This window comes from Luxibacter massiliensis (assembly GCF_900604355.1).
In the GTDB taxonomy this organism is placed as follows: domain Bacteria; phylum Bacillota; class Clostridia; order Lachnospirales; family Lachnospiraceae; genus Luxibacter; species Luxibacter massiliensis.
Genome location: NZ_UWOE01000001.1, coordinates 226,745 through 342,087, shown reverse-complemented (window position 1 = coordinate 342,087; position 115,343 = coordinate 226,745). Strand labels below are relative to the sequence as shown.

At 43.1% G+C, this 115,343-nt stretch carries 116 protein-coding genes, 2 tRNA genes and 2 pseudogenes (2 of these 120 running past the window's edge); 15 read left to right on the top strand and 105 right to left on the bottom strand.

Translation table 11 applies throughout. From position 1 onward, the window contains the following. The 46 genes from EFA47_RS01760 to EFA47_RS01525 all read right to left on the bottom strand — a co-directional run. Positions 1 to 441 carry the 5' end (the start) of a sugar ABC transporter ATP-binding protein gene (locus EFA47_RS01760; RefSeq protein WP_122641741.1) on the bottom strand. The gene continues 1,044 nt to the left of window position 1, outside the view, so only the first 441 of its 1,485 coding nucleotides appear in the window; it begins with the start codon at positions 439 to 441; the stop codon falls past the left edge of the window. A gap of 277 nt (positions 442 to 718) precedes the next feature. Further along, on the bottom strand, positions 719 to 1,711 hold the full coding sequence (locus tag EFA47_RS01755) for a sugar ABC transporter substrate-binding protein (RefSeq protein WP_122641740.1): 993 nt from the start codon (positions 1,709 to 1,711) through the stop codon (positions 719 to 721). Positions 1,712 to 1,914: 203 nt separating this feature from the next. Further along, positions 1,915 to 3,231, bottom strand: a complete 1,317-nt coding sequence (locus EFA47_RS01750; RefSeq protein WP_122641739.1) for an ABC transporter substrate-binding protein — start codon at positions 3,229 to 3,231, stop codon at positions 1,915 to 1,917. Between the two features lie 14 nt (positions 3,232 to 3,245). After that, positions 3,246 to 3,905, bottom strand: coding sequence for a response regulator transcription factor (locus EFA47_RS01745; RefSeq protein WP_122641738.1), 660 nt, complete (start codon positions 3,903 to 3,905; stop codon positions 3,246 to 3,248). Then, a complete protein-coding gene (locus EFA47_RS01740; RefSeq protein WP_122641737.1) occupies positions 3,898 to 5,217 on the bottom strand; it encodes a sensor histidine kinase in 1,320 nt (439 codons plus the stop codon). Before EFA47_RS01740 ends, EFA47_RS01745 begins: the two co-directional genes overlap by 8 nt. A 1-nt stretch (position 5,218) precedes the next feature. Further along, positions 5,219 to 6,229, bottom strand: coding sequence for a sugar ABC transporter substrate-binding protein (locus EFA47_RS01735; protein ID WP_235853190.1), 1,011 nt, complete (start codon positions 6,227 to 6,229; stop codon positions 5,219 to 5,221). A gap of 181 nt (positions 6,230 to 6,410) precedes the next feature. Continuing rightward, complete coding sequence (locus EFA47_RS19745; protein ID WP_164689901.1) at positions 6,411 to 6,548, bottom strand: hypothetical protein; 138 nt, start codon at positions 6,546 to 6,548, stop codon at positions 6,411 to 6,413. A gap of 69 nt (positions 6,549 to 6,617) precedes the next feature. Then, positions 6,618 to 7,154: a bL17 family ribosomal protein gene (locus tag EFA47_RS01730; RefSeq protein WP_122641736.1), complete on the bottom strand. Its 537-nt coding sequence runs from the start codon at positions 7,152 to 7,154 to the stop codon at positions 6,618 to 6,620. 128 nt (positions 7,155 to 7,282) lie between these two features. After that, on the bottom strand, positions 7,283 to 8,242 hold the full coding sequence (locus EFA47_RS01725) for a DNA-directed RNA polymerase subunit alpha (RefSeq protein WP_122641735.1): 960 nt from the start codon (positions 8,240 to 8,242) through the stop codon (positions 7,283 to 7,285). 85 nt (positions 8,243 to 8,327) lie between these two features. Further along, positions 8,328 to 8,921 carry a 30S ribosomal protein S4 gene (rpsD, locus tag EFA47_RS01720; protein ID WP_122641734.1) on the bottom strand — a complete coding sequence of 198 codons (594 nt, stop codon included), beginning with the start codon at positions 8,919 to 8,921 and terminating at the stop codon, positions 8,328 to 8,330. A 154-nt stretch (positions 8,922 to 9,075) separates the two neighbouring features. Further along, a complete protein-coding gene (gene rpsK, locus EFA47_RS01715) occupies positions 9,076 to 9,471 on the bottom strand; it encodes a 30S ribosomal protein S11 (protein ID WP_122641733.1) in 396 nt (131 codons plus the stop codon). A 29-nt stretch (positions 9,472 to 9,500) separates the two neighbouring features. Next, positions 9,501 to 9,869, bottom strand: coding sequence for a 30S ribosomal protein S13 (rpsM, locus tag EFA47_RS01710; RefSeq protein ID WP_122641732.1), 369 nt, complete (start codon positions 9,867 to 9,869; stop codon positions 9,501 to 9,503). A 314-nt stretch (positions 9,870 to 10,183) separates the two neighbouring features. Beyond that, complete coding sequence (gene rpmJ, locus EFA47_RS01705; RefSeq protein WP_003497809.1) at positions 10,184 to 10,297, bottom strand: 50S ribosomal protein L36; 114 nt, start codon at positions 10,295 to 10,297, stop codon at positions 10,184 to 10,186. A gap of 119 nt (positions 10,298 to 10,416) precedes the next feature. Further along, entirely contained in the window at positions 10,417 to 10,635 is a 219-nt protein-coding gene (gene infA / locus EFA47_RS01700; protein WP_109711824.1) for a translation initiation factor IF-1, read from the bottom strand. 2 nt (positions 10,636 to 10,637) lie between these two features. Next, a complete protein-coding gene (locus EFA47_RS01695) occupies positions 10,638 to 10,919 on the bottom strand; it encodes a KOW domain-containing RNA-binding protein (RefSeq protein WP_122641731.1) in 282 nt (93 codons plus the stop codon). Between the two features lie 3 nt (positions 10,920 to 10,922). Further along, a complete protein-coding gene (locus EFA47_RS01690; RefSeq protein ID WP_122641730.1) occupies positions 10,923 to 11,567 on the bottom strand; it encodes an adenylate kinase in 645 nt (214 codons plus the stop codon). 208 nt (positions 11,568 to 11,775) lie between these two features. Continuing rightward, the gene (gene secY, locus EFA47_RS01685; RefSeq protein ID WP_122641729.1) at positions 11,776 to 13,128 is read right to left on the bottom strand and encodes a preprotein translocase subunit SecY; all 1,353 of its coding nucleotides are present in this window, start codon (positions 13,126 to 13,128) and stop codon (positions 11,776 to 11,778) included. Then, complete coding sequence (gene rplO, locus EFA47_RS01680; protein ID WP_122641728.1) at positions 13,128 to 13,568, bottom strand: 50S ribosomal protein L15; 441 nt, start codon at positions 13,566 to 13,568, stop codon at positions 13,128 to 13,130. The genes secY and rplO overlap by 1 nt, the downstream gene beginning before the upstream one ends. Positions 13,569 to 13,593: 25 nt before the next feature. After that, on the bottom strand, positions 13,594 to 13,776 hold the full coding sequence (gene rpmD, locus EFA47_RS01675; RefSeq protein WP_122641727.1) for a 50S ribosomal protein L30: 183 nt from the start codon (positions 13,774 to 13,776) through the stop codon (positions 13,594 to 13,596). A gap of 95 nt (positions 13,777 to 13,871) precedes the next feature. Next, a complete protein-coding gene (rpsE, locus tag EFA47_RS01670) occupies positions 13,872 to 14,381 on the bottom strand; it encodes a 30S ribosomal protein S5 (protein ID WP_122641726.1) in 510 nt (169 codons plus the stop codon). 15 nt (positions 14,382 to 14,396) lie between these two features. After that, positions 14,397 to 14,765: a 50S ribosomal protein L18 gene (gene rplR / locus EFA47_RS01665; protein WP_122641725.1), complete on the bottom strand. Its 369-nt coding sequence runs from the start codon at positions 14,763 to 14,765 to the stop codon at positions 14,397 to 14,399. A 17-nt stretch (positions 14,766 to 14,782) separates the two neighbouring features. Then, a complete protein-coding gene (gene rplF, locus EFA47_RS01660) occupies positions 14,783 to 15,325 on the bottom strand; it encodes a 50S ribosomal protein L6 (protein ID WP_122641724.1) in 543 nt (180 codons plus the stop codon). A 158-nt stretch (positions 15,326 to 15,483) separates the two neighbouring features. Beyond that, positions 15,484 to 15,885 carry a 30S ribosomal protein S8 gene (gene rpsH / locus EFA47_RS01655; RefSeq protein WP_122641723.1) on the bottom strand — a complete coding sequence of 134 codons (402 nt, stop codon included), beginning with the start codon at positions 15,883 to 15,885 and terminating at the stop codon, positions 15,484 to 15,486. Between the two features lie 418 nt (positions 15,886 to 16,303). After that, positions 16,304 to 16,489 (bottom strand): type Z 30S ribosomal protein S14, encoded by a 186-nt coding sequence (locus EFA47_RS01645; protein ID WP_122641721.1) that lies wholly within the window; start codon positions 16,487 to 16,489, stop codon positions 16,304 to 16,306. Between the two features lie 13 nt (positions 16,490 to 16,502). Next, positions 16,503 to 17,042 carry a 50S ribosomal protein L5 gene (rplE, locus tag EFA47_RS01640; RefSeq protein WP_122641720.1) on the bottom strand — a complete coding sequence of 180 codons (540 nt, stop codon included), beginning with the start codon at positions 17,040 to 17,042 and terminating at the stop codon, positions 16,503 to 16,505. A 23-nt stretch (positions 17,043 to 17,065) separates the two neighbouring features. Next, complete coding sequence (rplX, locus tag EFA47_RS01635; protein WP_122641719.1) at positions 17,066 to 17,377, bottom strand: 50S ribosomal protein L24; 312 nt, start codon at positions 17,375 to 17,377, stop codon at positions 17,066 to 17,068. 13 nt (positions 17,378 to 17,390) lie between these two features. Next, positions 17,391 to 17,759, bottom strand: a complete 369-nt coding sequence (rplN, locus tag EFA47_RS01630; RefSeq protein WP_117990125.1) for a 50S ribosomal protein L14 — start codon at positions 17,757 to 17,759, stop codon at positions 17,391 to 17,393. Positions 17,760 to 17,791: 32 nt separating this feature from the next. Next, complete coding sequence (gene rpsQ / locus EFA47_RS01625; RefSeq protein ID WP_122641718.1) at positions 17,792 to 18,049, bottom strand: 30S ribosomal protein S17; 258 nt, start codon at positions 18,047 to 18,049, stop codon at positions 17,792 to 17,794. A gap of 106 nt (positions 18,050 to 18,155) precedes the next feature. Beyond that, complete coding sequence (gene rpmC / locus EFA47_RS01620; RefSeq protein ID WP_122641717.1) at positions 18,156 to 18,359, bottom strand: 50S ribosomal protein L29; 204 nt, start codon at positions 18,357 to 18,359, stop codon at positions 18,156 to 18,158. Beyond that, positions 18,349 to 18,786, bottom strand: coding sequence for a 50S ribosomal protein L16 (rplP, locus tag EFA47_RS01615; RefSeq protein ID WP_122641716.1), 438 nt, complete (start codon positions 18,784 to 18,786; stop codon positions 18,349 to 18,351). Before rplP ends, rpmC begins: the two co-directional genes overlap by 11 nt. Next, positions 18,786 to 19,442 (bottom strand): 30S ribosomal protein S3, encoded by a 657-nt coding sequence (gene rpsC, locus EFA47_RS01610; protein WP_122641715.1) that lies wholly within the window; start codon positions 19,440 to 19,442, stop codon positions 18,786 to 18,788. Before rpsC ends, rplP begins: the two co-directional genes overlap by 1 nt. An 11-nt stretch (positions 19,443 to 19,453) precedes the next feature. Continuing rightward, positions 19,454 to 19,840 carry a 50S ribosomal protein L22 gene (gene rplV, locus EFA47_RS01605; RefSeq protein WP_122641714.1) on the bottom strand — a complete coding sequence of 129 codons (387 nt, stop codon included), beginning with the start codon at positions 19,838 to 19,840 and terminating at the stop codon, positions 19,454 to 19,456. 31 nt (positions 19,841 to 19,871) lie between these two features. Beyond that, entirely contained in the window at positions 19,872 to 20,153 is a 282-nt protein-coding gene (gene rpsS, locus EFA47_RS01600) for a 30S ribosomal protein S19 (RefSeq protein WP_122641713.1), read from the bottom strand. Positions 20,154 to 20,179: 26 nt separating this feature from the next. Continuing rightward, positions 20,180 to 21,022, bottom strand: a complete 843-nt coding sequence (gene rplB, locus EFA47_RS01595) for a 50S ribosomal protein L2 (protein WP_122641712.1) — start codon at positions 21,020 to 21,022, stop codon at positions 20,180 to 20,182. Between the two features lie 170 nt (positions 21,023 to 21,192). Continuing rightward, positions 21,193 to 21,492: a 50S ribosomal protein L23 gene (gene rplW, locus EFA47_RS01585; protein ID WP_122641710.1), complete on the bottom strand. Its 300-nt coding sequence runs from the start codon at positions 21,490 to 21,492 to the stop codon at positions 21,193 to 21,195. Continuing rightward, positions 21,492 to 22,112: a 50S ribosomal protein L4 gene (gene rplD, locus EFA47_RS01580; protein ID WP_122641709.1), complete on the bottom strand. Its 621-nt coding sequence runs from the start codon at positions 22,110 to 22,112 to the stop codon at positions 21,492 to 21,494. The genes rplW and rplD overlap by 1 nt, the downstream gene beginning before the upstream one ends. Before the next feature lie 31 nt (positions 22,113 to 22,143). After that, entirely contained in the window at positions 22,144 to 22,827 is a 684-nt protein-coding gene (gene rplC / locus EFA47_RS01575; protein ID WP_122641708.1) for a 50S ribosomal protein L3, read from the bottom strand. A 67-nt stretch (positions 22,828 to 22,894) separates the two neighbouring features. Continuing rightward, entirely contained in the window at positions 22,895 to 23,212 is a 318-nt protein-coding gene (gene rpsJ / locus EFA47_RS01570) for a 30S ribosomal protein S10 (protein WP_004607300.1), read from the bottom strand. Between the two features lie 505 nt (positions 23,213 to 23,717). Next, entirely contained in the window at positions 23,718 to 25,409 is a 1,692-nt protein-coding gene (locus EFA47_RS01560) for a CAP domain-containing protein (protein WP_122641706.1), read from the bottom strand. A gap of 712 nt (positions 25,410 to 26,121) precedes the next feature. Continuing rightward, positions 26,122 to 26,583, bottom strand: coding sequence for a glycine/sarcosine/betaine reductase component B subunit (locus EFA47_RS01555; protein WP_122641705.1), 462 nt, complete (start codon positions 26,581 to 26,583; stop codon positions 26,122 to 26,124). Positions 26,584 to 26,604: 21 nt separating this feature from the next. After that, entirely contained in the window at positions 26,605 to 27,372 is a 768-nt protein-coding gene (gene prdD, locus EFA47_RS01550; protein ID WP_122641704.1) for a proline reductase cluster protein PrdD, read from the bottom strand. Positions 27,373 to 27,501: 129 nt separating this feature from the next. After that, complete coding sequence (prdB, locus tag EFA47_RS01545; RefSeq protein WP_122641703.1) at positions 27,502 to 28,227, bottom strand: D-proline reductase (dithiol) protein PrdB; 726 nt, start codon at positions 28,225 to 28,227, stop codon at positions 27,502 to 27,504. Then, on the bottom strand, positions 28,224 to 28,514 hold the full coding sequence (locus EFA47_RS01540; protein WP_122644364.1) for a CBO2463/CBO2479 domain-containing protein: 291 nt from the start codon (positions 28,512 to 28,514) through the stop codon (positions 28,224 to 28,226). Before EFA47_RS01540 ends, prdB begins: the two co-directional genes overlap by 4 nt. Positions 28,515 to 28,524: 10 nt before the next feature. Next, positions 28,525 to 30,369 (bottom strand): D-proline reductase (dithiol) proprotein PrdA, encoded by a 1,845-nt coding sequence (prdA, locus tag EFA47_RS01535; protein ID WP_122641702.1) that lies wholly within the window; start codon positions 30,367 to 30,369, stop codon positions 28,525 to 28,527. Between the two features lie 160 nt (positions 30,370 to 30,529). Then, positions 30,530 to 31,855 (bottom strand): proline reductase-associated electron transfer protein PrdC, encoded by a 1,326-nt coding sequence (prdC, locus tag EFA47_RS01530; RefSeq protein WP_122641701.1) that lies wholly within the window; start codon positions 31,853 to 31,855, stop codon positions 30,530 to 30,532. Positions 31,856 to 32,054: 199 nt separating this feature from the next. Further along, positions 32,055 to 32,152 (bottom strand) — tRNA-Sec (locus EFA47_RS01525). Positions 32,153 to 32,493: 341 nt separating this feature from the next. Here EFA47_RS01525 and EFA47_RS01520 point away from each other — a divergent pair. Next, on the top strand, positions 32,494 to 33,531 hold the full coding sequence (locus EFA47_RS01520) for a proline racemase family protein (protein WP_122641700.1): 1,038 nt from the start codon (positions 32,494 to 32,496) through the stop codon (positions 33,529 to 33,531). Positions 33,532 to 34,150: 619 nt separating this feature from the next. Further along, a complete protein-coding gene (locus tag EFA47_RS01515) occupies positions 34,151 to 34,756 on the top strand; it encodes a TetR/AcrR family transcriptional regulator (protein WP_122641699.1) in 606 nt (201 codons plus the stop codon). A gap of 139 nt (positions 34,757 to 34,895) precedes the next feature. Here the strand turns inward: EFA47_RS01515 and EFA47_RS01510 are convergent, their stop codons facing one another. The 9 genes from EFA47_RS01510 to yedF all read right to left on the bottom strand — a co-directional run bounded on the left by EFA47_RS01510 (position 34,896) and on the right by yedF (position 44,294). Then, positions 34,896 to 35,132 (bottom strand): DUF3343 domain-containing protein, encoded by a 237-nt coding sequence (locus EFA47_RS01510; protein WP_122641698.1) that lies wholly within the window; start codon positions 35,130 to 35,132, stop codon positions 34,896 to 34,898. 1 nt (position 35,133) lies between these two features. Then, positions 35,134 to 35,337 carry a sulfurtransferase TusA family protein gene (locus tag EFA47_RS01505; protein ID WP_122641697.1) on the bottom strand — a complete coding sequence of 68 codons (204 nt, stop codon included), beginning with the start codon at positions 35,335 to 35,337 and terminating at the stop codon, positions 35,134 to 35,136. 142 nt (positions 35,338 to 35,479) lie between these two features. Beyond that, positions 35,480 to 36,577, bottom strand: coding sequence for a YedE family putative selenium transporter (gene yedE, locus EFA47_RS01500; protein WP_122641696.1), 1,098 nt, complete (start codon positions 36,575 to 36,577; stop codon positions 35,480 to 35,482). Between the two features lie 12 nt (positions 36,578 to 36,589). Further along, positions 36,590 to 37,726: an aminotransferase class V-fold PLP-dependent enzyme gene (locus tag EFA47_RS01495; protein ID WP_122644363.1), complete on the bottom strand. Its 1,137-nt coding sequence runs from the start codon at positions 37,724 to 37,726 to the stop codon at positions 36,590 to 36,592. A gap of 470 nt (positions 37,727 to 38,196) precedes the next feature. After that, on the bottom strand, positions 38,197 to 39,120 hold the full coding sequence (locus EFA47_RS01490; protein WP_122641695.1) for a selenium metabolism-associated LysR family transcriptional regulator: 924 nt from the start codon (positions 39,118 to 39,120) through the stop codon (positions 38,197 to 38,199). Further along, entirely contained in the window at positions 39,117 to 41,033 is a 1,917-nt protein-coding gene (gene selB, locus EFA47_RS01485) for a selenocysteine-specific translation elongation factor (RefSeq protein ID WP_122641694.1), read from the bottom strand. The genes EFA47_RS01490 and selB overlap by 4 nt, the downstream gene beginning before the upstream one ends. Beyond that, positions 41,033 to 42,451, bottom strand: coding sequence for an L-seryl-tRNA(Sec) selenium transferase (selA, locus tag EFA47_RS01480; RefSeq protein ID WP_122641693.1), 1,419 nt, complete (start codon positions 42,449 to 42,451; stop codon positions 41,033 to 41,035). The genes selB and selA overlap by 1 nt, the downstream gene beginning before the upstream one ends. A 147-nt stretch (positions 42,452 to 42,598) precedes the next feature. After that, positions 42,599 to 43,648, bottom strand: coding sequence for a selenide, water dikinase SelD (gene selD, locus EFA47_RS01475; RefSeq protein ID WP_122641692.1), 1,050 nt, complete (start codon positions 43,646 to 43,648; stop codon positions 42,599 to 42,601). A gap of 28 nt (positions 43,649 to 43,676) precedes the next feature. Continuing rightward, positions 43,677 to 44,294 (bottom strand): sulfurtransferase-like selenium metabolism protein YedF, encoded by a 618-nt coding sequence (yedF, locus tag EFA47_RS01470; protein WP_122641691.1) that lies wholly within the window; start codon positions 44,292 to 44,294, stop codon positions 43,677 to 43,679. Between the two features lie 173 nt (positions 44,295 to 44,467). Here yedF and EFA47_RS01465 point away from each other — a divergent pair, with 173 nt between their 5' ends. Next, positions 44,468 to 45,334, top strand: a complete 867-nt coding sequence (locus EFA47_RS01465) for a class I SAM-dependent methyltransferase (protein WP_122641690.1) — start codon at positions 44,468 to 44,470, stop codon at positions 45,332 to 45,334. Positions 45,335 to 45,445: 111 nt separating this feature from the next. Here the strand turns inward: EFA47_RS01465 and EFA47_RS01460 are convergent, their stop codons facing one another. From EFA47_RS01460 to EFA47_RS01295, 34 genes are all read right to left on the bottom strand, one after another. Next, a complete protein-coding gene (locus EFA47_RS01460; protein ID WP_122644362.1) occupies positions 45,446 to 46,849 on the bottom strand; it encodes an alanine/glycine:cation symporter family protein in 1,404 nt (467 codons plus the stop codon). Positions 46,850 to 46,874: 25 nt separating this feature from the next. Further along, the gene (locus tag EFA47_RS01455) at positions 46,875 to 47,600 is read right to left on the bottom strand and encodes an NAD-dependent protein deacylase (protein ID WP_122641689.1); all 726 of its coding nucleotides are present in this window, start codon (positions 47,598 to 47,600) and stop codon (positions 46,875 to 46,877) included. A 56-nt stretch (positions 47,601 to 47,656) separates the two neighbouring features. Beyond that, a complete protein-coding gene (locus EFA47_RS01450; RefSeq protein ID WP_122644361.1) occupies positions 47,657 to 48,241 on the bottom strand; it encodes an HD domain-containing protein in 585 nt (194 codons plus the stop codon). 125 nt (positions 48,242 to 48,366) lie between these two features. Continuing rightward, positions 48,367 to 49,680, bottom strand: coding sequence for an MATE family efflux transporter (locus tag EFA47_RS01445; protein WP_122641688.1), 1,314 nt, complete (start codon positions 49,678 to 49,680; stop codon positions 48,367 to 48,369). A gap of 213 nt (positions 49,681 to 49,893) precedes the next feature. Further along, positions 49,894 to 50,802 carry an IS3 family transposase gene (locus EFA47_RS01440; protein ID WP_072524276.1) on the bottom strand — a complete coding sequence of 303 codons (909 nt, stop codon included), beginning with the start codon at positions 50,800 to 50,802 and terminating at the stop codon, positions 49,894 to 49,896. After that, complete coding sequence (locus tag EFA47_RS01435) at positions 50,799 to 51,131, bottom strand: transposase (RefSeq protein ID WP_072524275.1); 333 nt, start codon at positions 51,129 to 51,131, stop codon at positions 50,799 to 50,801. Before EFA47_RS01435 ends, EFA47_RS01440 begins: the two co-directional genes overlap by 4 nt. Positions 51,132 to 51,281: 150 nt before the next feature. Beyond that, positions 51,282 to 51,797 carry a DUF6465 family protein gene (locus EFA47_RS01430; RefSeq protein WP_122641687.1) on the bottom strand — a complete coding sequence of 172 codons (516 nt, stop codon included), beginning with the start codon at positions 51,795 to 51,797 and terminating at the stop codon, positions 51,282 to 51,284. 130 nt (positions 51,798 to 51,927) lie between these two features. Continuing rightward, positions 51,928 to 52,374, bottom strand: coding sequence for a MarR family winged helix-turn-helix transcriptional regulator (locus EFA47_RS01425; RefSeq protein WP_122644360.1), 447 nt, complete (start codon positions 52,372 to 52,374; stop codon positions 51,928 to 51,930). A 183-nt stretch (positions 52,375 to 52,557) separates the two neighbouring features. Beyond that, positions 52,558 to 53,607 carry an NAD(P)H-dependent flavin oxidoreductase gene (locus tag EFA47_RS01420; protein WP_122644359.1) on the bottom strand — a complete coding sequence of 350 codons (1,050 nt, stop codon included), beginning with the start codon at positions 53,605 to 53,607 and terminating at the stop codon, positions 52,558 to 52,560. A 121-nt stretch (positions 53,608 to 53,728) separates the two neighbouring features. Next, on the bottom strand, positions 53,729 to 55,426 hold the full coding sequence (locus EFA47_RS01415; RefSeq protein ID WP_122641686.1) for an acetyl-CoA carboxylase carboxyltransferase subunit alpha: 1,698 nt from the start codon (positions 55,424 to 55,426) through the stop codon (positions 53,729 to 53,731). A 97-nt stretch (positions 55,427 to 55,523) separates the two neighbouring features. Further along, the gene (locus EFA47_RS01410; RefSeq protein WP_122641685.1) at positions 55,524 to 56,864 is read right to left on the bottom strand and encodes an acetyl-CoA carboxylase biotin carboxylase subunit; all 1,341 of its coding nucleotides are present in this window, start codon (positions 56,862 to 56,864) and stop codon (positions 55,524 to 55,526) included. A 15-nt stretch (positions 56,865 to 56,879) separates the two neighbouring features. After that, positions 56,880 to 57,311, bottom strand: a complete 432-nt coding sequence (gene fabZ, locus EFA47_RS01405) for a 3-hydroxyacyl-ACP dehydratase FabZ (RefSeq protein ID WP_122641684.1) — start codon at positions 57,309 to 57,311, stop codon at positions 56,880 to 56,882. 91 nt (positions 57,312 to 57,402) lie between these two features. Continuing rightward, positions 57,403 to 57,897 carry an acetyl-CoA carboxylase biotin carboxyl carrier protein gene (gene accB, locus EFA47_RS01400; protein WP_122644358.1) on the bottom strand — a complete coding sequence of 165 codons (495 nt, stop codon included), beginning with the start codon at positions 57,895 to 57,897 and terminating at the stop codon, positions 57,403 to 57,405. A gap of 121 nt (positions 57,898 to 58,018) precedes the next feature. Then, entirely contained in the window at positions 58,019 to 59,254 is a 1,236-nt protein-coding gene (gene fabF, locus EFA47_RS01395) for a beta-ketoacyl-ACP synthase II (protein WP_122641683.1), read from the bottom strand. Positions 59,255 to 59,300: 46 nt separating this feature from the next. Continuing rightward, positions 59,301 to 60,041 carry a 3-oxoacyl-[acyl-carrier-protein] reductase gene (gene fabG, locus EFA47_RS01390; protein ID WP_122641682.1) on the bottom strand — a complete coding sequence of 247 codons (741 nt, stop codon included), beginning with the start codon at positions 60,039 to 60,041 and terminating at the stop codon, positions 59,301 to 59,303. After that, positions 60,035 to 60,955 (bottom strand): ACP S-malonyltransferase, encoded by a 921-nt coding sequence (gene fabD, locus EFA47_RS01385; RefSeq protein WP_122641681.1) that lies wholly within the window; start codon positions 60,953 to 60,955, stop codon positions 60,035 to 60,037. Before fabD ends, fabG begins: the two co-directional genes overlap by 7 nt. After that, positions 60,948 to 61,886, bottom strand: coding sequence for an enoyl-[acyl-carrier-protein] reductase FabK (fabK, locus tag EFA47_RS01380; RefSeq protein WP_122641680.1), 939 nt, complete (start codon positions 61,884 to 61,886; stop codon positions 60,948 to 60,950). The genes fabD and fabK overlap by 8 nt, the downstream gene beginning before the upstream one ends. A 30-nt stretch (positions 61,887 to 61,916) precedes the next feature. After that, positions 61,917 to 62,141 carry an acyl carrier protein gene (locus EFA47_RS01375; protein WP_122641679.1) on the bottom strand — a complete coding sequence of 75 codons (225 nt, stop codon included), beginning with the start codon at positions 62,139 to 62,141 and terminating at the stop codon, positions 61,917 to 61,919. 66 nt (positions 62,142 to 62,207) lie between these two features. Further along, entirely contained in the window at positions 62,208 to 63,170 is a 963-nt protein-coding gene (locus EFA47_RS01370; RefSeq protein ID WP_122641678.1) for a beta-ketoacyl-ACP synthase III, read from the bottom strand. A 239-nt stretch (positions 63,171 to 63,409) separates the two neighbouring features. Further along, positions 63,410 to 63,493, bottom strand: a tRNA-Leu gene (locus EFA47_RS01365). A gap of 228 nt (positions 63,494 to 63,721) precedes the next feature. After that, positions 63,722 to 64,546 (bottom strand): nitrilase-related carbon-nitrogen hydrolase, encoded by an 825-nt coding sequence (locus EFA47_RS01360; protein ID WP_164689900.1) that lies wholly within the window; start codon positions 64,544 to 64,546, stop codon positions 63,722 to 63,724. 141 nt (positions 64,547 to 64,687) lie between these two features. Next, on the bottom strand, positions 64,688 to 65,980 hold the full coding sequence (locus tag EFA47_RS01355) for a cytosine permease (RefSeq protein ID WP_122641676.1): 1,293 nt from the start codon (positions 65,978 to 65,980) through the stop codon (positions 64,688 to 64,690). A gap of 194 nt (positions 65,981 to 66,174) precedes the next feature. Beyond that, positions 66,175 to 67,809, bottom strand: coding sequence for a PucR family transcriptional regulator (locus EFA47_RS01350; RefSeq protein WP_122641675.1), 1,635 nt, complete (start codon positions 67,807 to 67,809; stop codon positions 66,175 to 66,177). A gap of 208 nt (positions 67,810 to 68,017) precedes the next feature. Further along, positions 68,018 to 68,425: a zinc ribbon domain-containing protein gene (locus EFA47_RS01345; protein ID WP_122644357.1), complete on the bottom strand. Its 408-nt coding sequence runs from the start codon at positions 68,423 to 68,425 to the stop codon at positions 68,018 to 68,020. 229 nt (positions 68,426 to 68,654) lie between these two features. Beyond that, the gene (locus EFA47_RS01340; protein WP_306438853.1) at positions 68,655 to 69,566 is read right to left on the bottom strand and encodes a DUF4340 domain-containing protein; all 912 of its coding nucleotides are present in this window, start codon (positions 69,564 to 69,566) and stop codon (positions 68,655 to 68,657) included. 15 nt (positions 69,567 to 69,581) lie between these two features. Continuing rightward, positions 69,582 to 71,078: a GldG family protein gene (locus tag EFA47_RS01335; protein WP_122641674.1), complete on the bottom strand. Its 1,497-nt coding sequence runs from the start codon at positions 71,076 to 71,078 to the stop codon at positions 69,582 to 69,584. Between the two features lie 12 nt (positions 71,079 to 71,090). Continuing rightward, positions 71,091 to 71,957 carry an ABC transporter permease subunit gene (locus EFA47_RS01330; RefSeq protein WP_122641673.1) on the bottom strand — a complete coding sequence of 289 codons (867 nt, stop codon included), beginning with the start codon at positions 71,955 to 71,957 and terminating at the stop codon, positions 71,091 to 71,093. After that, complete coding sequence (locus tag EFA47_RS01325) at positions 71,941 to 72,933, bottom strand: ABC transporter ATP-binding protein (protein ID WP_122641672.1); 993 nt, start codon at positions 72,931 to 72,933, stop codon at positions 71,941 to 71,943. The genes EFA47_RS01330 and EFA47_RS01325 overlap by 17 nt, the downstream gene beginning before the upstream one ends. A gap of 156 nt (positions 72,934 to 73,089) precedes the next feature. Then, a complete protein-coding gene (locus EFA47_RS01320) occupies positions 73,090 to 74,217 on the bottom strand; it encodes an SGNH/GDSL hydrolase family protein (RefSeq protein WP_122641671.1) in 1,128 nt (375 codons plus the stop codon). 206 nt (positions 74,218 to 74,423) lie between these two features. After that, complete coding sequence (locus EFA47_RS01315; RefSeq protein WP_122641670.1) at positions 74,424 to 77,078, bottom strand: AAA family ATPase; 2,655 nt, start codon at positions 77,076 to 77,078, stop codon at positions 74,424 to 74,426. A 1-nt stretch (position 77,079) separates the two neighbouring features. Continuing rightward, positions 77,080 to 78,234: an exonuclease SbcCD subunit D gene (locus EFA47_RS01310; RefSeq protein WP_122641669.1), complete on the bottom strand. Its 1,155-nt coding sequence runs from the start codon at positions 78,232 to 78,234 to the stop codon at positions 77,080 to 77,082. Between the two features lie 14 nt (positions 78,235 to 78,248). Further along, positions 78,249 to 79,952, bottom strand: a complete 1,704-nt coding sequence (locus tag EFA47_RS01305; RefSeq protein ID WP_122641668.1) for an ABC-ATPase domain-containing protein — start codon at positions 79,950 to 79,952, stop codon at positions 78,249 to 78,251. Between the two features lie 135 nt (positions 79,953 to 80,087). Then, positions 80,088 to 81,497 (bottom strand): amidophosphoribosyltransferase, encoded by a 1,410-nt coding sequence (locus tag EFA47_RS01300; RefSeq protein ID WP_122644355.1) that lies wholly within the window; start codon positions 81,495 to 81,497, stop codon positions 80,088 to 80,090. A gap of 188 nt (positions 81,498 to 81,685) precedes the next feature. Beyond that, positions 81,686 to 82,363, bottom strand: a complete 678-nt coding sequence (locus tag EFA47_RS01295; RefSeq protein WP_235853189.1) for a Crp/Fnr family transcriptional regulator — start codon at positions 82,361 to 82,363, stop codon at positions 81,686 to 81,688. A 275-nt stretch (positions 82,364 to 82,638) separates the two neighbouring features. Here EFA47_RS01295 and EFA47_RS01290 point away from each other — a divergent pair, with 275 nt between their 5' ends. Continuing rightward, entirely contained in the window at positions 82,639 to 83,352 is a 714-nt protein-coding gene (locus EFA47_RS01290; protein WP_122641666.1) for an ATP-binding protein, read from the top strand. Positions 83,353 to 83,652: 300 nt separating this feature from the next. Continuing rightward, positions 83,653 to 86,877, top strand: a complete 3,225-nt coding sequence (gene carB, locus EFA47_RS01285; RefSeq protein ID WP_122641665.1) for a carbamoyl-phosphate synthase large subunit — start codon at positions 83,653 to 83,655, stop codon at positions 86,875 to 86,877. Positions 86,878 to 87,014: 137 nt separating this feature from the next. On the opposite strand, the gene EFA47_RS01280 is transcribed toward carB, so the two are convergent. Then, the gene (locus tag EFA47_RS01280; protein WP_122641664.1) at positions 87,015 to 87,935 is read right to left on the bottom strand and encodes an aldo/keto reductase; all 921 of its coding nucleotides are present in this window, start codon (positions 87,933 to 87,935) and stop codon (positions 87,015 to 87,017) included. A gap of 373 nt (positions 87,936 to 88,308) precedes the next feature. On the opposite strand from EFA47_RS01280, the gene EFA47_RS01275 reads away from it, so the two are divergent. Then, positions 88,309 to 88,587, top strand: coding sequence for a hypothetical protein (locus tag EFA47_RS01275; RefSeq protein WP_122641663.1), 279 nt, complete (start codon positions 88,309 to 88,311; stop codon positions 88,585 to 88,587). A 20-nt stretch (positions 88,588 to 88,607) separates the two neighbouring features. On the opposite strand, the gene EFA47_RS01270 is transcribed toward EFA47_RS01275, so the two are convergent. Then, positions 88,608 to 89,186 carry a rubrerythrin family protein gene (locus EFA47_RS01270; RefSeq protein ID WP_122641662.1) on the bottom strand — a complete coding sequence of 193 codons (579 nt, stop codon included), beginning with the start codon at positions 89,184 to 89,186 and terminating at the stop codon, positions 88,608 to 88,610. A gap of 252 nt (positions 89,187 to 89,438) precedes the next feature. Between EFA47_RS01270 and EFA47_RS01265 the strand changes: the two genes are divergently transcribed. Further along, positions 89,439 to 89,894 (top strand): very short patch repair endonuclease, encoded by a 456-nt coding sequence (locus EFA47_RS01265; RefSeq protein ID WP_122641661.1) that lies wholly within the window; start codon positions 89,439 to 89,441, stop codon positions 89,892 to 89,894. Between the two features lie 228 nt (positions 89,895 to 90,122). Here the strand turns inward: EFA47_RS01265 and EFA47_RS01260 are convergent, their stop codons facing one another. The 6 genes from EFA47_RS01260 to EFA47_RS01235 form a co-directional block, all read right to left on the bottom strand. Further along, the gene (locus tag EFA47_RS01260; RefSeq protein WP_122644354.1) at positions 90,123 to 90,782 is read right to left on the bottom strand and encodes a class II aldolase/adducin family protein; all 660 of its coding nucleotides are present in this window, start codon (positions 90,780 to 90,782) and stop codon (positions 90,123 to 90,125) included. Position 90,783: 1 nt separating this feature from the next. Beyond that, entirely contained in the window at positions 90,784 to 92,313 is a 1,530-nt protein-coding gene (locus tag EFA47_RS01255; RefSeq protein WP_122641660.1) for an FGGY-family carbohydrate kinase, read from the bottom strand. Positions 92,314 to 92,330: 17 nt separating this feature from the next. Then, positions 92,331 to 93,206 carry a sugar phosphate isomerase/epimerase family protein gene (locus tag EFA47_RS01250; protein ID WP_122641659.1) on the bottom strand — a complete coding sequence of 292 codons (876 nt, stop codon included), beginning with the start codon at positions 93,204 to 93,206 and terminating at the stop codon, positions 92,331 to 92,333. Positions 93,207 to 93,269: 63 nt separating this feature from the next. Next, positions 93,270 to 94,250 carry an ABC transporter permease gene (locus EFA47_RS01245; protein ID WP_122641658.1) on the bottom strand — a complete coding sequence of 327 codons (981 nt, stop codon included), beginning with the start codon at positions 94,248 to 94,250 and terminating at the stop codon, positions 93,270 to 93,272. Between the two features lie 41 nt (positions 94,251 to 94,291). After that, positions 94,292 to 95,782 carry a sugar ABC transporter ATP-binding protein gene (locus EFA47_RS01240; RefSeq protein ID WP_122641657.1) on the bottom strand — a complete coding sequence of 497 codons (1,491 nt, stop codon included), beginning with the start codon at positions 95,780 to 95,782 and terminating at the stop codon, positions 94,292 to 94,294. Between the two features lie 110 nt (positions 95,783 to 95,892). Next, positions 95,893 to 97,017: a substrate-binding domain-containing protein gene (locus EFA47_RS01235; RefSeq protein WP_122641656.1), complete on the bottom strand. Its 1,125-nt coding sequence runs from the start codon at positions 97,015 to 97,017 to the stop codon at positions 95,893 to 95,895. Positions 97,018 to 97,553: 536 nt separating this feature from the next. Here EFA47_RS01235 and EFA47_RS01230 point away from each other — a divergent pair. Continuing rightward, positions 97,554 to 98,345 (top strand): DeoR/GlpR family DNA-binding transcription regulator, encoded by a 792-nt coding sequence (locus EFA47_RS01230; protein ID WP_164689899.1) that lies wholly within the window; start codon positions 97,554 to 97,556, stop codon positions 98,343 to 98,345. 168 nt (positions 98,346 to 98,513) lie between these two features. Here EFA47_RS01230 and EFA47_RS01225 read toward each other — a convergent pair whose 3' ends face one another. Then, positions 98,514 to 99,797, bottom strand: coding sequence for a sensor histidine kinase (locus EFA47_RS01225; protein ID WP_122641654.1), 1,284 nt, complete (start codon positions 99,795 to 99,797; stop codon positions 98,514 to 98,516). After that, positions 99,797 to 100,510, bottom strand: coding sequence for a LytR/AlgR family response regulator transcription factor (locus EFA47_RS01220; RefSeq protein ID WP_122641653.1), 714 nt, complete (start codon positions 100,508 to 100,510; stop codon positions 99,797 to 99,799). Before EFA47_RS01220 ends, EFA47_RS01225 begins: the two co-directional genes overlap by 1 nt. A gap of 378 nt (positions 100,511 to 100,888) precedes the next feature. On the opposite strand from EFA47_RS01220, the gene EFA47_RS01215 reads away from it, so the two are divergent. Both EFA47_RS01215 and EFA47_RS01210 read left to right on the top strand, forming a co-directional pair. Next, positions 100,889 to 101,635: an ABC transporter ATP-binding protein gene (locus EFA47_RS01215; protein ID WP_122641652.1), complete on the top strand. Its 747-nt coding sequence runs from the start codon at positions 100,889 to 100,891 to the stop codon at positions 101,633 to 101,635. Continuing rightward, complete coding sequence (locus EFA47_RS01210; protein ID WP_122641651.1) at positions 101,632 to 103,740, top strand: FtsX-like permease family protein; 2,109 nt, start codon at positions 101,632 to 101,634, stop codon at positions 103,738 to 103,740. The genes EFA47_RS01215 and EFA47_RS01210 overlap by 4 nt, the downstream gene beginning before the upstream one ends. 108 nt (positions 103,741 to 103,848) lie before the next feature. Here the strand turns inward: EFA47_RS01210 and EFA47_RS01205 are convergent, their stop codons facing one another. Both EFA47_RS01205 and EFA47_RS01200 read right to left on the bottom strand, forming a co-directional pair. Next, positions 103,849 to 104,469: a hypothetical protein gene (locus EFA47_RS01205; protein ID WP_122641650.1), complete on the bottom strand. Its 621-nt coding sequence runs from the start codon at positions 104,467 to 104,469 to the stop codon at positions 103,849 to 103,851. After that, the gene (locus EFA47_RS01200; protein WP_122641649.1) at positions 104,457 to 104,969 is read right to left on the bottom strand and encodes an NAD(P)H-dependent oxidoreductase; all 513 of its coding nucleotides are present in this window, start codon (positions 104,967 to 104,969) and stop codon (positions 104,457 to 104,459) included. The genes EFA47_RS01205 and EFA47_RS01200 overlap by 13 nt, the downstream gene beginning before the upstream one ends. 468 nt (positions 104,970 to 105,437) lie before the next feature. Here EFA47_RS01200 and EFA47_RS20250 point away from each other — a divergent pair. Next, positions 105,438 to 105,554: pseudogene (locus EFA47_RS20250) on the top strand (hypothetical protein); the annotation flags it as partial. 58 nt (positions 105,555 to 105,612) lie between these two features. On the opposite strand, the pseudogene EFA47_RS01190 reads toward EFA47_RS20250, so the two are convergent. Further along, positions 105,613 to 105,819, bottom strand: a pseudogene (locus EFA47_RS01190) (DUF1697 domain-containing protein); the annotation flags it as partial. A 78-nt stretch (positions 105,820 to 105,897) separates the two neighbouring features. Between EFA47_RS01190 and EFA47_RS01185 the strand changes: the two are divergent. Further along, positions 105,898 to 107,130 (top strand): restriction endonuclease PLD domain-containing protein, encoded by a 1,233-nt coding sequence (locus EFA47_RS01185; protein WP_122641648.1) that lies wholly within the window; start codon positions 105,898 to 105,900, stop codon positions 107,128 to 107,130. Between the two features lie 16 nt (positions 107,131 to 107,146). Here the strand turns inward: EFA47_RS01185 and EFA47_RS01180 are convergent, their stop codons facing one another. Continuing rightward, complete coding sequence (locus tag EFA47_RS01180) at positions 107,147 to 109,375, bottom strand: N-6 DNA methylase (RefSeq protein WP_122641647.1); 2,229 nt, start codon at positions 109,373 to 109,375, stop codon at positions 107,147 to 107,149. Next, positions 109,332 to 112,052 carry an Eco57I restriction-modification methylase domain-containing protein gene (locus tag EFA47_RS01175; protein WP_122641646.1) on the bottom strand — a complete coding sequence of 907 codons (2,721 nt, stop codon included), beginning with the start codon at positions 112,050 to 112,052 and terminating at the stop codon, positions 109,332 to 109,334. Before EFA47_RS01175 ends, EFA47_RS01180 begins: the two co-directional genes overlap by 44 nt. A 675-nt stretch (positions 112,053 to 112,727) precedes the next feature. Here EFA47_RS01175 and EFA47_RS01170 point away from each other — a divergent pair. The 3 genes from EFA47_RS01170 (at position 112,728) to EFA47_RS01160 (ending at position 114,865) form a co-directional block, all read left to right on the top strand. Then, entirely contained in the window at positions 112,728 to 112,895 is a 168-nt protein-coding gene (locus EFA47_RS01170; protein ID WP_122641645.1) for a helix-turn-helix domain-containing protein, read from the top strand. Positions 112,896 to 113,105: 210 nt separating this feature from the next. Further along, positions 113,106 to 113,870: a nucleoside phosphorylase gene (locus EFA47_RS01165; RefSeq protein ID WP_122644353.1), complete on the top strand. Its 765-nt coding sequence runs from the start codon at positions 113,106 to 113,108 to the stop codon at positions 113,868 to 113,870. Positions 113,871 to 113,986: 116 nt separating this feature from the next. Further along, positions 113,987 to 114,865 carry a MerR family transcriptional regulator gene (locus EFA47_RS01160; RefSeq protein ID WP_122641644.1) on the top strand — a complete coding sequence of 293 codons (879 nt, stop codon included), beginning with the start codon at positions 113,987 to 113,989 and terminating at the stop codon, positions 114,863 to 114,865. A 73-nt stretch (positions 114,866 to 114,938) separates the two neighbouring features. Here the strand turns inward: EFA47_RS01160 and guaA are convergent, their stop codons facing one another. After that, on the bottom strand, positions 114,939 to 115,343 hold the 3' end of the coding sequence (gene guaA / locus EFA47_RS01155; protein ID WP_122641643.1) for a glutamine-hydrolyzing GMP synthase. The gene runs 1,143 nt beyond the window's last position; 405 of the gene's 1,548 nt are visible here — the last part of the coding sequence; its start codon lies beyond the right edge, outside the window — the gene reads right to left on this strand; its stop codon occupies positions 114,939 to 114,941.

The window sequence follows — 115,343 nt, the reverse complement described above, 5'->3', positions numbered from 1 at the left end:
CTGTGCGATTGTCAGGTCTTTGACCAACCGGTCTGCCTCAAAATGCATATCGTATGCATCAAGCAATTCCTGTGTATCTTTATTCATTCTGGCTTTATCTACGAAACCTGCCCTTCTTGGCTCCCTCCCCAAAAAAATATTTTCAGCTACTGTCATATAGGGAACCAAAACCAGCTCCTGGTGGATGATAGCCACACCATTTTTCTGCGCATCCAATACATTGTGAATCTGTACCTTCTGCCCTTCTATCCGGATCTCACCGTTATCTGCTGAATAAATACCTCCCAGGACTTTAATCAATGTAGATTTCCCTGCGCCATTCTCCCCCAGAAGTGCATGTACCTCGCCAGACTTTAATTCAAAGTTAATATCCTTTAATGCATAAACCCCCGGAAACTGTTTATGTATACTCTTCATCTCTAATAATACTGTTTCGCTCAAGATTTCACCTGCTTCCTTTTATTTTCCGATTCTAATAGGCTGCAAGCCAGGCTGCTATATGAAAGGGACACCCCATTCTCCCCTGAGAACCAGGTGTCCCTCCCTTTTTTCGCCTAAAACAAGTTAATAATTGATATGCCTGGCTAGTTCTTGCAATTAGTAAAATACCCTAACCCATTTTATATATTGTAAACTACCATTCTAGTTAAATCAGGGCAGAACATAATACTAAACATAACAGCCATATAGGGCAGTAAATTATATACACTCTCAATGGCTACTGCCAGTCATCCGTGCCGTACTCGTCAACATTATCTTCTGTGATTAAGAATGTCTCAACAGGATATCTCTCATCTACTTCTTCGCCATCCATAATTTTGTACATAATCTCTACGGATGTTTTCGCAATATTAATCGGTGACTGTGCTCCAGTCCCTTCTATCAGAGATTCCCCGGAAGCCAGCTCTGCTTTAATATCGGGAGATCCATCCACGCCGTATATCATACAATCTTTTACCCCTGCCGCATTAGCCGCTGCCAGCGCGCCTAGGGCCGTAGGGTCATTCCCCCCGAAGATTGCCACTACATCAGGATTGGCCTGAAGCAGATCCTCTGCAATCCCCATAGCCTGCTCCAGATTTCCCTTTGCATCCTGCTGAGCTACAATATTAAACCCTTTATCCTTGATTGCATCCAGGAAGCCATTTGTCCTGTCAACAACTGAATTCATGGTAGGTGAATCTAATACAATAATGTCTCCTCCGTCAGGACACTTCTCGACCAGATCCTCCCCGCATACTTTCCCTGCATTGTAATTATCAGAGCCCGCATAGGATGCAACATAACTCATGTCCGCCACCTCTGTGTCGAAGTTTACAATTGGGATATCCGCTTCTTTCAGTGCGTCCAAGGCCGGAAGGATACCTTCTGCCTCTGCAGGGTTTAAAAACATTGCGTCAATGTCCTGGGAGATCAGGTCTTCAATCTGCTGAATCTGGAGAGATACATCATTGGCAGGATCCACAGAAATCAGCTCGTCTCCGTTCTTCTCGACTTCCTCCCTGATGGTTTTTTCCAATGTTACAAAGAATGGATTTGTCCCATCCATACACGTGTAACCGAACTTCAGGCCTCCCTCTTTTTCACCATCCGTGCCCTCAGCATTTGTGTCTGCCGTATTGTCCTCAGCCGGCTCTCCATTGCTACATCCAAGCAGCATAGTCCCCACCATAGCTGCGCACAACAATACACTGAGTACTTTCTTTTTCATACTGTTCCTCCTTTAAACACTTGTTTTTGTTGTATTAATAGTACCAAATACAGCTTTTTTGTCACCTGCATTTTGTCACAACTTTTTCATGACATTTGTAATATTTATATATGACAAAAAGCTATTGCGCCCGCAATAGCTTCTTTAACATATATATCTCCATATAATCCCACAGCCAAACAGTGAGGATACCCTCTATTATTCTATCGGTTCAAAAATGCATCCAGCTTTCTCTGGGATATCTTCAGTGTGACTTCCATATTCCCTTCATCCTTTAATATATCCTCTACCTGGCTGTCTGCCAATACCATTGCTTCCTCATACTTTGAGAACTTAGGCTCTGCCACACCCTGGTCAATGACTGCACTTAAAACTTGGTTATCTATCACTCTTTCATCTACATCCATATCTCGCTTCAAAATATATTCTGCTTCATTAGAATCTGTGACTGTCTTTAAAGCTGACGTACCAGAAGAATATTGATAAACTTTCATCTGCATTCTGTTATCATTGGTAAATAATTTTAACAGCTCCCACGACAGCCGTTCACTTTTCGTGCTCCTGCTTACCCCCATCAGCAGAGTACTGACCCTGGATATGTTTTCCCCGTTTGGGCCTGCCGGCATTGTGATACAATCCCACTGAAAATTTGTATATTTCTTAATTTTATATGGATATGTCTTATATGTCCTGTACTCAGCAAAAGACAGGGGCATAAACGCAATATTTCCCGCGTCAAAGTCATCCTGGGTCACATTCTCCCCCTCATTTAACTCTTCCAGCTTTTTAATAAATTTTACAGACTCAACCACAGGCGCCTCCGACATATAGGATTTCTTTCCATCGCTGCTGAAAATCCTTCCTCCATTGGCATAGACTGCGTCCTCCCATGTATAATTATATGTGCCGAACTGATCTGGTAACCCATCGCCATCTTTGTCCTTAGTCACATTGCGGGCTATCTCATACAAATCATCCCAAGTCCAGTCCATATCTGGTACATGATAGCCTTCCTCCTCCAACAGTGTCTTATTGACAAACATCAAAGTAGGGACAACCTCGTACGGCAGTGCATATTGGATCCCATCTGCCTTCCCCATATCATACGGAGCTTCGTAATACTGCCCCTCGCTCATCATATCATCCTGCTCAATCAGGGAATCCAAATCTTTCATTGCGCCGATGGAAACGAACTTTTCAAAATCATCTGGGAGCACCATAAAAACATCAGGCACATCCCCTGTCAATACCTTTTGTGCCAGCCACTCTGAATAGTCCGATTTCCTGATTCCGCTTGTATAATGTACCTTGGTCCCCGGATGTTCTTCCTCAAATTTCTTGATAATATCATCTACAATCACATATGTATTGGGGTTAGATACATCCCAGCTACTTCCTACAAATATACCTAGCTCTATAATCCGGGCAGGCTTTCTGCCTCCCAATATCAGCCATGCCAGGCAAATTACTGCAGCTGCCAGTATAAAGGCTATAGCCGCCCCCGCTTTCTTTCGTTTCATCCAGAACCCTCCTGTCATTCTCCCTTATTCTGCGTCTGAATGGCCCATATTGCAAGCTGTGTCCGGTCTCTTAGCTCCAACTTATTTAAGATGATGCTCAGATAATTACGTATAGTCCCCTGGGACAATTTCAGCGTATCTGCTATTTCTTTATTTGAAGAACCCTTTCCCACCTCACGGATAATTTTCCATTCTGTGTTAGTCAGGCTGTCTGTATTAGGGGAATCTGACAGAATAGTGCAGTCGGCCTGCGCCATTTTTGAAAATAACTGTACTACTTTTGTTGTAATATCTGGATTTATCATAGCCTGACCTCTGTAAACCGTACGTATGGCATCAGTCAGCCCATCCATAGACACACCCTTTAGCAAATACCCGCTGGCCCCAAATTTCAATGCATTGTAAACAAATTCATCATCATCAAAGGTTGTCAATATAATGATTTTAATCTCAGGATGGTTTTCTTTTAAGATTTTAGTACATTGAACTCCATCCATTTTGGGCATACGGATATCCATAAGAATAACATCTGGTTTGTCTTTTCTTACACTTCTTATGACCTCTAATCCATTTGCCACAGCCTCTGTCACACGTATATCCCCTTTGCTGTTCAATACAATCTCCAGGCTCTGCCTGATTAACTCCTGGTCATCCGCTATCAGTACCTTAATCATATTCTTCCCCCCATCTGATAGGTATAACTGCCTCTACGTTGAATCCCTCTTCACCGGAAAAACTAATCTTCCCATTGAGCATGCTGACCCGCTCCTGCATATGTTTTAAGCCAAATCCTTTTTTGGGATTTATGCATCCCTTACCATTATCCCTGATAGATAAATCTACATTCCCCATTTCCTGCTTCATAACTATGTATATTTCATCTGCTTCTCCATGCCGTATTGAATTCGTAACGCTCTCCTGGATAATTCTAAATATAATATTCTCCTCATCCTCGTCAAATCTCAGCCTGGTTATCTCACATTGAAATTCAATTTTAGCTTTTGTTATCAATCTGAATTCTTCCAGCATCTTCTCAATTGCACTGTTAAGGCTAAAACGTTCCAGGGCGTCCGGCCTGAGTTCATTCACTGACCTGCGCACCTCACTTATCCCTGTCCTTGCAGCGTTTGACAGGACATTCAGCTGCTGCTTCGTCACAGCCGGATCAATATCGATGGTCGTAATGCAGGCATCAAGTCCGGCCGATATCCCTGTCAGCGTATGGCCAAGTGTGTCGTGTATCTCTCTTGCCAAACGGTTCCGTTCCTTTGTCTGTCCCATCTTTTCCTTTAAATCTGCATATTGCTTCAATTCATTGTTGGCAGAATGTAATTCTTCATTTGTATCTGTAAGCTTCTTATAGAGCAGATTGACTTCCTCAATAATCCCTTTTTGATTCTGGATTACTTTGACGCAAAAGGCAATGAAAAAAATAATATTTACTGATAAAAGCAGATTGAATACTCCCAAATAGTACTGGCTGCTTCTGGCATCAAAATACTGCATATAGCTTTTCACCGAAAAAAGCTCGTATTTCATAGAAAGAAATTGAAAATCCGTACTGCCATATACAAAAAGTGCAAGCGCCAGCAAGAAGTATTTTCCTCTGTCATTTACGTAATAAAGTACATTGGCAAAAAACCAGAGTACAATACCATTATAATTAAAATTCAAAACATACATAATACCTATGCATACTACAAAATCAGCCGCCAATGTCCCATAAATAAAACGGCTTTTGTCTGGAAAGGCCCATTCCCTCAGCGCAAATGTAAAAATCAGAAGGACCATTAAGAATATTGCTAATCCTGCTGTATTCCCGGGATTCAGCGGAACTCTCTCTACACTCTCCAAAAACGTCCTCGCCTCATTATATATGCAAATTCTGTCCGTTACATTTATGATAAGCAAAAGAATAAAGCTGATTATGAGCATATTAATCAACAGCATACTGCCTTTAAAGAAAATCATCTTTTTGTTTTCCATATCATTGCCACCCTGCAATATCAAAACTATCCAGATTCTCCTTAGTAATTAATTCCACTGGAACTACAATATCTTTCTCCACCTCTCTGCCCTCCAGATAATCATAAGCTGTCTCTGCTGCCTTTCTTCCAATTTCATTTGGAAACTGGGCGCTGCTGCCTTCCAGATACCCTTCCTTAATCATCCTTTTGGCATCCGGTGACCCGTCAATTCCATATATGAGGACATCTCTCCCTACACGCTGCTGCTGCAGCGCCGCCAGTGCCCCCAGGGCGGAAGGGTCATTCCCTCCCAGAACTACATCAAATTCTATATCCCGCTCTATGATACTGTTCATAACTTCCATTGCCATCTCAAGCTCTGCAGTTGTATTTCTGTGTATCACCACATGGTAGGACGAATGCCCCTGGATCGTATCTAAAAATCCCTGGACTCTCTGGTTAGTGGACTTAATTCCTGTATGATTGATGATAACAATTTTAGCACTGTCCCTTTTCTTCATCATATCTTTGGCTATCTGTACCCCTGCATTATAATTATCAGACACAATCCCTGACACTGCCAGATCCATATCATAGATATGGGTGTCAATATTAAATACAGGCACTCCAGCAGCCTTACAGGCCTCCAAGGCTGGAACCACTTCCTTCCAGTCCACAGGGTTCACAAAAATTGCCGCTGCCCCTTCGTCCAGAAATTCCTGGATCTGTTCATTTTGTTTTTCCTGATTCTGAGAGGGATCCCGTGTTATTAAAACATCCCCATTGGCCTCCACAATCTCCTGTATATTCCCATTTAACGCTTCAAAATAGGGATTATCCATTGTCATATAGGTGGCTCCGAACTTAAGCGGTTCATGGCTTGGGTTATCTCCTGCATTCTCCCCTTCTCTCCCACATCCAGCCAACATCATAAACAGAAACATAACGCTCAACACTGATAATACTCTTTTCATGTACTGTTCCCAGCCTTTCAGATAAATTCTGTCCCCACCACTTCCATATACTTCCATTTTTATTATTATCCCAAAAACTAATTTAAGTGTCAACATACAGCAATTCCTTTGTATGTAATGCTATTGTAGCTCAATGTAAAGGGGGTGATCATTCCTCCAAGGGGCAGGCCAGATAAAAACAAAAGGCCCCGATGTAAGCATGGGGCATCAAACTAGCAGCGATGCAAGTATCGGGGTATTAGGCCCTCGCTGCAGCCGCCAACTGGATAGTAGGCATGTCTGCCTGGATCCTTGCAAGGGAGAATAAAGAAGGCAGAATCTGATATTTTTCAGATTCTGCCTTCATCCATTTCACTGTCTCTATCATAATTCCCATAAGGGTATACTTATTGGGCATTACTAGTTCAATAAGTATGAATTAAAGGGGCGCCTTTAACCATGCTCACTAAACAAGTTCAATGAGAACCTCCATAGCCGCATCCCCTTTACGCTGGCCAATTTTTACAATTCTTGTATAACCACCCTTGCGGTCTGCATATTTAGGAGCAATTTCAGAAAATAACTTATCAGGTAAATCAACCTTTTTTGTATTTCTCTTTCTCCCTGCCCCTTTAGTTGGTACTTCTGTTACAGGATAGAGTACTTTCAGCATCTCCCTTCTTGCGTGGAGCCTGCTGGGCATATCCTTTTTAATCTTCTTCTCAACTTCATCATATACCGTAACTCTCTTGCCATCAACAACTTCTTTTACTCTTTTACCGTCTTTATCTTTACGGGCAACTTTTGCTTTGACAGTTACTTCCTCAAAATTATCCTTCTCTCTCACTGCCATAGCTACTAATTTCTCTGCTACTTTACGGATTTCTTTAGCTTTTGCCTCTGTAGTGACAATCTTACCGTGGTTCAGCAATGCAGTTACTTGATTTCTAATTAGGGCTTTTCTTTGGCTGGATGTCCTGCCAAGTTTTCTGTATTTTGCCATTGTTCTAATCCTCCATTTTCCACATTTGGTTATGCATCTTCGGACTTATTAATCAAATGCTCCCGCCACACTCTTCGGATTTACTGGCAGGATAATTCAAATAATAATCTATTATATAAGGCTAATGATTATTCATCGCCCTGATTCAGCTCAAGATCCAGTTCTTTGAGCTTCGCCAGTACTTCTTCCAGAGACTTACGCCCAAGATTACGGACTTTCATCATATCCTCAGGGGTCTTGTTAGTAAGTTCCTCCACTGTATTAATACCAGCTCTCTTTAAACAGTTGTATGAACGGACGGACAACTCCAGTTCATCAATGCTCATCTCCAGAACCTTTTCTTTCTCGTCATCTTCTTTCTCAATCATGACTTCAGCAGCCTGTGCAACCTCTGACAAATCAATAAACAGCTTGAGATGTTCACTGAGCACTTTGGCAGCAAGGCTGACAGCCTCATCTGGAAGCAAAGTTCCCTTTGTCCATACATCTAATGTAAGTTTATCATAATCAGTAATCTGGCCGACACGTGTGTTTTCAACAGTTAGATTCACACGCTCAACCGGTGTATAAATAGAATCAATTGGTATTACGCCAATCGGTAAGTCTTCGTTTTTGTTTTTGTCTGCGCTTACGTATCCTCTGCCCTTTGTGATGGTAAGCTCCATGTACAGCTTGCTGTCCTTACCGCCGCTTAATGTAGCAATAACCTGATCAGGATTCATAATCTCGATATCGGAATCCGCCTGGATGTCAGCACCTGTTACAACGCCTTCACCTTCAAATTCGATATATGCAGTCTTTACTTCGTCTGATTCAGATGTATTCTTGATTGCCAATGCTTTTAAATTCATGATAATCTCGGTAACATCTTCTTTTACACCTGGTATGGAACTGAACTCATGCAGAACCCCGTCAATCTTAACAGAACTGATGGCAGCTCCCGGAAGAGAAGAAAGCATAATTCTTCTCAGGGAGTTCCCCAGCGTTGTCCCATATCCTCTCTCCAGAGGCTCCACAACAAATCTTCCATATTTTTTATCTTCTGAAATTTCTGTAATTTCAATATTAGGTTTATTAAAATCAAACACTACACAGACCCTCCTTATGGGTTAAAATATGTTGAGGGGGTACGATATTAAATGCCAAGCTTAAAAATTTTAATCCCATAAAGAATTATTTAGAATACAACTCGACGATTAACATCTCATCAACTGGAACATCAATTGCCTCTCTGGAGGGAAGTTCTTTTACTGTGCCTTTCAGGTTCTCTGCGTCTACTTCCAGCCAGTCAGGGATCATGTTTCCACCTGTCATCTCCAGGATATCTTTATATCTCTGGCTTCCTTTGTGCTTCTCTTTGATTTCAACAGTATCACCAGCTTTAATCAGGTAAGATGGGATTTTTACCTGTTTTCCATTTACAAGGACATGCTTATGGCCAACAATCTGCCTTGCCTCTTTTCTTGTCCTTGCAAATCCCATACGGAACATAATATTGTCCAGTCTGGATTCCAGGAGAACCATCAGGTTCTCACCTGTCATTCCTTCCATCTGTTTTGCCTTTGCATAATAATTTCTGAAAGGCTTCTCCAGCACGCCGTAAATAAACTTAGCTTTCTGCTTCTCGCGCAGCTGAAGGCCATATTCGCTCATTTTTCTATTGGCTCTTTTTAACTGTCTGTTAGATTTTTTGTTAATTCCTAAATAGATTGGGTCCATACCTAATGAACGGCATCTTTTAAGAACTGGAACTCTATTTACTGCCATTATTCGCTTCCTCCTAAAATATAAGACGGATCCTCTAAGCATAAAACCTGCCCCTTCAGCTGGCTTTGCCAGTCCGACCTATCCCGCAGTGTACCTGCCGGATAATGAGAAATCCGTATTCGTTTTATAATCGTATCTGCAAGATCACAATCCACTATACTCTTCTGCGCTTTGGCGGACGGCATCCATTATGTGGCACCGGCGTTACGTCTTTGATGCTTGTAACATCAATACCGCATGCCTGAAGTGCGCGGATGGCTGCCTCCCTGCCTGATCCTGGACCCTTTACAAAAACATCTACTGTTTTAAGACCATATATTAATGCTGCCTTTGCTGCTGTCTCTGCTGCCATCTGTGCTGCATATGGAGTAGATTTCCTTGAACCTCTAAAACCCAGACCGCCTGCACTTGCCCATGAAAGAGCATTTCCCTGTGTATCTGTTAATGTCACTATGGTGTTATTAAAAGATGACTGGATGTGTGCTTGTCCCCGTTCAACGTTTTTCTTGACACGTTTTTTTGTCACTTTTTTGGTAACTTTCTTAGCCATTTAAACTAACCTACTTTCTTGAATTCTTGTTATTTTTTCTTATTCGCTACAGTTCTCTTTGGACCTTTGCAAGTTCTTGCATTAGTCTTGGTCTTTTGGCCGCGCACCGGAAGGCCTTTTCTGTGGCGGATTCCACGATAACAGCCGATTTCTTTCAGTCTCTTAATATTCAGCTGGATCTCTCTTCTGAGATCACCTTCTACTACCTGTGTCTCATCAATCACTTCGCTGATTTTCTTTACTTCTTCACTTGTCAGATCTCTTACGCGGGTATCAGGGTTTACTCCTGCCGCTGCTAAGATACGGCCTGCACTTACTCTTCCAATTCCATAAATATAAGTCAAGCCAATTTCTACACGTTTGTCTCTTGGTAAGTCTACACCTGCAATACGAGCCATGTGTCTTTCCTCCATTTCAAATCTGTTTTCATATTGTCCCTAACTGGGATGTTCCTCAGGCTGCCAGAAAGGTGCTTCTGCCATCATCCAAACATCCAGGCCTGCACTAAAAACTGTGCATACCCTTTCCCGGCACGGGAATCCCCGTAAATGACAGCCGGGTATTATAAGCAATATACAAAAGACCACGAACCCTGCGGTACCTGCCATTGCAGCATAATGTAGCCCTACTGTATATTAAACAGCCCCACACACTTCCTAGTGTGTCGCGCTGTCAGCCGCCTAATTAATCCACAAACTTTGACTTCTGGAAATTATCCCTGTCTTTGTTTGTGCTTCGGATTTTCACAGATTACTCTGATGCTTCCTTTTCTTTTAATAATTTTGCATTTTTCACAGATTGGTTTTACTGATGATCTAACCTTCATGTCAAATCCTCCTTCCATCCTTTGCTTTGCTGTATGTCACAACCATTTTTGGGCACACCTATCCAAAAATGGCCATTTCATAGTATAACACTTTATTTCTCCTAAAGTCAATACTTTTTTTACTTATCTCTCCAGACAATTCTCCCCTTACTGAGATCATATGGGGACATCTCCAATGTCACTTTATCTCCCGGCAATATTTTAATAAAATTCATACGTAATTTCCCGCTGATATGGGCCAGCACGATATGTCCATTCTCCAGCTCCACCTTAAACATTGCGTTTGGCAGTTTCTCGGCCACGACTCCTTCAATTTCAATCACGTCAGTTTTTGACATACTTAATCCTCCTGCATGTTCGGCTCTCCGCTATTCCTCTTCTCACCCAAACATAAATACTCACTTATTACATTTCTGATTGCTTCATCATCTGAGGCAGGCTGAGAAATATTCCTCCTAATGGCCTGCAGATGTTTTCTGTTCTTCTTTTTGCCCCGGCAGACAGGTCTTTTCACGCCGTCTGCCAGATATATATATTCAGCATTGACATCAATTATAACATATATACAGCCTTTATCACGCCCAGCCTTAGACTTGACAAGCATTCCTGGTTTAAACAGCATATACTATTCTCCCAGAATCTTTACGATTTCCCCAAACACATCATCAATATCGATTGTACCGTCTACCTCTTTGAGAATGCCTGCCCCTGTGTAGTAATCAATAAGAGGCTGTGTCTGTTCATGGTAAACACCGAGTCGTTTTAAGACTGTTTCCGGTTTGTCATCATCTCTGAGTATCAATCCGCCCCCACAATTGTCGCATACGCCTTCCATCTTAGTAGGCGCATACTCTAAGTGATAAGTGGCGCCACATTCTACACATGCCCTTCTTCCTGACATACGGCTGACTATATTTTCATCAGGTACTTCCACATTAACAGCGTAGTCCACTTTCTGTCCCAAAGCAGCAAGTGCTTTATCCAACGCTTCTGCCTGGGGAATAGTTCTGGGGAATCCATCCAGTACGTATCCTTCTGCACAGTCGTCCTGATTCACCCTGTCCACGACAAGATCCACCACCAGCTCATCAGGCACAAGCAGTCCCTGATCCATATAAGTCTTTGCCTTCTGCCCTAACTCTGTGCCGTTTTTAATATTTGCCCTAAAGATATCCCCCGTTGAAATATGGGGAATCTTGTATTTCTCCGCAATTTTTTTTGCCTGTGTACCTTTGCCTGCCCCTGGAGCTCCTAACATAATAATCTTCATACCTGTCCCTCCATTCCTACCGCCGCCTGCTTCACCCTCACAGCGATAAATATCCATATAGCATTTTAACTCGCCAGCCCCATCCCTGCCGGATAAAGCATGAGCGAGCTAAATAGTTTCAGGAAAATCCCCCGCAGCAAGCCACAGAGGATTCACCCCGCGAGCACTCACTTGCCAGATATGCTCCGGCCCGCAGGCTTCGCACCATTTAATAGCCAAGGAAACTATTTTTCATCGAATTTCCTCTATTATTTAAAAATCCTGTGTAATTGCGAACCAGCATCTGGGCTTCAATCTTCTTAATTGTTTCTAAGACAACACCTACGATAATAATCAGGGATGTCCCGCCAAAAGATACGTTTGCATTAAATACGCCATTAAAAAAGAAGGGAATTACCTGTACAATCACAAGGCCACAGGCACCTATAAAGATAATATAATTTAATATCTTCTGCAGGTATTCAACAGTCGGCTTCCCTGGGCGGATCCCCGGGATAAATCCTCCGTTCTTTTTCATGTTATTTGCAATTTCAAGTGGATTAAATGTAATGGATGTATAAAAATATGCAAACAAAATGGTAAGTGCAATATATACAATCAGACCTAATGAATAAACCAAGTTGTCTGGCCTGCACCAATTATTTGAATTCATTGCCCTCAGAATCTGGCTTCCAATGCCGCTGCCCTCTCCCTTTCCAAGAAAAGAGGCAATCACAATGGGTGTCTGCATCAATGATGATGCAAAAATAACTGGTATAACACCTGACGTATTTACCTTCAGAGGGATATGAGTGGACTGCCCGCCATAAGTTTTTCTTCCCTGAACCTTTTTGGAATACTGAACTGCAATCTTCCTCTCACCACCCTGCAGGATGATAACGAATACAATTACAACAAGCAGGACAGCAATTATGACAATCGCCGCCAATCCGCCTTTTGCAAGTGTCTTACCTTTTACGAATAACGTATAAAGGTTAAAAAAGTCATCTGGCACACGGGAAATGATATTGATAAGCAGGACTATAGAAATGCCGTTTCCCACTCCCTTTTCTGTAATACGCTCGCCGATCCACATCAGGAATGCAGATCCGGCTGTAAGTGTACATACTACAACAGCAGCATTTACAAAATTATATTCTACCAGGAGTCCTTGCCTTCCAAATCCTACTGCCATAGCAGTAGATTCTACAAGGGCAAGTACAACTGTGACATAACGTGTAATTGCTGCAATCTTTTTTCTGCCGTCTTCTCCTTCTTTCTGCATCTCCTCCAGCTTTGGTATGGCAATAGTCAGAAGCTGCATAATGATAGAAGAAGTGATGTATGGCGTAATGCTCAGTGCAAATACTGACATCTGGGTAAAGGAACCACCGGTAAATGCATCAAAAAAATTGAATGCATCACCGGTCTGGTTCGCAAAAAAATTCTGTATATAGGTTGGATCCACACCTGGAGTCGGCAGCTGGGAACCAAGTCTGACAACGATCAGCATTAAAAAAGTATAGAAAAGTCTCTTTCGAATATCCTCTATCTGAAATGCTTTCCGTACTGTTTTTAGCATTAGATCACCTCTGCTTTTCCACCAAGGGCCTCAATCTTTTCAGCAGCTTTTGCACTAAATGCATTTGCTTGAACAGTAAGCTTCTTAGTTAACTCTCCATTTCCAAGAATTTTCACTCCATCTTTCGGGTTTTTAACAATGCCCTGCTCCATCAATGTCTCCACTGAAACTGTCATGCCATCTTCAAATACCTCTAAAGCATCTACATTAATACCTATGATTTCTTTGGAATTCCTGCATGTAAACCCTCTCTTTGGTATTCTCCTGTATAAAGGCATCTGACCGCCTTCAAAGCCTGGCCTTGTAGCGCCTGAACGGGCCTTCTGCCCCTTATGGCCTTTACCGGCTGTCTTGCCATTTCCAGAACCATGTCCGCGGCCCCTTCTGAATTTATCATTCTGCTTAGAACCGTCTGCCGGTCTCAAGTTTGATAAGTCCATGATATTACCTCCTTATCTTTTTTATTTACGCTTCTTCTTCAACCTTCACTAAATGTCTAACCTGCTGTACCATGCCTCTGGTTGCTGCATTATCCGGCAGCACAACCGTCTTATTAAGTTTCCTGAGTCCAAGGGCCTTAACAGTCCTCCTATGCTTTGGCACAGCTCCGATTGTAGACTTTACCAGTGTAACTTTTAAATTTGCCATTATATTTTACCTCCTACACGATAGAATAGTCCTCTTTCCTCTGTGCGGCAGAGTATACCTCTGCCTGCATGTACGGCAGAGCCGCTCCTATCTTCCTAGCCTACGATCTCTTCTACTGATTTGCCTCTAAGTTTCGCAACTTCTTCCGGAGTCTTAATCTCTTTAAGTCCCTCAATTGTAGCTAAAACTACATTCTGCTTATTATTGGATCCAAGAGATTTTGTACGGATATTTTTGATTCCTGCCATCTCGATGACCGCACGGGCCGGGCCTCCGGCAATAACACCTGTACCTTCCGGAGCTTTCTTCAGCAGTACGGAAGCACTTCCAAACTTTCCAATAGTATCATGTGTTACACTCTCACTGTCATCCATTGCAACAGTGATTAACTTTTTCATCGCATCTTCTTTCCCTTTACGGATCGCTTCTGGAATTTCAGCAGCCTTTCCTAAACCTGCACCAACATGGCCCTTACCATCGCCGACAACTACTAAAGCTGTGAATCTGAAGTTACGACCACCTTTAACAACCTTGGTAACACGTTTGATTGATACCACTTTTTCTGTTAATTCCATCTGACTAGCATCAATACGTTCCTGTTTCATATGTGTTCTCCCTTCCTAGAAATTCAACCCAGCTTCTCTGGCTGCGTCTGCTAATGCTTTAACTTTTCCCTGATATATAAAGCCGCCTCTGTCAAAGACAACATCTGTAATACCCTTTTCCTTCGCCTTGCCTGCAATTACTTTTCCTAAATATGCTGCGGCGTCAACATTGTTGGTCTTTTCTAATTCTGCTTTCACATCTTTTTGAAGAGTGGAAGCTGCAACCAGAGTATTTCCAACTGTATCATCAATAATCTGTGCATACATATGATTATTACTTCTAAACACAGCCAAACGTGGCCTCTCAGCAGTACCGCTGAAACGGTTACGTAATTTCATGTGTTTTTTTCTACGAACTTCGCTTCTTGATTTCTTACTAACCATTTTCACACTCTCCTTATTTATTTCTTACCAGTCTTACCAACCTTGCGTCTGATAACCTCGTCAGCATACTTAATTCCTTTGCCCTTATATGGCTCCGGTCTTCTCTTGTCTCTGATTTCAGCTGCGTATTGGCCTACTTTTTCTTTATCAATACCTTTTACAGTAATTTTATTCTGACCCTCCAGAACAGTCTCAACGCCTTCTGGATCAATCATCTCAACTGGATGGGAGTATCCCAAGCTTAATGTCAGCTTATTTCCGGATTTCGCAGCTCTGTAACCAACACCGTTGACCTCCAGAACTTTTTGATATCCCTCTGTCACACCAACAACCATGTTGTTGATTAATGTTCTTGTAAGTCCATGCAAAGACTTCATTTTCTTTAAATCATTTGGCCTTGTAACGGTAATTTCTTCGCCGTCTTTCTTGATTTCCATCTCAACCGGAAGCTCTTTTTTAAGAGTCCCCTTTGGCCCTGTTACAGTCACTACGTTATTTTCTGCAATGTCCACAGTTACACCTGCTGGAATTGCGATTGGCAGTCTTCCTATACGTGACATACCTTACCTCCTATAACTTAAATTTTCGGAGAAGCAGCTCAAGGCTTCTCTGTTTTCAGTTGCTTTTCAGGTGTCCTTCTCTTTGGGATCATCCCCCTTACTAAAGCTAAAGAACGCCCTTTTGCCAGGCTCTGTATTTTCCCGGAGGGTACAAGTACCTACCAGATAAAGCAGAGTACTTCGCCGCCCACGCCGAGCTTTCTTGCCTCTTTGTCTGTGACAACACCTTTATTTGTAGAAATAATAGCTGTTCCGAGTCCCCCCAGTACTTTGGGAATATCTTCTGTGTTGGCATAGACGCGGAGTCCAGGCTTGGAAATTCTCTTGAGACCTGAAATAACTTTTTCGTTCTTATCTGCACCATATTTTAAAGTGATATGGATTGTCTTGAAATTTCCATCTTCTACAATATCATATTTTGTGATATATCCTTCGTTGAAGAGGATTTCTGCAATCGCAACCTTCATCTTAGATGCAGGAACATCAACTGTATCATGTTTAGCAGTATTTGCGTTACGGATTCTCGTAAGCATATCTGCAATTGGATCACTCATAGTCATTGATTATTGACCTCCTTATTTCTTTATCGGTTAAACGCTGGTCCTATCCAGGATGTTCTTCCTCCTCTGTCGGAAGAACGGCTGATTTTCCATGCGTAATACACACACTAAGAATTCTTTTTGGTTGTTCTTCCTCCCCTGTCGGAAGAACGGCTGATTTTCTATGTGTGTATAATACACACACTGAGAATTCTTTTTGGTTGTTCTTCCTCCTCTGTCGGAAGAACGGCTGATTTTCTATGTGTAATACACACACTGAGAATTCTTTTTGGTTGTTCTTCCTCCTCTGTCGGAAGAACGGCTGATTTTCTATGTGTAATACACACACTAAGAATTCTTTTTGGTTGTTCTTCCTCCTCTGTCGGAAGAACGGCTGATTTTCTATGTGTGTATAATACACACACTGAGAAAATCATGCCTACCAGCTTGCTTTTCTCACGCCTGGGATTTGTCCTTTATATGCCAGTTCACGGAAGCAAATACGGCAGATCCCATACTTTCTTAAATATGCATGTGGACGTCCGCAGATTCTGCAGCGGCTGTATTCTCTTGTTGAAAATTTAGCTTTGCGCTGCTGTTTGATTTTCATTGATGTCTTTGCCATGAATTTCCCTCCTTTACTTAGTGAATGGCATATTGAACTGTGTCAATAATTCACGGGCTTCTTCGTCAGTTTTGGCTGTTGTAACAAAAATCACATCCATACCTCTGACTTTATCTACTTTATCGTACTCAATTTCAGGGAAAATAAGTTGTTCTTTGATACCAAGAGCATAGTTTCCTCTCCCATCGAATGCATTTGGATTCACCCCTCTGAAGTCACGTACACGGGGCAATGCCAGGTTGATCAGGCGATCCATAAACTCGTACATTCTTTCGCCTCTCAGGGTAACTTTACATCCAATAGCCATGCCCTCTCTGATCTTAAAGTTAGCAACTGAATTCTTAGCTCTTGTGAGAACTGCTTTTTGTCCTGAAATCTTCTCAAGATCTGCAACTGCTGACTCCAAAATCTTCGCATTATCTTTTGCCTCGCCCACACCCATGTTAATGACAACTTTGTGGATCTTCGGCACTTCCATAATATTTTTATATCCAAACTTTTTGATCATTGCATCAACGATCTCATTCTGGTATTGTTCTTTCAGTCTACTCAAAGCCCTGGGCCTCCTTCCTCGAATTAATCAATTACGTCGCCTGTTGATTTAGCAAAACGCACCTTTTTGTCTCCATCCATCTTGAAGCCGATTCTTGTTGTTTTGCCTTTATGGACATACATTACATTTGAAATGTCGATCGGGCCTTCCTGATGGATAATACCGCCATTCTGATTGGCAGCACTCGGTTTTGTGTGCTTTGTCAGCATGTTGACGCCTTCAACCAGAACTTTTCTGTCTTTTTTATTTACAGCAATAACTTTGCCTTCTTTGTCTTTATCCTTACCGGTAATTACTCTGACTGTATCACCCTTTTTAATCTTCATAGTTGACATCTAAAGCACCTCCCTACAGTACTTCCGGAGCTAAAGAAACTATTTTCATAAAATGTTTCTCTCGAAGCTCTCTGGCTACTGGTCCAAAAATACGTGTTCCACGTGGGTTCAAATCGTCTTTTATAATTACAGCAGCATTTTCATCGAATCTGATATAGGAACCATCCTTGCGGCGTGCACCCTTCACAGTACGGACAACCACGGCTTTTACAACATCACCCTTTTTCACAACGCCGCCTGGTGTTGCATCTTTAACAGTTGCAACGATCACATCTCCGATATTGGCATATCTTCTTGTAGAGCCGCCAAGTACACGGATACACAGTAACTCTTTAGCGCCTGTGTTGTCTGCTACTTTAAGTCTGCTTTCTTGTTGTATCATGCAGGTAAACCTCCTTCAATATTGCGAACAGATTATTTCGCTTTTTCCATAATTTCCACAAGTCTCCATCTCTTATCCTTGGACAGAGGCCTTGTTTCCATAACTTTTACTTTATCTCCAACGTTGCACTCATTCTTTTCATCATGAGCCTTCAATTTATAAGTTCTTTTTACGATTTTCTTATAAAGCGGATGCTTAACGTGGTCTTCAACGGCAACAACGATTGTTTTGTCCATTTTGTCACTTACAACCTTGCCTGTACGGGTTTTTCTAAGATTTCTTTCTTCCACAGTTGCTACTCCTTTCAAATTGTTGTAATAAGGAAATTTTCTTCACTAAGCCGGACAGTGCCTGCCAGGTTTGAAAACACCTCTAGGCTAAATCGTGAAAACCTCACTACGCCCTTTGAGCCTCAGTAATCAAAGTCTGAATACGCGCAATATTCTTTCTTACTTCTTTGATTCTGCTAGTATTATCTAACTGATTAGTTGCATTCTGGAATCTCAGGTTGAAAAGCTCCTTTTTAGCAGCTACTAATTCTTCATTTAATTCCTCTACAGATTTCCCTCTTAATTCTTGTACAAATGTATTAATTTTCACTGTTATCACCGCCTTCTAATTCTGCGCGAGAAACGATTTTGCATTTGCAAGGTAACTTGTGCATTGCAAGACGAAGTGCCTCTCTGGCTATTTCTTCTGGTACTCCTGCAATCTCGAACATTACACGGCCTGGCTTTACTACTGCTACCCAGTACTCTAATGCTCCTTTTCCTTTACCCATACGAGTCTCTGCTGGTTTTGCTGTTACAGGTTTGTCTGGAAAGATTTTAATCCAAACTTTACCGCCACGCTTGATATAACGTGTCATAGCAACACGGGCTGCCTCGATCTGGTTAGAACGGATCCAGCATGGTTCTGCTGCAACGATACCGTACTCACCATATGAAATCGTGTTACCCCTCAAAGCTTTACCTTTCATGGTACCACGGAATTGTTTACGACGTTTTACTCTTTTTGGCATTAACATTATTTATCGCTCCCTTCCTTATCTGCTTTAGTCGGAAGAACTTCGCCTTTGTAAATCCAAACCTTTACACCGACTTTTCCGTAAGTTGTGTCAGCTTCTGCGAATCCATAATCAATGTCAGCTCTCAGTGTCTGAAGAGGAATTGTGCCCTCACTGTAAAACTCTGTACGGGCCATATCAGCACCGCCAAGACGCCCTGAAACAGATGTCTTTACACCGAGTGCCCCGGACTTCATTGTCCTTGACATGCAGGACTTCATAGCACGCCTGAATGAAATACGGTTTTCAAGCTGCTGGGCAATATTCTCTGCAACCAGCTGTGCATCCTTATCAGGTCTTTTAATTTCCTTAATATCTACAATCAGCTTCTTTGTTGTATATTGAGCTAACTCTGCCTTTACCTTCTCAATCTCAGAACCGCCTTTACCGATTACAACACCAGGTTTAGCTGTATAGATAATAATCTTAACACGGTCAGATGCCCTCTCAATCTCAATTCTGGAAACACCTGCGCTGTATAATTTCTTTTTAAGGAATTTTCTGATTTCATGGTCTTCTACGAGGTTGTCTGCAAAATCTTTTTCTGCATACCATTTTGAATCCCAGTCTTTGATAATGCCGACTCTTAAACCATGAGGATTAACTTTCTGTCCCATTATTGCCCTCCTTATCTTTCATTAAGCACGATTGTGATGTGGCTCATTCTCTTTTCGATCCTATAAGCTCTTCCCTGTGCTCTTGGCCTAATTCTCTTCATTGTCGGTCCCTTATTTGCATAACACTCTTCAATATAAAGATTCTCGACATTCATACCATTGTTGTTTTCAGCATTAGCAATCGCTGATTTTAATAATTTCTCAATCACACTTGATGCATATCTTGGATTATAAGCCAATATACCAAGCGCCGTCTGTACATCTTTGCCTCTGATGGCATCTAATACAAAACAAGCTTTTTGAACTGACACTCTGGCGTAAGAAATTTTAGCTGACGGCCTAGTGTCTTTCTGCTCATTTCTTTCTCTCTTAATTTGGGATCTATGTCCTTTTGCCATGGATGAACCCTCCTTCCGAATATATTAATAATTATCTAACCCTTGACTTCTTCTCGTCTTTGCCATGTCCTCTATATGTCCTTGTTGCCACGAACTCTCCCAGCTTATGCCCAACCATATCCTCTGTCACATATACAGGTACATGTTTTCTTCCGTCATGGACAGCAAATGTGTGTCCAACAAATGACGGGAAGATTGTAGAACGACGTGACCATGTCTTAACAACTGTTTTATCACCTGCAGCGTTCATAGCATCTACTTTTTTCAGTAAGCTTTTGTCTGCAAATGGTCCTTTTTTAAGTGAGCGACCCATAGGTTCTAACCTCCTTATATACTGAATTATTTTATTGCTTTGCCATCTCTTCTTCTTACAATCAGCTTATTGGAAGACTTATTCTTTTTACGTGTCTTCAGGCCAAGTGCTGGTTTACCCCATGGTGTACACGGTCCTGGACGTCCGATACCAGTCTTACCTTCACCACCACCATGTGGATGGTCATTGGGGTTCATAACAGAACCACGTACTGTAGGCCTGATGCCCATGTGGCGCTTGCGCCCTGCTTTACCTATATTGATCAAATTGTGCTCGCCATTTCCCACAACGCCGATTGAAGCCCTGCAGATAATTGGAACCATTCTCATCTCACCTGAAGGAAGTCTGAGTGTAGCGTATTTTCCTTCTTTCGCCATCAACTGTGCGCTGTTTCCTGCTGAACGCACAAGCTGTCCGCCTTTTCCAGGATATAACTCAATGTTATGGACCTGTGTACCAACAGGGATCGCTGACAACGGCAGGCAGTTACCTGTCTTAACTTCTGCTTCCGGCCCGTTCATAACCTTCATTCCGTCTTTTAAGCCTGCCGGGGCAAGAATATATGCCTTTTCTCCATCTGCGTAGCAGATCAATGCAATATTAGCTGTCCTGTTCGGATCATATTCAATTCCAATTACAGTTGCTGGAATCCCATCTTTCTTTCTCTTAAAATCAATAATTCTATATTTTCTTTTTGCTCCGCCTCCGCGGTGTCTCACTGTAATTTTACCCTGATTATTTCGGCCGGCTGTTCTGCTCTTTGAAGCCAGCAGTGATTTCTCTGGAGTTGTTTTTGTAATCTCCGAAAAATCAGAACCAGTCATCTGCCTTCTGGAAGGTGTATATGGGTTATAAGTTTTAATTCCCATTACTTTCTCTCCTTTCGTCTACCCGTTTATTTGTCATCACGCTTATATGCGTATATTCTGAGCACTCAGTGAGGCCTTTCACGTGCTTCGTGAAATGTACCCCAGCCTGCTTTGCAAGGACTGCCCTAAGCTTAATGGCTGTCGTGTTTCCTCTGTGCTCCCCTGCCTTTCTACAGGCCTTCAAAAATCTCAATATCAGCGCTTTCCGCCGTGAGCTGGACAATCGCTTTCTTTGTTTTTGCTGTTTTCCCATAAGTCATGCCACGTCTTTTTGTCTTGCCTGACATATTCATTGTGTTGACTTTCTTCACTTTTGTCCCTGGGAACATTTTTTCAACAGCTTCTTTTACCTGATTCTTTGTAACCTCTGGGTGAACAAGGAATGTGTATTTCTTATCCGCCATCAGTGCCATTGATTTCTCGGTAACAACTGGTTTAAGGATTACATCATAATATTGAATGTTAGCCATTATGCGTACACCTCCTCAATAGTTGCAACAACAGCCTTAGTAGCAATTACTGTGTTGTATTTTAAAATATCATATACGTTAATCGTATTTGTGTGGGCAGTCTTGACGCCAGGAATATTACGCGCTGAAATCTCAACGTTCTTGTTCTCATCCTCAAGGACCACCAAAGCTTTATTGATATTCAGGTTATTCAGTACTGCCTGGAACTTTTTAGTTTTGATTTCATCAAATTTCAGTTCATCGATCACGATAAACTTTTTATCTTCTACTCTGGAAGTAAGAGCTGACTTCAATGCCGCTCTCTTTTCTTTTTTGTTCATCTTAAAAGAATAATCCCTTGGTACCGGGGCAAATACAACTCCGCCGCCTGTCCACTGTGGAGCTCTTGTTGAACCCTGCCGTGCATGGCCTGTTCCCTTCTGTCTCCATGGTTTTCTTCCGCCTCCGGAAACTTCTGAACGGGTCTTTGCCTTCTGTGTTCCCTGACGTTTGTTTGCAAGCTGGTTTACAACAGCCATGTGTACGAGATGCTCATTAATCTCAACACCAAACACAGCATCGTTCAAATCGATTGTACCAACTTCTTTACCTTCGATATTATAAACAGATACATTTGCCATCTGTGTGTTCCTCCTTTCTGGGTTCGCCAGATTAGTTTGCAGACTTTACAGTTTCTTTAATTGTCACAAGACACTTCCTTGGTCCTGGCACTGAGCCTTTTACCAAAAGCAGATTGTTTTCAGCATCTACTCTGACAACCTCAAGATTCTGAACTGTAATTTGCTTGTTACCCATCTGGCCAGGCATCTTTTTGCCCTTAAATACTTTACTTGGATCAGATGCCGCACCGTTAGAACCAGCATGACGATGGAACTTTGAACCATGTGTCATTGGCCCTCTGCTCTGGTTGTGGCGCTTAATCGCACCCTGGAAGCCTTTCCCTTTTGAAACAGCAGTCGCATCAATCTTATCTCCTGCCTCAAAGATGTCTGCCTTTATTTCCTGAGCCAATGCATATTCCTCTGCATTCTCAAATTTAAATTCTTTTACATACCTTTTGCCAGAAACCCCAGCCTTATCGAAATGGCCTTTCTCAGCTTTGGTCACGCCGTGTCTGTGGGCAATCTCTTTCTTACCACTTTTATCTTTTGTGATAATCTTGTCTTTCTTGTCAACAAACCCGACCTGAACTGCATTATAACCATCATTTTCCACTGTCTTAACCTGTGTTACCACACATGGTCCGGCCTGAAGTACAGTTACCGGAGTCAGCACTCCATCTTCGCTGAAGATTTGAGTCATTCCGACTTTTGTAGCTAAAATAGCTTTCTTCATTATAAATACCTCCTGTGATTTACAGCGGAGCGCATAGTGCGCTCATCCTAAACTTTAGGAATACTGTTTACTTATTTTTCATTTTGATATCAATATAGACACCTGCCGGCATTTCCAACCTAGATAATGCATCCACAGTTTTCTGTGTGGGTGTTATGATATCGATCAGCCTCTTATGAGTTCTCTGCTCGAACTGCTCTCTGGAATCTTTATACTTGTGTACGGCCCTTAAAATTGTAACAACCTCCTTCTTAGTCGGAAGTGGCACCGGTCCGCTCACTTGTGATCCATTCTTTTTTACAGTTTCGATGATTTTCTTAGCAGATGCATCAACCAACTGGTGATCATATGCTTTCAATGTGATTCTCATTACTTGACTTGCCATAAAAAAAGTCGCCTCCTTTTCGTACTATTAACCTCAGTACGACAAGCGGTGACTGTACACTCTCCCGTGTGTGTCGTGAGAAACTCACACGTTGTTTCTCGTCATAAGCACTCCTCAGCTGTCTTTTGGCTGGTTACATGCCAGTTACCGCTATTGGCTTTCATCTTTTAAAGCTCTAATTTGCGGTCATACATTTAACGAGTTACCATTGTGATTCGTACAGTGACTTGTCGCCAGTTTCCTAACTTGACATTCGCTCCACGGAAAACCTGCCAGTATATGTTTTACACTAAACAGCAACCTCTCGCTTCATCGCTATCATGCCACAGCTTTATTAGTATAGCGGATTCACCTCTATATTTCAAGAGCTTTTTCCGAATAATTGTATTTTTTCCAGAACAATTTTTCTTTTTTCCCCTGAAAATACATTGCAGGACACCCTTTAATTTACATAAACGATACCCAGGAGACATCTTAATACAGATGCCTCCTGGGTATTCTCTATTTAATAAATAAACAACTGCACCCAGTACTGTGTTCCATCTTGCCCCTGATAATGCCCTACTCCTATCTTCTCATACGAATCCTGCATGATATTCTCTCTGTGTCCCTGGCTGTTCATCCAGCTGTTCATCACTTCTTCCGGGGATCTTTGGCCAGCTGCTATATTTTCACCTGCTCCGCTATACGAAATACCATATTCACCCAAAACTGTAAAGCATGATGAACCGTCAGGACGGGTGTGTGAAAACAATGCTTCTAATTCCTTTGCCCTAGCCATCGCCGCTTTTTCCAGCTCCGCATCATACTTCAGCGCAGAACGGTTTTCTTTAGCCCGCTCCTGATTAACAATCTCGATCACTTTTGAGGCGGCTTCATTTCCGCTGTTGTTTCCTTGATTGTTGTCCTCAGTTTTCTCCCGGAAATAGTTCTCTGTACTTCCTGGCGGGTTGCCCCCCTTTGGAACAAGCTGGATCTCTATGCCCTCGAGGCGTTTAGCATATCCCGCTGTGCCTGCCGGCTCTCCATTGTGGGCCCATCCCATCCAACCGAAGGTCTGTGCATGGACACGGTAATATATATCATATTGGGCGGCCATATCACCTGTCAGTTCTATTTGTATGGCCTCCAAACGCTTTGCCTGGCCGCTTGTCCCGCTCATAGCTCCATTGCTTACCCAGTCCTGCCAGCCATAGGTCTGTACATGCGTTTTATAACGGACATCTCCTGAAAACTCCGGATCCACAAGCCGAATCTCTATACCTTCCAGGCGCTTTGCCTGGCCGCTTGTCCCGCTCACGGCTCCATCCTGCTTCCACCCCTGCCAGCCATAGGTCTGCACATGGGTTTGGTATTGTATCAACGGATGTCTGTATGCCCCTTCCGCACTGCCAGGAGCAGCTCCGCCTTTTGCTACCAACCTGATTTCTATACCTTCCAAGCGTTTAGCATATCCCGATGAACCGGCATATCCGCCATTTTTGGCCCAACCCATCCAGCCAAAGGTTTGTGCATGAACACGGTAATATACATCATATTTTTCTGCCATACTGCCTGTCAGTTCTATTTGTATGGCCTCCAGGCGTTTCGCTTCACCACTTGTGCCGCTCATATCTCCGTCACTTACCCAATCCTGCCAGCCATAGGTCTGTACATGAGTTCTGTATCGAATCCCGTCTTGATTTCCCAGTTTAATCTTGATTCCTTCCAGACGTTTTGCCTCGCCGCTCGTTCCGCTCATAGCGCCGTCATTTACCCAATCCTGCCAGCCATAGGTCTGTACATGGGTTTGGTAAGTAACACTTATATTTGGATCCTCTGCTGGTTCCAAACTGCCTGAATCGTCGGCAGGAGCAATAGTTCCTTCTCCGCCTTCTGACGCATCCGAAACTTGTCCTGCCACATCTTCTGGCATCGTATTTAAACTCGCTTCCTCTGCAGCGTCTCCTTGGCTCTGCTTCTCTTCACCTGTACCTGCATCACTCTCCAAGTTCCCGGCCTCTTCAGCATGAGACTCTGACTCCTGTTGCTGTGGTTCACTTAGTATTTGCTCATCTCCCAAGACCTCCTCTGCCTGGACTGCTTCTGGTTCGCCAATGCTTGGCGCAAGGCTGGCTTCCTCTGCCAAGGCACCCAAAGACATTGACCACACCATAACTGACGCCACGAGGACAGCAACATACTTCTTCATTTTCATAGATAGACCCCCTTCTTTCTTTAGTACAGCAGAATAGTACTACTGATATATTTTTATTATACCTTATTAGACATTAATAGTCCAATAAGTATAACCTTATGGGACGGAATCTTTGGGTATACGTATATAAATCCATATATCTTTCTTTAATTTCCATTTTCTTTCATTTATCTGCCTTTTTTCTTAAAATATTTTTTAAAGAAAAGCCAAAAATATACTTTTCCCATTGACATTAACGTGGTAAAGTGATATAGTGTGTTCATCTTAAAGTCAATAGCTAAAAAAGAGCATTCCAATCGAGGGCAGATTTTTCTAAAATTAGCTATTTGTCAATAAGAAATGCAAACCACTTATGGTTGCTGTTGCAGTTATGCTGCTGCCGATTGTTTCCCCCAAGAACGTTCTTGCAGCAGTAAACTCCAATTAATATATACATCCTCATTGTAGGACATTCCCCAGATTTGTATATAATACAAACTGCAAGGCAACGAGGAAAAACCTCTCAATGACATACCAAAAGCGAAAGGCACGACTGCGGTCGTGCCTTTCGCTTTTTATTAAACCAGATTTATGCCACAAAATATATTTCTCGAGACAGCTTATAAAAGACATTCTACGCTCCTTCTTCTATACGTGTCCCCATCCACAATAGATATTGGCAGCATCGCCTTAAACAATACTTCTCCCAGGTTCATTTTTTCTCTGCCATAAGTCACTGCCTCATTTTCAGTTTGAGCATAGCGGCAACTGTCTTGGCATCTAAAGCAGTGACATTATTTTCTCCTACCACGCAGGTCTCAATGCCTTCCTCGCTTTTATTAATGTCTTTGATGCCCGACAGGTATTTATTTTCTACTACAAAGCCGCCATTTTTCCCGCTGAACTTCAGGCCCGTAACTGGGATCCCGCGAATTCCCAGCTGTTCACACATATTCGCATAGTCCACGTCGCTGTTCCCCCATCCATCTGATGAGAGAATCACCCCGTCGGCACGCATACATTCTGCCATGACAGCAGCTCTGGTACCCACTAACATTTTATCTTCGTTCTCATCTGGAGTCCCAACAATAAGCACGCCTAATAGGTCAATATCTTCATCTGATGAAACCACATCCAGTAACGGGTCTCTGAAATGGTGTAGTGTCGTCTCCTTGGTTGAAGGTCCTATCCCCATATCTGCCCCTCCTTTTTTCATTCACTGCATTGCCCTAAGTATGCCATCCCGATATTCATTAGGGGTAAGCAGCACAGGCATATTACCCATGTCAATAATAGAACGTCCTCCTTCTACACCAGAAGGCTCCTTAGGAAAAAGCCATGTATCATACATAGCCCCCTGTCCTGCTACCTGTTTTATAATAAGTACTTTTTTCTTGCCGGGACGCACTATATCATGATATTCATGCCGCTCGGCACAAAGATCCCCTTTCAATTTCTTAAGCCGCTCTCTGTATATGCCCACAAACTTGTCGCAGGCACGATGGGCAGCCAAAGGCCCTGGCCTTTCTTGTCCCATCCCTGCTTTCAGGATAACATCGAAGGATATAATATAGTCATCATCCGAAGGGGTGCCAGCCCTCCCCAAATATAACCGTTCCTTTAAATTCCCCTCTGAAGAACCAAATTCATGAGTTTGTTTCCCTTCCGTATCAGCACCAGTAAGCATAACGTACACTCCAGTAAGCGTATGGGTGATCCCTTCTCCCAGTTCCCCAAGCACCTTTGTCGATATTGGGATAATGTCCATAATTGTATTTGTTAGCCTATCATGCGCCCCCGGAGGAATAATGTGAATACCTATACTGTCAATCAACGGCTCCTGGCGCAGGAACTCCTTCGCACACTCTGGATTGACAGTCAGCATCTCCGGGGAGGGAATATCATTTCTTTCATCCTGTATAACTTCCGTAATATGAAATGTCTTGATAACAAGACGCCTTAAATCCTCCTCAACATTGGGCATAAAATACCTCCCGGGTCATAGGGGACAGTCCCTTTTGCAAAAGGGACTGTCCCCTATGACCTCCATTTTTCGATTTGTTTGAGAAAAAAGGGACAATTCCTTTAGGAATGCCCCTTTTTTCTTATTTTTCTACACTTTCGCTACATATTCAAATGGCAGAGGTACTACTTTGCCAGGTGAATCAATTTTAATCAGCTGCTCCAGTGTTGCTTTCATAATATTCGTCTGCATTTCTACATCGTTAGGCGCGCCTGCGTTAGCACCCATAGGGACTAACGGAGCTACAGCACGAGGTGTACCAGTCTGACGGACAACTGGGGGAAGGGCCGCAATAATAATTGTAGGTATTCCAGCCTCTTCAATCGCTCTCTGCACCAATACTGCAGAGCGGTGGCAGGTGCCTCAGCCAGCGGTCAGGATAACTGCATCTACATCTTCTTCTTTGAACATCTGTGCGATTGCAGGCCCTGTTTCATTTTTAAATTTATCCTGATTTCCACCGCCTCCCATAAAGCCGGCATGTACTGGCGCGCAAGCTCTTATAAAACCCTCTGCCGCCAATTCATGGATTCTGTCTATGGGGAACATACAGTTAATATCTTTATTTACATCTCCATTATCATACCCGCCATGGGATACCATCAGTTCGCTTGACGGCGTATCGTTCGTTATCTTTCTCCAGGTAGAGTCTCCGGCAAGGTTAAACCTTTCCTGACTCTTGCAGTGGACGCCTGCAGCTGTTGCAAGGGCAATAGACATATCTTTAAGCTCTTTTTTAACTGGTGTCCACACCGCCGGAGGGGTAATCGGAACGTAAATTTCTGACTGTAACCCTTTTGTGGTTGTCAAACTCATTGTTCTACCTCCTTGTTATTTCTGTCTGCTTTATGCATTTCTTCCTGTCGTCTGTTAGACGCCTCCAGATTGCTTATATATTTATCATTTACTTCAGGGCCAAGCTGCTCTATAAAACTCATGTTCCATGCAACCTCCTGGCCAGCTTTCAGAGGGTAATCACTGATCAGCATGCGCATAGGTATTTTTAGGTACCCCAGCCTGCCTTTCAGATCGATTCCCACGCATCCATCATAGACTTCTACAATGACGCCTTCCATACGGATAATTTTGTCTCCATAGCTCAATGCCTTCATCTTAGTCGTATTTCTCTTTTCTTTTCTCGCTCATCGGCAGGGACTGCTCATTCTTTACCAGTTCGACCGGCTTGCCTGTTACATTAGATATCAATTCCACATTCGTAGACTTGACATTGGGATTCCATTTTCTCTCCGCAGCCTTTACTTCCTCTCCTGCCATGGCATTCTTCAGCATCGAAAGTGCACGGACAGCGTCCTCATGGCAGAGTGTATTGCAGGCAAGCACTTCATTTTCTATACCGGACTCGGATTTATTATTATCAACCATATTAGTCATATATTTATTACCAACGACCAGAGCACCCTGAACTGCGCAGAAAGACATACCAACAACAGGAATTCCACGCATTCCAATCTGCTCATGATGGCTTGCAAAATCAATATGGTTATTTCCAAATCCCTCAGTCGTAATGAAAGCACCGTCTACATCCATCATTTCTACCATCATGCCGACTCTTTTTGAGACATAAAACTTCTCTGAGTTAATCTGCGGACTGCCCACAAATATCACGCCGCAGAGATCCACCTCAGGATCATGGAGTGTTTCCAAAACAAGCGGTTCTCTCCAGTAATGTCTAGACATCTCTTTGGATGCCGGCCCGATACATGTCAGCGCATGGATACATCCGTCTAATACTTCCAGCGGAGAAACACATACCGGCACATTACCAAGATCCACATTCGGCTTTGCCCCAAGTACGCCGACTGGCTCAACAGGAAGGAGCAAATTGTCATGCATGGCTCCTTGTCCCATGATTTCCTTGACAATGACAACCTTTTTCTTGCCTGGCCTTCTGATCTGCTCAAAATTTTCTGTATCTGTAACCAGGGAGTCGTCCTCCAATCCCTTTAACGCCTCTCTGATTTCCTGGGTAATGTGATCCGTGGCAGTATGGGCTGCCAGCGGGCCTGGCCTCTCCATATTCGTCCCTTCTTTAATTGTCACCTGAGTCTTAATGAATATTTCACCTTTATCAGGCGCCCCCGGGCGGTTCCACATAATATTTTCATCCAGATACCCTTCTGAAGAACCAAATTCCCCAATCTGCACTCCATTGGCATCTGTACCTGTAACCATCATAACCACGCCATCCAACACCCTTGTAGTGCCGCTGCCAACCTCATCTTCCCCTTCTTTGCAGGCAATAGGCTGTACATCCATAATCGTTTCCGAGTATGTGTGGTAATTATCTGGATTAATGATATCAATCTTCAGATCATGTACAAGTTCCTGAGATTCTATGCATTCTTTTTCAATTCCCTCGCGGATAAACAATGTGGTCCCTTCAATTTTTGTCTCCGGCCCACGCTTCACCTCTGTAATATTATAATGCTTTCTCACCAGGCTTCTGACCACCTTCTCCTCTGGAGACTTTACAGCCTCCCCGCCAGCTTCGGGGTGATGCGCATCGACAGGCGCCGAAATGGCAGACCCATCTCCGGCAACTCCCATCGGCAGTTCAATATCAATATCTTTCCCTTCACCAATATGGATCTTAAGAACCCCTCCTACTGCTGGAATAGCCGCAGCCGGTGGAACAGGGGGATTTTCCCGAACCGGTGCGGGGTTCTCTTCCGCTTTTTCTTCGGCGGCTTTTGCACCCTCCACCACATCTGGTGTCAATGGGCACAGAGAATCACAAGTCTTAGTAAGCTTAGCTCCCAGTACCTGTTCAATTGTCAGCGCACCTTCCAGGTCTAAAAGTCCAGAATCTACCAGGTCATCAAAGATAGCTGGATCCTCCAGGTTCGCCGCCTGAATAGTAATGCCCTCTTCGGCCCTGCAGCAAAGCACTGCCGGGTCTTTCGCATGTTCTTTTGCTGTTTCAGCTGTAATTGACATACTCTTTTCCTCCTTTTATCTTATACAAATCGGCTTATCTGCCAAATTCATATAGCAACTAAATCAACTCTGGTGCACAAATTTTATTGTGAACCGCCCCTGGCAGGCCAAGTTTATCGGCTTTCAGGGACCTCTATTTCCTATCAGTTACACACAGCTTTTATTTGCCTTCCGGCAGCTGGTCTACCTGTTTAGAAACCGTAAGCCTGCGATAAAGAGGATGGTTAATCGTCCTCATCACGTGATCCGTCTGGTGGAACACTTTTAATTTCATCTTTGGTGCAGAACCCATGACAGTGTTGGAACAATCCGAACAATTACCTATAATGATATATTCTGCGCCATCCTTCTTAAACTGCAGGCATTTTTGGGCCTGTCCCGGACAATTTCCCGGATTCTCACACTTTAAGGTTCCATTCTTCATTTCAACCGCCTGTTTACATCTGCCTACTGACACAACATTACCATGCATTTTCTCACAGATATCACGCATACGTGCTTCGCTCCCACCACAGGCACAGATCAAAAGGCCTACCGGGGCACCATGTAAATCGGGGAGGTCAATGGTAACAATTATGCCCCCAGTCGTTTTCGTAACAGGTGCATCCAATGTTGTTGGAGTTCCTGTGAAAGGCCCTCCCATGATAATCTCGCCATATACGCCATCAATACCGCCTGCCTGGCTGATCAGGTCTCCTACACTTGTCCCAACGGGAACATCCATATAAACATGGGGCTGATTCCCGCCATTTATCTTACCTATAATAGTCATATTTTTACTGTAACATGGTTTTCTCTGCTCAATAGCTTCTGCTACACGCAAAACCGTTTCCACATTTATCACAATGGAGTCTGCCGCTGACGGCAGCTGTGTAGGATCCAGCAACTTGCCCAGCGCTTCCCTCACAACAGCACGCTCTTCACCCATAGGATAAATATCTGGCAAAAGATGGATAAATATAGACTCTTCCTCCTGAATTGCGCTGCGGATTATTTCCACAGCCTTCTTATTTTTCGCTTTAATTGCGATAATAGCTTTAGCTGCATTAGAAATCTCCATACAGTATTTAATCCCTCTGAGTGTTATCTCCATATTCTCCTCAATTTGCCGGATATTATGGTATAATCCCGGCTCGCACTCAGCCGCATTTACCAAAATATATCCGCCTTTCAGATCCGTGCCAAGCTTAACGCCTGTAGGAAAACCAGCTCCGCCCATCCCGACTACACCGGCCTCCTTCACCATATCCAGATACGTCCCTTCACTGATTGGAACAAATCCTTCTTTCTGTTCTTCATCAGGCCTGATAACAACCCGGTCCTCAAGAACAGCTTCCACTTCCCCATATACACTAGAAAAAATATTAGCGCCAAGGCCTTCCGGTACAGCCAACAATGTGCCCTTCTCCACTTCATCCCCGGTTTCAACAACTGGCTTACACGGAGCACCTACATGCTGCCTCAGCAAAAACTGTAAATTTCCCATGTCCGTTCTCCTTTTAGATTTATTCTTACCTGACCAGTTTTACTCAAATCAGCCATGCCTGAAACTTTCCGCGCCTGAAAGGAGGTATTACCCATCCCCCCGGCTCTGCCTCAGCGCAAACCTGTACAGTCTGGTGCATGGTATTTCAATTATTCATACTATCTATAAATCAATCTGCATATATGCCGCAGATTTTTTTTGGCGGAGGTATGTGGGAATCGAACCCACCCAGGACGCTACAAACGCCCAACACTGGTTTTGAAGACCAGGAGGCACACCAGTTACCTTTCTACCCCCAAATCACCTATACTGGCATAAAAAGCAGCCAGCCGACAAAAAGCATTAAAAATTTTGTAAATCCTACATACTATCCAATAATTTATTTTTGCCTTATTACGTTTTTATATTATCAAATAATCGTTGACTTTTCAAGGGTTTTCATACATAATAATGAATATAAACTGAACTTCATACTAGAATGTAGTCTATTTTATGGTTTTGGAAATTACTAATTAGCATATTCCGACAGAATATTTTCCTTAATTAATGCAAATCCTTTAAAGGCCGATAATTTTAGACATATTTCCGGAAATCATTTATAGACAAATTCTATAAACTACCTATCAGGAGGAAGGACTATGAATTACAATCCCAAAATCAACCTGGACGCATTTGAAGCATCTTTCAAAGCTATCGATACTCATACCGTGGGGGAATTTACCCGTATTATTATGTCTGGTTTTCCAGAATTGAAAGGAAATACCATGATGGAGCGCAAGCAGTATTTGGCAAAAAATTTTGATAAGTACCGCCAGGCTCTTATGTTTGAACCCAGAGGGCACCACGACATGTTTGGCGCCCTGGTCACAGAGCCAGTAAATCCTGAGGCCGACTTTGGTGTTATATTCATGGATACCGGCGAATATCTTAATATGTGCGGCCACGGTACTATCGGCACTACAACTGCCTTAATTGAGGCAGGTTTAGTTCCTGCCAAAGAGCCTTACACAGAAGTAGTATTGGACGCTCCAGCCGGACTTATTCGTGTAAAGGCAGAAGTTAAGAATAATAAAGTTCTTAATGTCACCCTCACCAATGTACCGGCATTTCTATATAAAGAGAACCTGACTACAGTAATCGACGGAAAATCAGTTCAGTATGACATCGCATTCGGGGGAAGTTTTTTTGCACTGGTGGATATCGAACAACTTGGTTGGACAGTTGACAAGGAATCCATTCCCAAACTAACTGACTTTGGGATGAAGCTGGTACGTCAAGTAAATAGGGAAGTGGAGATTAAGCATCCCGAACTGGATATTACCACTGTAGATCTGGCAGAATTGTACTGCCACACAGGGACAGAAGGATGTGATTATCGAAACGTAGTAATTTTCGGAGATTATATGGCTGACCGGTCCCCCTGTGGAACAGGCACAAGCGCAAAACTTGCCACATTGTACTCACGGGGAGAGATTAAAATTGGAGAACCATTTGTATATGAAAGTTTTATCGGTTCTCAATTTAAAGGAGTCATAAAAGAGGAGACAACAGTTGGGGCGTTTCACGCGGTGATTCCTCAAATTACGGGAAGCGCTTATGTCACAGGAGAGTCCACTTATGTAATCGACCCTGATGACCCTCTCAAATATGGTTTTAAAGTATCCCGCGGAGAGTAAAGCCTGCAGGCCAATACAATTTTGAAACTAATATCTTATTGAAAATTACCAGTTCAATAAATATACCTTGTCGGACGAAGTCCGCCCGCCCCTTTGGGGCCTGTTTCATGGGGTGCCCTTTGGGTATACCTTGTCGGACGAAGTCCGCCCGCCCCTTGGGGGCCTGCCTTATGGGGTGCCCTTTGGGTATACCTTGTCGGACGAAGTCCGCCTGCCCCTTGGGGGCCTGTTTTATGGGGTGCCCTTTGGGTATACCTCGTCGTACGAAGTCCGCCCGCCCCTTGGGGCCTGCCTTATGGGGTGCCTTTTGGGTATACCTTGTCGGACGAAGTCCGCCCGCCCCTTGGGGGTCCTTTAGGTGTGGAAGTTTAATTATAGGGGAGCTGTTGCAAAATGTTAATATCCGGCAAGAGATAGTCTAAGTCTTCTTTCAATACTATTATTTTGTCTGAAATTCGTTTTGTAACAGCTCTTTTTCCATATTTATCACATCGGTAACTTAGAATTTTATTGCACTATGTTTTCCCGCTCATAGTGACAAGGGTTAAAGAATGCCTTTAGATGTGTTATACTTACTATGTAAAGAATATCTAAATTTTATAAGGAGAGTGAGATTATTATGCCCCGTAAAAAACAAAGTACAAAAAGCAGAATCGTAAAAGCCGCCTGGAATTTATTTTACAAAAATGGATACGATGATACGACTGTAGAGGATATTATCAAACTTTCCAAAACATCAAAAGGAACCTTTTACCACTACTTCAAGGGAAAGGATGCTCTGCTTTCCACATTGTCTGATCTTTTTGACCAAAAATACGAAGAAATAAATGCATCCCTTGATAAAACCCTTTCTTCCAGAGACAAACTACTGCTCCTCAACCACGAGCTGTTTTATATGATTGAGACCAGTATTGATTTAAATTTGCTGGCCTCCTTATACTCCTCACAGCTGGTTACCCGGGACAACCGCTCGCTGCTGGACGATGACCGCTATTATTTCCAACTAATATCCGAAATTATAACAGAAGGTATACACTCTGGCGAATTTAGCCATACTTCAGCCTCAGAGGACTTGATTAAAATATATACTATGTATGAGAGAGGACTTCTATATGACTGGGCACTCTGCGGAGGCAATTACTCACTTTCCGCATACAGCGACAGGCTGCTGCCACATGTGCTGGATGGGTTTAAACAGGGTATAGGACAAAAAGGCAAAGCATGACCCTTTTATTTCCAGAAAAGGCTGTTTGATTAGCACGGCCCTTAAGTATACTCAAAAAGCCGACACATGAGAATCTGCTGCCATCTCTAAACATAGTGATGGCAACAGCGTCTACTGTGCCGGCTCTTTTTAAGGCCTTTTATACCATACATTCCTGTATGGCTTCGTATTCAATAGCAGTTGCTTCCATCATTTCCTCAAGCACAGATTTATCTTCAAGCTGTGCACACCAGGAAAGTCCGCACCCGGCGGACAGGCTGCGAGGCACGGGAATCAGCCTCCCAGGGATTTTCATCCCTTTACATGCACTTTCCATAGCCATAGCATCTGCTGTTGTGTGAAATGTGACTACCAGTTTTAATTCTTTTTTTCTCATTCTACTCGATTGTTACTGCGAAGCCATCTTCTGTCTCTGTTGACGCGGCTTTTCTCCCATGCTCTCTTGCAAATTTTTCCACGTTCATTTTCTGGTGCGGCTCTGTAACCAGGACCTTCACTGGCCCCGATGTCTCTTTCATAGCCTCCGCTGTCATCATCAAAGGTTCTGGACAGGACAGACCTCTTGCATCTACTTCTTTCATAATATTAACCTTCTTTCTCAGAATACTACTAAATCACTTATAATTCAACTATTTTTCTGATGAACCCCGAAGGGGTCTGTCCCTTTTGCAAAAGGGACAGACCCCTTTAGGCTTAATTGTCACCTTTTTAACAACTTCTCTTCTATTTAGCCTGCTCCCTCTTATTGGTGAAAGCAATAATAAAACATACTATTATACAAATTATTACTGCAATCTTTCCATACAAAGGCACTGCCCCTGCAACTACCTCGTTTGTCTCTGCATTTAAGGCTGTACCGCTGGCTGCTAGGCCGAAGTTATGGCAGATTGCTGCCCCAATAAACATTCCCACTACCGTCACGGCTGAATCAGAGGAACCCTGCCCTGCAAGTATCAGCTGCCTGAGAGGGCATCCTCCTGCAAGAACTGCAGCAAACCCTACAGTATACATACCAAGAATGTTCCACAAATGTTCAGAGTGTGCAATGATTCCCGGTGTATCAAATCCCAGTATGAATCTTCCGGTAGCAATGTTAAATATAAGCATTACTACAAATATTCCCCCGATAACTGTCAGTAAGTCAAAATTCTTCATAAGGATGACATCCCGGATCCCTCCGGCAAAACACATCCTGGACTTTTGAGCCATAGCCCCAAAAATCAATCCGCCTACTAATGACAAGATCAAAGGCGCATGCATACTTCCCGGGCCAGACTCGCTTGCTTTTAAAAGTGATGTTGCCAGTGCAAGCACCAGAATTGCCAGCATAAGAACCGAAAGCACACCCCCGCTCATTTTACCTGTGACATGTGCACGGCCAAGGCTGAACCCTTTCTTTAATGCAAACACGCCTGTTGCAATCCCTAAAATAAACCCAATCAGCGCTACCCATGCATTAAGGTCACCGGCTGACATCCTTATAATCATACGCAGTGGACACCCTAAGAATACGAGTGATCCTATCATAATAATCATCCCCAGCACAAACCGTATCATAGGAGATGAACCTGCGGTGGAGCGGTACTCTTTTGTAGCTACTGAAATAAGAAATGCCCCCAGCACTAATCCAATGATCTCAGGCCTTGCGTACTGCACCGCCTCCGCCTGATGCATCCCCAGGGCGCCCGCCGTGTCACGGATAAAACACGCAATACAAAATGCCATGTTTGCCGGGTTCCCAAAAATAGCCAGGCACACAGCAACAAGACCGCAAATTACACCGGCAATGGCCAGTTTTCCTTTTGAATCCGATAAATTCATTTGATTTCCCTCCTACTCTTCTGCCAATTCTCTAATTGCCTGAATTGCGAAATCAATCTCCTCTTCCGTATTATAGTGAGAAAAGCTGAACCTCACGGCTCCCTGTCCCTCGGTCCCCAGCGCCTGGTGCATTAAGGGCGCACAGTGGGCGCCAGGCCTGGTTGCTATGCCGTAGGTTACAAATAATTCGTCACTCACTTCTGAAGAATCATAATCTCTGATGTTAAAGGAAACAATGGGACATCTCATATCTGTCCCGAAGTCCCCATAGACTTCTACGCCAGGTACCGCAGAAATCCCTTCATAAAAGCGCCTCATCAGACTCAGCTCCGTGGCTCTGATACTGTCGATGCCCGTCTGCTCCAGATACAGAAGTGCAGCTCCCAACCCGGCTATCCCATGGCCGTTCAGAGTCCCTGCCTCCAAAGCTGTAGGCATATCTGACGGATGATGTGTGTTATATGTATCTACTCCGCTGCCTCCGCTTAAAAGAGGGCGTACATCCACTCCCTCCTTCACATACATCCCTCCCGTTCCTTGGGGGCCCAGCAAACTTTTATGCCCAGTAAAGCAAAGGATGTCAATCCCCATCTTCTGTACATCTATAGGAAATACCCCCGCTGTCTGGGATGCGTCTACTATGAATAACACACCATGCCTCTTTGCAATCCTCCCGATTTCTTCTATATCAGTCATATTGCCAGTCAGATTAGAACCATGAGTACACACCACAGCTTTTGTATCATCCCTAATAGCATCCTCAAGCATTTCACAAGAAATGCGCCCTTTTTCATCACAGTCCACAATAGTCAGCTTTGTCCCATGCTCCTGGCACTCGTACAATGGGCGCAGTACTGAATTATGTTCCAGCACTGTAGTAACTACATGGTCATTTGGATTTAAAACACCTTTTATGGCGATATTCAAACTTTCTGTTGAATTTGCAGTAAACACAATACGCCTGGGATTCTCTGCATGAAAAAAGCGGCCAAGCCTCTCTCTCGTCTCGTAAATAACCCTGGATGCACTTAAAGCTGCTTCCGTCGCCCCACGGCCTGCATTTCCGATAGAGTTCAGGGCCTGAACCACCGCCTCTGACACTTCCCTTGGCTTCTGCATTGTTGTTGCTGCATTATCCATATAAATCATATCTTTATCCCCCATGTACATTTTTAGTATACTCTCCGCCACAGGCAGAGTCTAATTGAAAACCAACATAAATAAAGAGTATATATAGATATCCCCTATATATACCCTGCTAAAGGCCTACAGCCAATTTATTACATCCATGCCCCAAAAGATATACCTTGTCGGACACAGTCCGTCCGCCCCTTGAGCCCTGCTTTATGGGGTGCCCTTTGGGTATACCTTGTCGGACACAGTCCGCCCGCCCTTTGGGGGCCTGCTTTATGGGGTGCCCTTTGGGTATACCTTGTCGGACACAGTCCGCCCGCCCTTTGAGGGCCTGCTTTATGGGGTGCCCTTTGGGTATGCCTTGTCGGACACAGTCCGCCCGCCCTTTGGGGGCCTGCTTTATGGGGTGCCCTTTGGGTATAGAAATCTGTACAGCCGTGTGCCTTTAAATTTTATCCTACTCAGACTTCAGCAATATCTCGGCCTCAGACAGCATTCTCTGGATAGACCTTCCTGACCATACGCAGAAAACTTTCTCCTGTAGCTGTAAGCTGGAGGTTTTTATTATAAATAACATTGATATTCCTCCTTTCATCTTCTCCTCCCAGGGGAAAGCTGAGCACCTTTTCTTCCTCTATTTCTTCTTCAGCCGCCAGCCGGGAAATAATAGAAATGCCAGTCCCACTGCCCACCAGCCGCTTAATCGTCTCCTGGTTCTCTATAGTCGCCACAATGTTCAGATCCCTCACCGCTATCCCAACACTTTTCAAAAGTCTCTCCGCCTCCTTGCGCGTCCCAGATCCTTCCTCACGCATAATAACGGGTTCATTCTGAATCCATGATCTGTCCTCAGTATTTATCCCGTCTTTCTCCTTAAGAAATCTGAATTTTTCTGTATTGGGGGTTATTACAATTAGCTCATCTCTGTAAAAAGGAATATAGCAGCAATGCTTTTTCTCCAGGACAGTGCCTGTAAAACCTATATCTGCATTGTGGTTTACAATCTGTTCCACGACTCCCGCACTATCTGTCTCTGTAATCTTCAGCTGCTCCCTGGGATACTTCCTGCTAAAAGCTGTGAGTATAGACGGCAGCAGATACTGGGCAGGAACAGTTGAAGCGGCAATCCTGATGCTGTGCCCTTCCTCTTTTCTCGTCCCATCAAACGCCGCCTCTATCTTTTTCTCCAGAACAACCATCTGTTTTGCGTACTCATACAATATCCTGCCGCTGTCAGATAAATTCACCTCTTTCGTATTTCTCACAAACAGGCGGACATTTAATTCCTGCTCCAAAGAAGAAATGTGCGCGCTCACAGTTGGCTGCGTCAAGAACAAGGCCTTTGCCGCTTTTGAAAAGCTTCCCTCCTCGGCTACTGATACAAATGCCTCTAACTGTTTCAGGTTCATAGATTTGATATCCTTTCACTCTCTGCTCCTGTTTTTTTTGTAACTTTAATACTATCCATATACTCCAGAATGGGTTTTGCACTCTTCCGGCTTGTGGCAAACATATCTCGTATCTCAGCGATTGTAATTTTTCCATTCTCCTTAAGCCTTGAAATAATTTTATCCTGTGCCTCATCCATATATTCCCTTACTGTATACATTCCCTCTGCCACCTTCACAATTTCACCTGAATCTATCAGCAGAATCAAGATATCATCCACAGTCTCCCCGGGAATACCGCCAAAATTTATTTCTGTAATTTTCACAAAATCGTATCCTGCTGCTTTCAGTACATTCAGAAGCTGTCCTTTTATTTTGTTATAGGTTCCATCCAGGCTGATTGTGTATCCCTCTGGCGCTAAAAATTCTTCATGCCGGGACAACGCCCCCTTCTCCACCAGCCATTCGATATATCTGTCAAAAACATTTGGCTTTACCTTTTTTAAAAATGTACTATGAACTTCAGCTTTTGGCATACCATACCGGTAAGGGTACTTTCGGACATAATCCTGCAGGGCGTTTACAAGACGTCCCCTCAATGAAGCCTCATCCGCCATATGCCACACGAATGTCTCTCTCTTCATGGGAAATACACAGACTAAACCCTGCCTTTCCAATTCTGACACTGCCTGGGATGTCTCTTCAATTGAAAGGGCTGACAATTTAGCCAGTTCAGACATTGCTGCCATAGTATCGCTAAACTCGCGTACATGGAGTTCAATCACATCTTCCGCAGAACCTGATTCTTTCTGTCTTAGGCTTTCAATGGCCTCCTGGCTGAAACGCTTCTTCCTGGACGCATTTGGCTCTAAAATGACGCCTCCCCCGACAGTCTCCATAGGTGAATAGAACCGGACAATAAATCTATCCCCTCTTCGAAATGCCACATCTTCCTCCATACGCAGCTGCACATATCCACTTTCCCCCGGCCCAAGGCTTTCACTGTCCAACAATATAGCACGGCACAACACCTCGCTCGTACCACTGAAAAAATGAAGGCGCACCTGGTTTCCCAAAACACGCACGGAAGAATCCAAAATATTCAGCTTCACATCCATCAGCCTTGAATCCCTCATGCTTTTAGGAGGTGCCAGGACACATCCTCTCTGAATCTCTCTTTTTTTCATATTTGAAATATTTACGGCTACACGCTGTCCAGCATAACATGTATCCACATTCACACCATGAACCTGAATATTCCGTATTTTACATTCCTTCCCATTTGGATACATTTCCAGCGTATCCTCTTTTGATATCATCCCGCTAATAAGAGTCCCTGTAATAACTGTGCCAAAGCCAGACATAGAAAATACCCTGTCTACTGGAAGCCGGGGGATCGTATGAATATCTTTCTCCTCCAGCTCCTCTTCGCTGAAATGCTCAATTAACGCTACCAACCCATCTATTCCTTCCCCTGTAGCCGCCGAGACTTTCATCACAGGTGCCCCTTCCAGAAACGTACCTGCAAGTTCTTCCTGAATCTCCTCCTCTACAAGCTCCAGCCACTCCTCATCTACCAAGTCACATTTATTTAGTACCAGGATACTCTTCTTCACACCCAGCATCTCCAGAATGTCCATATGTTCCCTTGTCTGGGGCATAATCCCTTCATCAGCGGCAACTACAAGAAGAACTAAATCCATACCGACTACACCGGCCACCATATTATTAATAAACTTTTCATGCCCCGGCACATCAATAATTCCTGCCCTATTCCCATTTCTTAAATCAAAGTACGTAAATCCAAGGTCGATTGTTATTCCCCTGCGCTGTTCTTCCTCCCATCGGTCTGTATTCCTGCCGGTCAGGGCCTTAATCAGCGTTGTCTTACCATGGTCAATATGCCCTGCTGTCCCAATAATAATATGCTTCATTACAAATCTCTCTCCTTCTCCAGAATATGTGATTTTCTGAGGCCTTCTATGAAATCAGACATACAGCTGCCCTCAAAAGTTCTCATATCCAGCAGAATCCTGTCGTTGACAACCCGGCCGATCACGGGAATAGGGAGGTGCCTCAGCCGCTCCTCCAGACAGGCAGTCGTGATTTTCAGGGGCCGGATCGTTACTGCCATACTTGGAAGTCTTTCCATTGGCAAAGACCCGCCCCCAATCTGGGATTCACACTCAATAACTTCTATCTCCGCATCTAACTTTGCATCCTTTAACATCCCGCAAAATTTGTTTGCCTCTTCTTTGATATCCTCAATTTTGCGGGTAATCATGCGCAGCACAGGTATATTCTGAACCGCCCTTTCTTCGGACAAATATTCCTTTAATACAATCTCCAATGCAGATGCCGTAAATTTGTCAATCCTCAAAGCTCTGGTGAGAGGATTCTTCTTCATTTTGTCTATATACCTCTTCTTCCCCACTATAATTCCAGCCTGCGGGCCTCCTAAAAGCTTATCGCCGCTGAAGCAAACCACATCCGCACCACTTTTTATAGAATCCTGCACAGTAGGTTCATGCTGCAGTCCATATTTACTCAAATCTACCAATACGCCGCTTCCCAGATCTTCAATTACAGGGATTCCATACTTCTCCTTCAATGGAATCAGGTCACTTATAGGCACTGACTCCGTAAAGCCCACGATACAGTAATTGCTTGTATGAACCTTTAAAAAAGCCCTCGTCCGGTCACTGACCGCTTCCTCATAATCTGACAGATGAGTCTTGTTGGTTGTCCCTACCTCTTTGAGTACAGCCTGGCTCTGCTCCATAACATCTGGAATCCTGAACTTCCCGCCTATCTCTACAAGCTCCCCCCTGGATACAACTACTTCGCCGCCCCGGGCCATGGAGCTGAGAATAAGCATCACGGCTGCTGCATTGTTATTGACCGCCATGGCAGCCTCTGCCCCTGTTATTCTACACAAAAGTTTTTCAAAGTGAGAATAACGCTCGCCTCTTCTTCCGGCTTCCAGATCATATTCCAGATTAGAATAGCCCCCTGCGATTCTGGCAACCTGGTTCAGATGTGCAGTTCCCAGGGGGGCGCGCCCCAGGTTAGTATGCAAAATCGTGCCCGTCCCATTGAGCACCTTTGACATATTGGGCCGGTATAAATACGCAATTCTCTGTTCTATATGCTCCGGCAAACTAGCTATTTCCTTTTCTGCAGCTTCCTCATCCTCACAGCTTCCAATAAATTCCCGCAGTTTTTCTTGTTCTTCCCTGACAGCTTCTAATACACTGTCATAGCTGTACTGCTCTGTCATTTTCTTTATTTTTTCGTCCTCCATCAAAACATCCACTTTAGGAATTCTGCGGAACAAAAGTTTCTTATCCATCTTTTTATACAGGCTCCTTCTATCAATTATTTATATTTCTATCTAAATATCTCACCGGCTGGCCATGTTTGATAATTAGCATGTCTGGCTGATACACAGCACCAAAAATGGACTGTCAGATGGGTACAGTAAATTGTCAGATACAATCTAAGGCATCAGCCGTATCAGTTTGTCTGATTTCTCAAGGACACGCCCTATTACAGAGACCTTCGTATCCAGTTTCTTATCTGTTAGTTCTGCGAGGAATTCTCCAAGCTCATTTTGAGGAATGCTAAAAAGCAAGCCGCCTGATGTCTGTGGGTCATAGAGCATATCTGTATAATATTCGTCCACAGACCCCATATCTACAAATTCTCCGCTATGTTCTCTGTTTTTATAGGCCCCTGCCGGTACAAGTCCCATCTTAGCATATCCGGGGGCATCCTCCATATAAGCCACATCTTCTACGTGAATCTCCAGCGTTACATCACTGGCGGATGCCATCTCCGCACAGTGTCCGAGCAGGCCAAACCCAGTAATATCTGTACATGCATGTACAGTAAATCCTTTAGCGGCTTCTGCAGCTTTCTGGTTAAGAGAAGCCATCACTGTAATTACTTCTTTCTCAGCCTGCACAGAGGCCATCCCACCTTTCACGGCCGTTGTTATAATACCGCTGCCAATCTGCTTCGTCAGGATAAGGGCATCTCCCGGCTGGCAGCCATAATTCTTATATATCTTGTCCGGATGCACAAAACCGGAGACACTCAGGCCATATTTAGGTTCCTCATCCTGTACAGAATGCCCGCCTACTAAAACCGCTCTTGCTTCCTTTACCTTGTCCGCTCCGCCTCTCAAAATCTCACCTAATATTTCCGGATCCAGACAATTGGGAAAGCCTACTATATTTAAGGCCACCTTTGGTTCTCCTCCCATGGCATACACATCGCTCAGAGAGTTGGCTGCTGCAATCTGCCCAAAGGTATAAGGGTCATCTACAATCGGAGTAAAGAAATCTACCGTCTGTATCATGGCAATTTCATCCGTCACTTTATAGATTGCGGCATCGTCAGATGTCTCAATTCCAACTATAAGGTTCTCATCATAAAATTCAGGCAGCTTACCCAGAACCTGGGCAAGGGTCTCAGGACCAATTTTAGCTGCTCATCCTGCCGTTTTTGCCATCTGTGTCAGACGTACGTCCTTTCCCTTGTTCATGTCCCTTTTCCTCCTTCCACACTATCCTTTATGGGCGCAGAATCCTTTCTGCCTGATTCATTTTTTCTACGATACTGTACATGTTTGTCACTGTCCCCACCTCTAGCTTTTCTTTCAATCCGTAATAATCCAGGCAGGTACCACATGTCATGATCTCTACGCCCTGGGCCTCCAGATCTTTTAAATCCTCCAAAGATTCAGAACCCTCTGCTGTCAGCGTAGCCCCTCCATTATAAAACAGCATAGCCGATGGCAGCTCGTCCAACTTTGAAACTGCAAAAATAAACCCTTTCATAAGCACTTTTCCAAGTTCATCATCTCCGCTCCCCATGCGGTCAGAACTAATAACCACAACTGTATTTTTTCTCCTGTCAGGCATACACTGTATTTCCTCCTTGTAGTCTGCTGATTCTTTTCTGCCGGCCGTCTGGCTTACTTTTACTGTAATCTTAAATTGATTCTCCCCAATTTTCTCAGACGTAACCTGGCCGCCTTCACTGGATGCCATTTTAGTCACATTCTGGACGGCTATCTCGTTATCAACCAGCACCTCCAACACTTCATCGCCTGTTACTTCCTGCATTGCCTTTTTCGTCTTAATTACGGGGATCGGGCATGCGTCCCCCATAGCGTTAACTGTTATCATATTTAAATTCTCCTTCCTGAAGCACTTATAGATATATTCTATCACTGACTTAGCTTTAGGTAAACAGATTTTATCTCTCTGTTGAAAAAAATAACTGTTTATGAGATGATATGTATAGTTTTTGCCTGTTTAATCATACGAACAGACATTCCAAAAAGAAAGAGGATAAAATTATGTGGATTGCAGACAAGTGGAAAGACTATGAAGTGATAGATTGTTCTCAGGGGGAGAAGCTGGAGCGCTGGGGGGATTATCTTCTTATTCGCCCTGACCCGCAGGTAATTTGGGACACCCCCAGGGAGCATTCTGGATGGAAGCGCCCCAATGGCCATTATCACCGCAGTAAAAAAGGCGGCGGGGAATGGGAGTTTTTTGACCTTCCCCACCAATGGAAGATTTGCTATGGCAGCCTTACTTTTAACTTGAAGCCTTTTAATTTCAAACATACAGGATTATTCCCGGAGCAGGCTGTAAATTGGGATTGGTTTTCTTCAAAAATACAGGGGGCACACAGGCCTGTCCGGGTATTGAACCTTTTCGCCTACACAGGCGGCGCCACGCTGGCCGCAGCCTCTGCCGGCGCACAAGTTACCCATGTGGATGCCTCCAAAGGAATGGTTGCATGGGCCAGGGAAAACGCGCTGGCCTCTGGATTAGAAGACGCCCCCATACGTTGGCTGGTAGATGACTGTGTCAAATTTGTGGAGCGGGAGATACGCCGGGGAAACACTTATGATGCAATTATTATGGATCCCCCCTCTTATGGAAGGGGCCCTAAGGGTGAAATATGGAAAATCGAGGATATGATACATCCATTTATTAAACTCTGTACCCAAGTTTTATCCAAAGATGCCCTGTTTTTTCTAATAAACTCTTATACAACTGGGTTAGCTCCTGCTGTTCTGTCCTATATGATTGCCACAGAATTGAAAAAATGGGGCGGGACAGTGGACGCGCAGGAAATAGGACTTCCGGTAAAGCACAGCCGGCTTACACTCCCCTGTGGAGCTTCTGGACGTTGGGAAAAAGATATTTTGTAAAACGAGAGGCCAGCACCCCCTCAATATGAGAGCTTGCTGGCCTTACATGCCTTAACAGCAATGCTGAGGGATAAACCCTCTTCTTCGACAGTCATATTTATTCTGTCTGTATCAATTCCAAAAATCTGTCTTCGTCTTTAATCCTATATCCTTGGCTCTAAATACAGGATTCTTCCCTTCTTTTTTCTGTTTCAGATAATCCTGCATACAATGCAGGGCCGGCCCTCCCAAAAGAATAATAACTGGAAGGTTGATCAAAGCCATCAATCCCATCAGTACATCTGCAGTATCCCACACCACACTAAAATCCATTGTAGCGCCAGCACATACAATCAAAACTGCACACATGCGGAACACATTGAGGATTCCTTTCTCTGGCACCTTATTGCATATATAGCGCAGTCCCATCTCCGCATAATAGAAATTACCAATTAATGTTGTAAATGCAAAAAGAAATAATGCCACTGTAATAAAGATTGTCCCAAAGCCTCCCAGAGAGCCGGCCACGGCCTCCTGTACATAAGGCATCCCGGCCATAGTCTCTGTGGGCCCTACACCGGAACATAACAGCATAAATCCCGTGGCACTGCAGATCAAAATGGTATCTATATACACAGAAAGCATCTGTACCAACCCTTGCTTTACTGGGTGGGATACTCCGGCAGAAGCAGCAGCATTAGGGGCCGAACCAACCCCGGCTTCATTTGAAAAGAGTCCTCTTTTAATCCCCTGCATCACGGCGGAACCAGCGAATCCGCCAAAAATTGCCGGAATATCAAATGCCCCTTTAAAAATGGCAGCTATCACTCCCGGAAGCAAATTCAGGTGGCTTACCACAATAAATAAAGAGACAGCCAGATAAAACACGCCCATTGCTGGGACAATTACTTCTGTAATCCTGGAAATACGCTTGCTTCCCCCGAAAATACACAAACCAAAAATAAATGCAAGCACAATCCCCACAATAATAGGAGTCACTCCAGGCCGATAGAAATCATATCTGCGGAAAGAATCTGCAATATTAAACGACGCAACCATATTGAACCCGCCCATATAAGTTGCAATCAGACATACTGCAAATAAAACGCCAAGCCACCTTTTCTTAAGGACTGCCTGAATATAATATGCAGGCCCCCCGTAGGAGCCTCCATCTGCAGCTTTCCGCTTATATATCTGTGCCAGCGTACTCTCCACAAACGCTGATGCGCTTCCAAGCAGGGCAATCAGCCACATCCAGAACATGGCCCCTGCGCCGCCAATACAGAGAGCCGTAGAAATTCCTGCGATGTTGCCTGTCCCCACCCTGGACGCGGTAGATACCATCAACGCCTGGAAGGAAGAGATTGATTTCTCATCTGACTTCGGCTCCAGCACTACTTTAAATGCCTCTTTCAGACATTTAAACTGTACAAACTTCGTTCTGACTGTAAAATAAATACCTGCCCCGACAAGCAGGATAATCAAAATATAGCTGTACAGCCAGTTACTTAAGGTTCCAATAATCTCTGCATACAATCCCACATACCTCTCTCTCTTTGCCTTATATTTTAATTTGTGAAAATACTTCCCCTATGGGCCCATTGATCATTAAATCCGCCTTCACCGGGCGGGCAGTTTCTGATTTATTGATCACCACCAAGTATCTGCCATGAAAGTAATCTATGAATCCTGCAGCCGGGTACACAACTAAAGAGGTGCCGCCTATAATCAAGGTGTCCGCACCTGTAATAGCCTCTATTGCCCCTTGTATTGTCGCTGTGTCAAGTCCTTCTTCATAAAGTACCACATCTGGCTTAATGATCCCTCCACATTCGCAGCGCGGAATCCCTTTTGAGCCTTTTACATAGTGAGCATCGTAAAACCTGCCGCAGTCCATACAATGGTTCCGGTGGATACTTCCATGAAGCTCAAATACATTTTTACTGCCTGCCGCCTGGTGCAGGCCGTCTATATTCTGCGTGATAACTGCCCTGAGCTTTCCCGCTTGCTCAAGGAGGGCCAGTTTTCTATGGGCCGGGTTAGGCTTCGCCTCTAACAGCATCATCTTCTCTTTATAGAAGTCATAAAAGGCTTCTGTATGAGATACAAAGAAACTGTGGCTGACTACCTGCTCGGGGGAATACTTATAGGTTTGGTGGTATATTCCATCAGCACTTCTAAAATCTGGAATATTACTTTCTGTTGATACACCTGCCCCGCCAAAAAATACAATATTCTCACTTTGGCCTATAATATTTTGCAGACGCTCCACTTCTTCTACATACATCTCTTTTCCTCCCCGGCTTTCTAACACCATACTATATTCAAAGGCAGCATGTCCATTTAGCAGTCCCGTACATTTCCCTTTTTAATATGCTTATCCACAATCTCCTGCATACATTTCCATATTTCTGCCGATGTCTCGCCTATTTTTTCATTTCTTTTATATATCCAGGACTTCTGCACATCGTGCTCACTCCAGCTCTTTCCGCCGGATGCATCATTTAACAGCAGAGGCTGAAAGTTGTCCAGCAAGTGGGCATATTTTGCCTCTGCTGTCTCATACGCCTCGAACTCTTCCCACAGTTCCCGGAAAGTACTGCCCTGGTCATCTGGAAGCAAGCCAAATATCCGTTCTGCAGCCTTGACCTCCCTCTGCCTCTTCGTTTCCGCCCCTTTCATATCATATGCATATGTGTCCCCGGCATCAATTTCTACCAAGTCATGGATTAAAACCATGATTATGGCTTTCAAGATATCTGCCTCCGGGACATACTCTTTTAAAAGCACAGCCATAACAGCAATATGCCATGAATGCTCGGCATCATTTTCCTTCCGCTCCCCGTCTGCCAGGTATGTCTGCCGGTAAATATTTTTTACTTTGTCGATCTCCCTGATAAATTCAAGCTGCTGTTCCAGCCTTGTCATTTCAGCCACCTCTTTTCCATCGTTTTTACCGGAGTGTCTTTGACGGTTTATAGAAATCATCTCCATATTCAGGGCCTGCTCCGGCCTGATTTATTTTAATTATACCACATGCCTGCACGGGTTAATCACATGGATTCCTGTCCGTCACTTTCCTTTTTCTGCTTCCCTCTCCATAACAGCATAAATCCGATAGCCGCAAGAACTGCCTGGCTTACCGGCACAGACAGCCACACTCCATCTACGCCTAGAAACCTTGGCAGGGCGAAAGCCACAAGCAAGGCAAGAACGCAGGGTTCCCCGTAAATAAGCAGATATGCGCTTTTATTATCCTTCACAGCATAAAAATAAGCGGTTGTGATTCTTAGAAAGGCAATAAATATAAAACCCGCTATAAAAACCACAAGCACATCTGTCACTTCTGCTGCCACTGTTTCTGATGTACCAAAAAATACCGGAATTTTATGCCGGAGCAGGAATATCCCTGCCATACATACAGCAGATGTGCAAAAAGCATACATATACGCCATTCTCCGAACCTGTTTCACAAGCTCCTCATTTTGCGCCCCATGGTAAAGGCCAATCAGGGGCTGGGATCCATCACCTATCCCTTGTAATAACAGCTGAACCACACACACTACATAACTTACTACAGCATAGCAGGATACCGCCAGTTCCCCACCGTAAGCTAATGCCCCTCTGTTCAGGATGATAATAACAATATTGGGTAAGAGCGTCAGGCCAAATGGGGAAAGGGCAACCTGTAGAATCCGGCATATCACAGATTTGGCAGGCCGCAGAACAGCCGTATGAAAAATTCTTTTCAGGAACAGGAAAAGCACACAGGGAACGACTGTCACAAGTTGGCCGATCAATGTGGCCGCCGCCGCCCCCGCAACGCCCTTCTGATATACAGATACAAACAGCCAGTCCAGCACTACATTTGTGCTGAATCCCATAATCATGGCTGCCATAGCGGTAACTGAGCCATGATAATTACGGACAATAGGCAGTAATCCAGTTCCCATAATCTGAAAGGATGCTCCCCAAACTAAGATTCTAATATAATCAGCCGCATAATTCATCAGTTCCCCCGTTGCCCCAAACGCCGACAAAATTGCAGGATAAGTAACCCCAAGCAATATAGTCAGCAGTACACAGCAAAATACAAGCATGAAAAGTGTATTGCCAAGAAACGCTTTTTCCTCTTTCCTTTTACCGCTGCCATGGCAGATGGCTATCTGAATAGCGCCCCCCATGCCAATCCCAGTGCCTGCCGCCTGCATAACGGCTACAATAGGATATGCCACATTTATAGCGGCCAGGCCGATATCCCCTATATTTCTGCCTACGAACCAGCCGTCTACAATAGCATATATACCTGAAAATGCAAATGCCAGCATAGAGGGCAAAACGTTTGCAGCAAATTGTTTTCTGATCATCTTGTGCAACTCCCCTAAAAAGTGATATATTCTTTTACCTGCTGTCTATCCGTAAATCAAAACTATCTGGTAATACTTACATGATTCTCTGCGTCAGTGCCTGAAAAAGGAGCTGCCGCAAAATATAAAATTCAATTGGATATCGTTCAGCCACTTTCTTGTTATTGATATTGTCAAGATTAGTTGACACATTTATTTCAAGGATATCACTGACTATGCTACCAGTTCCAAATCCTCATAATACTGTCTGCGTTTTATCATGGGAGGAAGCCCGCCATTGGCAGAGCAGATCCTCCGGTTATTCCAGTAGCTGAGGAAGTATCTCCAAATGAGCGCCTTTAATTCCTCTACCGTCATCTGCCTTGTGTCATAGCGGTCATAAAGGAGCTCTGTCTTCATTCTGGCCCACATACTCTCACAGCGTGCATTATCATGGCAGCGTCCTCCTGCACTGTTCATGCTTTGGTGGATGTGGTGCTCCCGGATGGTCTGGCGGTAAGACTCACTGGTATACTGTGTCCCACGGTCACTGTGGATGATCGCTCCTTCCAATGCGGGATATGCAGTCAGGGCATTTTCCAGTGTTTGGATACACAGATCTGCTTTCATGTTTGTCCCCATTGACAGACCGAGGACGCTAAGATCAAAGCAGTCGAAAATCGCAGATACATACAGTTTCCCATTGCGCGCCGGAATCTCCGTGATATCTGTAATACATTTTTCTAATGGGGCATCTGAATGGAAATCCCGCTTCAACAGATCATCCGATTTCATGGCTTCCCGGTCTGCCTTTGTAAGTCCATTCGGCTTTCTCTTTGGCCGATGGCTCAGGCCGATCTGATCCATAACCCGGTATACGGTCCGTTCACTGGGTATATGTACGCCCTCCGGCTGCTTCAGCAACAGCGCCTGATACATCCGGATCCGTCCATAAGTATCGTTACATTCATCCTCACTGATGATTTCTTTCATGGCATCCGCCAGATCCTGGTACTTCCATGGACGGTCTTTGTTTGCGAGATATTTATAGAAGCCCTGCCGGCTGATACCAAGCATCCGGCAATAAAATGAAATTTTTCCGGTAATCCTGCCGTCCTCTGTTTTCAAAGCGAGAAAGATCATTCTCTGGTTTTTGCTGACTTCCGACGGCTGGCGGCGAAAAAAGCGCTGGCTTCCTCCAGAAATTCATTTTCTTCCTTCAGGCGGCGGATTTCTTTATCCTGCTCCTTCACCCGCTTACGCAGCATGGTAATTTCTTCTGACAGGCTCATTGCACTGGCAGGGGTATGGGAACCTTCCCCAACATCCAGCTTACCAGCTCTTACAGCTTTCAGCCATGTATGGATGGTTCCTTCAGGGATTCCTAATTCTTTAGCAGCCTTAGCGCCGCCGATTTCTTTGGCAAGTTTCACTGCCTGTACTTTGTATTCATGGTCATATTTACGTGCCACTTTGAATACCTCCTTATTCTCTTGGTTTTATTATGAAATCCTTGAGAATAAGCTGTCAACTTTTTTTATACCACACCATATTGATATCTTAATATGAAAATTTATTTTGCAACAACCCCATGTTCTCTAATTATGTAAATGACTCTGTCTTTATAGGTCCACACGGCCTGTTGTATCACCGTTAATTACATAATAAGCTGCGAATTCTTCCGGCTTAAGGTAAATCTTTACATCTTTCATATCTCCTACCTTATTCTTCAGTTCCTTAGTCCATACATTCTTTACTTTCTGAAGGATTTCCTTTTCTGTATATTCATTCCCTGCAAACTGGAGGAAAATTTCGGTCTTTATCTCAGACTTTTTTGTTGTCCTGCCTGTAGTTGTTTTCTTCGGTGCTGCTTTCTTTATAGTTATTTTCTCCGGTTCTTTCTTTTCGGGTTCTGGATCCTTTAAGACTGCAGCTCTGGTTTCAATTGCTTTTGTAGTATCCTTTTTTGTCTCAATCGCCTTTGTCTGGCCGGCCTTTGTCCCGATTTCTTCTGTCTTAACTGTTTTTGTAGCCTCACTTTTAGCAGCCATTTCCTTTTCAGCAGAAACTGTCCCCTCTGCTTTCTCTACAGCTGGCTTAGTGGTTACTGGTTTCTTTGTTGCTTTCTTTGTTGCCATACTTGCTCCCTTTCCGCTTAAACACTCAAGTATTTAGACTTCAACATAAACATTAATCTGCTACAGAATGTATTGTACCTCATTTTTCTAAAAAGGTCAAAAAAAACTTTCCCCTAGAACTTAAAGGATGCTACTCTCTTTCTTTATAATTCCTAAAAAATTTAGAAAGACTGTCCAGCGTTTTTAATAGAACTGGGATTTCCTTATCATCCAGGCTGCCAATCACAGCATCTGTCATCTGCATATGAAAATCCTGGTGGTGCAGATAGGCTCCCCTCCCTTTCTCAGTAAGCCTTATATAAACCACCCTCCGGTCTGCCTCACTTCTTGTACGAGTTACATACTTTTTATTTACCAGGCTGTTGATGGATGTAGTCAGGGAACCGGCAGTAATCCCAAGCCTTTTTGCTACCGCAGACATGGTACTGTCATCCCCAAGTCCTACAGCTTCTATAATATGCATGTCATTATTACTGATATCCTTATATTCATCCGTTATGATGGCCTCCTCTTCAAGCTCCCAGATCTCGTTAAACAAGTGGACCAATATGTCATTGATAGTCTCATGTGCATTCACAGAACAGTATTCTCCTTCCTGCATTCTTATGTATGCCCTCTTTGCCCCTCTATGTCCCTGTTCAACAGACCTTTGTCTTTGCTGTTTTTCTGCCTATCAAATGATATCTGAGGAGCATGATTACGGTATTGAAAAATGATTTGCCTATTTTATGCCCGGCTCATGTCCCCTGACCGTACGCTGTCAAAATAAGGAGTGAATTACTTCTTTTACTGTTTCCATCCTGTTAGCTTTATACGCATATGCCCCGCAAAACAGCAGTGCATCCTCTATATTTCCTCTGGCCGCATTTATAAGGCCATCCGTAATGCAGTAAGGGATCTCTTCTGGATTACAATGTGCGAGGCAGCCATGGCATGGCGTATGGGGAACCTTTTCTCCCAGCATAACACGTTTCATAAAAGGATTCAAGATGGCCCTTCCAGGCATCCCAACTGGACTCTCTACTATGGCTATATCTTCCTTTTTGGCCCGGATATAGGCTTCTTTATAGCGTATATCCGCATCGCACTCATAGGTAGTCACGAAGCGTGTAGCTACCTGTACCCCATCCGCCCCCAGTCCTCCCGCTCTCAGGACATCACCGGAACTATAAACTCCCCCTGCAAGAATCACTGGTATTTTTCTCTGATAGTTTTGTTCGTATGCCCTGACTGTAGCGATTATTTTTCGCACTTCCTCTTCATATACATCCGGGGTATATTTTTCCAGCTCGCTCTTTTTAAATCCTAGGTGCCCTCCGGCCAATGGACCCTCCACAATCACCAAGTCAGCTGTCCTTTTATATTTTTTATCCCAATACTTTAAAATAATTCTGGCAGATTTATCCGTTGATACAATAGGCGCAATCGCCGCAGAACTATCCTTAGCCAGGCCTGGAAGCTCCGTAGGCAGTCCGGCCCCTGAAATTATGATGTCTGCGCCAGCCTGCAGGGCCATTTTTACATGCCGGGCATAATCCCTAAGAGCTACCATAATATTGAAGCCAACCACGCCATTGGGCGATATTTTTCTCGCCTTACCCATTTCTTTTTGTATGGCCCTTAAGTTCGCCTGTGCGGGATGCCTGTCGAAATCAGGTTCCTGGTATCCAATCTGGGCGGTAGAGATAACTCCAACCCCGCCTTCTGCCGCCACGGTGCCTGCAAGGCCCCCAAGGCTGATACCCACCCCCATCCCACCCTGAATCAGAGGGATAGGAACTATTTTCTTTCCTATTTTAAATGACTCCATATACTTATCCTCTTTTCTGCCTCCACTATTTTCAGTATTTCTGGAGGACACGCCCACAGATAAAGTGAGGGATTCCTTCCATATTACATTTCCCGACTTCCTGCAAGTCTCCCCTGCCACTCTACATTTTCCGAAAACGCTGGTATCTTCTCTCTGTCAGTTCTGCTTCCTGCATAGCAGAATACTTATCCAAAAATCCACCTATATGATATTCAAGTATTTTGCAGACTTCAGTAATATTTTCATGTGTATACTGCTCTGGCTCTGGTATTACCTGTTCGATAATTTTTAATTTCATTAAATCATTCGCTGTCAGACGCATGACCTCTGCAGCCTCGCTGGCACGTTTACTGTCCTTCCATAAAATACTGGCAAACCCCTCAGGGGAGAGAATAGAGTAAACTGAATTTTCCAGCATCCATACCTCATCTGCGACAGCCAGTGCCAAGGCCCCTCCGCTGCCTCCCTCACCAATAACAATAGAGAGCACGGGCACTTTCAAGGATGACATTTCGAAAAGATTTCTGGCGATGGCTTCTCCCTGTCCACGCTCCTCAGCACCTAACCCGCAAAAGGCTCCCGGTGTATCCACAAAACAAATAATAGGGCGTTTGAATTTCTCAGCCTGTTTCATAAGACGGAGCGCCTTCCTATACCCTTCCGGGGAAGGCATGCCAAAATTTCTCTCAATATTTTCTTTTGTTGTATTACCTTTCGCCTGGGCAATCACCGTCACGGGGATCCCCTTAAAATATGCAATCCCCCCCATAACAGCAGGATCCTCACGGAAATATCTGTCTCCATGCAGTTCTATAAAATCTTCAAATAGTATATCCACATATTCTGCTCCTACAGGACGGTCTTTTTTTCGTGATATTTGTACACGCTCCCAGGCATTTTTTGTCTCTTTCTTATCTGCCTGACTACTAAGCAGAGTATCATCACTTGCCTCTGCACCTATTTTCCCACCTGCACAATTATGAATCTTCAGTATTTGGGATAATACCTGTTTCATTTCTTCACGGTTTACAATACGGTCAATAAATCCATGTTCCAGCAGAAACTCTGAGCGCTGGAACCCATCTGGCAGTTTCTCCCCGATTGTCTGCTCAATGACACGGGGTCCGGCAAAACCGATCAACGCATTAGGCTCTGCCAGAATTATATCGCCCAGCATCGCAAAACTTGCGGTCACTCCGCCTGTAGTAGGATCTGTCAGAACAGAAATATACAGGTTGCCGGCATCGCTGTGTCGTTTTAAGGCTGCAGATGTTTTAGCCATCTGCATTAAAGATATAATTCCCTCCTGCATACGGGCCCCCCCTGAGCAGGCAAACAGAATCACCGGGAGATTCTCCTTTGTCCCACGCTCCACCGCCCGGGTTATTTTCTCTCCAACAACTTCTCCCATACTTGCCATGAGAAATCTCCCGTCACAAACCCCAATCACTGCAGGACTGCCATTAATCCTTATTTTCCCTGTCACAACTGCTTCTTCCAGTTTTGTCTTTTCCTGTAAAGCTTCAATCTTCTCCTCATATCCTCGGAATTGAAGAGGGTTTGTAGAAACCATACAGTGATCCCACTCTTCAAAAGACCCCTCATCTGCCAACATCTCAATCCTTCTATACGCATGGATACGGAAATATCCGCCACATTTCGGGCAGATATAAAAACCTGCCCTAACATCATCAGCAATGATTGCCGCTCCACATTTATTACATTTCCGTAAAAGTCCCTGGGGAACTTCCGGCTTGGAATCCTTCAGGGAAATATAACCTCTTTTCCTTGTTTTTTTAAACATATTCTGCAACTTCATAGATAACTCCTGACTTGTGGTTTGAGAGGAGGGGTCAGTCCCCTTTGCAAAGGGGACTGACCCTTTTGCTCTCCATTTTCAGAAAATTCACTCAATTTCAGCTCTTAATCCTCTCAATAAATTCTATATCAATGTCTCCAGACTCAAAATCCGGGTGATGTAATATTTCATATTGATAATCAACATTCGTGTTAATTCCTTCAATTATCACTTCTCCCAGAGCGCTTCTCATTTTGCGTATAGCTTCTTTCCGGTTTTTTGCGTGTACAATTAGTTTTGCAAGCATGGAATCATAATATGGTGTTACTGTATATCCACTATAAATTGCAGAATCAATCCTGACGCCCTTGCCGCCAGGCAAATACATGTCAGTAATTGTTCCTGGGGAGGGACGGAAATTTTTATCCGGGTTTTCAGCATTAATGCGGCATTCAATTGCATGACCTGTGATCCTGACATCCTCCTGGGTATGACTCAATTGTTTTCCATCTGCAATCCGAATCTGTTCTTTAATCAAGTCAATTCCAGTAACCCATTCTGTAACTGGGTGCTCTACCTGAATACGGGTATTCATTTCCATGAAGTAAAAATCCCCACTTTTTTCTAACAAAAATTCTATAGTGCCAGCGTTTACATAATCTGCTGCCTTTGCCGCCTTAACAGCCGCATCTCCCATTATCTCACGCAATTCTGGAGATAAAGCAACTGAGGGGGATTCCTCTATCATTTTTTGGTGATTTCTCTGGACAGAACAGTCACGCTCTCCCAAATGGATTACATTTCCATGCTTATCTGCCAGAATTTGAAACTCAATGTGCCTGGGATGCTGCACAAAATGTTCTATATACATAGTCTCATCGCCAAAGGCCATCTTTGCTTCCTTCTGGGCCGTGTGGAAGCTGCCAGCAAACTCCTCCGGGTTCTTTGCCACGCGCATCCCCTTTCCGCCCCCGCCAAGGGCAGCTTTAATTATAACCGGATACCCTATTTCTGCTGCTATGATAGCTCCCTTTGAAGCATCATATATGGGGTATTGACTTCCTGGTATCACCGGCACTCCTGCAGCAGCCATTGTATTTCTTGCCTCCTGCTTATTTCCCATTTTACGAATAACTGTGGAATCCGGGCCAATAAATACAATACTACATTGCTCACAGAGCTCTGCAAACTTACTATTTTCAGACAAGAAACCAAATCCAGGATGGATAGCATCAGCCCCCGACACAAGAGTTGCGCTGATAATTCTCTCCATGCTCAGATAGCTCTCCGAGGATACCGCGGGGCCAATACAGATTGCTTCATCGGCTAACTGTGTGTGAAGGGCCTCCTTATCGGCCTCTGAATATACCGCCACTGTCTCAATCCCCATTTCACGGCATGCCCGGATAATCCGTACAGCTATCTCCCCTCGGTTTGCAATCAATACCTTCTCTATCATAAACCGTAATTCTCCTTAATTTCCTACCATAAATGTCAATTCAGCGCTGACTGCCAACCTACCTTCAACTGTGGCTTTTGCTTCCCCAATACCTACAGGCCCCTTCTGCTTAATAATTTTGGTCTCCAGCCTCAGCTTATCTCCGGGCACTACTTTCCCTTTAAATTTACATTTCTGGATACCGCCAAAATACGCAACCTTCCCTTTGTTGTGCTCCATGCTCAATATAGCTACTGCTCCAACTTGGGCAAGGGCCTCTACTGTCAATACTCCTGGCATTACCGGCTCCTGGGGGAAATGTCCCTTAAAAAAATCTTCCCTGTAAGTTACACATTTATATCCCACCGCAAACTGCCCAGGTTCATAATCCTCAATATAATCAACTAACAAAAAAGGGTGCCTGTGAGGAATAATTTCTTGGATCTGCTGGATATCTAATCTATTCATTTTTACCTTCTTTCCGTAAAAGGGGTCTGTCCCCTTTGCATAGGGGTCTGTCCCTTTTGCAAAAGGGTCTGTCCCCTTTGACCTCGATTGACTATTTTATAACAAACAATGGCTGTCCATACTCGACTGTGTCTCCATTTTTCACCAGTATCTCTGCGACAACCCCTGTATAGTCACTTTCAATATCATTCATCAATTTCATAGCCTCCACGATGGCCAGCACCTGCCCCTCTTTCACGCTGTCGCCAGCGGCGACAAAGGGTGCGGCATCCTCAGACGGCGCAGCATAAAAAGTCCCCACTAAGGGCGATTTAATGATTTTACCATCTATAACCCCAGATATTCCTTTATCTCCAGATACTTCTGCTTGTTTCTCATTTCGTTCTCCCTGAAAGCCAGGCACCGCCTGTTCACTGGAAATTGTCTGTATCATATGGGACTGTGTCTCCTGGATATTTCCAGCCATATCAGCCAAACCTATATTTTTCACCAGAGACAGCTTAACCGCTCCTTCTTCATATTGAAATTCTGTTAATGTGGAACGAGATATAGCCTCCACTAACTGTAATATTTCATCTATTCTCATAATTCCTATCCTATTCCTATCAAAATCAAACTTTGTTGGATATTCAATGCTCTGCAAGGTATACCCAAGGAGATACATTATTTACTTTTAGCAACAACACATAGACTAACAGGTAGTCTCCCTACCTATATTTCTTTACTAGCAATGTGGCATTATGTCCCCCAAATCCCAAAGAATTTGTCAGCACATAATTTACATCCTTTTCTACCGGCGCCCCAACTGCATAGTTCAAATCACATTCAGAATCTGTCTGTAATGTTCCCATCGTCTGATGTATGTACCCATCCAGAATGGCTTTTACACAGACAATAAACTCAACGCCCCCTGCTGCCCCCAGAAGATGGCCGATCATAGACTTTGTAGAATTAATGACAACATTCTCTGCTTCTTTCTGCAGGGCATATTTGACTGCCCTTGTCTCGAACAGGTCGTTATGGTGTGTACCCGTGCCATGAGCATTGATATAATCTATCTGCCTTGGGGATACTCCAGCCTCCTCCATTGCCAGCTTCATCGCCATGCCTGCCCCTTCACCATTCTCTTGAGGAGACGTAATATGGTATGCATCTCCCGTGGAACCATATCCCGCCAGCTCCGCATATATCTCCGCGCCTCTGGCTTTTGCATGCTCCAGTTCCTCCAAAACTACTACTCCTGCCCCCTCGCCAAGTACAAACCCATCCCGGTCCTTATCAAAAGGTATGGATGCCCGCATAGGATCCCCTGATAAGGAAAGTGCCGTGAGGCCGGCAAAGCCTGCCACTCCTGTAGGGCAAATACAGCTCTCTGTACCTCCTGCAACCATGATGTCCGCATCATCATACTGAATAGCACGAAAGGCATCACCTATACAATTTGTCCCCGAAGCACAGGCAGTAACTACATTTGTACATTTCCCCTTCAGTCCTAGCTGTATAGAGACATTTCCTGCAGCCATATTTGAAATCATCAACGGCACCATCAATGGGTTTACGCGGCTGGGCCCTTTTTCCAGAATTTTACTATAGTTTTGTTCCACTGCCTGAAGGCTTCCAATTCCAGACCCTATAATAACACCGGCACGATAAGCATCTTCATGTTCCATATTAATGCCTGCATCCAAAAATGCCTCCTTTGCCGCTGCAACAGCATACTGAGAAAATGTCTCCATACGTCTGGCCGCCTTAAAATCCATCCGTTCCTTTGCAATAAACCCCTTCACTTCTGCTGCTATACGTACTTTATAATCGGTTGTGTCAAATTTAGTGATAGGCCCAATTCCCACCTTGCCAGCACGGATACTATCCCAAAATTCTTTAACTGTATTGCCGATTGGTGTCACTGCACCCATTCCCGTTACTACCACTCGTCTTTTCATTTTAACTCCATTCTGCCGCTGGCTTATGCGGCATCTCTTTCTTCATTTACATCGCCATACCGCCATCTATGCAGAGTACCTGCCCGGTTATATATCCCGCCTGGTCAGACGCCAAAAATGCTGCCGCTGCTGCAATTTCCTCCGGCTCCCCAAACCTTCCCACTGGTATCATTGATATAACTCCCTCTTTTACCCTCTCGGGAAGCACCTCTGTCATTTCTGTATGGACGAAGCCGGGAGCAATTGCATTGACCGTCACGCCCCGTGGCGCCAATTCCCGGGCAGCAGACTTTGTAAGTCCGATTACCCCTGCCTTTGAGGCAGAATAATTTGCCTGCCCCGCATTCCCCATAACTCCCGAAACAGAGGATAGGTTAATGATTCTTCCGCTTCTCTGCTTAATCATTTGCCGGGAAGCAAAACGGATACAGTTAAAAGTCCCCTTTAGATTTATATCAATTACAGTATCAAATTCTTCCTCTGACATTTTCATAATAAGTCCATCTCTTGTAATTCCTGCATTATTCACCAGAATATCCAGCTTGCCAAATTGTCCGATAATTTTTTTTATAAAGTCCTCACAAGACTGGAAATCAGACACATCACACTGGTATATATGCGCCCTGCCGCCATTCTTTTCTACTAAGTCCTTAACCTCAGCGGCCCTGTCAGCGGAGCCATTATAATTGACAATAACCTCTGCTCCGTCTGCCGCTAATTTCAGGGCTATTGCCCTGCCAATCCCTCTGGATGCGCCAGTAACAACAGCAATCTTTCCATCTAACATAATTTACTAACCACCTTATCTATATCTTCCCATGTTCCCACGTTATACACTACGGCCTCTTTATTAATTTTCTTTATAAACCCAGCTAATGTGCGGCCTGGCCCTACCTCAACAAAGGTTTCAACCCCGGCCTTTATCATATTCTCTACACTCTGCTCCCAGAAAACAGACGAAGCAACCTGCCGGATCAACAACTCCTTTGTCTCACCGACATCTTCCACAAATTTTGCTGTAACATTCGTTACATACGGTATTTTAAGAGACGAAAATTCCACGGAATCTAAAACTTCTCCTAATTTCACCCCTGCTCCCTCAAGTAGCGGAGAATGAAAAGGGCCGCTGACATTCAAGGGCAAGACTCTTTTTGCGCCTTTTTCCTTAAGTATCTCCCCGGCCTTCTCTATATCCTCTTTCCATCCTGTGATAACAGTCTGCCCCGGACAATTATAGTTGGCAATGTAGGCTCCCTTCATCCCATCAAGCACAGTTTTTATTTTTTCAGCAGACAGGCCAAGTACAGCAGACATTGCGCCCTTGCCGTCTGGTACTGCATTCTGCATTAAAATTCCTCTCTGCCGCACAGCTATAACAGCATCCTGCCTACTCATCCCTCCTGCCATGGAAATTGCACAATACTCCCCCAAGCTCAGTCCCGCAGTGACATCCGGCAGAAGGCCCTTTTCCCCCAGTACCTCTGCCATGGCCAGACAGGCCGTTACTAGAGCTGCCTGTGTGTACTCCGTCCGATCCAGCAAATCATTTTCTTCAAAGCATAATGCTTTCATATCTATATTCAGCAGCCTGGAAGCTTCATCGAAAACCGCCGCCGCTTTTTCACTATGTTCATAAAAATCTTTTCCCATTCCTACTTTCTGCGCGCCCTGTCCGGGAAAAATAAATGCGGTCTTACTCATAAAATCCTTCCCCCCCAATCAGACTGTCCGTCCCCTTTACAAGCCTTTCTATCAGTTCCCTGCAGGAAAGTTCCTCTTTCACCATCCCTGCAATCTGCCCAGCCATGACACTTCCATTTATTACGTCCCCATCAACCACGGCCTTTCTTAATCCTCCCAGAGTAAGAAGTTCCAATTCCTCAAAGGAAGCACCCTCCTGCTCTTTTTTCAAGTAATCCTTTGTCATCTGATTGCGGAGGGCACGTACAGGGTGTCCTGTGGATCGGCCAGTCACCCGTGAATCAATATCCCTTGCTTTTAAAATACATTTTTTGTAATTTTCATGGACAGCCGATTCCTTTGTAACCACAAAATGAGTCCCCATCTGTACTCCCTGGGCGCCCAGCATAAATGCTGCAGCAATCCCTCTTCCGTCTGCAATTCCGCCTGCGGCAATAACCGGAACATTCACTGCATCCACTACCTGGGGCACTAACACCATTGTCGTATTCTCGCCTATATGCCCGCCTGCCTCAGTGCCTTCAGCTACCAATGCATCTGCGCCGCAGCGCTCCATCCTTTTTGCAAGCGCCACAGAGGCAACGACAGGAACTACCTTTACCCCAGCATCTTTCCACATTTTCATATATTTTTCAGGGGAACCAGCGCCTGTAGTAACAACTTTTACCCCTTCTTCTACAATAACTTCTGCCACTGCGTCCGCATAGGGACTCATCAGCATAATATTTACCCCAAACGGCTTATCTGTCAGTTTCTTTGCCTCTTTTATCTGTTGCCGTACCCAGTCAGCCGGTGCACTTGCCGCACCTATCAGTCCAAGTCCGCCGGCCTCTGATACGGCGGCTGCAAGATGATACTCAGCAACCCATGCCATTCCACCCTGGACAATCGGATATTCAGTTCCTAAGATTTCGGTTACTTTTGTTTTCATACTAACAACCTTTCTATACAAATCATATACTTATTGATGTGCCTCTAAATACTTTACAACATCGCCGATAGTCGCAATCTGCTCCAAATCCTCAGATGGGATTTCCACACCAAATTCTTCTTCAAATGCCATCACTACCTCAAATAAATCCAGTGAATCTGCTGACAAATCATCTTTAAAAGATGTTGCCTCTGTAAGTGTGCTGATTTCTGCTCCCAATGAATCTGCTACAATCTCTTTTACTTTTTCTAACATTTTTCTTAATTCCTTTCTTAAATAAATATCTATGTAATCCGGCTTTACCAGGAATTACCTTATTCTTTACCATTCCAGATATATGGCCCCCCAGGATAACCCTGCGCCAAACCCGGCCATAACCAGCTTATTTCCCTCTTTCAACATCCCTTTTTTATTCATCTCATCCAGAAGAATTGGGATACTGGCAGAAGAAGTATTTCCGTACTCTTCCATGTTCATGGGGAACTTGTTTATATCTTCCCCTAAGCGCTTAGCCACTGCCTCCACAATTCTTTTATTTGCCTGATGGAGAATAAAATAATCTATCTGCGGCAGCTTTATGCCAGCCTCATCCACTGCTTCTAAAATCACCTCAGGAACGCGCCTGACTGCAAACTTAAAGACAGCCTGCCCATCCATTTTCATAAAGAAATCCACATCATCTCTTTCAGAATCCTGCGCATTACAGCATCTGCTCTTACAAGTAAGGGCATTTCCCAGCGTGCCTGCTGAACAAGTTATAGGGCGATAGAATTCTCCCTGCTGCGCCTTCATCACACAGGCTCCGGCGCCATCCCCAAATAAAATACAGGTTCCTCTATCTTTCCAATTAACTACATTCGAAAGGCTCTCTGCACCGATAATCAAAATGGTCTTGTAAATCCCAGCATGAATATACGCCTGTGCTGTATTATAGGCAAATAGAAATCCCGTACAGGCTGCATTCAAATCAAACCCAGTGGCATTGACCGCCCCCAGCTCTTTCTGAACTTCACACGCAGTGCAGGGAAGCAGCACCTGCGAGGTAAAAGTCGACACAAGAATTAAATCAAGTTCTTCAGCCGCTGTGCCACTATCTTCAAGCGCCTCTTTAGACGCATAGACAGCCATTGAGACCGTTGTGTCCTCCTCTATAATATGCCTCCTAATGATCCCAGTTCTTGCTTGGATCCACTCATCATTTGTATCTACAATCCTAGATAAATCATGATTATCCAGAATGTGCTCTGGCACATATGAGCCAGTTCCGCAAATCTTTCCTACCATATTAATTCTCCACTATTAATTCTATACAAAAATATTTTGTTTTTCAAATACTTTGATTATCAAAGTATATCACAGTATTTATTTTTGTCAAGAAAAAAAGAGAGCTTACGCCCTCTTTTGTAGTCTTTTCTAAGTTCATGCCCTATAAAAAGCCTGACAAAACTTTTTATAGTGTAGAACAAACAAAAAGCGCAAAGTATCCTGATCAAAATAGATACTTTACGCTGCCATAAATTATATGCGGAAGAAGAGACTTGAACTCTCACAGGATAAACTCCCACTAGAACCTGAATCTAGCGCGTCTGCCATTCCGCCACTTCCGCTCGACAAATGGAATTATATCATAAACAATCTCTTTTTGTAAACCCCTATTTTTAAATTCTTTAAAGTTTAAAATGCACTGCATATCTGCATGGCATGCACGCCCCGTTTTCAGGTAGGCCTGGCTTCCTATTGCTTTATACCGACTCGCCCTAACCTCTTTAGCTCCCCCAAAACCGCAGCGTGCATTTCACAAATTAATATCCTTAATAACTTCTCCCCTTAAGTCATCAATATAGCTGCGCAATTGCCCCGTAAGTTTCTGGCCTACGGTCTCTTAAATATACAACCTCATTTTCTCTGTAAAAAGCAACTTCCTCCAAATCAATTGTACAAGTCAGAAGCGCTTCCTCATACATTGGTGCCTCCGCGAGTTTTTTGCCTCTCGGGTTAAAGATTTTATTATCCCCAAACATCTGGCAGCTCCCTTCCGTGCCCACACGGTTAATGCCAGCCACAAAGCAGCCATTTTCCAATGCACGAGATGCAAAGTAAATATCCCACATATCTTTATCCCAAATAGGGAATGCGCTTGGGCACAGGATTAATTCTGCCCCTTTAAGAGTAAGGATCCTGGATACCTCTGGAAATCCCCCGTCATAACAAATCATCATACCTACATTTCCAAACTCAGTCTTAAAAACTGGATAATCGCACCCCGCCCTAAACCAGAAACGCTCTCCTGCCCACAGATGTGTCTTATTATATGTCCCCATCAAAGCCCCATCTTTTCCAACCATAATCAACCCATTATAGAGCACACCTGGCATCTCACCTTTCAACACTATTGGAGCTGCAATATACATCTGGCACTTTTTTGCTTTTTCACTCAATAGTTTGAAGGTCTCCCCGTCAGGTTCCTCTGCCAGATCTAAATATTTTCCTTTTATTAAATCGGGACTATACCCTGTGGTACACATTTCTGGGAAACATATTATATCAACATTTTTACTAGATGCCTCCTCTAAGTACTCTGACATTTTATTTAGATTTTTTTCTTTATCCATCAGCACACAATCCATCTGGACAAGTCCAACTGTCACATTTCTGCTCATAAGCCTCTCCTTCTCCTTTAATATATATGTACAAGTGATACTCATGGGAATATTCTCCATGTATTACTCTATCCACCTCTTCCAGAGACAGATTTCCTATGCTATATCCCAGCTTATAAATCATATATCCAACCAGTGAATTTAAGATATTGACCTATTTTTTTCACTCACCTTTGACCATATAAAATGAACCAGAAATGCAGCCAGTATACCATCAATACTCGGAACAGTTGTGATGCTGAATGAAGTATATGTAGTGACAAATGATAGGACAGATCCAACTACCCAGGCAGTACACGCGGGAATTTCAATACTCTTAACTTCCCCCGCTAATTCCTCTCTATATCTGGATTTATGGAAAAAGTAATAGTCAGAAGCCAAAACACCGCCCATAGGTGGAATCAGGACACCCAGATAATTTAAAAAACTGGTGATATTTTCTGCAATACCAGTTAAGGCCAGCAAGATTCCAATAATACCAGAAATAATTGTAATTTGGTATTTCTTCATTTTTTTAAATACTACGGCGAACCCCAGGGCCGCACAATACAAGTTATTGTCATTGGAAGTCCACTGAGCCAGCATCAGAACCAAAAGAGCCGCAAATCCCCAGCCTAACTTTAACATAATATCAATAATATCTGCCGTTCCTGTCACCTGGGCCATCACACAGCCAACAACCAGCATCATAGGCACTACAATGGCAAATGCAAAAATGGAGGCTAGCACTGTATCTTTAGGTGATTTTGCATATCTGGAGACGTCCGGTGCGACTACTGCACCAACAATGAAAGAAGCAATCGCACTTGAAATACCATATCCGATTGAAATTGCCTCACCAGCAGCTTGAAACTCTACAATTTCGCCCACGCTGTACCCCTGCATTACTTTAACAACTGAGGCCAGAAGCAAAATAATCAAAAGCGGAACTGCAATTTTACTCAGTAAATCCAAACTTTTATACCCAAATGTAGATGTCAGTATCATTAAAATGCCGCCCACAATAATACATAGTATAGTTGGCAAAACCAGTCCCGTGGCCATCTTAATGGTAGTGCTCACAGTCTCTCCAAACAACCCCAGCTGGACTCCGAACCAGCCATAGGAGCCAAATGCCTGTATCAGCGCAATAATGATAATAGCAGCTTTTCCAAATGTAAAAGAACTGATCATTGCTGTAGATAAATGAGTATGTGCTCCAATCACGCCGCATACTGAAGTGACAATAGCCAACACCACTCCCCCTATAAATGCAGCCAGGGTTGCCTGCTTAAAGCTTAACCCATTCCCCAGTGCACCCCCGATTACAATCATTCCCAGATTAATACCTACCCCAGCCCATATTAGTCCCATTGAAAGCCAGTTATAGGTCTTTTCTTCTGGTACAGAAGATGTGGCATAATCGTTGAGAACACTCACCTTCTCTTTTTCCATTTTTACCCGCTCCCTTCTCTCATTCGATAAAAAGCTCTCTGTTTACAAAAAGCTGCACCTTCCTTTTGGTACAGCTTATCTGCTTTTTATCTCATTTTTTGTTGTTAAAAATATACCACACCTTTCATTTTTCATCATCATTCGTTGCGCACAAAATTCCGCATTCCTGTTTGGGCGTGCCGCCTACAGCCTTTTCAGGCTCTGTACCTACGTATTTTAAATGCCATGGTAAGCATAAAAATAACTTCATGGTCGCTTAAATTATATCCTGTAATCTCCTCGATCTGTGCCAAGCGATAAATCAGTGTATTCCTATGCAAAAATAATTTATTAGCCGTTTCCTTGCGTGCCCCTCCGTTTTCTGTCAATACCTCAAGAGTGTCCAGCAGGCAGCTGTCATGATTTTTATCATACTCTTCCAGGCGGTCCAGGATATTTTTGCTGAATCTTTGGAAATTCTCTTGCCTTCCCATTTCGAGAAAAATCTGATCCACCTGTAAGTCCTCAATAAAAAAAACCTGTGCTTTCTTACCACCCTTTTTCCCTATCTCTACCGCTTCCTGGCCTTCCTCATATGCTGGCCCAAACTGCCTAAAGCAAGTAATAACAGAGGATGCTCCTGTAGTCACGCTCAAGGCAAATTTACTGTCTAATTTTTTGTAAACTTCTTCCATTACCTCGACAATATCTGTTTTGCCCGCCTTTACCGGTAAAAGGCAGTAAAATCTGTCACTCAAGTTCGTGACAAAAAATCCCCTCATATGCTTTTGTAATGCGCCTTTATATTCTCCTAAAATGCTATTCTTAATATCCTGGATTTCCCCTTCATTCCTGCCCTTAACAAACTCCTCAAAGCCATTGATATCGGAGATTATCATACGGCAGGGAAGAGGCTCCCATCCCAGGCCCTGCGCTCTGTTTTGTGCCTCCTCTTCGGACAGGATATTCTGGTTGATTAAATCCAGAAAAAATTGTGTCTCCTGATAAAATCCCCTTTCTTCGATAATTCCCTTATTGGTAAATTCTAATGCCGTATGTACAGCGGCCTGTCTTACGGCAATCTGCATCATCTCTGTAAGCTGCCCCTGTTTCCCCAATACATATAGATACCCTTGGCATTTATCCCTTACATTAATGGGGCACACCATAATTTCAAAATCGGTATCAAGCGGCAAAGGCCCCCTCTCGCCTCTGTATACACGCCTTTTTCTTAGGACTGGCTTGAGAAATATAACACCATTTTCATTTCTCTCCATCCACTTTTCCCGGCTCCCGCCATCTCCTAAATAAAAGCTAAGCACTTCACAATTTTGATACGTAATCACCACATCACACTGCAGCAGGCTTCCCAGAGCCTGGCAGATGGAATCAAAGCTGCCTCCCTCTATTTGAAGTTTCATAAACCTTTCGTTCATTCTTTTTGTAAATTCTAATTTTACATTTTGGTCATCCACAATCCGCTTCATTAAGGGGTTAGTAACATCTATAAACGCAACCTCTGCAGGTATAATAATTACCGGCACTCCCAGCTTATCTGCCAAACGCAATACATTGGCTGGGATATCCCCCAGAAATCTGGTTTTAAGCGCAATCCCTGCCGCTTTTACATTATATAACCCCTGAATAATCCTGGTCAGAGCCTTTTCGTCATCCTTTATCACATATGCAGTCGTAATTAAAAGCTCATTTTTCTTAAGCCATGGCAGAATATTGGGCACCTCCATTGTATCAATGCAACAAATTACATTGTCCAAACCTGCCTCCCCTGCTATTAAACGGCATTTTTTCAGCGGATTTATCTCCAACGCCTCTCTAACCGTAATCCCCATCAGCACCACACCTCTTTATACTCTATTAACAATCACGTATGGCTAATATGTTACGATAAGATTTTGGAAAAGTCAAACTTTGCAAAAGGGTCTGTCCCTTTTGCAAAGGGGACTGTCCCCTTTGCTCTCCATTGTCAGAATATTCCAAAAATAACGATGCCTCCATAGCCGTATGGCTATGGGGGCATCGTTTATTTTATATTTTCTATTAACTCTTCTTAATAAATGTGGCACTGCATTTTGGGCAGCGTACTTCTATCTTTCCTTTTCCCCGGGGTATCCGTATTTTCTGTCCGCAGCCAGGGCATTTATAGATATGATATGTTTTCCTCTGGGTCCACATATTTTTCTGTCTCTGGAAGAAACTCCGGATTTTGTACGTTTTTGCCAGGAATGCCTGATTCTCTGCATACCGTTTGCTTACATTCCTTGAAAACATCCTAAAATAGCAGTATATAATCAACACCCATCCTAAAACATAGCACACTGTCCCTATGATTTCACCAGCAAATATGGAAGAAAGCAGAACCACAATTAATCCCGCAGCCAATAAAAATTTTGAGAGGAAATCCACCCCATATCTGCCCTGCATAAACCGTATTAGTTTTTCTTTCATGATCATCACCCTCACTTTATCTACATGAGAGATATTTTCCTCTGTTTTCCCCATATTGTCAATAAACCGCGTATTAAATATATATAAACTTTACGGAATTTCCCCCTGGAATAAAATACCGCCCCGCTTTTATGGCATAAAAATCCATTTACCGTCCAGGGACAAACGGCCTGCACTCCCTGTGGCTTTTATATCTCTACATGTGTAATGCCTCCGCTTACTTAAAAAGCTACTCTTCATTCAGTATATTTTTGCATACATCGTCAGAAATTAAATATACGATTCTGGAATCATTCAGCATCACATATCTGTTTCCATTTGCATCCTCCCCTCCAATATACAGTTTCAGTATTTTCTCCTCATCGTCTTCTGTGTATGTGGCCTCAACTTCTATTCGGCTGCCCTCATCCAGTCCATATCCGGGCAAATCCTTATCCTCCACAGAATAGTCCGCAGCCTCACTCAATGTTACGGCTCCAAGTCCCCCTGCTACAGCGGCGATATTCTCCGAATCTTCATCATTTTCTGAATCATAAGTTGTATCTGTGCCATTTCTGCTGATTACTTCCTTTTTTAAATTCCCACTCCCAATATTCGGATAAGTATCCAACTGAGCCATGTCATCCAGGCTATACTGCAGATCATCGGCATAACTACTGGCCACTGTATAAACCCTCTGGCTGTCATTGACCGTAACATAATAGCTTTCTCCCGTCATATCCCCAAAATAGACAGACGTCTCTGTACCGTCGCTGCCAGTCAGCACTACCGTATAGACAGGATCCTCTAAACCGTAATCTTTAAGGGAGTCTCCGTCCTTTAACTCCCGCTCTGCTTTCAGACGCCCGAAATCAGATACAATTTGTTCAATATAACTTTGGGCCAGAGGAAAATCTTTATCCTGGGTATATACCCAAGCATCCCCTTCCTTCTCAAAATTCATTTCACCGTTTCCAGCATCATACTTAACCCCCACTATATCAGAAGTATCTGTAGCATAAACAGCCTCTGCTTCTTCCTGCTCCTGCGCTTTTTTCTCCTGCCCTTTATTCCAGGACTGTAGTCCAAAATAAATTGCTAGCAGTACAAGTAAAATTCCAATCAGTACTGTCAATACTTTAATTTTTTTCTTCTCCATCATCCTGCCCTCCTGCTTTTAGGCCTTTCTTCTTCTGTACCAGACAGCAAATCCAGACACCAAAACCAGCAGTGGAATCCCAAAAATGACAAGCAGGCTGAACATCCCTGCATGCTGCACAGTATTGTACTCTGTGGCCAGGCTTTTTGGTTCAATCGAAACATTTTGTACACCATCAAAATTACTGCTCACAGCATTCATAAATAATGTGGTATTTTCCAGCTGTGGAAATGTATCTGTAATCTGGGAATCAATGATACTCCCTGCAGATATAACTGTCAGCCTGCTTTTTACAGCATTGGCTGCTTCCTCCCCATCTGTACTGTCTTCTGAAGCTGATTCCGCGTCCGTCTGGGCACTCTCGTCCTCTGTCGCCCCACTATCCTCTGCAGAAGAACTATCCACAGTCTCTTCAGCCACCGCCCCAAGAGTATAATTCCCCTGTGTCTGTGCATCTTCTGTTACAGCATACGCACTGTCCGAAGATGACATAAATGCTTCTGCCGTAATGGTATCTCTGGCGGTATCCACCAAGTTCATTCCCCTTGCATTCCCCAGCAATACCATTTGAGAATCAATTCCCTGGGCCATATCCCCATATACAGAAAGTGTTGGGAAAATATAATAATAATTACCCTGGTAGCATCTCTCAGGATCTGCAATGTATCCGGGAACTTCTTCCATTCCATACTGCTTCATCACGGCGGCTATGTTCGGCAAATCCGCCGTACTGGTCTCTCCCAGTATGAGCATGACCTTTCCGCCTCCTGCCAGATAATTCTCTACAGCATTCCTCTCGTCATCTGACAAATCCTTTGCGGGCGCATACATAAGAAGCAGGTCACACTCTTCGGGGATCTCTGCGTTCATGACCAAATTCAGCTCGCTGACCGTATAGTTATTTTTACTCATCAGGTCTGTCACTGTACTGGACAGAGTCCCTTCCCCATGGCCTGTGGTCCTAAAAATATTCTTGTTTACATCATTTATTACATAATTCACTGCACTTGTAAGCTGGCCCTCGCCGTCAAATTCAGACTCGGACACGCTTCCCGTGTAATAATAGGAAGAAGCGTCCACCACAATAATATCATCAAAAGAAACGATTGTACTCTTTCCAGTCTCCTCACAAGAAATTACAATGCTGTTTTCCGTTGTATCATATTCAGTCAAAGCTGACGGGTGCAGAACTGGGTCAATCCACTTAACTGACAGTTTTCCCGAAAGCGCTGCATACTTACTTAGGAATGTCTTGATTCTGTCGTCTGTCCCCTCCTTCTCCGCCAATACAGTAAATGTAATATCTTTATCTAAATCTTTTAAAATTTCCCTGCTCTTATCGGATATTTCATAAATTTTAGTGCTGCTCACATCAATATTCCTGAATTTCTCTGGCAGCTGTCCAAAAATCATATTAGCAGCCACAATAATCGCTATAATAATGACAGTCATCCCAACACTATACGTACCACTTTTTGTCCCCGTTGTTTTGAACAATTTCTTTATATTCTGCACAATCCGGTCCTCCTAACTCCAACGTCTTTTCTGAATTGCCTGCACTGTCAGGAAAATAAATATTGCTATAACAGACAGGTAAAGAATAATTCCGCTTACATCCACAATACTGCTTGACGTAATATCCGTAAAAACATTGGCCAACGCCAGATTCCCCAGGAACTTGGTTAAAATATTTTCAAACAGGCTGGATTTAAGAATATATGTAACAACACACGCAGCTACTCCTATGAGTTCTATCCCGCCGCTGATTACCCAGTTGCCTGTCATGCTCTGTATGTAGGCAGCTGCAAGAGTGAGAAGAATGATAATCCCAAACACTCCGCTGATCGCAGAACTGGGCAGGAAGGATAAAATCCCATCCCATAGATATAATACAAGCAAAACGCCGAAAGAGGTTATAAAGGCAATAATCTGGCTCTCTGTCAGGGCAGATAAAAACATTCCAATAGCGATATATACACACCCTAAAAGGAAAAATACGCCAATGGAAATATAATCCACTTTTAGATATGATATCCCCTGCATTTTAATTATAAGGGGAAAGATACAAAAGATCAGATTAGGTACTGCAAGCACTGAAACCATTGCCAGATATTTTCCTGCAACAATTTTAGACAGGCTCACAGGAGCCGTCAGCAAAAGCTGGTCTGTCTTATTTTTTCTCTCCTCCGAAAAACTTTTCATAGTTATCAGGGGTATGCCTACCAGGAATACGATCAAAGACCCGGACAGTGTATAGGAAAAATACGGATATCCCGCATTCAGGTTATATGCCATAAAATAAATTCCGGTAAAAGCTACCAGAAAAGCAATAAAAACGCATCCTACCATGGACTGGAAGTATGATTTTAGTTCTCTTTTATAAATTGCCGCCATCTTTTTCATCCTCCCTATTCTTTATTCCAGATACCCCTTTAGAAGAATCTCCCTGTGTAAGTTCCAGGAAAATCTCTTCCAGGCTCGCCCGGTTGATCTTAAGTGTTATAAGAGGACATTTTCTCTCTGCAAATGCAAAGAAAATCCTTTCTCTGACGTCTTCCTTGTCATTCGCTTCTATCTCTGCAGATACAATCCCTTCATCTTTTTCCTCGGCCTTAAAAGAAGAAATCCCATCCACTGCTTTCAAGACCTCTCTTACCTGCGCCAAATCTGCCCTGGCCTCAACTTCTATAGTTTCCAGGCCATCCATAAGATGCTCCAGGTTATCAGGCGTATCGCTTGCCACAAGCCTGCCGCGGGAAATAATCATAATATAATCACAGACTTCCCGTACTTCTGCCAGGATATGTGAACTTAAAATCACCGTATGTTCCTCTGCCAGCTTACGGATCAGTTCTCTGATTTCAATAATTTGTTTTGGATCCAGTCCTACAGTCGGCTCGTCAAGTATAATGATATCAGGGAACCCAAGCACTGCCTGGGCAAGTCCTACCCTCTGCCGGTACCCTTTTGACAAATTCCGAATCAGCCTTCCGCTCACATCCTTCAGTTTTGCCAGATTTAAAGCCTGATCTATGTCAGTTTCTCTGCTTTTTTTAGGCAATCCCTTTAATTCCGCGGCAAACCTAAGATATTCTATCACTGTCATTTCTGTGTACAGCGGGGGGAGTTCAGGCAAATATCCTATATATTTCTTTGCCTCTTCCGGTTCACGCAAAATGTCATGCCCATTAATAAGCACCTCCCCTTCTGTGGCTCCCAGATATCCCGTCATAATGTTCATGGTTGTGGATTTCCCTGCGCCATTTGGGCCCAAAAAGCCATAGACCTTTCCTTTTTCAATCTTGAAATTCAGATGGTCTATGGCCGTATGGTTCCCGTATTTCTTCACTAAATTCTTTACCTCAATCAAGTCCCTACCTCCCGGTTTCATTTTTCTGCCAAACGCCGCTGAAGAAGCCGGCGCCCCATGAAACAGCTCCCCGTTTCACATAAAAAATAAGGTAACAGAAGTTTGTGAAGTTTTTGTGTTATAAATGTGATATAGTTTTGAGCTTTCTGTGTTCAGCTACTTTCCCTTTTTTCCTCTCCTTGCATTTTTCAAAGTCAGGGCCGCCCACGCCAGAAGTATGATAACCAATATGGCCAATCCTCCCCACTGTGCAGGCTTTGCATCCTGGACTTTCTCTTTTGCTTCTTTCCTGTTCTGCCTTTCTTTGTCCTCTAATGAGTCCTCCTTCGTCCCTTCAATGGTTTCAGTTTCTTCTGTACTGGCTCCTGTGCCATCATTTTCTGCTGTTTCACTTCCAGCGCCTTCTTCTCCAGTTTCTTCCCCTTTCACAGCCGCCCCGTCTACAGACCTTGCCTTATCCTGCTCCTGGGGGGTTAACTGTTTGTAGACTAAATCTGCAATAAGTTCTTGTCCCTCCTGGTCAGGATGAAGTCCATCGTCCTGTACAAAGGCAACGATATCTGATTGAAATAAATCCACCACCTGATATCCATATTCCTCTGCCCGTTTTTCAATCATTTTATTCATATTCTGTATAATATCTTCCACAATCTTATTCATTGTACCGGGAAGCTCCATATTGTGCACAGGATTGTATATATTAGTAACAATAATCTGGGAATCCTCCTTTTTGTGGGCAGTAATTGTATCCATGGCCTTTATCCATTCCCCCTCAAAGGCCCCATAATCCCAGTTTCCCAGCGCATCAATAATTTTCAGGACCAGAAGAGGGTTATCTTTTACCGCAGCCTTTACCTCGTTCAGGGCCTCCCCAGCGCTTTTAAACTTGGTATCCGTGTCCAAAATTGCCTGGGCCTCCTTTTTAAACTCATTAAGTAAATCATTTGACCCCATAGTTACCAGGATTATATCTGCATTTTCCAGACTTTCCAACACCTCATCCTTTGCCAGAATTTTTTCATTGAGTCCTGCCGTGGCCAATCCATTTTTGGCAAAATTTTTATAAGTGTAGGGAATCCCCGCCTCACCGGCAACCCGCTCTGTCACTATCTGTCCATAGCTTTTTATCTCTATTGACTTATCTGAAGAATATCCCTTTGCAATACTGTCCCCCAGCACTGTACATGATAGGGATTCCTCCCAGGCCCCCACGGGCAAAGCCTGCTGTATAGACAGAAGCACTGTCAGCACAAAAAATCCCATTGTTTTCAGATACTTCCTCATCCGTTCCACTCCTAATCCTCTTTATTCCCGCGAGCAACGAGCCAAGCGGACATATTTACATGTCCATTTGGCGGCTGCCGCGAGGGTCTAATCCCCCCCGGCGCTTGCCCGCTTCTAGTTTGGCGCCCCGTATGCTTACATCGGGGTCATTGATTCTCACGCAGACTATCAGCACATATTTCAGCAAATCTATAGCCTTTATATTATCATTCCAGCATCCACCGGGTTTTACTGCCCTTTTCACTTTTCTCAACAACTAATTTACATTCAATCTGCTCTTTCAGCTCATTTACATGAGAAATGATACCTACAAGACCTTTTTCTCCAGCTAATTCCTGTAGGATCCGTATAGCTTTTTCTCGCGCGGAATCATCCAGCGCTCCAAAACCTTCGTCAACAAACATAGTTTCCAGGCTGACAGCACCGGCAGTATTCTGAATAATATCAGCCAATCCCAGGGCCATGGCAAGAGAGGCCATAAAAGCTTCTCCGCCTGAAAGTGTTTTTACATCTCTCACAGAATCATTGACAATATGATATACATCCAGGTCTAAGCCTGCCTGTCCCTGGCTTTTTAAGTCCTTGATTTCCCTGCACTGCAGTATAAATTCTCCAGATGTCATCCTTGAAAGCCTGTGGTTGGCTGCATAGATAACCTGACGGAAATACTTTCGCTGGACAAATGTCTCAAAATCTAGTTTTACACTGCCGCTTAAAGTGCCGTTTGCAGTACGGTTCAAATTATCAGCCATCTCATAACGACTCATCAAAGCTCCTCTGGCCTGAAAATACTGCTTCAGCTTTTCCCTTGCCTCAGTATTTTTATCCTGTATGCTGTGCAGGGAGAAAAGTTTCATTTTCTCTTCTTCTTGAAGCCTTTCTACTTCTCTGGCCTTATTTTTTAATTCCACTAACTCAACTGGCTGCCTGCCACGGGTCTGCTTAGCGAGCATCTTAATTTCTGTCTTATTTTGCAGGCATTCCTCATCATACGATTTTATCTCATGTTTCCTCTCCTCCTGTCCCTGAATCCACTCTTTAGCTGCATTATATTCCTGATAAGACAAAAATTTCTGAAGCTTTAATTCCTTCTGAAAGTATTCTTCCTCTTCCGCCTCTTTCATATACAGATCTTGAAGCTGTTTTTCCATGCTCTCCAGAAGTCCGTCTTTATGCTTGATCTCTTCCACCAATTCCCTAAATTCTTTTTCCTTTTTCTGGAATTCTTTATTTTTATGCTCCAACTCTTTTTCCAGACTTTTCAGGACCCTTCCCGCTTCATCCTCTGTTTTTATATCACCCTGGGGGAACCCTTCCAAGGCATTGGATAAAAACTGCTTCTCTGCCTTTAGCCTGGCCTCATCCTCCTGGAATTCTGTCTGTATAGTATTACGTTCCTTTTCCTTTTTATCCCTTATTTCTTTAGCTTTATGGACATCCTGCTGGTCAGGGATATCGTCTGGTGCCTCTGCCAAATTAGGATGTCTGACAGAACCGCAGACAGGACAGGGGATCCCGTCACTCAGGCTGCGGGCCAGTATGCCTGCCTGTCCTTCAAAGAACCGCCTGTACTTTTTATCATAATCCTCAGATGCTATGTGGCATTCATCAAGAATCTTAACCATCCTTCTCAGGCTTTCTTTATGCTGCTTCTCCAGATCCCGTATTTTCTCAAAATGACTCAATGAATCTCTCAGCCTGTCTATCTTTTGCCTCATCTTTGGCTCCTGGATCCTTTGCTCCTTTTCTTTCTGTTTCAGCGCCTCCTCTTTAGCATCTCTGACTTTCTTTTTTTCCTCTAACCATTTTTTTATTAAGGCCACCTCTTGATTCAGTCTTCCCGCCTTTTGTACAGTCTCCCTGTATGGCTCCTCTTTCAGGCAGACCCTTTGGGCGCGCTCTCCTTCCTTCTGCTGCCTGCGCAGTACCTCTATCGTCTCCCGTTTTCCCTCTAATTCCTTCTCTCTGTTCTGTGCCTGCTCTTTGAGGATAAAAAGCTGGTTTACTTCTTCCTTGCTTTTAATAGATGCATATAACTCTTCTGCCTGCCCTTTAAGGGAGTGGGCTTTTTCTTCTGCCTCTTTTACCATAGTCTGGCCCTGGCTGCATATTCTATCCAGGCAGGAAATAATTTCTTCCTCTGGCGGTACATCCAGCTTTATTAACTCCTCCCAGATTCCTTTTTCTTTTATTTTAGGCCCTACCTCTACCCGCTCTATTTCACGGGCACAGTCCTTTATATTATCCTCCAGGCCCATATAAAGCGCCTTGGCCTGTTCCTTTAATTCTTCCTGCACTTTCCAATATAAATTTGTCTGGAAAATCCGCGAAAAAATCCGCTTCCTTTCTCTGGACTCTGCATACAGAAGTTTCAAAAAGTCTCCCTGCGCAATCATGGCGATTTGTGTGAACTGGTTTACATCCAGTCCTATAATTTCCTCCAGCTTGCTGTCAATTTCTTTTTTTCTCCCCTGATATTCGGTACCATCAGGCAGCACCAGCCTGACGGACGCACTTTCCTTCACAAGCCTCAAGGAGCCATCTGCCTTTTTACGCTTTCCAGTCCTCATATATTCTGGATTTCTTCTGACAGTATATTTCCTCCCCCTATAACTAAAGCCATATTCTACAAATGTTTCTGCATCATCCCTGGCATACTGGCTGCGCATCATATTCCCTTCTCTCCTGCCGCCGCTTGTCCTGCCATACAAAGCATATGTAATTGCATCAAAAACTGTAGTTTTACCTGCCCCCGTGTCTCCAGTAATCAAAAACAGGCCATAGGGAATTTGGGTAAAATCAATCACCTCCATGTCTGCATAAGAACCAAAAGCAGACATGGTCAATTTCAATGGTCTCATCTTATTCTCTCTCTGCCTTTTCCATTATTTGCCTCATAAACTCCCGCTCTTCTTTTGAAATATGCCTTCCCTGAATTTCCCGGAAAAAATCATCAAATATTTCCAGAGGGTCATCCCCCCCGGGTTCATCCCGGAACTCCTCAAGGCGCCTGCGGGTTCTTGTATTGTCTATACGTATCTCCAATATATGGGAATATACCTTTTCCAACTGTTCTTTAGGCTTGTAGGGAGCCATCTCGTCTGTCAGGGTAATACTGACATAGTCCTCCCTGTTCGCCGCCTTTGCCTCCTTAAGTATATTCTTAAGCTCACCTTTGATTTTCCTTACATCCCGCAGAGGATGAAGAGGAAGTTCTTGTACACTGATCTCTTTGTGCTTTGGACCAAGTTCAATCACATGCAGTGATTTGATGTGTTCTGCCTCACTTACCGAGTATTTCAAGAGAGTCCCACAGTACCGGATATGGGGAACGGCCACTTGCTGCGCTCCATGTAAATGGCCTAATGCAGCATAATCAAAATCTTTTATGGATCCTATGTCCACATTGTCTATGCCTCCAACAGAAAACCTTTCAGAATCACAAGTCTGGGGTTCCTGTCTGCCCCCCATATAAAACTGGTGGGACAAAAGGACATTACGCTTGCTAAAATCTATATTCTCCCTCTGGATCATCCTGGATACTGCCTCCGTATAGCTCCCCGGCTCTGCATCCTGTAAAACCCCCCGGACATATCCAGGTTTTAAAAATGGAAGCAGATAAAAATCCACTTCCCCAAACTCATCTGCGAGAGTCACCCGCTTTAACCGCTCCCCCCGGCAGGAGGGCAGGCTGCCTGCTATATAAATGTTTTGCCTTTCCAGGATTCTGCCTGCATAATCCAGCCTTCTGCCAGAGTCATGGTTCCCGCTTATCACCATAATTGCCATAGGGCTGCCCTTCCCAGCCAGACTAGTCAGAAATTCATCAAAAAGTGCCACCGCCTCTGCTGACGGGACAGGCTTGTCATAAATATCCCCTGCAATCACAATTCCGTCAGGACGCAATGCTTCTACATAGGTTAATACTTCCTGCAGAATATGCCTCTGATCCTCCAGCAGGCTATACTGGTGAAGCTGCCTGCCTATGTGCAGATCCGATAAATGAAAAAATTTCATGCTACTCCCTTCCTTTACAGCCTCAGGCCCCGGTAACGGTTCAGGCATGCATGAATTTCCTGCCTTCTCGGCACTGCCAGGCTTGCCACATTTGAACTACTCTCACATAAGGATGCCAGTTGGCCGTTCTCGATTTTCCCTACTATCTCATTCACAATATCCTGTACATTCCTGCGCCCATTCAAAAGATGCTTTTCCGCATACCTGACACAATACCCGAGAGCCGTTACCTGCTCACTGTCCACAATCTGCTCCACATACCGCAAATCAATAGACTCTCTGTTAATCTGTACTGCTTCCCTTCCCATGGTTTTCATTTTAATTCTTTCGTTTCCTTTAAAAGCAGCATTTCCTCCAGGGCACCTTGTGAAGGTAGGATCAGGAGCGCCCTCTTTCGGGCCACTTAAAGCCGGAAAACTTTCTGCTTCCTTTTTGGCATACAGTGTAATATCCCTCGGTATATACCTGTCCATCTGGATAATACAGCCAGCAATATGAAAATATGCTCCCGAACTCCCTGCCACAATAATCGTAGAGATTCCAAATTTGTCATAAAGTTCAGAAATCCTGTCAATAAATGGCGTAATGGGTTCCATCTCCCGGTGGATTACTCTCTGCATCAATTCATCCCTTATCATAAAATTAGTGGCGCTGGTATCTTCATCAATGAGCAAAAGCTTTGAGCCGGCCTCCATCCCTTCTATCACATTGGCGGCCTGGGATGTGCTTCCGCTGGCATCCTCAGTATAGAAGCCTTTTGTATCCTTTCCATTTGGAAGATCATTAATAAACATAGAAATGTCCGTCTTTTTAATGCTTCGCCCGTCCTCTGCACGGATTTTCACAGCCGTATTATCTGTAATCACATATTCTCTTCCATCCCCCAAAATGTGGTTATATACGCCCAGCTCCAAGGCCTTTAAAAGTGTGGATTTGCCATGGTATCCTCCGCCTACAATCAGGGTAATCCCCTTTTGAATACCCATCCCCCTTATTTTCCCTCTATGTGGAAGCTCCATTTCCACTCTCAGCTCTTTGGGTGATTCAAAAGTCACTGCCCCTTTCATAGGCCGGGAGGAAACCCCCGATTCCCTCGGCAGGACGGAACCATCCGCCACGAATGCAGTGAGTCCCATCTCAGGCAGCCTCTCCCTGATATACTGCTGGTCATCAGCCAAATACGCTGTCTGAAGAATACGCTTTTTATCAGCGTTCTTATAATAAAGGGTCTGTTCTACACATTCTGGAAGAAAATCGAACAGGATTTTTATCAGCTCTCTTGCATTGATTGTCCTGCCGTTTGCCGGAAAGCCAGCCTCCAGCCTTAAAACCAGGTTTCCACTTTCTTCATCCACTGTACATGCCGTACGTTCCAGAACTTCCTGGCCGCACCTGCTGACTGCAAGCAGGCCACTTTTCCCTGACCCCTTTGCCTTGAATGCATAGCGGTCTGTAGATTTTGCAAACTGCCTTGTGAGATAATCCTGTAAGGCTATCCTGCGGTGCGCACTTTCATACAGTTCCGGCGGAAAACCTGCTATTTTGCCTTTTATATGGATACTCAGTTTAGAAGGCGCGGCAAAAGGATCTCCCTGCACATGGTCAATAGATAGCTGGTATCCTGGAAACTGATATATACCTTTTGTATCTTTATAGGCAGGATAACTTTTATGGTCAATCCTATTTAATAACCCTTTTAATTCAGTAGATGTCTGCATAGCTCAAACTCCTTTAAATTTTATTTACATATTTTTTCAGGACATGCAGGTAATACTACCTGTAAAAGACAGGATACTGCCGAATACAATTTCTTATATCCAGAAGCACCCTGTCTTTATGCCCGTTAACATTTCTTATTTCTTTCCGTCAAAACAGTACGTACATAATTTACATGGTGATAACCCGATAGACTTCACCAGGTCATCCACTCTGTGATACCTAAGCGTGGTGAAATTCTGGCGGCTGCGCACTTCCTCAACCATCTCCTCATAACGGGCACAGGCCGGGTTCGCATACTCCTCAAGAATTTCCGGTGTCACCTCCTCTTCCCTTTCCTGGATAATCTGTCTGGTAATCAAATCCAGTTCAGATTTAGAACGGGAAAAATTCAAATACTTACACCCAAAAAGAAGAGGCGGACATGCCGGACGGACATGCACTTCTTTAGCCCCACTCTGATACAGAAATTCTGTTGTCTCTCTTAGCTGTGTCCCCCGTACAATAGAGTCATCGATTAAAAGCAGCTTCTTATCCTCTATCAATGCCTGCACTGGTATCAGCTTCATCCTGGCAATCAAATTTCTTTGGCTTTGGTTGGTTGGCATAAAGGATCTGGGCCATGTAGGCGTATATTTGATAAAAGGCCTGGCATAGGGAAAGCCTGATTCATTGGCGTATCCAATTGCATGGGCAATCCCTGAGTCCGGTACTCCTGCCACAATGTCAGGCGACACACTCCCGGCATCTCTTTTTGCCAGCATACTCCCGCACCTGTACCGCATCTCCTCTACATTTACCCCCTCATAAGAGGAGGTTGGATAACCATAATATACCCATAAAAAGGAACATATTTTCATTTCCTCCCCAGGAGGGCTGACTGTCTCTACACTCTCAGGTGTAATAAAAACAATCTCCGCAGGCCCCAGCTCCTTATAGTCTGTATACCCCAGGTTGATATAAGCAAAACTCTCAAAAGATACACAATATGCCCCATCCTTTTTCCCAACCACAAGCGGGGTACGGCCGTACCTGTCCCTTGCCGCATACAGTCCCTTAGGCGTCATCAGGAGGAGTGTCATGGAGCCATCTACAATCTGCTGTACATAACGGATCCCATCTACTAATGTATCCGCCTTACAGATCAGCGAAGCAATCAGTTCCGTAGCATTAATCTGCCCCCCGCTCATTTCCTGAAAATGAGTATGGCCGTTCTCGTATACCTTCGCAAGAAGCTCGTCCATATTATTAATCTTCCCGACTGTCGTTATGGCAAAACTGCCCAGATGGGATTGTATAAGCAAGGGCTGAGGTTCATAGTCAGATATACAGCCAATCCCCAGATTCCCCTGTAACTCATCTACATCTTTCTCAAACTTTGTCCGAAAAGGTGAATTTTCAATATTATGGATTGCCCTCTGAAAACCTTCCTTGCCATAGGTGGCCATCCCTCCTCTCCTTGTGCCCAGATGAGAATGATAATCCACGCCATAGAACAGTTCCAATGTACAGTTTGTTTTTGAAGCTACTCCAAAAAAACCTCCCATTTGACTAATCTCCTCTCCAATTTTAAGCATCTCTTCATTGTTAAAATATCTGTTTTTCCATAAATTACGTTTAATCCGCATACATTCTACCACATATCTGTTGCCTGCGTAAAGCCTAACCATGCGTTACTAAAATGTTTTAGTGCATGGGATCCTCCACCCCACACCTTCCTGTGACTCCACGATAACTAACTATGAGGGCTGGCAGCATCCCCCAGCAGCTCAAACTGATTCTTCTTAAACAGCAGCAGTCCCTCTTTCTGCATCTTGGATAGTTCCCCTGAAAGTGCGCTGCGGTCCACGGAAAGATAGTCTGCAAGCTGCTGCCTGTTAAAGGGAATCGTTATATTCCTTCTCCCCTGCCTAACTGCCTCTTGGGACAGATATGACAAAATACGTTCCCGGATTGTTTTCGGTGTTATATGGTTCATCTTCTGGGTCAGGTACAAATTTTTTGAGGCCAAAATTGTCAGCAAGTTCCGGATTACGTGCTCCGGCCTGGACTCCGCAGGCACATCCTTTGCCATCACTCTTTCAATATCCAAAAACAAAACTGCAGACCGGACCGCGGCAACCACATCTGCCTGCATAGCCTCCCCCGGTATGCACGCATAGGTCTCCGCAAATACTTCCCCCGGCATAATATGGCCAATAATATTTTGGTTTCCCCACACATCTGTCCGCACCACGTTTACTCCCCCTGAGAGCAAAAGTCCCAGTCTGCGTATTTTCTGGCCCACATAATAAATCACGCCTTCCCGGGAATATTCTCTTTCTGATGCCCCCAGATATTTCAGCATTATTTCTGCCTCATATTCTGAAAGACCTGCAAAAAGGGGCGTCCGCACAATAAATTTGTAATCCACATTTTTCTCCTTCCGTTGTAACAACAACATTTTTATATTTTAAAATATATTACAATACCACTGTTGAGTCAATAACCCACAGACAACAGATCAAAGTATATTTCATCATTTAATGGCCCTATGCTTATTAGGCTCTAGCAATCCAATAAGTATGACTTTGCCAGGCGTGCCAACGCCTGCTAACCCTTTGGGGGCATGTATTTTGGCATGTGTGAGTATACATCTTTCAATCTATTGTCTGCAAAAAATCATAAAAATTTTCAGGAGGTACAAGAATGATACGAAAAATCATAGAAATCAATGAAGAAAAATGTAACGGCTGCGGATTATGCGCTGAGGCCTGTCATGAAGGTGCAATCGGCATGGTCGACGGCAAGGCACGTCTTTTAAGAGATGATTACTGCGACGGCCTGGGAGACTGTCTGCCAACATGCCCCACAGGGGCCATATCCTTTGTAGAGCGGGAGGCCAAAGCCTATGACGCTGAGGCTGTCAAGAAAAATCAGGCCAAAAAGAACGCCCCCCTCCCCTGCGGCTGCCCTGGTACAATGGCGAAGGAACTAAAAAGGCCTACACATAAAGCTGTCCCAGCCTGTGACCACTCATCTTCAGACTCATCCTCCGAGTCCCAACTGCGCCAGTGGCCCGTGCAGATTAAACTTGTCCCGGTTAGTGCGCCCTACTATGAAGACGCAAAGCTTTTGGTGGCTGCAGACTGTACGGCTTATGCCTACGCCCGGTTCCATGAAGATTTTATAAAGGGAAAGATTACACTCGTAGGCTGTCCAAAACTAGATGATATAAACTATGCAGAGAAACTTACTGAAATCCTAAAACAAAACTCTATAAAAAGCGTAACTATAGTCCGTATGGAAGTGCCCTGCTGTAAAGGACTGGAAGATGCTGTGAAAAATGCGCTGTCTGCCTGTGGCAAGATGATCCCCTGGCAAGTTGTCACTATTTCCACAGATGGGCAGATACTTGATTGACCATTGCCCCTCCCCAACCAAACCTGCGACCACAAGTCCCCCTGGATACTGCCCTTATCCAGGGGGACTGCTGCGTGGGGACGTCAAAACCCCCGATGCATACATACGGGGCATAAACTAGCAGCGATGCAAGCATCGAGGTATTAGACCCTGGCGGCAGCCGCCCAATGGACATGGGAACATGTCCGCTTGGCTCGTTGCCCGCAAGAATAAATTACTTTACTCCCCCGCACTTCTCCTTTATAATGTATTTGACAGACAGAGATTAATTTAAATTTCAAATATACAGGAGGGCAAAATATGTCACAAAGAACAGACATACACAAAGTACTGATTATTGGATCGGGCCCGATTATTATCGGCCAGGCCTGTGAGTTTGACTATTCAGGCACTCAGGCCTGTAAGGCACTGCGGAAATTAGGGTATGAGATTGTGCTGGTCAACTCTAACCCAGCGACCATTATGACTGACCCTGAGACGGCAGATGTCACCTATATTGAACCCCTGAACGTAGAACGGTTGGAACAGATTATCGCAAAAGAACGTCCCGACGCACTGCTTCCGAATTTGGGAGGCCAGTCTGGGCTTAATTTATGTTCGGAGCTTGCCTCCAAAGGAATACTGGAAAAGTATAACGTACAAGTGATCGGTGTCCAGGTAGATGCCATTGAGCGCGGGGAGGACCGTATCGAATTTAAAAAAGCTATGGATAAGCTCGGCATTGAAATGGCCCGCAGTGAAGTCGCATACACCGTTGAGGAGGCACTCTCTATTGCAGACAGGCTCGGCTACCCTGTGGTGCTCCGTCCGGCTTACACTATGGGTGGGGCCGGAGGCGGACTCGTCTATAACCGGGATGAGCTTAGAACCGTATGTGCCAGGGGACTGCAGGCCAGCCTTGTAGGCCAGGTTCTTGTAGAGGAGTCTATTCTTGGATGGGAAGAGCTTGAGTTGGAAGTTGTCCGTGATAAGGACAACAACATGATCACTGTCTGCTTTATCGAAAATATTGATCCGCTGGGTGTCCACACAGGGGATTCTTTCTGCTCTGCACCTATGCTCACTATCTCTGAGGACTGCCAGAAAAGGCTGCAGGAACAAGCATACAAGATTGTTGAATCTGTGGAGGTTATAGGCGGCACAAATGTGCAGTTTGCCCACGACCCGGTGAGTGACCGGATCATTGTCATTGAGATTAACCCAAGAACCTCCCGCTCCTCTGCACTTGCTTCCAAAGCCACTGGATTCCCTATCGCTCTCGTATCAGCCATGCTTGCCACAGGACTCACATTAAAAGACATTCCCTGCGGCAAATACGGTACCCTGGACAAATACGTGCCTGACGGTGACTATGTGGTAATCAAGTTTGCCCGCTGGGCTTTTGAAAAATTTAAAGGCGTGGAAGACAAGCTGGGGACCCAGATGCGCGCGGTAGGCGAGGTCATGAGCATTGGAAAGACCTATAAAGAAGCCTTCCAGAAAGCCATACGCAGCTTGGAAACAGGACGCTGCGGCCTTGGGCATGCAAAGGATTTTAACACAAGGACAAAGGAGGAATTACTGCAGCTTTTAATCACCCCATCCAGTGAGCGTCATTTTATAATGTATGAAGCCCTCCGCAAAGGTGCAGATGTGGATGAAATACATGATATTACAAAGGTTAAACATTATTTTATTGAACAGATGAAAGAACTTGTGGAGGAGGAAGAGGCACTCCTGAAAGAGAAGGGGCATCTGCCCTCCGACGCACAGCTTATAGCAGCCAAAAAAGACGGCTTTTCTGACCAATATTTAGGCCAGCTCCTGGAACTTCCTGAGAGTGACATCCGCAGCCGGCGCATTGAGATCGGTGTAGAGGAAGCTTGGGAGGGTGTGCATGTCAGTGGGACAAAGGATAGTGCGTACTACTATTCTACTTATAATGCCCCTGACAAAAATCCAGTCCATAATGACCGTAAGAAAATCATGATCCTCGGCGGCGGACCTAACCGCATTGGCCAGGGAATTGAATTCGACTACTGCTGTGTACATGCTTCATTGGCATTGAAAAAACTAGGATTCGAGACGATTATCGTCAACTGTAACCCTGAGACCGTCTCCACGGACTATGACACATCAGACAAATTATATTTTGAGCCGCTGACCTTGGAAGATGTGCTCAGTATTTATAAAAAAGAAAAACCTGTAGGGGTAATTGCACAGTTTGGAGGCCAGACTCCTCTGAATCTGGCTGCAGACTTGGAAAAGAATGGGGTCCGTATACTTGGTACTTCTCCTTCTGTCATTGACCTGGCAGAAGACCGCGATTTGTTCCGCGAAATGATGGAAAAACTGGAAATCCCCATGCCTGAATCCGGGATGGCTGTCGATGTTGAGGAGGCCATTGCCATTGCTAATAAAATAGGATATCCCGTGATGGTCCGCCCTTCTTATGTACTGGGGGGCCGGGGTATGGAGGTCGTATATGACGATGCCAGTATGGCAGGCTATATGAAGGCCGCTGTCGGAGTGACCCCAGACCGTCCTATTCTGATTGACCGTTTCCTCAACCACGCCATGGAGTGCGAGGCAGATGCCATTAGCGATGGCACCCATGCGTTTGTCCCCGCAGTGATGGAGCATATTGAACTGGCTGGCGTCCACTCTGGGGATTCTGCATGTATCATTCCATCTGTCCATATATCAGAGGAAAACGTAAATACAATCAAAGAATATACAAGAAGAATTGCAGAGGAAATGCATGTCAAAGGACTGATGAATATGCAGTATGCAATTGAGAACGGGAAGGTCTATGTCCTGGAGGCCAACCCCCGTGCTTCCAGAACTGTCCCTCTTGTATCCAAGGTCTGCAACATACGCATGGTACCTTTGGCAACAGATATTATCACTTCAGACATTACTGACAGGCCTTCTCCTGTACCGGCTCTCAGAGAACAAAATATTCCAAACTACGGGGTTAAGGAAGCTGTGTTCCCATTCAATATGTTCCAGGAAGTAGATCCTGTATTAGGGCCTGAGATGCGTTCCACCGGTGAAGTGCTGGGCCTTTCCCCCTCCTACGGAGAGGCTTTTTATAAGGCTCAGGAAGCAACCCAGACAAAGCTGCCTCTTGGGGGCACTGTCCTGATTTCTGTCAGCGGCAGGGACAAGCCTGAAGTTGTGGATATTGCCAGGAGTTTCGCTGAAGACGGCTTTCAGATTGTAGCGACAGGCACCACCTATGATTTGATCCGCGAAAACGGCATTGAGGCTGAGAGGGTTAAAAAATTATATGAGGGAAGGCCCAATATCCTGGATATGATCACCAATGGAAAGATTGACCTTATTGTCAACACCCCTGTGGGTAAGGATAGTGTCCACGATGACAGCTATCTGAGAAAAGCTGCAATTAAAGCAAAGATTCCTTATATGACGACCATGGCTGCTGCCAGAACCACTGCAAAGGGAATCAAATATGTCAAAGAGCATGACCGGGGAGGAGTTAAATCCCTTCAGGAACTGCACAGTGAAATTACTGACAAATAGAGATAATGCATAAAGTTCTGGCAGGACAGCAATGATCACATTAATCTGCCCATTGTACAAAAGGAAATAGCTGAGGGGATTCCGTCGGAATCCCCTCAGCTATTAAAAAACTTCCTCAAACCAGCTTTTCACACTCTCTAAGGCAAAATATGTCCCGCGCTCAGATAAATCTGGTACCATTCTTCTCTTGTCAGGCGAATCTCACTTCCCCGTGCTATCTCCTCCAGTCTGTCCAAATTGGTCGTCCCTGCGATCATTTGAATATGTGCAGGATGTCTTAATATCCAAGCCGCCGCTATAGCCGTTGGAGTCGTATCATAACGCTCCGCCAACTCTTCTAGCTGTTGGTTAAGTTCAGGATATTTGCTGCTCCCTATAAACACTCCTTCAAAAAATCCATACTGGAACGGAGACCATGCCTGGATTGTCATGTCATGCAGGCGGCAATAATCCAGGACGCTTCCGTCATGGTCTACAGACCCTTCTGTCAGCATATTTACTTCCATTCCATTTGCGACCATATTAGAGAAAGGGATGCTGAACTGGAGCTGATTTGTGACAATGTCCTGCTTCACATACTTTTTCAGCAATTCAATCTGCATGGGTTTATGATTAGATACCCCAAAATTCCTTACCTTACCGGAAGCATTGAGCAGGTCGAATACTTCTGCAACTTCCTCCGGCTCTACCAGGGCATCCGGCCTGTGAAGCACTAGTACATCCAAATAATCTGTATTTAATCTCTTCAAACTGTTTTCCACAGATTTTAAAATGTGTTCCTTGGAAAAATCATACATCACACCCGGTACTATCCCACATTTGGACTGCAGAATCACATCCTCACGCCTGAACTCCGTTTTTTCAAACGCCTCTGCAAACAAGGACTCACACTTTCCATTACCATAGATGTCTGCATGTTCGAAAAAATTCATACCCAACTCCATGCATTTATTTATGTAGACTTCAATATCGTCCTCGTCCAGGGTATTAATCCTCATACATCCAGCTGCAATTACCGGAACCTCCAGACTCCCGGATCCCAATGTCATTTTTTTCATTTTCTGCATCCTCCCACACATTTTCAACACGCTGCGGCATATCTGCCGGCTAAACTGCCTCTATATTCAGATACGCAAAAACCCCAACGAAGTCCACTTCCAAAAGCGGCATGTTGGGTTCAATTTCTGTTATTATATAATCTGCAAAATAATTTCGTCAAGGACTTTCAAATAATTTCCCTTTATCCTTTCTCCGCCTGGGTTCCCCGATGCCTGTGGCGCCGCTTGCTGCACAGTATGTCTTTATATCTATTGAGAAAGGATATCCCGATATAGTGTCTCACTCATTGAAAAAAGCAGATTACGTGTATACTACCAAAATACGGATATATATTTCCGTTTTCCATTATTCACATTTGGGAGGAATATAATTATGTGGAAAGAAAGTGATCCCATTGGAATTGACCACATTGACAGGCAGCATAAAGAATTATTCCCTATGGCAGGACAGCTTGTACAATCAGCCTTATCCTTATGTGAGCTTACTAATATTTCCTGCGGGAATGCAACAATACAGCTTTCCCAGAAGAAGATGGACTGTAACGTCACAACCCCGCATATATCCGAAACCCCTGCCTTTATTTCTGAAACTTCCAGCATTGTTTTAGATTCTGATTATGGCAGGATGGCAGTTGCCATACTCAGCAGCTAGTAGCCAAAGCCAATAATTCCCTATTTTTCTATTGTGCAACTCTCGAAAGAACCAATGGCCTTACAGACTGAACATACATCCGGCCTGTCCTCAAAGGTTGCCCCACAGAACATACAGCGGTACCCCTCGACTTTCCTCTTTGCTGAAGGTGTCTCCCTCGCCTGGGATGTGGCCTGAGCATTGCCCTCCTTGGCAGAATGGGCCTTTTTCTTCATGCCAATCAGCTTTTGCAGAAAACGGCGCTCGTGGTCTTTTTCGATCTCCGCCACCTTTTCAAACATATCCGCTATCTCATCAAGGCCCTCTTCTCTCGCTGTTTTCGCAAACCCAGGATACATATCAGTCCACTCATCATTCTCCCCTGCCGCTGCGTCACTTAAGTTTTTCTCTGTATTGCCCAATCCATCATTAAGCATGGAAAACCAAATCTTTGCATGGATCATTTCGTTTCCAGCCATTTTCTCAAAGAATTCAGCTATCTCCGCCTGTCCCTCTGCCTTCGCCTGCATGGCATAATATGTATATTTGTTCCTGGCCATAGACTCTCCTGCCAATGCAGTCCTCATATTCTTCTCTGTTTCTGTCCCTTTTAAGTTCATAGATATTCTCCTTTATAAAATTAATAACAATTACTATTTTTAATATATTCCAGTTTCTGCCTTTTGTCAAGTAGATTCTATACTAAATCGGTCTCCTTACTTTTTCTGAAAATAGGACTCCAATAATCCTTTCATATATCACAAAGCCGGACCACCCCGAAACATCAGTTATTTTATTCTTGCTATCTATAACTGGTTTTGCTAGAATGTGCTTATATTCAATAGCTTCTGCAATCGGGAGGGGTGAGACGCATGAAAAGGGATCCAACTACCGTGTCCAAGAATATGAGTAAAATACGCAGCCAGGATACGTCCATAGAATTACAGCTCCGCAGGGCCCTATGGCACAAAGGGTACCGCTACCGCAAGAATTATAAGGCCCTTCCTGGCTCTCCTGATATCGTACTGACCAAATATAAAATTGCAATTTTCTGCGACAGTGAATTTTTTCATGGAAAAGATTGGGAAATTCTTAAGCTGCGTCTTGAAAAGGGAAATAATCCAGACTATTGGATCAAAAAAATCGAGCGGAACCGCAGCCGTGACTGGGAAAATGACAAAAAGCTTCTTTTTCTTGGTTACACTGTAATCCACTTCTGGGGACGAGATATTTTAAAGCATACAGAAGAATGCCTGAAGGCTATTGAGGAATCTGTCTGGGACAGGCAATTGAGTGATGCGGCGGCGGATTCTAGCCAATATGAATAATATCTATGTTTTATATTTTTACTCTTTACTGAATGTATCTGCCTATCATTAAGTCAAAGGCCCCGGTTCAGGCATCGGGGTACTAGACCTTTGCGGCAGTCCCCAAATGGACATGTAAATATGTCCGCTTGGCTCGTTACTCGCAAACATAAACCTCCAAACTAGGCAATCCTATCTTACACCAGTTTGAAGGTTTATATATTCTTCAGGGTCATCCCACAGTACTTATCATGTCTGTTCTTTTCCATATGTAAACTGATATCTATAATGTTCGGACTCAACACTATGTTCTGGTATAACTCTCTGCCCAACCCCTGACTGCAGGCACTTCAAATATATACCACAGGATTTTTCTACGACTTTTGCAGATAAAACTGCCTCGCCAAGGTTTTTACCACATGCGACAGGCCCATGATTACGCAGAATCACTCCATTTTTATTGCCGATTGACTCTCCTGCTATTCTGCCAAGTTCAAAATGATTCTCAGCGGCAACATAAGTTTTCGTCACTGGGATCCCCCCGCCAAGCAGCTGGCTCATCTCTTCTACCAGACATGGCACCTGATCAACATCCATTGCCGATACCGCCATAGCGTTAGCAGTATGCGCATGAATAACAGCCCCCACGTCCTTCCTTTTAAGATAAATCTGCCTATGTACCTCCTTTTCCGAAGTCGGGTTCTTATCCCCCTGTATTTTGTTTCCATCCATGTCAATAACAATAATGTCCGAGTATTTCATAATATCATAATCCACCCTGCTCGGAGTAAGCAGTATATAATCCCCTACCCTGACGCTCACATTCCCCCAGGTGCCAATGAAATACGACATCTCACACATTTTCCTGCACGTATTGACAATTGAAACTCGTTCTTCATAATAATCCATATCATTCACCCAGTATATTCTTCCTTAATTTCCATACTCTCCCCATAGTCTCGTATGTCTCTTTATACAATTCATAGAATTTGACATATTGAGCATGTTGTTTCATGTTCGGTGTATATATCTTATCATATTCAACAGTCTTCTCCACCGCATCTTTATAGTCAGAGTAGTATCCCTGGACAACCGCATTATTTAGTACGACTCCTTTAGCGCCGGCTTCCTCCCCTTTCACTGTAACAATCTCATGCCCCACTACATCCGCGAACATCTGAGACCAGAAAGCGCTTTTAGTTCCGCCTCCGCAAAGCGTAAGCCTTTTTATATCCTGAGGCATATGCTGATAACAATCCAGCATTGCATAGGCAACCCCTTCATATGTGGCCCGCACTACATCCGCAAGGGTATGCCTCTCATTTATCCCTGTAAAGCTTGCTCTTGCAGCATTCTCGGTAAACGGGGCTCTTTCGCCCCCAGCTAAAAGATAAGGATGATACATTACACCGTTTGCCCCTATGGGAACGCCCTTTGCTATATCTTCCATATGGTCGTATATATTCTTTCCCATTTTAGCTGCATCACTCTTTATCTGTGCACCAAAGTTATTCAGCATCCAGTTAAGATTTGGCGTGCCCGCCAGTGAAGCCATCAGCCGCAGCCATCGTCCCTCCATGACGTGTGTGATCGTCATACCCGCACAAATGTCATCCTGCAGCGGCTTTGATATCACCATTTCATGCAGCGCCGCCGTTCCCATAATCGTACAGCAATTTCCCTCCTCAATAACGCCGCTTCCAAGTGCACAGGCAGATACATCCATAGGCCCTGAAGTTATCAGTACGTCCTCATTAAGTCCCAGGGTTCTTGCCAGTTTTGGCAGAATTTTAAAAGCATTTTTTGCCGCCGGGAGCACTGGGGGATATTTAGACCTATACCGCTTTAATTTACATAGGCTAAACACTTCTTCAGAATATTCTCTTGTTTCCTGGTCCAAAAAGATTAAAGACTGATCTGTCGGATCCGTTGTAATCTCCCCGGTAAATTTCATGAACAGATAATCCTTAAGGTGAAGAAAATAGGAGGCTTTGTCCAAATCTTCCTTTGCATTCCTCTCCATCCATTTTACAATTCCATTTTGATTTCCAGAAAATATCCTGGTTCCTGTTAATTCAAAAAGCTTATCACTAGTACCATCTTTCACCCACTCATCTACAATTGCTCCCGCACGTCCGTCGCAGAAACAGGCGCCATTCCTGACTGGATTGCCATTTTTGTCAATCATCCACAGTCCGTCGCCCTGGGCTGTGATCCCCAGGCCGACCACCCTTGACAAATCGTACTCCTTAGAAAGCTCCTTGACACAGCAACAGCATTTTTCCCATATTTCATTCATATCCTCTTCATATTGGTCTTCTTCTGGAAACAGTCCAGTAAGAGGATAGTACTTTTTTCCAATTTGTTTACCTTCCAGATTAAAGAGAACCGCTTTAATGCCGCTTGTGCCAGAATCCACACCAATAAACCACTTTTCCATATGTAATCCCTCCGGTATTATTTAAGCATTTCACTTATGTATTCGCGAGATTTTATAATCATGTCATCCAACATCTTATCGTCTGCATCAGCCGGAAGCATTGGACGCCATACATTTCCGCCTTCCAGCGCCACAGAGCCGCCCGTACGAACCAAAGGCTCAAATGAAATACACCTGTCATACTCTATTTCCTTTAATGCTTCACAAATCTCTTTCCACGGAAGTAAGCACGGACGCGGAGGGCGGCGGTTGTTGGTTCCCATGTGATAATGCCCAAGACGGCCCTTTCCAACCTGACGGACTGCATCTGCAAGATCATCCTCCTCAATCATTCCATGAAATGTATCCAGCAAAATGTTAATATGTGGGTCATCCACTATATCACACAGACTTACGGCTTCTGAAGCTGTGTTTAGGAGATACCCCTCAAATCTATTCACCACTTCCATGTTCCAGCTAAAATCATAATCACCGCATGCCCTGCCAATTTCTTTAAGGCTTTTTGCAGCCTGCTCCACTGCTTTCGCTTTTTCAAATGCTGTATCAAACTTGCACCACGGGGCATAATTAATTCCCGAGAAATTCTTTGCGCCCAAGCGGGCCATAGCTTTTAATAATGTAATTGCATTTTTTACGCCTTTGGCGCGGATGGTTTCGTCAAAAGATGTCAGATCATAATCCGCCCCAAAGCCTCCAGAAATATATAATTCTACATCGTTCGCCTTACAAGCTGCTTTTATTTCTTCAACTTCTGCCTGGGGCATAGTAAGCGTCCTGCCATAGAAAATTTCTAACACATCAAAACCACATTTCCGCGCCCGTTCAATCTGCTGTGGATAGTCAGTGCCTTCCCAATCTTTGCTCCAATAACAATAACAAATTCCAAATTTCATATCTTATTCCCTCCAAATGTATATCTGGCCTTCAGGTTCCCATAATTCAGCAGAGTCTTCGGCTTAAGACGCACGCCTTCTGCGCCTGATTGCATCTGCATATACAGCAATTAATACGACAATACCAGTTACAACTTCATTCCAATAAGAATCAATACCCATAAGGCTGATGCTGTATGTAATTACCGACATAAGGAGTCCGCCAAAAATGGCTCCCCCAATTCCACCTTCACCGCCTGTCATAGCGGTTCCGCCCAGAACAGCGGCTGTAATTGACGGCATAGTCCAGGAAGACCCAATATCAGCCTGATAGGAACCCATGCGGCATACCATAAGGATCCCGGCAAGAGCTGAAATAGCCCCTGAAATCGTGTAGCATACAAGCTCCACACGTTTTACTCTTATTCCAACAATTTCAGCTGCCATCCTGTTTCCTCCCACAGCATAAATATGCCGTCCAAAAGAAGTGAATTTTAACAGGAATATTAAAATTAAAGCTAATATAATTGCAATAAGGAACGGATACGGAATGATTCCAAACAGGCTGTTTTGGCCAATCACTGTAACAGCCGTGGGAATACCGGTAAGGGCAAATCCTTTTGTAAACAAGTAAATCAGTCCAGTCATAACACTGGAAGTTGCCAATGTCACAATAAACGGAGTCAAATTCATAGAAACGATAATCAGTCCGTTAATCAAACCCAATGCAATTCCGCAGATTAATGACAAAACAATTGCCAAATACGGATTCATGGCAGTCTTGGTAAGAAATGAAGCAAATATCATACTACACAGGCCTCCGCAGCCTGCAATGGAAAGGTCAATCCCTCCCAACAAAAGCACAAACGTCTGGGCAAATCCCACCAGCAGGGTAAAGGAGGCAGTTCGCATAAGCGTAGTCATATTGTATGCTGTATAAAAATTACCCGTAATCAGCTGAGTCACAAGGGTAACAGCAATTGTTACCAGAAATACCATAGCCGCAGTTGACTTAAACACTCCTGCAATTTTACTTTTTTCCGTCTTTACATTTTTAGATTCCATAGTTTCCTCCAATCGTCAAATACGGGTACTATAACCCTATATCAACTCAGGGACATTTTTAATATATTTGTCCTGGTCATATCAGCAACATCAGGCCCTTCAACAATACCTTTCATATTACCTTCAAACATAACCATAATCCGGTCAGCCACAACAAGAATTTCGTCAATTTCCGAGGAAACAATCACAACGCTAAATCCCTGATCAGCCATGCTGCGTATAAGATTATAAATCTCTCCTTTTGCACGGACATCAATACCTCTCGTTGGCTCATCGAGAAATAGTAGTTTCAAATCCTTTTCAACCCATCTTGCCAATATGACTTTCTGCTGGTTGCCTCCAGACAGATTTTTTATCGCTTCATTTTCAGAAGAGGTCTTTATCTGCAGATTGTCGATTCCTTTCTGTGCATTCCGTTTTATGTCCTTAAAACTAAGAACACCCTTGTTTCTATATTTGTGATATGATGGCAGTATCATATTCTCCTGCACGGAAAGAAGGGGGAATATCCCGTCGCGCCTCCGTTCTTCAGGAACAAGCCCTATTCCAAGATTTATGGCATCTCTGGGGGCATGAATCTCTACTTCCTTTTCTTCAAATTTAATGGTTCCCCCATGTTTTTTTGTAAGTCCATAAATACAATTAATCAACTCTGTACGCCCAGACCCAACCAGTCCTGTAATACCAAAAATCTCGCCCTTTTTTACACAAAAACTGATATCTTCAAATTCGTTTGGCCTGCTCAGATGATGAACCTCAAGAATATTTTCATCCGAATACTTCCTCTCCACATGTTTCTGTGATTTAACCTTCTGATTGGCCATATAAAAAATCATATCGTCCACAGACAATTCATCTGTATTCTTCTCCATAACCATTGTGCCGTCGCGGAGAATACATACCCTGTCCGAGACATCCTTGACTTCATCAAGATGATGAGTAATTATGACAATGCTCTTCCCACTCTTTGCAAGATTCTTAATAATTTTCAATATATGTTCTGTTTCATTCAGCGTAAGTGACGCCGTAGGCTCATCAAATATAATTAGGTCCGCTCCCGTATGCAGCGTCCTTGCTATAACTAAAAGCTGCTGGTATGCGGCCGATAATTCTTTCACTTTTCGGCGCGGTTCAATGGACAGCTCCAATTGTCCCAAAAGAGCGCTTGCTTCTTTGTACATACTTTCCCAGTCCACAATCCCGTTTTTCTTGATATGGCTTCCAAGGAAAATATTCTCCGCCACAGTCAGCTCTTGTGCAAGATTTAACTCCTGAGGTACCATTGCAATTTTCCGTTTCAAAGCATCTAACGGTGTTTTATTTACAATTGTTTCACCTTTATAAATAATTTCTCCTTCATCAGCAATCAAATTTCCAATGAGGACATTCATCAGTGTACTTTTTCCAGCGCCATTTTCACCGATCAACGCAAGAATCTCTCCCTTTTTCAAGTTAATATCAACTTGCTTAAGAGCTATGGTTCCAGGAAATTTTTTTACAATTTTTTTCATTTCCAAGATATATTCATCCATGCATGCCCCTCCATTCCCCTGCCCTTTTACGATTTGGGCAGGGGGCTTTCACTTCCGCCTGTACCCAGGCAATTCATACGTGATAACCAGCTATCAGAATACTGCTGTGATTATTCGCCAGAACCATAGAGCTTGTCCAGCATCGCCTGTGCATCATCCTGATAGATAACTGTTGTTTTTTCTTCTGTCTGCTCTGGATATGTATCAGAACCAGGTTCAAGTCCATCAGCTATCTTAATCGCCGTCTGGATTGTATCAAATCCCATGGAAAAGCAGTCCTGGACTCCTAAACAGTAAATAACCCCTTCTTTCAGGTACTCAAGCGCTCTTTGGTCATGATCCATGCCTACAATAGTAATTTGATCCTGCTTTCCTGCATCTGCAACCGCCTGTGCAGCTCCCACCGGGTTGCCCATGTTGCAGCATATAATTCCAGCCAGGTCATCATACTGTTTTAAAAAGCCTTCTGCTAAAGTAAGTGCTTTTTCCACTGAATCGTTGTCATACTGAATATCAACAATCTCCATATCTGGGTACTGGGCGATGACATCCTGCGCTCCTTTTGCCCGGTCCTCATGGCACGGGGCGCCCTGGGTCCCAACGAGAATTGCCACTTTGCCTTTATAATCCAGCTTCTCGCAAAGCGCTTCCGTCATATCCTTCCCATCCTCATAATTGTGTGTATTTCCTACGTAAGCAATACGTTCGCACCCATCCTCTTTGGTAGCATCAGAGCTTGAAAATGTCATAACTTTCTGGCCCTGGCCTATAAGATTATTAATTGTGGGGGTTACTACATTTATATCCGCCACATCCACTCCTACAACGTCGAAGTTACGGCCGGCAGCCTCCTCTAATCTGCTGACCTGATCTGTGGCAGAAGGCGTTACAGGGGCCACATACTCATAGTTAATTGTAATTCCCTTATCCGCATATTGGTTCACCGCCTCCTCTAGTCCCATGCCAACAGCATCCCACCAGGGATGGACTACTTTATAGGTAAAATAAAAGTCATACTCTTTTTCCTGGGGTTCATAATCTTCCAGCGTCCTATTAAAATTCATAGCGCTGTCAACCGTCTCATTTCCAGTAGACTCTGAAGTCCCTGTTACCACTCCCGCCTCCTTCTCCTCTGTGCCCGCATCTGATGTTCCACCGGAAGTACTTCCGCAGCCAACCATGCCTGCTGTTAATCCCATTGCCAGAACCAGCGATACAATACGTTTCGTCTTCATACATTTTCCTCCTTTGTGCTCCCTTTCATCATTTTCAGATATCCTGTTCTGAAAATCAGGGAATAAATTAAAATGGTTTTAGAAAACAAATTGTTTTCTGTTGATAATGTCAGCATAACACATGATGTTATATTTGTAAATATTATCATACAAATTTATTCAATATATACAATATTTTTATGTATAAAACTACCTATTTATTTGGTAACAAATCTACTTTTATTATAATTACTTAGTATTTTCTACTAATTTTATCCGAACCCAACTCACCATTTACTATAGTTTTACCCATACCTAACCTTAAGAAATCCATTTTTTATTTTTTCTCCCCCTATATATTTATATTGCGTTTGATAAATTTGTATCTATTTTTATCAATTATATCAAAATTATCATTATTATCATTTTGACATTTATAGATTGACAAGATTTATACTTAAAGCTATGATAAGTTTATAGTCCAATGTTAAATTCATAGAATTTAATATTAATTTGTGAATATTGTTAAACTATCTAATGATAGGATGAGGTGGATTTTGATTACAAAAGAACAGCGTCACAAAAGAATACTTGAAATACTTGCAGAAAAAGTTTCTCTATCGCCAAAACAATTGGCCGAATTGGTATCTGTATCAGAAATGACTATAAGACGTGATATAAAAGAACTGTCCAGTCGGCACCTAATCGAGACTTTTTATGGAAAAGTCGCACTAAGTTCTAACATTGATAACAATGTGCCTCAGCATAAAAGCCTGGACATATATCACACAGAGCAGGAACAACATTTCCAGGAGAAATTGCAGATTGCCCAATATGCAAGCCAGCTGATTGATGCCCAGGACGTGATCTGTATCGATAATGGAACAACCTGCTGCCACATTCCAGATTTTTTCAGCCGAGATACCAGTTGCCTGATTTATTCATATTCAGCCAGGACACAGGCCCGGATTATTCAGCTAAAAAATGAGAATATACAACTATTTGCTCTTGGGGGATACTATCACAGCCAGCTCCAAATGTATGAATATCCAGAAATCATAGATATAATCAAAAAATTGCATATAAATAAAATGTTTCTTGGCACAGTGGGAGTGAGTCTGGACGGGAGCCTGTCCTGCGTACAACCCTATGAAGTTCCAATCAGAAAGGCATTAATGGAGCAAAGCGATCAGGTGATACTGCTGGCTGATTCATCTAAAATAGGAAAATCGTGGTATGACCGGTACGGCAGTACAAAAGATTTGTCTATGTTTATAACAGATTCGGGGATCACTGCAGAACAAAGAAGTTCTCTTGAAAAATTAGGGGTGAATCTGGTCGTGGTATAAATATGCGCCTACAAAAGGCCAGTATATGTTTCTTTACACAGAAACCATAATATCAAAGAAAGTTTTAAATATTTTTTCTGTGTTATGATCACGGAAAAGACCGTAAGATGATTTTCAACTGGCAGGTATACAATAGGATTGGGGGGCATAAAATTATGCCCCCCAATCCTATTCATCTATCTTGGCAAAGTTCAGTATACCCTCACCCTCTTCAGCCGGAAGATAGAAAAACAATTCAAATATCCCGCCCTCTGCCCTTACTTCCATACTCCCGTGATTCCGTTCCACAATTTCTTTGATGCTTGGCAGGCCATATCCATGATTCTCCCTGTCCTTCTTTGAGGTTTTTGGAAGGCCCTGCACCTGCTTTTTAGCATACTGTTCCACCATATACGGATTTTTCACAGACACAACAAACATTCCCTTTCGATGTCTGGCCTCCAGCATCACCTTCCGCTCTTTTACACAAAGCTTCATACAGCCCTCAGCCGCATTATCCAGTGCATTGGCCAGTAATGCACAGATATCTACTTTTTCGAATGGAAGCTCTGCTGGAATATCTATCCACTTCTCAAACTGAATCTCCCGCTGCCCCATCAGGCTTTCCTTCACAGCCAGCACTGCATTAACAGTGGGATCCCCGCAGTATTTCAGCTTTCTTATCACACCATCATTTTGGAGCAGCTCCTGTATATAAACTTCCTTTTTCTCAGCCGGAAGGGCCGACAGTACCTGAAGATGATTTGCCATATCATGCCGGAGCCGCCGGATTTCAAAATGCTGCTGCTCCATTGCCCCATAATATTTCCGGTTCATTTCTAAAAACATCTCCTGCTGTTCCAGTTTTTGCTGCCTAATCAGCACCGCTGTAATCTGCAGAAGCGCAAAAAACGAAAACATCGCAATCAATAGCAGCGCCAAATACATAGCGGCATTGTGGGATAAGCCATATATCATATCTGAAAGTATGCCGATGCTCATGACTATCCCCAGGGGCAGAAGCGTTAGAACAAGAAGAAGACGCCACAATGCCGGAGAAAGCTCAAATTCTGGTTCCGGCGCAAAATACCGGATATACAAAGCTAAAATAACTCCGCCTATGATACGCCCTGCCAGATATACATCATACTCCTCCACTGCTCTTTGAAAGAAATTATCAGTCAGCAGGTTAAAAGAGCAAAGAATACTGGCAAACATCAGTCCCAGTGTAACCCTTTTCAGGATACTGCCCCGGCATACAAGGAGCAGCGCAAGGATAAAGCATACTAACGCAGGCAGCATGTTCACCCAATCCCCGATATAGAACACCATCCCAACAACCAGGTAACAGCTGCAGATGCCAATCACTTTTGCCCACCATTCCTTTTTCACCGGCAGCAATTTTGAGAGTGACCAAAAATCCAAAAGAACACCCACACACATCAAAAGGAAGTTTACTCCCAGCTCAATCATCAGCGTCCGCCTCCCAGCATTGCTTTCGTCAGGTTCTTCACAGCCTCCTCTTTTAGGGCCCGGCTGACCGGAAGTTCTGACTGGCCAATGCGGACCATATTCCCTCCTATATATGTCACCTGCTGAGGATTTACAAGATAACGCTGATGTATCCGTACAAATTGATGCCCCAGCCGTTCACCAACACGATCCAGCTTTTCATAAAATGGATATTCTCCGCCTTCTGTGACCAGCACTACTTTTCTGCGGTCACTATAAAAATATAAGATGTCCCTTATACGAAAACGGTATGTGCCATCCGTATTCTTCAATGTATATAGTTTTTCCCGGTCTTGAAATAGTAGCCGGCGGATACGGGCCAGTGCATCGTACAGCTTTTCTGGATCCACCGGTTTCATCAAATAATCCAACGCCCCTACGCGATACCCGTCAAACACATAATCTGCATATCCGGTTACAAATACCAGAATAATATCCTGATCAAACCTCCGGATACTTTCAGCTGTTTCCATGCCGTTCATGCCATCCATTTCTACATCCAGAAACAAGAGATCCACTTCTCCCCTGTGTTTTTGCAACCAGCGTACCGCTGATTCGCCGGAGGAAAATTCGTATACGATCTGTTCTGTTTCCTCGTCCAGCATCTTATCTAACTGAAGGAATAATGCTTCCCTTGCACTTTGCTCATCATCACATATTGCAATCCTTAACATGTCTGTCCACCTCGACGCCCAAAATTATACTACTTTTTATCTATGCTTCTGTCTCCGCCATTTGAGCATAACGCCCAGCATCCGGCAAATGATTATCACCCATATATTATAATCGTTTTCCCCATATTCAACAACCAAAAGTATGACTCTGCAAACATAACTAACAGCATTTTTTCACAGCAAAGGCAGCAGTAAAACTTTACATCCTACGTGCAGAATTTTACATCATCTGCACAGCACTTACAAACTTGCCATCCCGCCTGCAAATTTTTACATGGTAAATTTACTTTGTTATCTTTCATGCTATCCTCATCACATACAAAAACAAATTGCCGGCAAACCGGCGGACATTAATTATAAGAAAGACAGGTGACAACAATGTTATATGTAAAAGATCTTCATAAATCCTACGAAGTAGGCAAAAAGGAATATCCCGTTTTAAAGGGTGTCAGCTTTCAGGTTGCACAAGGTGAATTTGTAGCTGTCATGGGGCCGTCTGGTTCTGGAAAAAGCACCCTTTTGAACTGTATTTCCTGCTATATCCCATTTGAGAAAGGAAGCATCACACTAGGAGGCACAAAGCTGGCCAACCTAAGTGAGGATACCCTTGCTAAAATCCGCAATGAAAAACTTGGATTTGTTTTTCAGGATTTCATGCTGCTGGACGGGTTAACCATCCGGGAAAATATCCTTGTTCCCCGGATCATCCAGGGAAATATTAAAAGAGACGGAGAAAAATTGGCAGATAAATTGCTTTCCCTGTTCGGCATTGGCCATATACAGAACAAATATCCGGCTGAAGTTTCAGGTGGAGAGCGCCAGCGGACAGCAGTTGCAAGGAGCCTGATCAACAATCCCCTGATCATTCTGGCCGATGAGCCAACTGGAAATTTGGACAGTAAGTCCAGCCGTACCGTGATTGAGTCCTTTGAGAATGCTAAACGGCAGATGGACGCAACCATTTTCATGGTCACTCACGACAGTTTTTCTGCCTCCTTCTGCGACAGGGTGATCCTGCTGAAAGACGGAACCGTATACCGTCAGCTGGAGCACAAGGGCAGCCGTAAAGATTTTCATGATGAATTATTAAATGCTATTAAAGAAATGAGTGGTGATGAGCAATGATGACAATGCAAAAATTAGAACAAAAGCTTCACAAAGCAGACAGGAAACAGGCGCGCCTATATATTTTTTGCAACTTTATGGCCCTTATGCTGATTTCCGCCTACTCTGCCATGATATTTTCCCCCACCGTGCTGAATGTCCTCCCAGAAGGCGGAGACAGCAGAAAACAAATGGTCATGGTCTTTGTATTGGCATTATTCGGCTGTGCCGTATTTACCGTTTATGCCGCCAGCTTATTTTTTCGGAAAAAATCCCGCCAGCTTGGCACACTGATGGCTCTCGGCGCTTCTAAAAAGCGGCTGGCTCCAGGCGTATTTACAGAGGTATTGGGGTTAAGTATTGGTTCTTCACTTGCCGGTATCCTTGCAGGATTTCCTTTTGTATGGATTCTCTGGAATCTGTTCCGCCTCTTTCTCATAGACAGCGCGGAAATGGCTCTAAAATTTGATTTCAGATGCCTCCTGATTTCAGTCCCATTTTTTCTTATGGTTATCGTATTCTCATGCCTGACTGCATACCGTTATCTGCAAAAAACAAATATTATGGATGTTGTCCATGAGGAGCATAAAAACGAACCTGTCCGGGAACTTGGCAGATGGTGCGGCCCTGCCGGCATTGCGCTGCTGCTTATAGGCGCTGTGGCGGGATATAGCGCGCCCTCCCTATATATGAATCTGTTCAGTGCATATCCTCCCGTCTGGATAAACCTTGCATATGCACCTGTATTCGTAGGACTATACATGATCATGCTTCACACAGTAGTACATGGTTGGGGATCCCATAAAAGAAAACCATATAAAAACATCATTGCCAGAAGCATGATGAAATTCCAGGGACGCCAGACAGTCAATAACCTGCTTGTCAGCACTGTCCTAATTGCAGGCGCCTGCTTTGCAGTCTTTTATATCCCGATGATGGGGGCTGGGCAAATCCGGACAACCCGCACCCTGCCATACGATTACTTTTACCAATGGCGGGCTGACCAGAATATTGTCCAGAAACCCCAGGTAGAATCCCTCGCTGCCGACTACCAGCTTACTTTAAAAGACTGGACAGAAGGGGAATACCTGACCCTGGGGATGGACGGAGAGACACAGATTGAAGAAGGAAATGGACATTTTCACTATGAATACGAAGAATTACTGAATCAAGGAAAATTTCTGTCCGAAGACACATTCAACGCAATCAGCGGGCAGAATGCAGATGTCAAGCCAGGAACCTATTATGGCATAAGCAATGAGAATGAAACAGGCACTTACTTTTTAGAACTTGGTTCAAGCAAATTGACTAACATGGTTACAAGAAAAAATATCGAAACCAGTTTTGCAGGATTCTTACACTTCTCTCTGCTGACAGATTCCATCGGATACTATGTCCTAGATAACGCAGACTATGACGCAATTGCAGCTGGACTCTCTGATGACTGGAAGGGAAAGATGGCAGTATTTAATATCGATGGCGAAGATTCCTACGCATTTGCTGATGACTTTTTCCATACATTGGTCACACAGTTTGGCCCGGAGTGCGAAATCATTACCTTTTATGACCGGGTGGCAAAGATCCGGAACAACGAAGCTGGGAATGTCTACTGGGGAGATACAGATGACATGACGAAAATCAGCTATTCAAACCCAGATTCTTCTGATTTCCGTGCTTACTGGTCATATATGCCCGTGTTCCGCGTCCTGAACCAGAATGATTTTCTGCAAAACTATGCTGTGTTCCTGATGATGTTCCTGTTCATCGCTATTATCTGCCTGTTATCTGCTCTGATCATTAGCTACACAAGATGCCAGACTATCGCCATAAATAACCGTTACATCTTTGACGACCTGAAAATGCTGGGAGCCTCCCCTGCCTTCCTTACAAAAGAGGTGCAAAGCCAGTGTTCCCGTGTCTTTAAGACACCCACAATGGTAGGCATGGGTGCCATGTACCTCCTGTACGGTATGATGATGTTCGCAAATGACGGAGGGAAACTGGACTCAACAGAAATCCTCGGATTGGCAATCTGCCTGGGCATACTCGTACTTCTGGCAGCATTATTCTACCTAGTATACAGAAAGACAGTTCAAATTATCATAAAACAATTGGGTATCAAATAAACATGTAACGTAAAGCTATGCTTTGCTGATATCAAATAAAAGTGGGTATCGCAAAATCATCGGGTTAGTGATTGTGCGATACCCCCGCTATGTCTGGTGGACATGAAACTAATTTATTAAGATATCCTCTTCTATGTCCATCGTTTGCATTTCCTCTTTTGTAATACCATTACGTTTTCCATATTCGACCCAAAAATTTGTAGATGCTTTAATAAATAATTTTGGTGTAAGAGGCATGGTTACTTTTAATGTCTTATATTTTTTAGCTCTTATCGATTCTGATAATTTCTTTATTTTTCTTGTTACGAGTATTTTAAACGGCGTATTAAGAATGGCCTCTCCACTGCCAATTTCCAGTACAGACCCAAACTGGCAATGGTTTCTCTTGCAAAACAACTGTACCATCCTTACTGCCAGATCATTTTGTGTATACTCCAAAAACCCACAATTAACCAATACCGAAATTACAGGTTTCTTATCTGGCAGATTATTTTCAAGATTTTTAAGGAAATTCAGGAGTGTAACAGGAATACTATCTGCGTATAATGGGAAAACCAATAACACATCAGAAAACCTCCCCATCTTGGAACATAATTCAAGATGATTTGATCTTGTAATATTAAAATATTCAACACTCACATCACTTTTTTTTGCAAATATTTCTGCATAGCATTTAGAATTAGATTTCGGGGCCCGTGGGCTTCCATTTAAGATCATTATACGTTCCATTTCACAATCTCCTTTTCCACAGTCTCCTGCAATTTTTCTTCATCTGTAAACAGTACTTTGTACTGTTTAAAATTCATATTTTTAGCATTTCTTTCAATAAGCTTTTCAAAAACTTCTTTTTCCTCAGCGTTCATTTCTCCATATGCAATAATTATTGCGTTTTTTAAACTGACACTCCTTTGAACATGATGTGTTTCTCCGTCCAACATCCTTATAAAAGCCTGTTGGATTGGTATGGCCCGTTCAAGCATAGTTTTCATTATTGTATCATAACCGCCATATCGTGTCCGGCTAATATAAATTAGAGTGTCGCTTTTAGCTATATATGGATATACCTTTACTGCATCATCCCGTATTACACATTTCCCGGGTGTTTTAGTCCAGCATCCAAAGCATCCCACACAATTCGTTATTTTTAAAGATGATAAGTCTATAAATTTAGTATCATTATTATCTGTTAAAGTAAGATTTAAGTATTTGTCACTCAGTATTAATCTCATGCTTTCTTCCTTTCAAAAGTTTATTTTTATTACACAAAGATATACTCTCTCATAATATATACTATTATTGCACCACTTTACTTATTGCAATCAACATTTTAATGTATATAGAATTAGTAGGATTTAAACCAATTTAAATCCTCTTAAAATAATAGAAGCTATATTTTAAAGAATTTATAAAGTATATTCCGGGTTTCACAAGAAAAAATAATCTAAATATCCCTTCTAATTACTAGAAAGATAATTCTCTCCCCTATCAGATGTATGGTTGCCTCCACTGGACAGCTAAAGCCAGAACAAAAGCTTTTCATTACTGCCACTTACTTTCCTCTTAGGCAGTATATACCTTAATAGTGCATTCTTATGATTTTCTCTATTATTTTTATAATTATAGTGTAGGCCGGCTTAAAAGACAATAAAAAGAAGAATAAAATATGAATTTTTCTGAAATAGCAAAAAAAAAGATATTCCTGCAGAAAATATAAAAGCCAAAAAGTTGAAAGAGAGAAACTCGGCATAATTTTAGAGGATGCCTACGGCGCTCCCTTAGCCATTGTGGTATGTGCTGATGCAGGCAAATCCTGAAAGCGTCCATATGATAAAATAAGGAGATGCCACTAAATCTTCTGCATCCGATAGCTCGCATTTTCTTATTTTTAATTCCCCACCAGTCAGGTGCATTACGCAAAATGTCCTCAAGTCCTTCTCTTGATACAACAAAAACAGGAATATTTAAATCAAACTGTTTTTTTATCATTCTCTCAATCTGCTTTGTCAGCTTTTCTGCATTATCTTCATCACTCGAAAAAACCACACTGCCACTGTTCAGATATGTCTTAACCTCCCAAAAAAATCGTAAGCTTCTTGTAAAAAATCGGTAATTATGATAGGGTAATTATAGATATTTGCGTGAAAGAGAGGTGTTAATATGCCGATTATAAACCAGCCTTTCCAAGGTCAATTAGGTGAAATACTCAAAAACGAATTAAATTCAAACTATTCATCTCTTACAATATTTTCAGCATTTGCAAAAAACAGTGGTGTCTTGAGATTAAAAGAGTCTCTTGAAACTTTCAAATCAAATGATGGGACAATAAGAGCATTCATTGGCATTGACCTTGATGGTACTTCTTACGAAGCGCTTTTAAACTTGTATAATTTGTGTGATGAATTGTATGTCATCCACTCCGAAAACTTTTCAACAACTTACCACAGTAAAATATATCTCCTTGAAAATACGGACGCAGTTTGGTGTGCAATAGGATCAAATAATCTTACTGGTGGAGGGTTATGGACTAACTTTGAAAGTTGTTCTATACAGACATATAATTTACCTGATGAAACAACCGAGTTAGATTCCATCTATTTTGTAATAAAAAAATATAAAGATCCTGAATATGAATGTTCTACAAAAATCACTTCTATTGATGATATAAATGCTTTACTTGAAGCGAACTATATTTCTAAAGAAGTTACCCAGAAAATCGAAAGCATTACCAAACGCATATCTCAAAAGAAAAAGCAAAAGAAAACAACACTCTTTGGCTCTGAGAAAATATCTATCCCGACTTTAATCCCTGTTAATACGCCTAGAAAAAAACCTTTTTCAAAGCCTGAGACTCCTGATTTTAACCATATCATTAATCCTGCACCTTCAGCGCCTGCATTTACAAATGAACAGTTTTGGTTTGAAATGCGCAAATCCACTGGAGGCTCAAGGAATATTCTTGATTTATCCAAATTAGGGCAGATTGAGGAAGGCTCTGTCGTAGGTACACCTTACGAATATACTGAGCCAGGAAAAATGTACGGCGGAATAAAATTCTTTGACATCGACCCTGAGGACACAGCTAGAGAAAAAGATATAACTATCAACTATCTCGGAAAGGACTATCATCCTTCTACCATCAAGTTCGCACCGGACAATGGCAGTTGGCGCATTCAACTTAAGGGATCGCCAAACGATGATACAAATGAATTATCCAAATTTGGAAATCGTGGAGATTTTGTACATAAGATATTAGTTTTCGAAAAAATCAATACAAACTACTACGTTTTATCACTTTTAGATGAATCTGATCTCGACCGACTTAAAACTTTAAGCCGTGTCTGGGCACGTAACGGAAGCAGCACCGCTTCAAAAGCATATGGCATGTTATAATCCAGAGAGGAGTTTTTTAAAAGAACTCCTCTATCTCATTCTTATCATAAAACTTGTTAAAACTTATCGCTATATTTCTCAAATCTTCCTGTTTGATTCGATACAAAATTGCAACAAGACTATCAAGCTCTGATAATATCTGTTTTCTGCCCGATGAATTTACCATATAAGTATCCGTATGATCAAATAATCCAGACATCCGGTTATCTGATGCATACAATACCTTTATTCGACTGTTGATGTGCTCTTCTATCGATGCTTCTACTCCACTAAATATAATAATATTCTCATACCTCTCCTCCTTAGGTACGGGAATTTGCCTTATAATAGTTTGGGTAAGATCAAGTCCAACCATTTTTAATCTCACGATATAATCAAACACAATTGAATTAAACACCGCAAGTACATGTCTCATTTGCTTTCTCGTGAGCTGAAGCAATTGTATTGACTGGCATACGGGTACTAGCGGTAAAGCTGTTGCCAACATAGTCCTTCTATTTGTAGCTGAAGTGAGACTTCTCCAAGCTACAATATAATCATTTTCAAAATTCTTTGACAAATTCTTCCATGCATTTTCATCTATAAAAAACCTAGCATCTGGATATTCATCGCCCTCAATATCTTCAATTGCTCTTGCAGATGCCTTATTTTTGTATTTTTCATCATCTGTCATATTTCCAAAAGTTGCAAATTTGGCTGTATATATCTCTATAAATTTCCCTTCATAAATTGGTAAATACCCAGGTTCCTCATGCTTAACTATGTAGTCTGAATGATTCGTTAAATGAACTAATCTTCCAAATTTACAATCAGGATATGTTGCACCAAATATCTGATTATTGTCATATAATGATATTAAAAATTTTAATTCCTCTCCATTGCTTATATTGGGCAGCATTCCTGTATCTGGATTCAATTTTCTCAGCAATTGATGTGATGCATATATCCTTTTTCTTGACGCAAACTCCTCATATTTATCCAAATCTAATGCTATCCCTATATCTTCGCTTTTGCCCGCACCAAGATATATAACAGAAAATTCTTCTCTGGAATCTATATTAAATATTTTCTTTCGGTTTACAAACATATAAATCTCGCGAATGTTCCCGTCCCTTGTCATATTTCCAAAGAAAGTACTGTATACTGGCATTTTAAGTAATGATGTTTTTATAATAATTCCCGCAATTCCCTCATCTGATAATAATTTCAAGCATAGTTCTGTAAAAAGGGCATAAGTGTTCAGTTCTCCACAGCTGGAGCCACTAAAAAAAGGATCCTTTTTTATGCTATCTTTCACTTGTCTATAATCATTTACAAATCCCTCGTAATACTGCAGATTTTCTTCTGTAATTCCTTTTAGATAAGCTTCCCTTTCTGATTTTGTTCCTATTGCATCCTCTCCAGAATAATGCCGTAAAAACTTCTTATCTTCAAATCGAATTTTTTCCCATGGTGGATTGCCCAACACTATATCTATATTATTCACAGGCGCCACAGACATACATCTATTGTAAAAATGTCCTGTAAGGGCACTCTGAAATTTTATATCATATATGAGATCATTATCCGCTCTCATCAAAGGATTGCCTAACACAATCCTATCAGAATTGCTTGCATCCCCGATTAAATCAAATAGCCTATATCTGGTTATCATTACAGCTATTGGATCAACATCATATCCATAAATCTCTTGAGAAATTCCTTTTTCATTGCATATTTCACATGCTGATACCAGAAATGCTCCTCCACCACATGAAAAATCTGCAATACGTATCTGCTCCTTATTTGAAAATATCATAAAATCATTTATTGCTTTTGTTGCGATTTCTTTTGCAAAGTTTTCCTGGGTATAATACGAACCCAAAACATCACGGTGATTTTTTCCTCCTTCAAATGTGAAAACGCCATCTTTCAATTCATAATCTCTTGATAAGAATCCTTGATAAACATTATTTATATTCAAAGCGCTAATATCCGATAGTGATTCCATGACTTCAGCTACAAAGTCTGATGCATCTAATGTACTTACTATGAAATCAATATTTTCCAATTTTTCAAAACCATTTTCTATAAATATCTCTTGTATATCTTTTGCCGAAGCCTCCCCTATTAGTTTATACGTAATTATCGCAGCAAATGCTAAATATGAATACCTTGCATAATATTCACGTATATCTTGCCAATATTTAAGATTCGCATTCTTATTTACGTATTTTGCAATCTTGACTCGCAATTCTTCTATCATACTTACAAATCACTCCATTTTCATATAATAAATATGGCGTGCCCTTAAATATCTCTGAATGAACCCGATTAAAATCACTTTCTACCCATGCTCTATAGTCAATTTCGTCCTTGAATTTGTTCTTCAGAGATACTAACACATCGTTCAACACACAGCACTCAACAGATACACCACTATGTGTGTTATAACCCAAACAGTCTAGTACAACATCATGGAGAATCATTTTTTTATATTTACCAAGTACCATTTTCATTGCATAGGGATTTTCTTGAATTTTCTTTACGATAACTTCAGGATTAACTCTCAAATCCTTCGATAAATATTCAATAATCCCATCACAACCCAAACTGTTGCCAGACACCCTTGTCCTTTTCAAACAGCACGACGCATCCAACAATTTTTCCATGTACTTATCAAGCTTTATTAAATCTACTGACTCAACTCCAGTTATGCAATAAGCACATTTGCCAACTGCCTTTTCTACCTGTTCTTGATCAGCATCCGAGAACCCATACTCCTCAAAAATATAGCTATCAATTTTACTTTCTATTTGAAGTTTAAGTAATTCATTGGTCAAATCTTCATTGAGCATTCCCCAGGCTGCCATGTCTAATTCACTCGGAATTTGATCAAGAAATTCCGGATTGTATTCAAAGTTATTCGGTCTGGTTGATAATAGTTTTTGCTTTAATTCTATGCAAAGCCTTGCATTTTTCTCTAATACCACTGAGGATCCAATATTTTTTGTTATAGGTATCTGACCAATATATCCTGCTGCTATTGTAAGTTTAGGCGACATCATCCTAACACAGTAAGCCGCAAGTCTTGAATTTAACAAAGCAAGATGTGCATACTCATTTCCGTCTGTTATCCTTATTCCAGGTCCTGACGCAATGAATATCTGATTGTCAAGCAAAACCCTCACATTAAGTCCTGCTGTTCCAGTATCACTGAAAACCATCTGAGTTTCTGGAAAATATTTGACATTTCTTAGAGCTGAGTCCTTCTGCGCTTTAATATATTCTCCATCTATTCCCCACTTCACTACACTATCATTTAACCCCTGCCACCTGCAGTAACCACCTCCATTACTAACACTAACCCAAGCATCATCACCAAAATGTTCCCAAAAATATCCCACTAATTCTTTAGCATTTCCAGTAGATGTGCCTTGCATCGGAACTCCAATATTCTTATATGTTAACTCTGATTCACTTATGTTCTTTAATGTCCCATTTTCTGAAAAATCATATCCATTTATTCCGTCAATATTCTGCTGTAAAATTTCTATGAACTTTTCATTCTTAAACAGTACCTTTCTTTTTTCAGTTAGTGATAAATTACCTAAATCAGCCACTCGAATCTTATTGTTCTTGTCTACACTTTTATTTAATATCATCAATGCAACATTCGACTTTTCTCCACTAAGATCAAGAAAAGCTCCAGAGCCAAGATTCACAATGCTTATAATTTTGTATTGATTTGTAATCCTTGTTCTGATTTCTCTAAACGTTTTCAAATGCATCCAAGCATTTTGAGACACAATCCCGCAGAATCCATCCTCTTTTAACATTTTATAAATCGCATCGAAATATGAAACACACATATCACAGTTAGCATCGGGATAATTTTCTTTCAAAAAATCCTTCTGCTCTTGTTTCATCCCTTTTATTGTTGCGAATGGAGGATTTGTTAGAATGATATCTGCCCCGCCCAAGGCTTTTAATATTGTAGTCTTTACACCTGTAATAATATCTACCACGCCCTTATCATTTACTGCTAAAGAACCACAAATCTCGTCCTTAGATGCAGACTTATAGATATGTGGCTTTATATTCTCCCAAATCCCAAATGAAACACGATCAAAATTGCGACTTAGAATTGCTAATGCTCTCAATCTGACATTTACAAGTGCAACTCTTGTTATATTGCAGTCAATATCATATCCGTATAATTTATCAGCATTTACAATAACATTAGACTCTGCCTTCTCTATTCCACATTCTCCACACAAGGCCTCATAACATTCAACAAGAAAATTCCCTCCGCCAGTACATGGATCAACTATCTTATCAGCATACTGTATCTCCGAAATGTTACCTACAAGATAGTCAATCATATACTTTTCCGTAAAAAACTGTGTCTGGCTATATACATTGCCCTTTACTATTTTGTTAGAGTATTGGTAAGCCCACGATAATAAATTATCTAATTCCCTATCTTCCTCATATCGACTTATAAATGCGAAAATTTCTCTCAAAATATCCTCATTAGCGAATGACTCTTCCTGTCCCGTAAGATCTGAGCTAATTTTCTTTTTAATATTTTCACTCAGAGAATCCTCCCCAATATAATAGCCACAAAGCCCTACTGCAATTGAAACCAACACATAAAGCTTTTTATCAGCTTCTACATCCGTTAAATTTTCTGCAATCCTATATAGCGACTTTAATAATTTTTTTAATGCTCTTCTAACTTCAGAATCTTTCGTATCCATATTTTTTACTGTAGGGCTTTTTGTCCTTGCGTCAGATGGTCTGGTTGCATTCTCAGGGATAACCCACATGTTGCCTATCATCTTTGCCCCATTTATTCGACCCGCTCTACATAATACTTGAATCCGCCTTTTACTTATATTCCATTTATCTGTAAATTCCTGAATAGTTAAATATTCCATAATGTCGTACTCCTTCCAAACGATATTTTAATCTATACCGCGAATAATAGCAATGTTTTTCTCATCATTTGCTAAATCCAAGTCAGACAGATTTTTACTTTTTTCTACTTATTCAGTTTTAATTACATCCCTCTCTCTTGTCCCATTATTTTTAACACCAAATAACGTGACTTTGGCTTCTTTCCTTGCTTTTTTGCTGGCTCTGCTTCAGTCCGCTGTTTTTCTTCTCCAACCGTTCGCTCTTTTTTAAGGTCAGATTGCTTTCCGTCATTCTCTCAATTCTCTCGTACTGTAATATGATTGTCTCGCTTTTCTACTGAATTTCATTACTTAGAATTGAGTTCCCCGAGGAAAGTGCGGATATCTTCTTCTGTGCTTTGAAGTTTTTGTCTCTCTCCTCCTAGAAGTCCCCTGCATCTCCTCGATCCTCCGATCCTGTATCTCCTTTTTGTTTCGTATTTACTATTTACACACGTACTATCTGAGTACATTCCAGTGTGTGTACGCCGTCCCCAAGTGATTTTCATTCGTAACGAGACCCTTTGAATCTAAGAACTGTCAATGCCTGCTTTAAAGGCACCTTTGTATCAAGTCCCTGTTTACTCCCTGTAATATAAGTCACGAAATCTATATAATGTCCCTATTATTTGTATTCACTCTGAAAGGAGCCAACTTATGACAGTAGGAGAAAAGATGAAAGCATTCCGAAATATACGGGAAATTTCACAAAATATGTTAGGAGAACCGGCTGGCATAGACGGAACCACAATCCGCAAATATGATCTAGGCAGCCGTAATCCCAAACCCGATCAGCTTTTAAAATTTCAAATGCTTCAGGCATAAGCATCAATGTTTTTACGGATTTTAATATAGAAATTGCTTCTGATGTGCTTACCTTACATTTAAAAATGGACGAGTAAATAGATATGGAGATTAACGGAGATGAAGATGGAAATCTCATTCCTGAAGATAATCTATATTCGTTTTAACCACCCGGCAATCAATGACCGGCTGGCTAAATTTGCAAAAACGAAGAAATGGGAGGTGCGTAACTTGAATACTATATTTCAACAAACAAATATTTTAGAACCTGCTTTATTCAGTCCCTCTGATACAACGAAAAAAATTGATGATTTCCCAGAGATATGTGTTTCTACGTTTTCTGAGAATATTATTCAAAAATTCTCTTCACTGGACAGTACCGAAAAGATTGCAGAACTCTATACTGCAAATGGTGTCATACCGGTTTACAAAATCCATTATAAAGATACAGACATTGCTTTCTATCTATCCAGAGTAGGAGCACCTGCCTGTGTTGTTGGATTTGAAGAAATTGTTGCTATGGGTGCTAAGAAGTTTGTTTTATTCGGCTCATGCGGAGTATTGGACGATGACAACGTAAAAAGCAAACTTATTATTCCCATTTCTGCCATCCGGGATGAGGGCACAAGCTATCATTATATAGTGCCCTCGCCGGAGATTGAGGCAGATCCACATTCTGTCAAGATACTGGAAAGAGTTTTATCAAATTGCGGTTATCCTTATATAAAAGGAAAAACCTGGACTTCAGACGCAATTTACAGAGAAACTCTTCCACTTATACAGGAACGTAAACAAGAGGACTGTATTGCCGTAGAAATGGAATGTGCTTCGATGCTGGCCGTTGCAAAATACCGCCATGTACCTTTTATCCAATTTTTGTACGGTGCAGATAATCTCAGCTCTGATATATGGGATATAAGAGATTTAGCTTCGTATGGACTTTCCAATGCTGAAAAGTACATGGTACTCGCTTTTGAATGTGGTCTTGCATTATGATTTTTACAAATTCCCTTGACTCTCACGCCGCGTGATACTGTATTCTTTGCTCAAGGGAAACATAACAGATGCGACCGGTCACTCCTGTTTTCCCTGTACTGAAAGGAGCTATCTCAATGAAAAGTATAAGTCAGGTTGCCAAGCTGACTGGTATCAGCATACGGACGCTTCAATACTATGATGAAATCGGGCTGCTGAAACCAAGCAAGCTTACCACAGCAGGATATCGGATGTACGATGATGACGCATTACAGATCTTGCAGCAGATCTTATTTTTTAAGGAACTAGGATTTCTGCTAAAAGAAATAAAACAAATTTTGGAGGACCCAGATTTCGACAGAATCGCCGCTTTCAAAAAGCAAAAAGAACTGTTCCTACTGAAACGCGATCGCCTTGACGGACTTATACAGCTTCTCGAACGCTTAGAGATAGGAGAACACTGTATGAGCTTTAGAGAATTTGATCTGTCGGATTATATCAATGCTTTGGAAGATTTTAAATCCAATCAGACAGATGCTGTCATCCAGCACTGGGGAAGTATTGAAAATTTTGATCTGTTAATTCAGAAAATCAAAGATGATGAAGGCCATGTGGCCAAACTCGCCATCCAGCAGTTTGGCAGTATTGAAAAATACACCAAAGAGATGAAACACAATCTGGAACATTTTTCTGAAATTATGGAAGACTGGTATTCACAGATACCAGAAGAGATGCTGAAAAAAGATAAGTTTCTTAAGCTGGCTTCCCATAAAGGGGAAGATGTTGCTTCAGAACCGGTTCAAAATATTGTAGAGGAAATCATATCCGGCACACAGACTACCTCCTCTAAACTTCTGGTTGGCAGTGTGGAAAATTACTGCCGAATGATGATTGACACCTATTCTAATGATTATCTAAGCAAAGTATTTGACACAAAACATGGCGCAGGAAGCAGCGAATATATTGTGAAAGCCTTTCGCTATTATTCTGAGAATAACTGCACAGAAAACAATTAGAGCCATTTTAAAGCCAAACAGCATAAAACCCCCGGAAGTGTCCATTCTATCAGCATCTCCGGGGTTCTGTCTGCTATTCGAATTCAATCGTCCCAGGCGGCTTCCCAGTCAAATCGTACATGACCCTATTCACATGGTTTACTTCATTCACGATCCTGCTTGTGACTCTATGCAACACTTCCCAGGGCACTTCCGCTGATTCAGCAGTCATAAAATCAACCGTGCTCACAGCTCTTAAAGCCACTGCATAGTCATATGTCCTCTCATCTCCCATGACCCCTACAGACCGCATATTGGTCAAAGCTGCAAAATACTGTCCGATACTTTTGCCCATTCCTGCTGCATCCATTTCCTCCCGGTATATGGCATCGGCATCTTGTACAATCCTGACCTTTTCTTCCGTCACCTCGCCTATGATTCTGATTCCCAATCCCGGCCCTGGAAATGGCTGTCTAAATACAAGTTTTTCTGGTATACC

Coding starts and splice junctions, on each gene's coding strand:
- EFA47_RS01755 (WP_122641740.1), bottom strand. CDS start 1,711: ATGAAAAAGAAAGTACTCAGTGTATTGTTGTGCGCAGCTATGGTGGGG.
- EFA47_RS01750 (WP_122641739.1), bottom strand. CDS start 3,231: ATGAAACGAAAGAAAGCGGGGGCGGCTATAGCCTTTATACTGGCAGCT.
- EFA47_RS01745 (WP_122641738.1), bottom strand. CDS start 3,905: ATGATTAAGGTACTGATAGCGGATGACCAGGAGTTAATCAGGCAGAGC.
- EFA47_RS01740 (WP_122641737.1), bottom strand. CDS start 5,217: ATGGAAAACAAAAAGATGATTTTCTTTAAAGGCAGTATGCTGTTGATT.
- EFA47_RS01735 (WP_235853190.1), bottom strand. CDS start 6,229: ATGGAAGTATATGGAAGTGGTGGGGACAGAATTTATCTGAAAGGCTGG.
- EFA47_RS19745 (WP_164689901.1), bottom strand. CDS start 6,548: ATGGGAATTATGATAGAGACAGTGAAATGGATGAAGGCAGAATCTGAA.
- EFA47_RS01730 (WP_122641736.1), bottom strand. CDS start 7,154: ATGGCAAAATACAGAAAACTTGGCAGGACATCCAGCCAAAGAAAAGCC.
- rpsD (WP_122641734.1), bottom strand. CDS start 8,921: ATGGCAGTAAATAGAGTTCCAGTTCTTAAAAGATGCCGTTCATTAGGT.
- rpsK (WP_122641733.1), bottom strand. CDS start 9,471: ATGGCTAAGAAAGTTACCAAAAAAGTGACAAAAAAACGTGTCAAGAAA.
- rpsM (WP_122641732.1), bottom strand. CDS start 9,869: ATGGCTCGTATTGCAGGTGTAGACTTACCAAGAGACAAACGTGTAGAA.
- rpmJ (WP_003497809.1), bottom strand. CDS start 10,297: ATGAAGGTTAGATCATCAGTAAAACCAATCTGTGAAAAATGCAAAATT.
- infA (WP_109711824.1), bottom strand. CDS start 10,635: ATGTCAAAAACTGACGTGATTGAAATTGAAGGAGTCGTGGCCGAGAAA.
- EFA47_RS01695 (WP_122641731.1), bottom strand. CDS start 10,919: ATGCTGTTTAAACCAGGAATGCTTGTCAAGTCTAAGGCTGGGCGTGAT.
- EFA47_RS01690 (WP_122641730.1), bottom strand. CDS start 11,567: ATGAAGATTATTATGTTAGGAGCTCCAGGGGCAGGCAAAGGTACACAG.
- secY (WP_122641729.1), bottom strand. CDS start 13,128: ATGCTAAAAACAGTACGGAAAGCATTTCAGATAGAGGATATTCGAAAG.
- rplO (WP_122641728.1), bottom strand. CDS start 13,568: ATGGACTTATCAAACTTGAGACCGGCAGACGGTTCTAAGCAGAATGAT.
- rpmD (WP_122641727.1), bottom strand. CDS start 13,776: ATGGCAAATTTAAAAGTTACACTGGTAAAGTCTACAATCGGAGCTGTG.
- rpsE (WP_122641726.1), bottom strand. CDS start 14,381: ATGAAACAGGAACGTATTGATGCTAGTCAGATGGAATTAACAGAAAAA.
- rplR (WP_122641725.1), bottom strand. CDS start 14,765: ATGGTTAGTAAGAAATCAAGAAGCGAAGTTCGTAGAAAAAAACACATG.
- rplF (WP_122641724.1), bottom strand. CDS start 15,325: ATGTCACGTATAGGAAGACTGCCAATCGCAATTCCAGCAGGTGTAACT.
- rpsH (WP_122641723.1), bottom strand. CDS start 15,885: ATGACTATGAGTGATCCAATTGCAGATATGCTTACGAGAATCCGTAAC.
- EFA47_RS01645 (WP_122641721.1), bottom strand. CDS start 16,489: ATGGCAAAGACATCAATGAAAATCAAACAGCAGCGCAAAGCTAAATTT.
- rplX (WP_122641719.1), bottom strand. CDS start 17,377: ATGTCAACTATGAAGATTAAAAAGGGTGATACAGTCAGAGTAATTACC.
- rplN (WP_117990125.1), bottom strand. CDS start 17,759: ATGATACAACAAGAAAGCAGACTTAAAGTAGCAGACAACACAGGCGCT.
- rplP (WP_122641716.1), bottom strand. CDS start 18,786: ATGTTAATGCCAAAAAGAGTAAAACGTCGTAAACAATTCCGTGGTACC.
- rpsC (WP_122641715.1), bottom strand. CDS start 19,442: ATGGGACAGAAAGTTAATCCTCATGGTTTAAGAGTCGGCATTATCAAA.
- rplV (WP_122641714.1), bottom strand. CDS start 19,840: ATGGCAAAAGGACATAGATCCCAAATTAAGAGAGAAAGAAATGAGCAG.
- rpsS (WP_122641713.1), bottom strand. CDS start 20,153: ATGGGTCGCTCACTTAAAAAAGGACCATTTGCAGACAAAAGCTTACTG.
- rplB (WP_122641712.1), bottom strand. CDS start 21,022: ATGGGAATTAAAACTTATAACCCATATACACCTTCCAGAAGGCAGATG.
- rplW (WP_122641710.1), bottom strand. CDS start 21,492: ATGGCTAACATTCAATATTATGATGTAATCCTTAAACCAGTTGTTACC.
- rplD (WP_122641709.1), bottom strand. CDS start 22,112: ATGGCAAATGTATCTGTTTATAATATCGAAGGTAAAGAAGTTGGTACA.
- rplC (WP_122641708.1), bottom strand. CDS start 22,827: ATGAAGAAAGCTATTTTAGCTACAAAAGTCGGAATGACTCAAATCTTC.
- rpsJ (WP_004607300.1), bottom strand. CDS start 23,212: ATGGCAAGTCAAGTAATGAGAATCACATTGAAAGCATATGATCACCAG.
- EFA47_RS01560 (WP_122641706.1), bottom strand. CDS start 25,409: ATGAAAATGAAGAAGTATGTTGCTGTCCTCGTGGCGTCAGTTATGGTG.
- EFA47_RS01555 (WP_122641705.1), bottom strand. CDS start 26,583: ATGGGGATAGGACCTTCAACCAAGGAGACGACACTACACCATTTCAGA.
- prdD (WP_122641704.1), bottom strand. CDS start 27,372: ATGCCCAATGTTGAGGAGGATTTAAGGCGTCTTGTTATCAAGACATTT.
- prdA (WP_122641702.1), bottom strand. CDS start 30,369: ATGTCAATTACAGCTGAAACAGCAAAAGAACATGCGAAAGACCCGGCA.
- prdC (WP_122641701.1), bottom strand. CDS start 31,855: ATGGGAAATTTACAGTTTTTGCTGAGGCAGCATGTAGGTGCTCCGTGT.
- EFA47_RS01520 (WP_122641700.1), top strand. CDS start 32,494: ATGAATTACAATCCCAAAATCAACCTGGACGCATTTGAAGCATCTTTC.
- EFA47_RS01515 (WP_122641699.1), top strand. CDS start 34,151: ATGCCCCGTAAAAAACAAAGTACAAAAAGCAGAATCGTAAAAGCCGCC.
- EFA47_RS01510 (WP_122641698.1), bottom strand. CDS start 35,132: ATGAGAAAAAAAGAATTAAAACTGGTAGTCACATTTCACACAACAGCA.
- EFA47_RS01505 (WP_122641697.1), bottom strand. CDS start 35,337: ATGAAAGAAGTAGATGCAAGAGGTCTGTCCTGTCCAGAACCTTTGATG.
- yedE (WP_122641696.1), bottom strand. CDS start 36,577: ATGAATTTATCGGATTCAAAAGGAAAACTGGCCATTGCCGGTGTAATT.
- EFA47_RS01495 (WP_122644363.1), bottom strand. CDS start 37,726: ATGATTTATATGGATAATGCAGCAACAACAATGCAGAAGCCAAGGGAA.
- EFA47_RS01490 (WP_122641695.1), bottom strand. CDS start 39,120: ATGAACCTGAAACAGTTAGAGGCATTTGTATCAGTAGCCGAGGAGGGA.
- selB (WP_122641694.1), bottom strand. CDS start 41,033: ATGAAGCATATTATTATTGGGACAGCAGGGCATATTGACCATGGTAAG.
- selA (WP_122641693.1), bottom strand. CDS start 42,451: ATGGATAAGAAACTTTTGTTCCGCAGAATTCCTAAAGTGGATGTTTTG.
- yedF (WP_122641691.1), bottom strand. CDS start 44,294: ATGATAACAGTTAACGCTATGGGGGACGCATGCCCGATCCCCGTAATT.
- EFA47_RS01465 (WP_122641690.1), top strand. CDS start 44,468: ATGTGGATTGCAGACAAGTGGAAAGACTATGAAGTGATAGATTGTTCT.
- EFA47_RS01455 (WP_122641689.1), bottom strand. CDS start 47,600: ATGTATGTAGAAGAAGTGGAGCGTCTGCAAAATATTATAGGCCAAAGT.
- EFA47_RS01450 (WP_122644361.1), bottom strand. CDS start 48,241: ATGACAAGGCTGGAACAGCAGCTTGAATTTATCAGGGAGATCGACAAA.
- EFA47_RS01445 (WP_122641688.1), bottom strand. CDS start 49,680: ATGATCAGAAAACAATTTGCTGCAAACGTTTTGCCCTCTATGCTGGCA.
- EFA47_RS01440 (WP_072524276.1), bottom strand. CDS start 50,802: ATGATCTTTCTCGCTTTGAAAACAGAGGACGGCAGGATTACCGGAAAA.
- EFA47_RS01430 (WP_122641687.1), bottom strand. CDS start 51,797: ATGGCAACAAAGAAAGCAACAAAGAAACCAGTAACCACTAAGCCAGCT.
- EFA47_RS01420 (WP_122644359.1), bottom strand. CDS start 53,607: ATGGAGTCATTTAAAATAGGAAAGAAAATAGTTCCTATCCCTCTGATT.
- EFA47_RS01415 (WP_122641686.1), bottom strand. CDS start 55,426: ATGAAGTTGCAGAATATGTTTAAAAAAACAAGGAAAAGAGGTTATATT.
- EFA47_RS01410 (WP_122641685.1), bottom strand. CDS start 56,864: ATGATAGAGAAGGTATTGATTGCAAACCGAGGGGAGATAGCTGTACGG.
- fabZ (WP_122641684.1), bottom strand. CDS start 57,311: ATGAATAGATTAGATATCCAGCAGATCCAAGAAATTATTCCTCACAGG.
- accB (WP_122644358.1), bottom strand. CDS start 57,897: ATGAGAATAGATGAAATATTACAGTTAGTGGAGGCTATATCTCGTTCC.
- fabF (WP_122641683.1), bottom strand. CDS start 59,254: ATGAAAAGACGAGTGGTAGTAACGGGAATGGGTGCAGTGACACCAATC.
- fabG (WP_122641682.1), bottom strand. CDS start 60,041: ATGTTAGATGGAAAGATTGCTGTTGTTACTGGCGCATCCAGAGGGATT.
- fabD (WP_122641681.1), bottom strand. CDS start 60,955: ATGAGTAAGACCGCATTTATTTTTCCCGGACAGGGCGCGCAGAAAGTA.
- fabK (WP_122641680.1), bottom strand. CDS start 61,886: ATGAAAACAAAAGTAACCGAAATCTTAGGAACTGAATATCCGATTGTC.
- EFA47_RS01375 (WP_122641679.1), bottom strand. CDS start 62,141: ATGTTAGAAAAAGTAAAAGAGATTGTAGCAGATTCATTGGGAGCAGAA.
- EFA47_RS01370 (WP_122641678.1), bottom strand. CDS start 63,170: ATGGTAGGAAAGATTTGCGGAACTGGCTCATATGTGCCAGAGCACATT.
- EFA47_RS01360 (WP_164689900.1), bottom strand. CDS start 64,546: ATGAGCAGAAATGTGACAGTTGGACTTGTCCAGATGGATTGTGTGCTG.
- EFA47_RS01355 (WP_122641676.1), bottom strand. CDS start 65,980: ATGGAAAAAGAGAAGGTGAGTGTTCTCAACGATTATGCCACATCTTCT.
- EFA47_RS01350 (WP_122641675.1), bottom strand. CDS start 67,809: ATGGGGATTACGGTTAGAGAGGCGTTGGAGATAAATCCGCTGAAAAAA.
- EFA47_RS01345 (WP_122644357.1), bottom strand. CDS start 68,425: ATGAAAGAAAAACTAATACGGTTTATGCAGGGCAGATATGGGGTGGAT.
- EFA47_RS01340 (WP_306438853.1), bottom strand. CDS start 69,566: ATGATGGAGAAGAAAAAAATTAAAGTATTGACAGTACTGATTGGAATT.
- EFA47_RS01330 (WP_122641673.1), bottom strand. CDS start 71,957: ATGGCGGCAATTTATAAAAGAGAACTAAAATCATACTTCCAGTCCATG.
- EFA47_RS01320 (WP_122641671.1), bottom strand. CDS start 74,217: ATGAGGAAGTATCTGAAAACAATGGGATTTTTTGTGCTGACAGTGCTT.
- EFA47_RS01315 (WP_122641670.1), bottom strand. CDS start 77,078: ATGAGACCATTGAAATTGACCATGTCTGCTTTTGGTTCTTATGCAGAC.
- EFA47_RS01310 (WP_122641669.1), bottom strand. CDS start 78,234: ATGAAATTTTTTCATTTATCGGATCTGCACATAGGCAGGCAGCTTCAC.
- EFA47_RS01305 (WP_122641668.1), bottom strand. CDS start 79,952: ATGCAGACATCTACTGAATTAAAAGGGTTATTAAATAGGATTGACCAT.
- EFA47_RS01300 (WP_122644355.1), bottom strand. CDS start 81,497: ATGGGAGGTTTTTTTGGAGTAGCTTCAAAAACAAACTGTACATTGGAA.
- EFA47_RS01290 (WP_122641666.1), top strand. CDS start 82,639: ATGATACGAAAAATCATAGAAATCAATGAAGAAAAATGTAACGGCTGC.
- carB (WP_122641665.1), top strand. CDS start 83,653: ATGTCACAAAGAACAGACATACACAAAGTACTGATTATTGGATCGGGC.
- EFA47_RS01280 (WP_122641664.1), bottom strand. CDS start 87,935: ATGAAAAAAATGACATTGGGATCCGGGAGTCTGGAGGTTCCGGTAATT.
- EFA47_RS01275 (WP_122641663.1), top strand. CDS start 88,309: ATGTGGAAAGAAAGTGATCCCATTGGAATTGACCACATTGACAGGCAG.
- EFA47_RS01270 (WP_122641662.1), bottom strand. CDS start 89,186: ATGAACTTAAAAGGGACAGAAACAGAGAAGAATATGAGGACTGCATTG.
- EFA47_RS01265 (WP_122641661.1), top strand. CDS start 89,439: ATGAAAAGGGATCCAACTACCGTGTCCAAGAATATGAGTAAAATACGC.
- EFA47_RS01260 (WP_122644354.1), bottom strand. CDS start 90,782: ATGGATTATTATGAAGAACGAGTTTCAATTGTCAATACGTGCAGGAAA.
- EFA47_RS01255 (WP_122641660.1), bottom strand. CDS start 92,313: ATGGAAAAGTGGTTTATTGGTGTGGATTCTGGCACAAGCGGCATTAAA.
- EFA47_RS01250 (WP_122641659.1), bottom strand. CDS start 93,206: ATGAAATTTGGAATTTGTTATTGTTATTGGAGCAAAGATTGGGAAGGC.
- EFA47_RS01245 (WP_122641658.1), bottom strand. CDS start 94,250: ATGGAATCTAAAAATGTAAAGACGGAAAAAAGTAAAATTGCAGGAGTG.
- EFA47_RS01240 (WP_122641657.1), bottom strand. CDS start 95,782: ATGGATGAATATATCTTGGAAATGAAAAAAATTGTAAAAAAATTTCCT.
- EFA47_RS01235 (WP_122641656.1), bottom strand. CDS start 97,017: ATGAAGACGAAACGTATTGTATCGCTGGTTCTGGCAATGGGATTAACA.
- EFA47_RS01225 (WP_122641654.1), bottom strand. CDS start 99,797: ATGATTGAGCTGGGAGTAAACTTCCTTTTGATGTGTGTGGGTGTTCTT.
- EFA47_RS01220 (WP_122641653.1), bottom strand. CDS start 100,510: ATGTTAAGGATTGCAATATGTGATGATGAGCAAAGTGCAAGGGAAGCA.
- EFA47_RS01215 (WP_122641652.1), top strand. CDS start 100,889: ATGTTATATGTAAAAGATCTTCATAAATCCTACGAAGTAGGCAAAAAG.
- EFA47_RS01210 (WP_122641651.1), top strand. CDS start 101,632: ATGATGACAATGCAAAAATTAGAACAAAAGCTTCACAAAGCAGACAGG.
- EFA47_RS01205 (WP_122641650.1), bottom strand. CDS start 104,469: ATGGAACGTATAATGATCTTAAATGGAAGCCCACGGGCCCCGAAATCT.
- EFA47_RS01200 (WP_122641649.1), bottom strand. CDS start 104,969: ATGAGATTAATACTGAGTGACAAATACTTAAATCTTACTTTAACAGAT.
- EFA47_RS01185 (WP_122641648.1), top strand. CDS start 105,898: ATGCCGATTATAAACCAGCCTTTCCAAGGTCAATTAGGTGAAATACTC.
- EFA47_RS01180 (WP_122641647.1), bottom strand. CDS start 109,375: ATGATAGAAGAATTGCGAGTCAAGATTGCAAAATACGTAAATAAGAAT.
- EFA47_RS01175 (WP_122641646.1), bottom strand. CDS start 112,052: ATGGAATATTTAACTATTCAGGAATTTACAGATAAATGGAATATAAGT.
- EFA47_RS01170 (WP_122641645.1), top strand. CDS start 112,728: ATGACAGTAGGAGAAAAGATGAAAGCATTCCGAAATATACGGGAAATT.
- EFA47_RS01160 (WP_122641644.1), top strand. CDS start 113,987: ATGAAAAGTATAAGTCAGGTTGCCAAGCTGACTGGTATCAGCATACGG.